Source organism: Oceanobacillus alkalisoli (genome assembly GCF_021556485.1).
GTDB lineage: Bacteria > Bacillota > Bacilli > Bacillales > Amphibacillaceae > Oceanobacillus > Oceanobacillus alkalisoli.
The window spans coordinates 115344-230686 of sequence record NZ_JAKGBW010000005.1; the positions used below are offsets into that span (position 1 = coordinate 115344).

The 115343-nt window shown below is 39.2% G+C and carries 106 protein-coding genes, 3 pseudogenes and 1 other annotated feature (2 of these 110 cut by a window edge); of the genes and pseudogenes, 73 read left to right on the forward strand and 36 right to left on the reverse strand.

Annotation, left to right across the window (positions count from 1 at the left end; translation table 11 throughout):
* From LZD48_RS06960 to LZD48_RS06980, 5 genes are all read left to right on the forward strand, one after another.
* A protein-coding gene (locus LZD48_RS06960; protein WP_235762012.1) for a glycoside hydrolase family 1 protein crosses the window boundary here: on the forward strand, window positions 1-123 show its final stretch. It extends 1317 nt beyond the left edge of the window; only the last 123 of its 1440 coding nucleotides appear in the window; the start codon falls outside the window, past its left edge; it ends in the stop codon at window positions 121-123.
* Between the two features lie 117 nt (window positions 124-240).
* Entirely contained in the window at window positions 241-1077 is an 837-nt protein-coding gene (locus LZD48_RS06965; protein ID WP_235762013.1) for a Cof-type HAD-IIB family hydrolase, read from the forward strand.
* 326 nt (window positions 1078-1403) lie between these two features.
* Complete coding sequence (locus LZD48_RS06970) at window positions 1404-2876, forward strand: GGDEF domain-containing protein (RefSeq protein WP_235762014.1); 1473 nt, start codon at window positions 1404-1406, stop codon at window positions 2874-2876.
* A 113-nt stretch (window positions 2877-2989) separates the two neighbouring features.
* Window positions 2990-3229 (forward strand) — a binding site (T-box leader).
* A 139-nt stretch (window positions 3230-3368) separates the two neighbouring features.
* Window positions 3369-4691, forward strand: a complete 1323-nt coding sequence (gene brnQ, locus LZD48_RS06975; protein WP_235762015.1) for a branched-chain amino acid transport system II carrier protein — start codon at window positions 3369-3371, stop codon at window positions 4689-4691.
* Between the two features lie 133 nt (window positions 4692-4824).
* Window positions 4825-5862 (forward strand): lactonase family protein, encoded by a 1038-nt coding sequence (locus LZD48_RS06980; RefSeq protein WP_235762016.1) that lies wholly within the window; start codon window positions 4825-4827, stop codon window positions 5860-5862.
* 453 nt (window positions 5863-6315) lie between these two features.
* Here LZD48_RS06980 and LZD48_RS06985 read toward each other — a convergent pair whose 3' ends face one another.
* The 3 genes from LZD48_RS06985 to LZD48_RS06995 form a co-directional block, all read right to left on the reverse strand.
* Window positions 6316-7647, reverse strand: a complete 1332-nt coding sequence (locus tag LZD48_RS06985) for a GntP family permease (RefSeq protein WP_235762017.1) — start codon at window positions 7645-7647, stop codon at window positions 6316-6318.
* Between the two features lie 24 nt (window positions 7648-7671).
* Window positions 7672-8874: an iron-containing alcohol dehydrogenase gene (locus LZD48_RS06990; RefSeq protein ID WP_235762018.1), complete on the reverse strand. Its 1203-nt coding sequence runs from the start codon at window positions 8872-8874 to the stop codon at window positions 7672-7674.
* 147 nt (window positions 8875-9021) lie between these two features.
* Window positions 9022-10809: a sigma 54-interacting transcriptional regulator gene (locus LZD48_RS06995; RefSeq protein ID WP_235762019.1), complete on the reverse strand. Its 1788-nt coding sequence runs from the start codon at window positions 10807-10809 to the stop codon at window positions 9022-9024.
* Window positions 10810-11245: 436 nt separating this feature from the next.
* On the opposite strand from LZD48_RS06995, the gene LZD48_RS07000 reads away from it, so the two are divergent.
* Window positions 11246-11983: an SDR family NAD(P)-dependent oxidoreductase gene (locus LZD48_RS07000; RefSeq protein ID WP_235762020.1), complete on the forward strand. Its 738-nt coding sequence runs from the start codon at window positions 11246-11248 to the stop codon at window positions 11981-11983.
* 209 nt (window positions 11984-12192) lie between these two features.
* Here the strand turns inward: LZD48_RS07000 and LZD48_RS07005 are convergent, their stop codons facing one another.
* Window positions 12193-13341, reverse strand: a complete 1149-nt coding sequence (locus tag LZD48_RS07005) for an Rpn family recombination-promoting nuclease/putative transposase (protein WP_235762021.1) — start codon at window positions 13339-13341, stop codon at window positions 12193-12195.
* A gap of 210 nt (window positions 13342-13551) precedes the next feature.
* Here LZD48_RS07005 and LZD48_RS07010 point away from each other — a divergent pair, with 210 nt between their 5' ends.
* The gene (locus tag LZD48_RS07010) at window positions 13552-14718 is read left to right on the forward strand and encodes a YeiH family protein (RefSeq protein ID WP_235762022.1); all 1167 of its coding nucleotides are present in this window, start codon (window positions 13552-13554) and stop codon (window positions 14716-14718) included.
* A 28-nt stretch (window positions 14719-14746) separates the two neighbouring features.
* On the opposite strand, the gene LZD48_RS07015 is transcribed toward LZD48_RS07010, so the two are convergent.
* From LZD48_RS07015 to LZD48_RS07025, 3 genes are read right to left on the reverse strand one after another with little or no spacing between them, the layout of a single operon-like run.
* Entirely contained in the window at window positions 14747-16372 is a 1626-nt protein-coding gene (locus LZD48_RS07015) for a M20/M25/M40 family metallo-hydrolase (protein ID WP_235762023.1), read from the reverse strand.
* A gap of 23 nt (window positions 16373-16395) precedes the next feature.
* Complete coding sequence (locus tag LZD48_RS07020) at window positions 16396-17067, reverse strand: GntR family transcriptional regulator (protein ID WP_235762024.1); 672 nt, start codon at window positions 17065-17067, stop codon at window positions 16396-16398.
* Between the two features lie 22 nt (window positions 17068-17089).
* Window positions 17090-18241: an aminotransferase class I/II-fold pyridoxal phosphate-dependent enzyme gene (locus LZD48_RS07025; protein WP_235762025.1), complete on the reverse strand. Its 1152-nt coding sequence runs from the start codon at window positions 18239-18241 to the stop codon at window positions 17090-17092.
* A gap of 342 nt (window positions 18242-18583) precedes the next feature.
* Between LZD48_RS07025 and LZD48_RS07030 the strand changes: the two genes are divergently transcribed.
* From LZD48_RS07030 to purU, 5 genes are all read left to right on the forward strand, one after another.
* Window positions 18584-19594, forward strand: a complete 1011-nt coding sequence (locus tag LZD48_RS07030; protein WP_235762026.1) for a DctP family TRAP transporter solute-binding subunit — start codon at window positions 18584-18586, stop codon at window positions 19592-19594.
* A gap of 77 nt (window positions 19595-19671) precedes the next feature.
* On the forward strand, window positions 19672-20142 hold the full coding sequence (locus LZD48_RS07035) for a TRAP transporter small permease (RefSeq protein WP_235762027.1): 471 nt from the start codon (window positions 19672-19674) through the stop codon (window positions 20140-20142).
* Window positions 20139-21419 carry a TRAP transporter large permease gene (locus LZD48_RS07040; RefSeq protein WP_235762028.1) on the forward strand — a complete coding sequence of 427 codons (1281 nt, stop codon included), beginning with the start codon at window positions 20139-20141 and terminating at the stop codon, window positions 21417-21419. The genes LZD48_RS07035 and LZD48_RS07040 overlap by 4 nt, the downstream gene beginning before the upstream one ends.
* Window positions 21420-21430: 11 nt before the next feature.
* Window positions 21431-21769, forward strand: coding sequence for a cupin domain-containing protein (locus tag LZD48_RS07045; protein WP_235762029.1), 339 nt, complete (start codon window positions 21431-21433; stop codon window positions 21767-21769).
* 144 nt (window positions 21770-21913) lie between these two features.
* Window positions 21914-22813: a formyltetrahydrofolate deformylase gene (gene purU / locus LZD48_RS07050; protein WP_235762030.1), complete on the forward strand. Its 900-nt coding sequence runs from the start codon at window positions 21914-21916 to the stop codon at window positions 22811-22813.
* A gap of 92 nt (window positions 22814-22905) precedes the next feature.
* Here the strand turns inward: purU and LZD48_RS07055 are convergent, their stop codons facing one another.
* Together LZD48_RS07055 and LZD48_RS07060 are read right to left on the reverse strand one after the other, a co-directional pair.
* Window positions 22906-24519: a glycoside hydrolase family 43 protein gene (locus tag LZD48_RS07055; RefSeq protein ID WP_235762031.1), complete on the reverse strand. Its 1614-nt coding sequence runs from the start codon at window positions 24517-24519 to the stop codon at window positions 22906-22908.
* Between the two features lie 126 nt (window positions 24520-24645).
* A complete protein-coding gene (locus tag LZD48_RS07060; protein ID WP_235762032.1) occupies window positions 24646-25848 on the reverse strand; it encodes an ROK family transcriptional regulator in 1203 nt (400 codons plus the stop codon).
* A gap of 160 nt (window positions 25849-26008) precedes the next feature.
* On the opposite strand from LZD48_RS07060, the gene LZD48_RS07065 reads away from it, so the two are divergent.
* The 3 genes from LZD48_RS07065 (at window position 26009) to LZD48_RS07075 (ending at window position 29184) form a co-directional block, all read left to right on the forward strand.
* Window positions 26009-27325, forward strand: coding sequence for an extracellular solute-binding protein (locus LZD48_RS07065; protein ID WP_235762033.1), 1317 nt, complete (start codon window positions 26009-26011; stop codon window positions 27323-27325).
* Between the two features lie 143 nt (window positions 27326-27468).
* Window positions 27469-28347, forward strand: coding sequence for a carbohydrate ABC transporter permease (locus tag LZD48_RS07070; protein WP_235762034.1), 879 nt, complete (start codon window positions 27469-27471; stop codon window positions 28345-28347).
* A 15-nt stretch (window positions 28348-28362) separates the two neighbouring features.
* Window positions 28363-29184 carry a carbohydrate ABC transporter permease gene (locus LZD48_RS07075; protein ID WP_235762035.1) on the forward strand — a complete coding sequence of 274 codons (822 nt, stop codon included), beginning with the start codon at window positions 28363-28365 and terminating at the stop codon, window positions 29182-29184.
* Between the two features lie 82 nt (window positions 29185-29266).
* On the opposite strand, the gene LZD48_RS07080 is transcribed toward LZD48_RS07075, so the two are convergent.
* The gene (locus LZD48_RS07080; RefSeq protein WP_235762036.1) at window positions 29267-29887 is read right to left on the reverse strand and encodes a YesL family protein; all 621 of its coding nucleotides are present in this window, start codon (window positions 29885-29887) and stop codon (window positions 29267-29269) included.
* A 318-nt stretch (window positions 29888-30205) separates the two neighbouring features.
* Here LZD48_RS07080 and xylA point away from each other — a divergent pair, with 318 nt between their 5' ends.
* The 9 genes and pseudogenes from xylA to arfA all read left to right on the forward strand — a co-directional run bounded on the left by xylA (window position 30206) and on the right by arfA (window position 41197).
* Window positions 30206-31531: a xylose isomerase gene (gene xylA / locus LZD48_RS07085; RefSeq protein ID WP_235762037.1), complete on the forward strand. Its 1326-nt coding sequence runs from the start codon at window positions 30206-30208 to the stop codon at window positions 31529-31531.
* Window positions 31532-31631: 100 nt separating this feature from the next.
* Window positions 31632-33121: pseudogene (gene xylB, locus LZD48_RS07090) on the forward strand (xylulokinase).
* 134 nt (window positions 33122-33255) lie between these two features.
* Window positions 33256-34065, forward strand: coding sequence for a molybdate ABC transporter substrate-binding protein (gene modA, locus LZD48_RS07095; RefSeq protein WP_235762038.1), 810 nt, complete (start codon window positions 33256-33258; stop codon window positions 34063-34065).
* Window positions 34046-34726 carry a molybdate ABC transporter permease subunit gene (modB, locus tag LZD48_RS07100; protein ID WP_235762039.1) on the forward strand — a complete coding sequence of 227 codons (681 nt, stop codon included), beginning with the start codon at window positions 34046-34048 and terminating at the stop codon, window positions 34724-34726. The genes modA and modB overlap by 20 nt, the downstream gene beginning before the upstream one ends.
* 979 nt (window positions 34727-35705) lie before the next feature.
* Entirely contained in the window at window positions 35706-37052 is a 1347-nt protein-coding gene (locus LZD48_RS07105) for an ABC transporter substrate-binding protein (RefSeq protein ID WP_235762040.1), read from the forward strand.
* Between the two features lie 138 nt (window positions 37053-37190).
* Window positions 37191-38087, forward strand: coding sequence for a carbohydrate ABC transporter permease (locus tag LZD48_RS07110; protein WP_235762118.1), 897 nt, complete (start codon window positions 37191-37193; stop codon window positions 38085-38087).
* Window positions 38088-38927, forward strand: coding sequence for a carbohydrate ABC transporter permease (locus tag LZD48_RS07115; RefSeq protein ID WP_235762041.1), 840 nt, complete (start codon window positions 38088-38090; stop codon window positions 38925-38927).
* A gap of 36 nt (window positions 38928-38963) precedes the next feature.
* Complete coding sequence (locus LZD48_RS07120) at window positions 38964-39581, forward strand: YesL family protein (RefSeq protein ID WP_235762042.1); 618 nt, start codon at window positions 38964-38966, stop codon at window positions 39579-39581.
* A 125-nt stretch (window positions 39582-39706) separates the two neighbouring features.
* A complete protein-coding gene (gene arfA / locus LZD48_RS07125) occupies window positions 39707-41197 on the forward strand; it encodes an arabinosylfuranosidase ArfA (RefSeq protein ID WP_235762119.1) in 1491 nt (496 codons plus the stop codon).
* A gap of 213 nt (window positions 41198-41410) precedes the next feature.
* Here arfA and LZD48_RS07130 read toward each other — a convergent pair whose 3' ends face one another.
* From LZD48_RS07130 to LZD48_RS07155, 6 genes and pseudogenes are all read right to left on the reverse strand, one after another.
* Window positions 41411-42352 (reverse strand): agmatinase family protein, encoded by a 942-nt coding sequence (locus LZD48_RS07130; protein WP_235762043.1) that lies wholly within the window; start codon window positions 42350-42352, stop codon window positions 41411-41413.
* 85 nt (window positions 42353-42437) lie between these two features.
* Window positions 42438-42659, reverse strand: a complete 222-nt coding sequence (locus LZD48_RS07135) for a hypothetical protein (protein ID WP_235762044.1) — start codon at window positions 42657-42659, stop codon at window positions 42438-42440.
* 434 nt (window positions 42660-43093) lie between these two features.
* Window positions 43094-44191: an ABC transporter ATP-binding protein gene (locus LZD48_RS07140; protein ID WP_235762045.1), complete on the reverse strand. Its 1098-nt coding sequence runs from the start codon at window positions 44189-44191 to the stop codon at window positions 43094-43096.
* 273 nt (window positions 44192-44464) lie between these two features.
* Window positions 44465-45343 carry a PucR family transcriptional regulator gene (locus LZD48_RS07145; protein ID WP_235762046.1) on the reverse strand — a complete coding sequence of 293 codons (879 nt, stop codon included), beginning with the start codon at window positions 45341-45343 and terminating at the stop codon, window positions 44465-44467.
* Between the two features lie 152 nt (window positions 45344-45495).
* A pseudogene (locus LZD48_RS07150) lies at window positions 45496-45744 on the reverse strand (DNA alkylation repair protein).
* A gap of 213 nt (window positions 45745-45957) precedes the next feature.
* The gene (locus LZD48_RS07155) at window positions 45958-47301 is read right to left on the reverse strand and encodes a sodium-dependent transporter (protein ID WP_235762047.1); all 1344 of its coding nucleotides are present in this window, start codon (window positions 47299-47301) and stop codon (window positions 45958-45960) included.
* Between the two features lie 273 nt (window positions 47302-47574).
* Here LZD48_RS07155 and LZD48_RS07160 point away from each other — a divergent pair, with 273 nt between their 5' ends.
* Window positions 47575-48882, forward strand: coding sequence for a S8 family serine peptidase (locus LZD48_RS07160; protein ID WP_235762048.1), 1308 nt, complete (start codon window positions 47575-47577; stop codon window positions 48880-48882).
* Between the two features lie 312 nt (window positions 48883-49194).
* On the opposite strand, the gene LZD48_RS07165 is transcribed toward LZD48_RS07160, so the two are convergent.
* From LZD48_RS07165 to LZD48_RS07185, 5 genes are all read right to left on the reverse strand, one after another.
* On the reverse strand, window positions 49195-49488 hold the full coding sequence (locus LZD48_RS07165; RefSeq protein WP_235762049.1) for a helix-turn-helix domain-containing protein: 294 nt from the start codon (window positions 49486-49488) through the stop codon (window positions 49195-49197).
* Window positions 49485-49658, reverse strand: coding sequence for a YvrJ family protein (locus LZD48_RS07170; protein ID WP_235762050.1), 174 nt, complete (start codon window positions 49656-49658; stop codon window positions 49485-49487). Before LZD48_RS07170 ends, LZD48_RS07165 begins: the two co-directional genes overlap by 4 nt.
* On the reverse strand, window positions 49655-50290 hold the full coding sequence (locus tag LZD48_RS07175) for a sigma-70 family RNA polymerase sigma factor (RefSeq protein ID WP_235762051.1): 636 nt from the start codon (window positions 50288-50290) through the stop codon (window positions 49655-49657). Before LZD48_RS07175 ends, LZD48_RS07170 begins: the two co-directional genes overlap by 4 nt.
* Before the next feature lie 486 nt (window positions 50291-50776).
* Entirely contained in the window at window positions 50777-52735 is a 1959-nt protein-coding gene (locus LZD48_RS07180) for a TRAP transporter permease (protein WP_235762052.1), read from the reverse strand.
* Between the two features lie 80 nt (window positions 52736-52815).
* Entirely contained in the window at window positions 52816-53802 is a 987-nt protein-coding gene (locus LZD48_RS07185; RefSeq protein WP_235762120.1) for a TAXI family TRAP transporter solute-binding subunit, read from the reverse strand.
* 245 nt (window positions 53803-54047) lie between these two features.
* Here LZD48_RS07185 and LZD48_RS07190 point away from each other — a divergent pair, with 245 nt between their 5' ends.
* The 3 genes from LZD48_RS07190 to LZD48_RS07200 are packed head-to-tail and all read left to right on the forward strand — an operon-like array spanning window position 54048 to window position 57245.
* On the forward strand, window positions 54048-55229 hold the full coding sequence (locus LZD48_RS07190; protein ID WP_235762053.1) for an LL-diaminopimelate aminotransferase: 1182 nt from the start codon (window positions 54048-54050) through the stop codon (window positions 55227-55229).
* 20 nt (window positions 55230-55249) lie between these two features.
* Window positions 55250-56872, forward strand: a complete 1623-nt coding sequence (locus tag LZD48_RS07195) for a thiamine pyrophosphate-dependent enzyme (RefSeq protein ID WP_235762121.1) — start codon at window positions 55250-55252, stop codon at window positions 56870-56872.
* Window positions 56873-56927: 55 nt separating this feature from the next.
* Complete coding sequence (locus tag LZD48_RS07200; RefSeq protein WP_235762054.1) at window positions 56928-57245, forward strand: DUF3870 domain-containing protein; 318 nt, start codon at window positions 56928-56930, stop codon at window positions 57243-57245.
* Window positions 57246-57293: 48 nt separating this feature from the next.
* Here LZD48_RS07200 and LZD48_RS07205 read toward each other — a convergent pair whose 3' ends face one another.
* From LZD48_RS07205 to LZD48_RS07220, 4 genes are all read right to left on the reverse strand, one after another.
* Window positions 57294-58505 carry an acyl-CoA dehydrogenase family protein gene (locus LZD48_RS07205; protein WP_235762055.1) on the reverse strand — a complete coding sequence of 404 codons (1212 nt, stop codon included), beginning with the start codon at window positions 58503-58505 and terminating at the stop codon, window positions 57294-57296.
* Window positions 58506-58522: 17 nt separating this feature from the next.
* Entirely contained in the window at window positions 58523-59665 is a 1143-nt protein-coding gene (locus LZD48_RS07210; protein ID WP_235762056.1) for a CaiB/BaiF CoA transferase family protein, read from the reverse strand.
* 235 nt (window positions 59666-59900) lie between these two features.
* Window positions 59901-61307, reverse strand: coding sequence for an APC family permease (locus LZD48_RS07215; protein WP_235762057.1), 1407 nt, complete (start codon window positions 61305-61307; stop codon window positions 59901-59903).
* Window positions 61308-61382: 75 nt separating this feature from the next.
* Window positions 61383-62735, reverse strand: a complete 1353-nt coding sequence (locus LZD48_RS07220) for an aminotransferase family protein (RefSeq protein WP_235762058.1) — start codon at window positions 62733-62735, stop codon at window positions 61383-61385.
* Between the two features lie 356 nt (window positions 62736-63091).
* On the opposite strand from LZD48_RS07220, the gene LZD48_RS07225 reads away from it, so the two are divergent.
* The 24 genes and pseudogenes from LZD48_RS07225 to LZD48_RS07335 all read left to right on the forward strand — a co-directional run bounded on the left by LZD48_RS07225 (window position 63092) and on the right by LZD48_RS07335 (window position 85534).
* Window positions 63092-64318 carry an acyl-CoA dehydrogenase gene (locus LZD48_RS07225; protein WP_188856113.1) on the forward strand — a complete coding sequence of 409 codons (1227 nt, stop codon included), beginning with the start codon at window positions 63092-63094 and terminating at the stop codon, window positions 64316-64318.
* Window position 64319: 1 nt separating this feature from the next.
* Window positions 64320-65096 carry an SDR family oxidoreductase gene (locus LZD48_RS07230; RefSeq protein WP_188856112.1) on the forward strand — a complete coding sequence of 259 codons (777 nt, stop codon included), beginning with the start codon at window positions 64320-64322 and terminating at the stop codon, window positions 65094-65096.
* A 65-nt stretch (window positions 65097-65161) separates the two neighbouring features.
* Window positions 65162-65725, forward strand: coding sequence for a TetR/AcrR family transcriptional regulator (locus tag LZD48_RS07235; RefSeq protein ID WP_188856111.1), 564 nt, complete (start codon window positions 65162-65164; stop codon window positions 65723-65725).
* 171 nt (window positions 65726-65896) lie between these two features.
* Entirely contained in the window at window positions 65897-66940 is a 1044-nt protein-coding gene (locus LZD48_RS07240; RefSeq protein ID WP_235762122.1) for a phosphotransferase family protein, read from the forward strand.
* A 4-nt stretch (window positions 66941-66944) separates the two neighbouring features.
* Complete coding sequence (locus tag LZD48_RS07245) at window positions 66945-67700, forward strand: 2-phosphosulfolactate phosphatase (RefSeq protein WP_235762059.1); 756 nt, start codon at window positions 66945-66947, stop codon at window positions 67698-67700.
* Between the two features lie 29 nt (window positions 67701-67729).
* Window positions 67730-68704: a quinone oxidoreductase family protein gene (locus LZD48_RS07250; protein ID WP_235762123.1), complete on the forward strand. Its 975-nt coding sequence runs from the start codon at window positions 67730-67732 to the stop codon at window positions 68702-68704.
* Between the two features lie 43 nt (window positions 68705-68747).
* Complete coding sequence (locus LZD48_RS07255; RefSeq protein ID WP_235762060.1) at window positions 68748-70397, forward strand: long-chain-fatty-acid--CoA ligase; 1650 nt, start codon at window positions 68748-68750, stop codon at window positions 70395-70397.
* Between the two features lie 40 nt (window positions 70398-70437).
* A complete protein-coding gene (locus tag LZD48_RS07260) occupies window positions 70438-71400 on the forward strand; it encodes a phosphotriesterase family protein (protein ID WP_235762061.1) in 963 nt (320 codons plus the stop codon).
* A 78-nt stretch (window positions 71401-71478) separates the two neighbouring features.
* A complete protein-coding gene (locus tag LZD48_RS07265) occupies window positions 71479-73080 on the forward strand; it encodes a long-chain-fatty-acid--CoA ligase (protein WP_305082614.1) in 1602 nt (533 codons plus the stop codon).
* 196 nt (window positions 73081-73276) lie between these two features.
* The gene (locus tag LZD48_RS07270) at window positions 73277-74935 is read left to right on the forward strand and encodes an AMP-binding protein (RefSeq protein WP_235762063.1); all 1659 of its coding nucleotides are present in this window, start codon (window positions 73277-73279) and stop codon (window positions 74933-74935) included.
* A gap of 33 nt (window positions 74936-74968) precedes the next feature.
* Entirely contained in the window at window positions 74969-76507 is a 1539-nt protein-coding gene (locus LZD48_RS07275) for an acyl-CoA carboxylase subunit beta (protein ID WP_235762064.1), read from the forward strand.
* 152 nt (window positions 76508-76659) lie between these two features.
* A complete protein-coding gene (locus tag LZD48_RS07280; RefSeq protein WP_235762065.1) occupies window positions 76660-77640 on the forward strand; it encodes an NADPH:quinone oxidoreductase family protein in 981 nt (326 codons plus the stop codon).
* 54 nt (window positions 77641-77694) lie between these two features.
* A complete protein-coding gene (locus tag LZD48_RS07285) occupies window positions 77695-78438 on the forward strand; it encodes an SDR family NAD(P)-dependent oxidoreductase (RefSeq protein ID WP_235762066.1) in 744 nt (247 codons plus the stop codon).
* 112 nt (window positions 78439-78550) lie between these two features.
* Window positions 78551-78673 (forward strand): annotated as a pseudogene (locus LZD48_RS07290) (ABC transporter permease subunit); the annotation flags it as partial.
* 106 nt (window positions 78674-78779) lie between these two features.
* On the forward strand, window positions 78780-79334 hold the full coding sequence (locus tag LZD48_RS18745; protein WP_255770846.1) for an ABC transporter substrate-binding protein: 555 nt from the start codon (window positions 78780-78782) through the stop codon (window positions 79332-79334).
* A gap of 29 nt (window positions 79335-79363) precedes the next feature.
* The gene (locus LZD48_RS18750; protein ID WP_255770848.1) at window positions 79364-79648 is read left to right on the forward strand and encodes a type 1 periplasmic-binding domain-containing protein; all 285 of its coding nucleotides are present in this window, start codon (window positions 79364-79366) and stop codon (window positions 79646-79648) included.
* A gap of 93 nt (window positions 79649-79741) precedes the next feature.
* Window positions 79742-79942, forward strand: a complete 201-nt coding sequence (locus LZD48_RS07300; protein WP_235762067.1) for a hypothetical protein — start codon at window positions 79742-79744, stop codon at window positions 79940-79942.
* A gap of 149 nt (window positions 79943-80091) precedes the next feature.
* Window positions 80092-81267 (forward strand): acyl-CoA dehydrogenase family protein, encoded by a 1176-nt coding sequence (locus LZD48_RS07305; protein ID WP_235762068.1) that lies wholly within the window; start codon window positions 80092-80094, stop codon window positions 81265-81267.
* A 20-nt stretch (window positions 81268-81287) separates the two neighbouring features.
* Window positions 81288-82052, forward strand: a complete 765-nt coding sequence (fabG, locus tag LZD48_RS07310; protein ID WP_235762069.1) for a 3-oxoacyl-ACP reductase FabG — start codon at window positions 81288-81290, stop codon at window positions 82050-82052.
* Between the two features lie 32 nt (window positions 82053-82084).
* Window positions 82085-82534 carry a MaoC family dehydratase N-terminal domain-containing protein gene (locus LZD48_RS07315; RefSeq protein ID WP_235762070.1) on the forward strand — a complete coding sequence of 150 codons (450 nt, stop codon included), beginning with the start codon at window positions 82085-82087 and terminating at the stop codon, window positions 82532-82534.
* Window positions 82531-82935, forward strand: coding sequence for a MaoC/PaaZ C-terminal domain-containing protein (locus LZD48_RS07320; RefSeq protein ID WP_235762071.1), 405 nt, complete (start codon window positions 82531-82533; stop codon window positions 82933-82935). The genes LZD48_RS07315 and LZD48_RS07320 overlap by 4 nt, the downstream gene beginning before the upstream one ends.
* A gap of 90 nt (window positions 82936-83025) precedes the next feature.
* Window positions 83026-84195, forward strand: coding sequence for a thiolase family protein (locus tag LZD48_RS07325; RefSeq protein WP_235762072.1), 1170 nt, complete (start codon window positions 83026-83028; stop codon window positions 84193-84195).
* A 54-nt stretch (window positions 84196-84249) separates the two neighbouring features.
* Window positions 84250-84672 carry an acyl-CoA thioesterase gene (locus tag LZD48_RS07330; protein WP_188856097.1) on the forward strand — a complete coding sequence of 141 codons (423 nt, stop codon included), beginning with the start codon at window positions 84250-84252 and terminating at the stop codon, window positions 84670-84672.
* A gap of 55 nt (window positions 84673-84727) precedes the next feature.
* Complete coding sequence (locus tag LZD48_RS07335) at window positions 84728-85534, forward strand: enoyl-CoA hydratase/isomerase family protein (RefSeq protein WP_235762073.1); 807 nt, start codon at window positions 84728-84730, stop codon at window positions 85532-85534.
* Between the two features lie 353 nt (window positions 85535-85887).
* Here the strand turns inward: LZD48_RS07335 and LZD48_RS07340 are convergent, their stop codons facing one another.
* The 4 genes from LZD48_RS07340 to LZD48_RS07355 form a co-directional block, all read right to left on the reverse strand.
* Window positions 85888-86238, reverse strand: coding sequence for a hypothetical protein (locus tag LZD48_RS07340; RefSeq protein WP_235762074.1), 351 nt, complete (start codon window positions 86236-86238; stop codon window positions 85888-85890).
* A 203-nt stretch (window positions 86239-86441) separates the two neighbouring features.
* On the reverse strand, window positions 86442-87395 hold the full coding sequence (locus LZD48_RS07345) for a bile acid:sodium symporter family protein (protein WP_235762075.1): 954 nt from the start codon (window positions 87393-87395) through the stop codon (window positions 86442-86444).
* A 92-nt stretch (window positions 87396-87487) separates the two neighbouring features.
* On the reverse strand, window positions 87488-87793 hold the full coding sequence (locus LZD48_RS07350) for an MGMT family protein (protein WP_235762076.1): 306 nt from the start codon (window positions 87791-87793) through the stop codon (window positions 87488-87490).
* 238 nt (window positions 87794-88031) lie between these two features.
* Window positions 88032-88901 (reverse strand): LysR family transcriptional regulator, encoded by an 870-nt coding sequence (locus LZD48_RS07355; RefSeq protein WP_235762077.1) that lies wholly within the window; start codon window positions 88899-88901, stop codon window positions 88032-88034.
* Window positions 88902-89082: 181 nt separating this feature from the next.
* On the opposite strand from LZD48_RS07355, the gene mmgD reads away from it, so the two are divergent.
* From mmgD to LZD48_RS07380, 5 genes are all read left to right on the forward strand, one after another.
* Window positions 89083-90192, forward strand: a complete 1110-nt coding sequence (gene mmgD, locus LZD48_RS07360; RefSeq protein ID WP_235762078.1) for a citrate synthase — start codon at window positions 89083-89085, stop codon at window positions 90190-90192.
* A gap of 39 nt (window positions 90193-90231) precedes the next feature.
* Entirely contained in the window at window positions 90232-91671 is a 1440-nt protein-coding gene (locus LZD48_RS07365) for a bifunctional 2-methylcitrate dehydratase/aconitate hydratase (RefSeq protein ID WP_235762124.1), read from the forward strand.
* Between the two features lie 32 nt (window positions 91672-91703).
* Window positions 91704-92606 carry a methylisocitrate lyase gene (gene prpB, locus LZD48_RS07370; protein ID WP_235762079.1) on the forward strand — a complete coding sequence of 301 codons (903 nt, stop codon included), beginning with the start codon at window positions 91704-91706 and terminating at the stop codon, window positions 92604-92606.
* Window positions 92607-92839: 233 nt separating this feature from the next.
* A complete protein-coding gene (gene nrdD, locus LZD48_RS07375) occupies window positions 92840-94783 on the forward strand; it encodes an anaerobic ribonucleoside-triphosphate reductase (RefSeq protein ID WP_235762080.1) in 1944 nt (647 codons plus the stop codon).
* A 20-nt stretch (window positions 94784-94803) separates the two neighbouring features.
* A complete protein-coding gene (locus tag LZD48_RS07380) occupies window positions 94804-95463 on the forward strand; it encodes a 4Fe-4S cluster-binding domain-containing protein (RefSeq protein WP_235762081.1) in 660 nt (219 codons plus the stop codon).
* Window positions 95464-95609: 146 nt separating this feature from the next.
* Here LZD48_RS07380 and LZD48_RS07385 read toward each other — a convergent pair whose 3' ends face one another.
* Window positions 95610-96017 carry an arginase family protein gene (locus LZD48_RS07385; RefSeq protein WP_235762082.1) on the reverse strand — a complete coding sequence of 136 codons (408 nt, stop codon included), beginning with the start codon at window positions 96015-96017 and terminating at the stop codon, window positions 95610-95612.
* A gap of 153 nt (window positions 96018-96170) precedes the next feature.
* Here LZD48_RS07385 and LZD48_RS07390 point away from each other — a divergent pair, with 153 nt between their 5' ends.
* The 8 genes from LZD48_RS07390 to ssuE all read left to right on the forward strand — a co-directional run bounded on the left by LZD48_RS07390 (window position 96171) and on the right by ssuE (window position 102638).
* Window positions 96171-96965, forward strand: coding sequence for an amino acid ABC transporter ATP-binding protein (locus tag LZD48_RS07390; protein ID WP_235762083.1), 795 nt, complete (start codon window positions 96171-96173; stop codon window positions 96963-96965).
* Between the two features lie 28 nt (window positions 96966-96993).
* Window positions 96994-97989, forward strand: a complete 996-nt coding sequence (locus LZD48_RS07395; protein ID WP_235762084.1) for an LLM class flavin-dependent oxidoreductase — start codon at window positions 96994-96996, stop codon at window positions 97987-97989.
* A 26-nt stretch (window positions 97990-98015) separates the two neighbouring features.
* On the forward strand, window positions 98016-98687 hold the full coding sequence (locus LZD48_RS07400) for an amino acid ABC transporter permease (protein WP_235762085.1): 672 nt from the start codon (window positions 98016-98018) through the stop codon (window positions 98685-98687).
* Between the two features lie 29 nt (window positions 98688-98716).
* Window positions 98717-99511, forward strand: coding sequence for a transporter substrate-binding domain-containing protein (locus tag LZD48_RS07405; RefSeq protein WP_235762086.1), 795 nt, complete (start codon window positions 98717-98719; stop codon window positions 99509-99511).
* 25 nt (window positions 99512-99536) lie between these two features.
* The gene (locus LZD48_RS07410) at window positions 99537-100313 is read left to right on the forward strand and encodes a transporter substrate-binding domain-containing protein (RefSeq protein WP_235762087.1); all 777 of its coding nucleotides are present in this window, start codon (window positions 99537-99539) and stop codon (window positions 100311-100313) included.
* Window positions 100314-100331: 18 nt separating this feature from the next.
* On the forward strand, window positions 100332-101663 hold the full coding sequence (locus LZD48_RS07415) for an LLM class flavin-dependent oxidoreductase (RefSeq protein ID WP_235762088.1): 1332 nt from the start codon (window positions 100332-100334) through the stop codon (window positions 101661-101663).
* A 118-nt stretch (window positions 101664-101781) separates the two neighbouring features.
* Window positions 101782-102039 (forward strand): glutaredoxin family protein, encoded by a 258-nt coding sequence (locus tag LZD48_RS07420; protein WP_235762089.1) that lies wholly within the window; start codon window positions 101782-101784, stop codon window positions 102037-102039.
* A gap of 53 nt (window positions 102040-102092) precedes the next feature.
* Window positions 102093-102638 (forward strand): NADPH-dependent FMN reductase, encoded by a 546-nt coding sequence (gene ssuE / locus LZD48_RS07425; protein WP_235762090.1) that lies wholly within the window; start codon window positions 102093-102095, stop codon window positions 102636-102638.
* A gap of 186 nt (window positions 102639-102824) precedes the next feature.
* On the opposite strand, the gene LZD48_RS07430 is transcribed toward ssuE, so the two are convergent.
* From LZD48_RS07430 to LZD48_RS19030, 3 genes are all read right to left on the reverse strand, one after another.
* On the reverse strand, window positions 102825-103016 hold the full coding sequence (locus tag LZD48_RS07430; RefSeq protein ID WP_235762091.1) for a hypothetical protein: 192 nt from the start codon (window positions 103014-103016) through the stop codon (window positions 102825-102827).
* 184 nt (window positions 103017-103200) lie between these two features.
* Window positions 103201-103326, reverse strand: coding sequence for a DUF4177 domain-containing protein (locus tag LZD48_RS07435; protein WP_438822749.1), 126 nt, complete (start codon window positions 103324-103326; stop codon window positions 103201-103203).
* A 345-nt stretch (window positions 103327-103671) separates the two neighbouring features.
* The gene (locus tag LZD48_RS19030; RefSeq protein ID WP_369010252.1) at window positions 103672-103845 is read right to left on the reverse strand and encodes a PH domain-containing protein; all 174 of its coding nucleotides are present in this window, start codon (window positions 103843-103845) and stop codon (window positions 103672-103674) included.
* A 135-nt stretch (window positions 103846-103980) separates the two neighbouring features.
* Between LZD48_RS19030 and LZD48_RS07440 the strand changes: the two genes are divergently transcribed.
* From LZD48_RS07440 to LZD48_RS07475, 8 genes are all read left to right on the forward strand, one after another.
* Entirely contained in the window at window positions 103981-104907 is a 927-nt protein-coding gene (locus tag LZD48_RS07440) for a threonine/serine dehydratase family protein (RefSeq protein ID WP_235762092.1), read from the forward strand.
* A gap of 243 nt (window positions 104908-105150) precedes the next feature.
* The gene (locus LZD48_RS07445) at window positions 105151-105384 is read left to right on the forward strand and encodes a TM2 domain-containing protein (protein WP_235762093.1); all 234 of its coding nucleotides are present in this window, start codon (window positions 105151-105153) and stop codon (window positions 105382-105384) included.
* Between the two features lie 33 nt (window positions 105385-105417).
* A complete protein-coding gene (gene rraA / locus LZD48_RS07450; RefSeq protein WP_235762094.1) occupies window positions 105418-105900 on the forward strand; it encodes a ribonuclease E activity regulator RraA in 483 nt (160 codons plus the stop codon).
* Window positions 105901-106222: 322 nt separating this feature from the next.
* Window positions 106223-107470: a formaldehyde dehydrogenase, glutathione-independent gene (fdhA, locus tag LZD48_RS07455; RefSeq protein WP_235762095.1), complete on the forward strand. Its 1248-nt coding sequence runs from the start codon at window positions 106223-106225 to the stop codon at window positions 107468-107470.
* A 228-nt stretch (window positions 107471-107698) separates the two neighbouring features.
* Window positions 107699-108496, forward strand: a complete 798-nt coding sequence (locus tag LZD48_RS07460) for a formate/nitrite transporter family protein (RefSeq protein ID WP_235762096.1) — start codon at window positions 107699-107701, stop codon at window positions 108494-108496.
* A gap of 771 nt (window positions 108497-109267) precedes the next feature.
* Window positions 109268-110257 carry a TAXI family TRAP transporter solute-binding subunit gene (locus LZD48_RS07465; protein WP_235762097.1) on the forward strand — a complete coding sequence of 330 codons (990 nt, stop codon included), beginning with the start codon at window positions 109268-109270 and terminating at the stop codon, window positions 110255-110257.
* Window positions 110247-110717, forward strand: a complete 471-nt coding sequence (locus tag LZD48_RS07470) for a DUF1850 domain-containing protein (RefSeq protein WP_235762098.1) — start codon at window positions 110247-110249, stop codon at window positions 110715-110717. Before LZD48_RS07465 ends, LZD48_RS07470 begins: the two co-directional genes overlap by 11 nt.
* Entirely contained in the window at window positions 110714-112735 is a 2022-nt protein-coding gene (locus LZD48_RS07475) for a TRAP transporter permease (protein ID WP_235762099.1), read from the forward strand. The genes LZD48_RS07470 and LZD48_RS07475 overlap by 4 nt, the downstream gene beginning before the upstream one ends.
* Before the next feature lie 63 nt (window positions 112736-112798).
* On the opposite strand, the gene LZD48_RS07480 is transcribed toward LZD48_RS07475, so the two are convergent.
* The 3 genes from LZD48_RS07480 to LZD48_RS07490 all read right to left on the reverse strand — a co-directional run.
* On the reverse strand, window positions 112799-113260 hold the full coding sequence (locus LZD48_RS07480) for an SRPBCC family protein (protein ID WP_235762100.1): 462 nt from the start codon (window positions 113258-113260) through the stop codon (window positions 112799-112801).
* A gap of 513 nt (window positions 113261-113773) precedes the next feature.
* The gene (ald, locus tag LZD48_RS07485; RefSeq protein WP_235762101.1) at window positions 113774-114892 is read right to left on the reverse strand and encodes an alanine dehydrogenase; all 1119 of its coding nucleotides are present in this window, start codon (window positions 114890-114892) and stop codon (window positions 113774-113776) included.
* Window positions 114893-114943: 51 nt separating this feature from the next.
* Window positions 114944-115343, reverse strand: the end of a protein-coding gene (locus LZD48_RS07490) for an alanine/glycine:cation symporter family protein (protein WP_235762102.1). The gene runs 1001 nt beyond the window's last position; the window shows 400 of its 1401 coding nt (coding positions 1002-1401); the start codon falls outside the window, past its right edge; its stop codon occupies window positions 114944-114946.

The window sequence follows — 115343 nt, forward strand, 5'->3', positions numbered from 1 at the left end:
AAGCGTTATGGCTTTATCTATGTAGACCTCGATGATAAAGGCAATGGTACATTAGAACGTAAAAAGAAAAAATCATTCTATTGGTATAAAGACGTGATTGCAACGAATGGAGAAAAGCTTTAATCTGGAAGTAAATTTTAAGTATATGTAATTGTTACCTCCAATTGTCAGGTACTCTGGATAATTGGAGGTTATTTATTCGTTAAACATTAGATAAATGTAGTACAGGAGTTGAATAGGTTGAAAAAAATTATATTTTTGGATATTGATGGGACACTGGTGAATGACAATGGAGTCGTCCCTGAGTCAGCAAAATTTGCTGTACAAAAAGCGAGGGAGAACGGTCATCTCGTTTTTATTTGCACAGGACGATCGAAGGCTGAACTATATGAAGATATACTGGATATAGGATTCGATGGCATTATAGGTGCAGCAGGAGGATATATCGAAGTCGAGCAAGAAGTCATTCTCCATGAAACAGTGGATCCAGAAGATGTCCGGCACCTTGTTGATTACTTTAGTCAGCATGGCATTGATTTTTATTTGGAGTCCAATGGCGGGTTATTTGCCAGTGAACACTGCAAAAAGCATATCCGTTCCATCATTGATAAAGTAATCGAGGCAAATCCCCAGGCCAAGGCAGAAGTGGAAAAAGGAATTCTTCCTTTTCATGATGCGCTGATTGAAGGAGAAAATTTGCTAAGAGACGATATTAATAAGATTTCCTTTTTAGGATCAGACATACCGATCGAGAAGATAAGTGAAGAATTTGGAGGAAAGTTCAATATTATTCCTAGCACCGTACCAATCTTTGGTGAAAACAGTGGGGAATTGTCTGTCCCAGGAATTCATAAGGCGACAGCTATTGTCAAGCTATTAGAGCATTTGAACATGGATCGAAAGAATACCTTTGCTTATGGTGACGGGATGAATGATTTGGAAATGATTCAATATGTTCAGCATGGAATTGCTATGGGAAATGCGAAAGAAGCATTGAAGCTGGCGGCTGATGATCTTACGGATACACCAGATGAAGGTGGGATATTTAATAGTTTTAGGAAGTATGGGTTGATATAAAAAGAAAATAATGCTAGGTGCTTAATTGAACAGGTTTTGATAATAAAAAGTCCTGCTGGAATGCTACAGGACTTTTTATTGCCAATTCTTTTGCAATATAATAAGTAGTTCTTTAATGGAGTTTTCTGGGTTTACGGTATATACTTTTCGAATCATGAAATCCTTTACCTGCATTGGTTGCACACCTCTTTTCAAAGATAAATGCGTATAAATATATGATATCACATCATTTGCCTTCCCCCCAGTTGAATTATTTAGTGAAAAGTCATATCATACTATTGTACTGATTATTTATTACTGCAAATAGAAAATGTGGAGGAATCCTCATGTGGCGTAGCTTTCGAACTAAATTAGTCATGACGATGGTTATTTTTGCAGTGGCAATTGCTTTTGTCATTGCAACAATCAATCATAAAAGAATATCGGAACAGGCTATTCAAAATAACGCATTTCAATTGGAAAGCATTGAAGCGACAGTGGAGTATTCCCTGAATACAATTGATAAGACCTATTATTATTTTGATGACGATGTAGCAGAAAGAATGAAGGCGAATACAAAAGAATTACTGGAGCTTTATAAAAATAACCCATCCATCCATACATGGGATATGCAGAAATTAAAAAAGAAATACGAGATGGATGTGTATATCATCAATCAAGACAATGTCATTTCTAACAGCTCGAATGAGGTTGATATCGGATTGGATTTTAATGAATGCTGTGGCAAGCTTGCCGAGATACTTGACTCCCGGAGAGAAGCTGGCGCATTCTACCATGATGGAATGGATATCGCTCAAGCAACAGGCGAGGTAACCAAATTCAGTTACATGGCGACTCCAGATAAAAAATATATTATGGAGCTTAGTTACTCTTTAGAGGATGGGGAGATATTCGAGGATTTTAACTTCCTGAGTGTGACAGATGATTTGGAAAGAAGTTATCCATCAATTAATAAGATAAACATACTGAATTTAGGCGGACTTGCCTTAGGAGATCCAGCGGAAGATTCGAAATTATCATCGGAGCACAGAGCTGCATTTGAAGAAACCTTAGCAAAAGGTGAAACTACTGAGGTTCGCACGTTAAACGATAAAGGTGAAGCAACTATTTATCATTACGTACCTTACAATTCAGGCTATGATTTCGGTTCGACACAGAATAAAGTAATTGAAATCTCTTATAACGAACGGGAACTTGAATCTATCCTCCAAAAACATAATGAAGCGTTTATCCTGCAATTAGCATTTATTTTAGTTATTACCGTTATCATCGCCCTTATTATCTCAAAGTGGGTGTCCCGCCCGATGTACATGGCATTCCATGATAGCTTGACAGGTTTAAGAAACCGGGCAGCTTTTGAAGAGGATTTAGATGCAATCTTGCACGTGAGTGAAGGTGAAACAGGTTTATTAATGATTGATCTGGACCATTTCAAGTCAGTTAATGATCTGTTTGGACATGCTGATGGGGATGAATTACTGAAAAACATGGCAACATCTATTCAGTCGACTATTCATTCAGAAGGAAAAGCTTATCGATTAGGCGGGGATGAATTTGCGATTGTACTAAGAAATACGAATCGTGATCATGCAACATTTGTGGCAGAACAGGTTATTGAAGCAGTGAACGAATCGGTAACAGAATATTATAAAACAAAAGGGCTTGAATTATCGGCAAGTATTGGAATAGCGCTAGTTGATGAAGAAATAAGAGATGTGAATGAGATTTATAAACAGGCAGACCGGGCTTTATATGAATCGAAGGAGGGAGGAAAGAATCAGTATCGGGTGTATGGGTAGGAATATTGGGTAAAAGAAAAAACTAACCCATTTTTCCCACAAATCCTAATATACCGCATTTAACGAATCCTATTGACGAAAAATATTTATTTAGCTAAACTATTCTTAACAAAGTAAAATCAGTGATGGGAAAGAGTAAGTTATCATTCTTGTTCTTCAGAGAATCGGTAGATGGTGAGAACCGATGGACAATTTATTTCTGAAAATCATCCCAGAGATGCAACACTGAAGCAAGTAAGTGTTGACGGCATCCACCGTTACCTGGAGCATGTATGATAGTACGTGGCAGAGAGTTGTATGTAGTATAACATACAGAATATGGGTGGTAACGCGAGCATAAACTCGTCCCTGAAGACAGGGGTGAGTTTTTTTGTTGTTGATAATTAGTTTCCAGGCGCTGGTGACTGACTAGTAAACAATCTCGATTTACACTTTACTCTCTGTCCTTAATCATCTTAGAAAATCAAATTCATCAAGTTTAGGAGTGGAAATATGAGTAAAAAAAGAGTGTTTTTTATAGGTCTCATGTTATTCTCATTATTCTTCGGTGCTGGTAATTTAATTTTCCCGCCTTTATTGGGCTTAGAGTCTGGGAGTAACTTTACACCGGCAATGACAGGATTTCTTGTGACGGGGGTGCTGCTGCCGTTTGTGGCGGTATTAGCGGTTGTTACAGTTGACGGAGGGATGATTTCGATCGGCAGTCGTGTACATAAAGTATTCGGAATTGTATTTGCGATTATCATATATCTTTCAATTGGTGCTTTTTACGCGATTCCACGTGCTGCAAACGTTGCTTTCGAGTTAGGATTTCAACCGTACTTTACAAATGAAGCTGGCTGGCCACTCATCTTGTTCACTGTATTGTTTTTCGCTGTTGCTTATTATATTTGTTTAAATCCGAAAAAGCTGGTTGATCGTGTTGGTCAATTGCTTACACCTATTTTACTAGTTGCTCTAACTATATTGTTTGTACGTGCATTTTTCCTTTTAGAGAATGTAGCAAGTCCGGTAACAGAAAAATATACAGCTAGCCCATTTGTCACTGGCTTCATTGAAGGGTATTTTACAATGGATGCAGTTGCGGCGCTTGCTTTCGGAATTGTCGTGATTAACGCTTTTAAAGATTCTGGAGTGAAGACGAAAAGAGAGCAAATAAAAGGAAGTGTCCTTGCTGGTATCATTGCTGTCGTTGGGCTGGCAGCTGTTTATATCTGTTTAGGATGGATCGGTGCAGTTATGCCGCAAGCAGAGCAATTCGCAAATGGCGCGGAAATTTTAACTGCAGCTTCATTTCTATTGTTTGGTAACACTGGTAGCTTATTATTTAGCGTCATCGTAATTCTTGCATGCTTCACTACATGTGTCGGGCTAATTAACGCAAGTGCCAGCTTTTTCCACGGATTATATTCGAAAGTTAGTTATAAAACTTATGTTCGAGTTCTCACGCTTGTTGGATTTGTTATCTCAAGCCTGGGGTTAAGTGCGATTCTTGACATTGCTGTACCAATTCTAGTATTGATTTATCCGATTGCGATTGTCTTGATTATACTATCTCTTTTTACACCACTTATTGGGAAAGGAAAAGCGATGTATCGGATTTCTGTTGTGTTGACATTGTTTTATGCAATTTATGATGTACTGACAAATCTTGGTTTTAAATTAGATGGATTTGCGCAAGTTATTGGCTTTGTTCCATTTTTTGATTTAGGTTTAGGTTGGATTGCTCCTGCGTTTGTAGGTGCGGTTGTTGGGTATGCTATTGACCGGTATACGACAAATCATAAGGAGACACAGGCTTCAGAAAAAAAGTAAGTTAGACTAAATTAGATAGTTTTGAAGAAGCGACAAACTTTATCTGAATGCTAGATAGAGGACAAAGCCGCAATGCTTATGATAGTGTATTAAGTAACTTGATATATAAGCAATATTGAAGGAGGAATCTTAAGTGAGCAAAAAATATACAGGCTATCTCGGAAGTTATACAAAGAAAACGAGTGAAGGAATTTATCGCTTCACCTTGGATACGGAACAGAAAAAGATAACAGATGTTGAAGTTGCTGCTAAACTGAATAATCCGACGTACGTAACGGTAAGTCAAAATAATGATTATCTTTATGCTGTTTCTCAGGAAGGCGAAGAAGGCGGTGTTGCGGCTTTTTCAATTGCAGATGGCAACTTGGAAAAACTGAACAGTGAAGTAACAGCTGGATCCCCGCCTTGCCATGTCAGTGTGGACAGTAAGAACCGTTTAGTAGTCGCGGCAAATTACCATACAAAACAAGTAGAAGCTTTCCAAGCGAATGAAGATGGGTCCCTGCAAGCTCCTACATCTGTAACTCATGAAGGAAGCGGCCCGCATGAGCGTCAGGAAAAACCGCATCTTCACTTTGCAGGGTATACGCCGGATGAGAAATATATTGTCGTTGTGGACCTCGGCAGTGATACGATTACAACATACTCCCCGAATGGAGATGAGCTGGAAGAAGTTAGCGTATTAACTGTAAAAGCTGGAAGTGGCCCGCGTCATATCGCATTCCACCCGTCTGCTCCTTATGCATATGTAATGACAGAGTTAAGTAATGAAGTTATTGTACTTAAATATGATGAGAACACAGGAACATTTGAAGAAGTCCAGTATGTAGCAACGATTCCGGAAGATTTCACAGAAAATAACCAAGGAAGTGCAATTCATCTATCTTCTGACGGGAAATTTGTATACGCAGGTAATAGAGGCCATGATTCCATTGCAGTTTTCCGGATTGCAGCGGATTATACGGTCGAGCTGGTTGAATATACACCTACAGAAGGAAACTGGCCGCGTGATTTTGTGCTGGATCCTAGTGAGCAATTTATTGTAGCTGCAAACCAGGAAAGCAGTACGTTAACATTGTTTGAAAGAGATAGCGAAAGCGGTACGTTAACTTTATTGCAGAAGGATGTAGAAGCACCGGAAGCAGTCTGTGTTAAATTCTTGCATGCTTAACTGACAAGAGTAACTAGAAAAAGTTTCGCACGGTTCCGGAATATTTTAAAGAACGGTGAATGTATTACAATCGATAATAATCTAAGGTATAAAAACAAGTATCATACTTTATTTTATACCTTTTTTCACTCTATTGTTCATCATTTCGCTATATGTTCACATCCTATCTATGTGAGAAGGTGAAATAATTATTGATTTAGTAATGAGAAAAAAGTTGCTCCATATTCATCGGATGTCAGATCAAGAGTGGATATTAGACATTGACCTTTTTCACCGGTTAAGAGGGATTGAACAGGATTTCTTTCATGAATTTTTGATCCAAGAAAGGAATTATGAATTGGGCAATATAACCGAGTTAGCATCGGTTGTACGGGAATAATAAAAAGGGGTGGAATATATACGAGGGTATATTTCCATCCCATTTTTGAGTGATTAGCAATTCTGATTCTAATTCTAGAATATAGAGTAAAGTAATACAGCTAGTAATGTAACAGCTGTTGGAACGATGATGCTTACGAACAAGATTGGTTTGTATGCCCGACGATGTGTTTCTCCACAAATCGCCCGAACAGTTGTGACGACATACCCGTTATGCGGCAATGAGTCTAAACCGCCGGAAGCTAGGGCTGATACCCGGTGAGCTGCGCCTGGATCTACGCCTTGCGCTAAATAAATTGGTGCGAGAATCGGGAGTGCGATTCCTAGCCCGCCAGATGCGGATCCCGTTATTCCACAAATGATGGTTACCCCTATAGCGAGTCCAAGTAATGGAGGACCAGGCATATTTACAAGCCCTTCGATTAAGGTATTAAAAGCAGATACTTCTGCGGCAACACTACCAAAGCCCACAACTGCACATGTGTTGGCAATAGCGACCAATGAATTTTGCGTACCAGCTGCAAGGGTTTCCCAAAATTCCTTTAAAAATCGTTTCATGGTGATGCAGGCTACTGCGATACCAATAACTAGAGCAATCAGCAATGCCGTTGTAGGATTGATAAATTGACCAAGTATATTTAGGATGATAATGACTAATGCAAGGGGAATGATAGAAACCATAATATTCGGTAAATCTTGTTTCTTTAGACCCTCTAGTTCTTCCTCCTCCACTGCTGCTGCGATTTCATTTTTTACTTTAGGAGGGGAGAATGTTTCACCATTCTTAGAAGCTTTTCTAACTAACGACCCTAACCATAATCCACCAACAATCATAATTGCTAGACCCATTAAGACACCAATGAATCCTCCTGCAGTCGGAGAGGTCCCGAAGAATTCAGTCGGAATGATATTTTGAATTTCCGGTGAGCCAGGCGAAGTCATTGTAAATGAGATGGAACCAAATACAAGCGCTGCCGGGATAAAACGATGGGGCAGATTTGCTGAGCGAAATAAGGATACGGCGATTGGATAGACTGCGAATCCGACAACGAACAAGCTCACCCCGCCGTATGTCATAATTGCTGCGGCAGCAACGACTGCAAAAACAGCGCGTTTTGTCCCAAATGTATTTTTAATCCAATTGGCAATACTCTCAGCAGATTTTGTTTCCTGCATGACCTTTCCAAAGATTGCTCCTAATAGGAAAACAAGGAACCAGGAAGCGAAATATCCGGTAAAACCGGTCATATAACTATCTAGCATTGCAGTTTCAAGATTTATTCCACCTGTTATAGCAACCGTGAAAGAGGCGATGATTGCTGCTATTATAATATTGATACCTTTCATTGTTAAATAGATAAGTAAGACTAATGAGAGCATCAACCCTAACATTCCTACTACTGCCATCCCATTCCCTCCATATTTTAAAAGTTAATTGAACATATCCTCTGTCTCCAATTGGTAGTCAAAGCATTTTAAATAAAGCTTTTCTATTTCTTCTTTTGCAGGAACTATTGGAGTGTTTTGCGGACTTCCACTAGCGAGTGCATCATCAGCCATTTTACTTAGCACCTTATCGAATTCGGTCTTGTCTATTCCCCAACCTTTCAAGTTCGGTATATTTAACTCTGAACAAAGCTGTTTCACGGAAGTAACTGCAATCTCACTCGCCTCCTGATCAGAAAGATCTTTCGCCGACTTGTCAAAAATTCTACCAAGGTCTGCTAATCTGCTGATAGCTGCATCTTTTGTGAACTCGAGTACTGTCGGTAACAGCATGGCATTGGAAACTCCGTGAGGTACATTGAACAACGCACCAATTGGTCGCGACATCCCGTGTACGAGACAGACGGAGGCATTAGAAAAAGCTAATCCCGCTTGTAGAGCACCTAAAGACATTGCTTCTCTCGCATCAAGATCATCCCCGTTCTCATAACATTTCTTCAAGTTTTCAACGATCAATTTCATTGCAGAAATGGCCAATGTATCAGTCATGGGATGGGAGCGTTTGGAAATATAGGCTTCAATTGCATGGCTTAAAGCGTCGACTCCTGTAGCTGCAGTAACTGATTTTGGTGAAGAGATGGTGAGCAATGGATCAACAATTGCTACCTCTGGCAAAAATGCAGGCTGCTTAATCATCATTTTCACTTGATTGGTGGTATTTGTAATGACCGTCACGTCCGTTGCTTCCGAACCAGTTCCGGCGGTCGTCGGTATAGCAATATGCGGGATAGGATCTCGGCCGGCGATTTTCCCGCCTCCCTTATAATCCCCAATATAGCCACCGTTCGTTGCAACTACTGCGACTGCTTTTGCCGTGTCAATACAACTTCCACCACCAAGAGAAATAATGACATTACAGTTCTCGGCAATGAAAATATCTAAGGACTCAGTAACATAACGATCAACAGGTTCAGAGGCGACGTCTAGGTATAAAGCGCTTTCAATGTTTTCTTTCTGAAGAATAGTTCGTAATTCGCTAACATATCCCAAATCATCCATTATTTTATCACTTACGATAAGCGCTTTTTTCCCTTTCTGTTTTGTAATTTCTCCTGCTGCTTGAAACGCACCTCTTCCATATTGAATTGTAGTTGGTGTTAAAAACGTATGATAAGTTTTACTTTGCATGATTAAAAAATCCCCCTTTATATATTCAATAATATATATGCAAAATTCATGCCAAGTTAGAAGGTTTAGGGTACTCGTCTATAAAAGAAAAAAGTGTAGGATGGAGACTACACTTTGCTGAAAGGATTGTAGGAATCTATCTACACTTCATAAACCATATTTATTGATTTTTTGATATAAGGTCGTTCGGTGGATTCCAATCATTTTTGCAGCTTCTGTTTTATTGCCATTTGCTTGTTCCAAAGCCACTTTGATCAATTGCTTTTCTGCAGTTTCTTCATTCATTTTCAATTGCACTGCAGGGCTTTTATTATTATTTTGCACTGCATGATAATCAATCATATAGCTTGGTAGATGTTCGCTTCCGATTTTATCTCCTTCGGTCAGAATGACGAGTCTTTCCATCATATTCATTAGCTCTCGAACATTCCCAGGCCAATTATAATGAATAAATGCTTTCATCGCGTCAGAGGTCAGCTGCTTAACAGCCATAGAATAGTTTTCGGAGAACTTATTTAAATAGTGCGAAATTAAAGGCGGAATGTCGTCTGTTCGTTCCCGCAATGGCGGTATGGTTAGTTCAATAATATTTAATCGGTAGTAAAGGTCTTTCCGAAATTTACCTTGTCCCACCATTTTTTTAATATCTTGGTTTGTAGCTGCTATGACTCTAGCTTGTAACCGTTGCTTATTTGTAGCCCCTATGCGTTCGAACTCTCTTTCCTGTAAAACCCTTAATAGTTTAATTTGTAGGGTTAAAGGCATTTCCGCTATTTCATCTAAAAAAATCGTGCCATGTTTTGCTAATTCAAACTTACCTGGTTTCCCGCCTTTTTTAGCCCCTGTAAATGCTCCGTCATCATAACCAAATAACTCCGATTCAAAAAGTTGTTCGGGAATCGCTGCACAATTTACGCTAATAAATGGACCATGAACTTGCTTGCTTAAGTGATGGATACCCTGGGCGATAACTTCTTTTCCAGTTCCGCTTTCACCGGTAATTAGGACCGTAACATTTGTGTTTGCAACTTTTCTCACGGAACGCTTTAAATGATGGATTTCTTCACTTTTTCCAATCAATTGATCTAGTGTCTTATTACTTCCCAGCGATATATCTGATAATTCAGGATTCTGTATGAATTCTTGATCAAATTTTACCGTTTTGTGGAATTTATTGTAGATTTGATAAAGTTCTGAAACGCCTTCAAAAATCACCATTCCGATGGCACCAACGACTTTGCGGTCTTTCCAGATTGGAATCCGGTGAACAATCATTGGTTGTCCTTGAATGTACTGAATTTGTCCCCGCTCGGGCATCCCGTTTTTAACTGTGTTATGCAGATTAGTATTATCAATGACTTCCTGCACATGTTTTCCAATCGCATCTTTTTTATCAATTCCAATGAATCTGCTGTATGCTAAGTTGAATTCTGTGATAATAGCATTTTCATCAATGACAGTGACACCTTCGTAGGCACTATCAAGCACGATGTTCAACACGTCTGCACTATGTTTGATTTGCTTCAGTTCTGTAACGTAATTTGAGAAAAATTTTTGTAAATCGCACTGGGTTAACGTTCCGGTCAATCTCCCAACTTCATCAACCACAAAGAAGTAGGAATGTGGAAGGCTGCTGGTGTGAAGGATGGGATCATTTTGTGAAACGATATGTGCATTGTCCGTTATCATATAATGCTGTATGTTCTGCTCCGGATTATTCAACATTCCAGAAAGAATAGATTTTCCAGTAATAATACCAAGTGGACTATTATCTTGATTTATGACGGCTAGGTAATCACTGTTACTGTTCAACAACATTTTCGTGGCATTATGAACTGATTCATCATATCTGATAAATGGCAGAGTTGAATTAACTACATCGCTTATAAGTGGTAATCTCCAATCCGCAGAAGATCCAATGAAATTAGAATACACAAGGTCTCCCCCTTTGAACGACAAGTTAACTCTAATTATAAGCATTCATCTATGTATTTGTCACTTCTCCGAGGGATGATGTTTAGTTTCTAATTGTAATTTTCACGCAGATAATTCGCTTACGTTGTGCGATCTTTACTAGCGGTGGCGCCCAAGATTGTGGGAAGTATGTAAATTTGACTTGAAGTGGTGTGTAAAATCCCGAACCGTGTGTGCAATTCGGCTTGTGTGGTGCGACGATTTTTTATTTGTCGTATGATTTTGTTGAGGAGTCGTGCGTGATCTTGAAAAGTTGATGGAAACTCCTGCACCTAACCGGTATGAAGTAATGTCATAACTTGGATTTGCGCACTATTTTAATCAGTGATATAATAAAAATTAAATGTTCAATACTTCACAATTCATTAACTTTAACGAGACTAACGGAGGTTTTCCTATGATAAAAACAGCAATCATTACAGGTGGCGGTAGTGGTTTTGGCAGGGAAGCAGCTTTAAAGCTTGCGGAGAAGAGGACAAAACTTTCTATTGTTGATCTGTCAAAGGAAAATGGAGAAGAAACGGTAAGGCTATGCAAGGAGCACGGAGTGGAAGCTATTTTTGTTCAAGCAGACGTGAGCAAGGTGGAAGATGTTCAGCGCTATGTGGCCGAGACCATAGCCGAGTTTGGAAGAGTTGATTTGTTCTTTAACAATGCAGGTATTTCAGGTTCAGGAGTTCGCACACTGGACTGCTCGATTGAAGAATTCCATTCCATCGTGGATGTGAACTTAAATGGTGCTTTCTATGGATTGAAATTTGTTGTCAATGAAATGCTGAAAACGGGTGGCGGTGTGATCGTGAATACGGCTTCCTTAGGTGGTGTGGTTGGTATGCCAACGCTTGGTGCTTATTCTGCAACGAAACATGCGATTATTGGTTTAACGAAAACAATTGCTGGTGAATACGGCCGAGATAATATTCGTATTAACGCGATTGCACCAGGAACGAACGAAACACCCATGGTAAAAGCATTCCCGCAAGAAGCGATTGGTGCAATGGCTGAAGAGGTACCGATGGGCAGATTAGGCCAGCCTCATGAAGTAGGAGATGTTGTAGCATTTTTATTAGGTGAAGAATCATCCTATATTCATGGAGCGGTCATCTCGATTGATGGTGGAGCAGCTGCATTATAAATGGAATCAAAATACGTCTTGATAGAAGCTAGTGAAGAGTATCTGAAGAACTTTATTTCGTCTGATACTTTTTACTAGTATTTCCTAAAAGATGCCGAAATATTTAATCTGAAAGGCCACCTCTCCTTTATTTTGGGCTGAGGTGGACTTTTGCATTATCACCCATTGAGAGGGGTCATGACGATGAGTGGAAGGTAGCTAAAGATAACTTATCCCATGATATCTTTTTGAATTTCAAGTACTTCTTCTTTTGATAACTCTGTTATACCCATTACGTATTGGATTTCGGCACCATCTGAAAGAAGGCGCTGAGCTATTAACTTTTTAGCTTTTTTCTCACCTTGCTCGATTCCACGCTTCATTCCACTTTTTATTCCACGCTCGATTCCGCGTTCCATACCACGTTCCATACCACGCTCCATACCACGTTTCATACCATCTTTTTCCGCCTTTTGCGCCCGAAGTTCTGCTTCTCGCTTTGCCGCTTCTTCATCCAAGATATGCTTTAGGCGGGATTCATAAGCTAAAAATTGTTCTGGTGTCATGCTGAGCTCTTCCCAGTTATGAAATGCTTTTCGAAGTGTCTCATCTTCCATTGCAATCTCCTCCAATTCACGGTAAATATCTTCATAGAATTTTTTATTTCGATGATCGATCATACCGAGCAATAATAACCATCTGGCTAAAACGTCATTCCAAGGGTCCAGTTGATCTTCTTTCCAAGCTTTCAACAGTTTCGGCATTTCAATATAGTGAAACTCCATGACACCTGTTAGTTTGAATTGTTCTTCATCTTCAAATAGATGATGCATCGTATGGAACCGTTCCGTTTGGTCAAAAATATTAAAATTCAACAGGTTGATGGAAATAACATCGCTTAGCTCGTCGTATCCCATTCCTGAACGCAACTGACTGCGGTAGACTCCTGACCAATAATAAATAGACCGTTTAATCATATTATATTGGTCGGTAAACTGAATTTCAACGTTGATTTTTTCACCAGCAGTGGTGAGGACTAACACGTCAAGTCTTGATTGCTTATCGTCGATATATTCTCCGCCTGCTTCGATATTGATGAAAGTAATGTCTTTAATTGGATCTCGTCCTGTTTTCTGTAAAAATTCATTTAAAAATACAATAGTTATTTGTTTATTTTTTTCGATACCAAAAAGTTGTTTAAAAGCATAATCAATCTTTAAATCCATCAAGCCTGACAGCGGTATCCGTTTTAGTGCTTTAAACTTTTTGGTGCTTGAAAAATCTGATTTGTTCTTGCCGTAGTCTGCTGTTTCGTCTCTTACAGTATCGTGTATGATGTTTTCTAGGGGGTACTGGCGAAGTGATTTTGTTAATTCCATTCTAACACATCCCTTGTGAAGTTTTTTAAATTAAACGAGGACTTACTGAGATGCGAATCTAGCTATAGTATAACAAAATTAAACAGATAGAACAAGTGTTCTTTTTGAGGGATTAGCAAATCTCTCCCCTTCAAATTTTGTCGAAACCACCTTGATTGTGTGATAATGAGTAATAAGAGAGAGTGCTAATGAAAGGGGAAGTATGTTATTTTGCAAAAATCAATAGAACAAAAAGAACCACATTTTTTATTAAATATTCTCCCTGGGCTTTTGCTATGTGTTGTACTTATGCTTGGTGGAATGTACGGCGCAGAGCTCATCGGAGTAGGCTTAAAAATGGCAGGGCTCTTATCAGAAGGCAGTGAAACACCAATATCAGGAATTTTCGTCGCCATTATACTCGGTATTATTATTCGAAATTCAATCGATCTCTCGGAGATTTTTACAAAAGGGATTTCCTTTTCGATGAAATATATCCTGCGAGCAGGGATTATTTTACTCGGGCTCCGTTTAAGTTTGATGGAAGCTTTAAAACTCGGGGCATTCGGAATCCCGCTCATTGTTGCATGTATATCTGTCGGGTTATTTGTCACTCTATTTCTAGCAAATAAAATGAATCAATCGATGCGACTTGCGACATTGATTGCCAGCGGAACGAGCATTTGCGGGGTCACTGCAATTATGGCGACATCTCCTGTAATCAAGGCGAAGGAAAACGAAATTTCTTATGCAGTAGCCAATATTACAATTTTTGGTTTAACGGGGATGCTGCTGTACCCATTTCTCGCTAATTTCTTATTTGCAGATGATGCGATTAGGGCTGGGTTATTCTTAGGTACCGCAATCCATGATACGGCACAGGTAACAGGAGCTGCATTGATTTATGATCAGCTTTATCAGATGCCGCAAGCGGTGGATGCAGCAACCGTTACGAAGCTGACGAGAAATCTATTTATCATTGCAATCATTCCTTTTGTGTCTTATTTATTTTTTAGTAAATCGAAGGAGCGGACTCATCAAACAGAAAATAAAGAGGAGCGTTTACCAAAATGGTATACATTCATTCCGTTATTTGTGATTGGGTTTCTGATTCTTTCCGTTCTGCGGACGATAGGGGATGCAACGTTGGAAAGTACGGGAAGCGCATTTGGTATTTTTGCGTCTGATAGCTGGAGCAGTCTATATACGAATCTTAGTTCTTTTGGAACGACTTATCTTCTTGGAATGGCAATGGCGGGGGTTGGATTATCAACGAATTTCAAGATGTTTAAAGGGTTGGGGCTAAAGCCGTTTTATATTGGTTTTGTCGCAGCTGTTTCTGTAGGACTGGTAAGTGCTACGCTTATTTGGTTATTTGGTGGGTTTGTTCAGCTATAGAGCAAAAAAGAGAAGTGAAATTTAATTTTCACTTCTCACATTCACTGACAGTTGTCACCTCAAACATACTCTCCACAATCTTCCGCAAAACAAAAGGCATGTGCACAAAAGCACTTTGCTTATGAAGCCGCTCCGTCAACTTATGGGCATCTTTCCCGAACGGTCCAATATTTAGGACCGGGGCTTGGAGTTTCTGCATTTCATCAAATGGGATTGTATATAAGTGGTTCCAAACCGGTGTATTATTTTTATAAGCTTGCCAGCCATGATCCTGCTTATCGTAATTCACATAACTCAAATCACAGATTCCATTAAAATAATGTACTTGCTTTGCCGAAACATCAAAATGATCCTGAAGCAGTTGCTTCGCTAATGCAATTTTATGCTGAACGATTGGGTCACGTGATGAATTAATTGCCGGATAATACGGCGGGGCAAAGAATAAAATGCATGCAGGTGCAATTTCTTGGCAATGTGTCATCATTTGATCGCATATTTTCATGGAAATTTCCCGCTGATCCAAACCGCGAAGTGCAACTGTTTCTTTAATTATTGCCTCTGTCTTTTCTTTGCCGAGCTTATCCCTAGCATAATTCAATAATTCTTCGTATTCCCATACCCCAATGTTGAAGTGCTCTTCACTATTTTCTTCTCTTGCTAAAATAAGCTTGTATTCTTCTGCGCATTCCTCCATGGCCTCTGTTGCGACTTCGCGGAAAGAGGCAAGTGTCTCTTTCGCATTACGTTTCATTAAAAAAACGTTATATAGTGCTGCAACGTGGTTGGATGTCTGTGTTGAATAATCGGCTTTCAAATCATAGGTTTTTAAACAAACTGGGAGCGGTGTGCGCTCGCCGTATACTTCTTCGCTAAACGCTTGATTATATTCCATCTTCTTCGTTAAAAAACTAGCCATATAATGTGCATTGATGCCTTGCAGTGGTTCACCGGCATGGGTTTCACGTCCGTAGAAAAGAGCGGAGGGCATGATTTTCCCAATCGTTCCAGAATAAATATAATACTGCTCATCTTGTGAATGCATGGAAAAACTCGGTTCACTGTTCAAAAATAAGGTATACTCTAAATCATAGCGCTCTTGTATATTTACAAGTCCTTTAACCGCGGCAAGCATACCGCTTGAATTCACTTCTTCATCGGGAACCGTGACGAGCAGAAGGTTAATCGGCCAATTTTCATGAATAGCTTGCTCTAGCAGATGAAGGTGCAGAACAATACCCATCTTCATATCCATCGTGCCGCGCCCGAATAAATAATCACCGGATGTAACGTCACTTCGCACACCTTCTGGTAACGAATCAAGCATTTCCCTGAATTTCTTCGTTAGTTCTCGTGGTTGAAAGGCGAGATTCCCAAGCACACCGAATTCTGTTATATGTACCGTGTCGAAGTGGCTGATGAGTACAATTGTTTTTTTGACGTTTTCCTGTTTGTATAAAGCTGTGACGGCATTTCGTTTATTTCCCGCATCATGAAATTGAATTAAATCTGGATTCTCTCTAAAGTATTCTAGCTCAAGCAGCTTCCCCTTTATCTTTTCAGCAAATTGGATTTCCCCTTCTGTTCTTGTCCGACTATCCCAGCTGACAACCTCACAAAGTAAATCTTCCAATTGTTGTTCCGTCTGCCAAAGCATGATGGATCCCTCCTGTATAGGCTCTAATTCTTATTTTCGGCGTGGTCGTAGTAACTTAAAAAACGTTTTTTAACATTGTTCATATGCACGAGCATATTGTTTTTCGCTGTGATGACATCCTTTTGTTCCAATGCTTTTATAATTTCATGATGTTCCTCGTAAGCATCTTCCGCACTTTTCGGAACAGTGCTGGATAGTATAAGAAATGCGCGATTGACGCCTGTATTCATGCGATGAATGACTTTTTTAATTTCTTCATTATCATTGCAAGCTGCTAATAGGAGATGAAAATCACGATCAAGCTCAATAAACTCGTTATACTTGTTTTCATTAATTGCTGTACGCTGGCTAACAAGGTTCTCCTGCAGTTTTTCAATCGTTTCGTCACGCATTATTGCAGTTATCTTCTCCATATTATATACTTCGAGCAAACTGCGAAGTTCCATATATTCAAGGGAATCTTTTTTTGTAAAACTAGCGACGAGCGCCGGTGCGCCTTTTTGCTGAATAATGAGCCCTTCAGCTGCAAGGCGTGCAAAGGCATCACGAAGCGGGGTACGGCTGATTCCTAAATCTTTTGCGAGCTTTTCTTCGGGCAGTGATTCTTTATCTTTGAGTTTACCATCTGTAATCGCTTGTTTAATAATCCGGTACGCTTGATCAGAAAGGGTTTCACGTTGAACTACTTTTTTCATGATCTTCTCCTTTTTCCTTTGATTATTTTCCAAGGAAACGCTCCATCCTTGCGAGCCCTTCTTGTAAATTTTCCATTGAATTAGCGTAAGAAATCCGGATAAATCCTTCACCGTTTCCTGTAAATGAACTTCCTGGGACGACAGCAACGTGTTCTTTTTCCAGCAGGTTAGTCGCGAATTCCATTGAAGTAAGGCCAGTTGATTGAATGGATGGGAAAAAATAAAAGGCACCAGTAGGTAGTGTTGTCTCAAGTCCCATTTCCGTCAAGCGCTTGTATACAAAATCTCTTCGTTCAATATAGGCCTTGTTCATTTCAGCAGGTGCTTCTCTTGCAGCTGTCAGTGCTTCGATTGCTGCGTATTGGCTCGGTAGAGAAGCACAAATCGAATTGTTTAAATGTACTTTCAATACATGCTCCATCAAATCTTTACTTCCAAGCACATAACCAATGCGCCAGCCGGTCATGGCATGAGATTTCGAGAGTCCATGGATAAGAAATAATTGCTCGCGGATCTCCGGGAAAGAAGCGAATGAACAATGTTTGCCATGGAATGTGTTTTCACTATATATCTCATCGGAAATGATAAAAATATTATGCTTCTTTACAACAGCTACAATCTTTTCCATTTGTGTATGGCTGAGCGTTGCCCCGGTCGGATTTGATGGATAATTGAGGATAATAGCCTTTGTTTTATCTGTTATTGCTTGACCCAAACGCTCCGGATCCAGAACGAATCCGGTGTCTGTTGTATCGATTGTGACCGCTTTTGCGCCATTTAAATGGATAATCGATTCGTATCCAGAGTAGATCGGGGAGGTCAAGATGACTTCATCTCCACCTACTAAAATAGTACGCAACACCGAATCAATTGCTTCACTGGCACCGTTCGTTACGACAATTTCATCTGCTGCATCGTAATGAAAATGATACGTTTCCTCAAAAAAGCGTGAGATCGCTTGGCGAACATCCAATAATCCGGCATTATGGGAATAGCCGGTCAAGTTGTTTTCTATCGCTCGTATTCCAGCTAGTTTTACATTTTCTGGTGTTGGAAAGTCAGACTCACCAATCGTGAAATTAATGCCGTTTTCATATTTATTTACTTTATTTGCAAAGACGCGAATGCCGGGTACGGAAATATCTTTTACGCGAGAATTTATTTTGCTTAGCATGTGTTATGATCTCCTTTATCACTATTGCATATTAGAATAATGTTGTATACTGTATACAGATTTTCTTATTATCATACATTAAGATGAATATTTTGTAAACTTGTATAAAAGGGATTTATACCAATAAACACAGGGTATACAATGGTATTTGGTCGTTTGAACGTTATTTTTCTGTGTATTCAATTTGTATTGACTTTTATATTTATGTATTGTAGTATACAGTATACGAATATTTCAGTAGACTCGTCGAAATAGAAAGAAAGGCGTTAAATTACATAAGAGGAAACATGGATTAGTAGCGCTTTCTTGGAATCACTTTTGACAAAAAAGAGGAGAGAGAAAATGTCTAATAAATGGAAGCTTAGTTTCTTTGCTATACTACTCGTTTTTGTATTAGCAGCTTGTTCGGACACCGATGGGGAAGGGGGAAGTGGTGATTCTGTCACTTTACAGCTCGGACATGCTTTGACGGAAGGAACTCCTGCATCTGATTTAATTGAAGAAATGGCGGCTGAGGTGGAAGAGCAAACAGAAGGGCGCGTGACCTTTGATATTTATCCGAACAGTCAGCTTGGTTCAGAGACGGAAATGCTTGAACAAGTGCAACTCGGTTCGATGGAATCAGCGGCAATTATGGTCGGATCGATGCAGGCACTGGATACACGGATGGCAATCGAGGATTTACCATATATGTGGAAAGATATCGAACATGCGCGGGAAGCATATAAGGGAGAGTTTGGCGATTATTTGGCTGATATTATGGCTGAACAGGACATGACAAAAATCGGGTATCTTGAATGGGGATTCCGTCATATTACGAATAACAGAGGCCCGATTGTGGAGCCGGAAGATTTAGAAGGACTCAATATTCGAGTTGCGGAGACAAAATTGCGAGTTGATGCGTTTGAACAATTGGGAGCACTACCTACTGTAATGGCATTCAGTGAAGTATATGGAGCATTACAACAAGGGGCAATTGATGCGCAAGAAAACCCACTCGCAAATACGGTGTTGCCAAAATTTTATGAAGTTCAGGATTATTTATCTTTGACCGGGCATTTTTATAATACAATCATGCTTGTTGTGAGCACGGATGTATGGGACAGTATCTCTGAAGAGGATCAAGAAATCATAATAGCGGAAGCAGAACGGATTCAAGATGAAGTGACGGTAATGAATGATGAACAGGAAGATACGTATATTCAGGAATTGATCGACAATGGCATGCAGGTTAATGATGACGTGAATGCAGATGCATTCCGTGAAGCGATGATGCCGGTTTATGATAAATGGGAAGAAGATGTATTTGGCGAAGAGATGATGGACATTTATCGTGAGGCGTCAGGCTGGTAAGGGGAAGAAGGAAGAGAGTCGCTTCTCTTCCTTTCTTATTTTTAGCGTAATGAAGGAATAGGGGGAAAGAGGAACCCATGAAAGCGAAAGAAATCATAGCCAAACTATTAGTCTACTTATGTGTCATTGCAATTACGGGTTTAACAGTCATCGTATTTCTGCAAGTGTTAACAAGGACGATGAATATTTCCTTTCCAGGTGCAGATGAGCTTGCTCGGCTTTTAGTCGTTTGGCTTACCTTTTTAGGTTCGAGTCTGGCAATCTATGAAAAAATGCATTTAGCGGTGACATTCTTTGTTAAGCGAGCAAGACCGAAGCTCCAAAAGATGATTCAATTTTCGGTTCACCTATTGACGATTCTATTCTTTGGAATCTTGGTCTATTACGGCTTCGGACTGACGATGGGTGCGATGTCGACAACTTCGTCCACCTTACAATTACCAATGGGATTATTTTACTTAGCAATCCCGCTTAGTTCTCTCTTTTCCATATACTTTATCGTGACGGATATGTTCCGTTCCACTGGAGAGGGGGAGCCGACTGTATGATTCTATTAATTCTTGCTGTATTCTTCGGACTACTCTTTTTAGGAATGCCGATCGCTTTTATTCTAGGGATTGTAAGTGCAGGGATGATGGTTTTTGGAAATGTTTCCTTGGAAATTCTCGTACAACGGATGTTTGCAGGGATAAATAATTTCTCCTATCTCGCCATTCCTCTATTTATTTTGGCGGGAAACATTATGGGAGAAGGCGGTTTAACACGTAGGTTGATGGAGTTTGCTCGGAGCTTTGTCGGACGTTTAACTGGTGGGCTTGGGATGACAACTGTTGTAACAAGTGCGCTGTTCGGAACGGTATCCGGTTCGACAGTCGCTACGACTTACGCAGTTGGATCGGTGCTTGTTCCACGGCTGAAGGAGGAAAAATATAGTAATTCATTTATTGCAAGTATTATCGGTCCAGCAGGTGTGCTTGGATTGATTATTCCGCCGAGTATTACAATGGTTATCCTCGGTATAACAGCGAATATTTCAATTGGTGACTTATTTATTGCCGGTGTAGTCCCAGGTGTTGTTCTTACGATTCTTCTTTGTATTTACGTTGCTTACATGTCGAAAAAGAAAGGCTACGGTGCTGACAAGCCTGCTCCGATGACAGCTAAAGAGTTTGTCCAAGTAGGTGTGAAAGCTTTCTTCCCGTTGCTTACACCAATCTTTATTTTAGGAAGTATTTTCAGCGGATTTGCGACAGCAACAGAGGCGGCAGTAATCGCCGTTGTCTATAGTTTTATTTTATCAATATTTTACAGAGAGCTTACATTTAAAAAGTTTAAAGATATCATGGTTTCCTCTGCGGTGACTTCTGCAACAATATTAATTATTATTTCTGTTGCGAATGCATTTACATATGTACTGACTGCAAATAAAATTCCAGCGATGATCTCGGAATTCTTCCTGCAGTTTGCAAGTACACCGCTTCAATTCTTGCTGATTGTGTCCGTCATCTTGCTTATACTTGGTATGTTGACTGAAGTGACGTCACTTATTATCTTACTGAGCCCAATTTTCATGCCGATTGCGATGGAATATGGAATTGATCCAATCCACTTTGGAATGGTGCTCGTCATGAACTTTGCGCTGGCGAACGTAACGCCTCCAGTAGGTTTATCTTTAATTGCAGGAGCGAGTGTGACGGATCGGAATATGGGGATAGAAGATACATTGCCATATGTGCTGCATGTCATCGGTATCCTTGTTGTTGTTATTTTATTAATTATTTTTGTACCAAGTATTTCTACGTTCTTACCAAGTTTTTTTAATTAGAGGGTGATGAGATGATTAAACGTTCCGATACAGTAGAATCATTGGAAAACATGTATGGTGGAAAAGGCGTCGTAGATATATCTCGTAAATTGACAAAAGAAGATCAGATTGCTGGTCTTGATATGTTTGCAGAAGTCAGCGTGCCAGTTGGCGGTTCGATTGGGTACCACCTGCATGATAAAGATGCGGAAGCCTACTATATTGTTGAAGGAACTGGCACTTTCCATGATGATGAAGGAAAACATGCCGTTTCAAAAGGTGACCTCTGCCTGATCACGAAAGGCGGGAGTCACGGCTTGATCAATACTGGGGACGAGCCGTTAAAAGTTATCGCTGTTGTCTGGAGCTAAATAGTGCCTGTCATGCCTTGCGTTTATCAAAACGAAGCGGAGTGCTGACAGGCGCTTCTTAATTTTGCTGATTTACTTGACGCTTTTATCTAAGTTTCATAAAGTAGGTAATAACGGTAAAATTAGATGAGAAGAGGAACATATATGCATACCTATACAGAAAAGAAAATCCAAGCGTATCAAAAAGATAATGAGAACCGGGCGCGTCTCTTAATCCGTTGCCCGGACCAGCCGGGGATTGTTGCTACAGTATCCCAGTTTCTTTATGAGCATGGGGCAAACATTGTAACGTCAGACCAATATACCCTTGATCCAGAGGGCGGTCAGTTCTTCATGCGGATTGAATTCGAATATCCAGGGTTAATAGATAAGAAAGCTGATTTGGAAAAGGATTTCACTCCAATCGCGGAAAAATTTGATATGCACTATGATATCATGTATGTGCATGAGCTGAAGAACGTGGCGATTTTTGCTTCAAAAGAGCCGCATTGCTTACTTGAACTTTTATGGGAGTGGGAGAGCGGTGACTTAATGGCAAATATTGCTGTTGTCGTCAGTAACCATGAAGTGGTAAGAGATATGGTAGAATCCCGCGGTATTCCATTCCATTATATTCCAGCAAATCGAGATATTCGTACCCAAGCGGAAGCACAACAAAAAGAAATCCTTGAACAATATAATGTGGATTTCATCATTCTTGCACGTTATATGCAGATTCTAACACCTGATTTTGTAAAAGCGTATAAGAACCAAATTATCAATATCCATCATTCCTTCTTGCCTGCATTTATTGGTGCAAATCCATATGAGCGTGCGTTTAACAGGGGTGTGAAGATGATCGGTGCGACGTCACACTATGTGACGGATGATCTGGATGAAGGTCCGATTATTGAACAGGATATTGGACGAGTAGATCATCGTGATGATGTGGCAGCAATGAAGAAGATTGGACAAGCAATTGAGCGAAGTGTGCTTGCAAGAGCCGTGAAGTGGCATTTAGAAGACCGGATCATTGTGCATGGGAATAAGACGATTGTGTTTTAGTTAATTGTTACATCTCCTGATTTCATTAAATAATAATCATATATGAAAGACGTATATTGAAACAAGGCCAGCGGATTGCTGGCCTTGTTTTGTTACGCTAGTACAGGCTTATAGACGAAATAATCAAAATCAGCTGCTATTCCTTCCCCAGATGTATCTTGACATTGCATACCGACAAATGCTCCGGTAAAGAAGCCTCCACCACGTATGTAGTCATCGGATAATTTATAAGCGTAAAGTTGAACAGGAACCTTTTCCCAATTAGTTCCGTCAAAGGAATAGGAATAGTTATAGACATTCGTGTTTACATCTACACGAAGATAAACATATTCTATATCTTTAGGGATCACAATTTCATTCCCTCTCAAAGGCTGGTCAAAAGTAAAGTTATCACAAGTAGTTAACTCAAGAATTCTCCCCTTTTCTTCATTCCAGGTAATCTGGAGAGCTGTCCAGTTTTCCGTATTATAATAGTTTACTAGACCTGCAGCTTGCTGAAAAGATTCAGGTTGAAAAGCTACTTTTGTTTCAGCAGCAAAGTTGAAATGTTGCCAACGTCTCGCAACATAGCTTTGAGTGAATTTAGAAGTTAATGATTCTCTGCCATACAAACGTAAATGTCCTGGATTATCTGTTAAGGATAGAATTTCTTCTCCTAATGGAATACGTAATGTTTGGAAGTGAAGATTTAATTGTTCGGAATTGAAATCTTCTTTCTCGTCGTAATCATTTTCCCACTTCACTTCTTCAATTGCAGGACCTTCGACCTCAAGGGAAGGTTGATTTCCACCAACGACATAAGGCCAATCATCTTTCCATTCCAAGCGCTGGATTGCCGTCTCTCTGCCTAATGGGCAAAATCCGCGTGGGTCTAGGAGGGGCTGATTTTCTTTCGGCAATGGACGACCAGTTAGATGAACTAAGAACCACTCATCTGTATGCGTTTGCACAATTGAAGCATGACCGGCTTTTTGTAAAGGATTTCTAGGATGTGTATAAGATGAGATCAATGGGTTTTCAGGGTGTACTTCATATGGCCCCCATAGATTTTCAGAACGAGCGATTGTAGCCTGATGCTCGTATCTTGTACCACCTTCAGCAGTTAGTAAATAATAGTAGCCATTCATTTTATAAATGTGTGGCGCTTCTACTAATTTGGCATCCGTACCTTTAAAAATAATTTCCTTTTTTCCAATAAGCTTTTGTTTTTCCGCATCATATTCCTGCAGAACAATACCGTAGAAATTATGATTACCAACCCGATGATCCCATAGCATGTTTGTGAAATATTTTTTTCCATCGTCATCATGGAAAAGGGAAGGGTCAAAACCAGAGCTGTTCATATAAATTGGTTCTGACCATTCTCCGTCAATGGAATCACAAGTAACGAGGTAGTTATGACTGTCTTTCCATTGCCCTTCTGTAACTTTAACATCGGTGTAAATTAGCCAGAACTTGCCATCGTTATAGGATAGCTGTGGGGCCCATACTCCGCCAGAGTTTGAGTTACCCATCATATTTAATTGACTAAGACGATTTAATGGTCTTGAAACTAATCTCCAGTTTTTTAAGTCTTTCGAATGGTAGATTCCTACTCCAGGAAACCATTCAAAGGTTGAAACAGCAATATAGTAATCTTCATCTACTCGGCAAATACTTGGATCGGGATTGAATCCTGTTAAGATTGGGTTTTGAATTTTAGTCATGATTATTCACCTCAAGTTTTTTTAATATAATTTTCAAAAAGGAATGCGCTTACTTTGTTTTGGACAGGAATTTCATTATGCGTTATTTTCTATAATAGAATCCCTGTTAGACATCTTGTTCATTCATTAAAGACCAGAAGCACGTTGATGATGTATATTATTATTTAAAAATGCTTCAGCAGAAAAAGCAGCAACCCCTAAAGCAGTCGAATGGGTGCGTAGATTTGAAAAGTCAATTTTCAAATCTTGTTGACTGTACCATAAAGATTGATTTTGAATAGAGTCTATTAGTGGTTGTTTTATCCACTGTTCCGCCTCAGCCATTCGGTTACCGATAATGACCTGCTCGGGATTAAAAGTATTGATGATGTTATTCATCCCCACTCCTAAATATTTCCCTATTTGTTCAAATAATTGGATAGAAGTAGATTCCCCGTTGTTAGCAAGTTCAAGAATGGTTTCTAAAGACAGATGATCATTCTGTTCTTGGTTAAAATTTGAGCGCTCTGCATTCATTATTAATGATCTTTCGGATGCATATAATTCCCAGCATCCTGCATTTCCGCAGCTGCATTTCATCCCATTTAATTCGATCGTCATATGTCCAAGCTCTCCAGAAAAGCCATTATTACCTCTATACAAATTTCCATTTAAGATAAGACCTACACCGATTCCGATACCTACACTTACATAAATAATATTATTAAAGTCTTGTCCAACTCCAAAGTTTTTTTCCCCGTATGCTCCAGCATTTGCTTCGTTCTCTATCGTTATCGGGACTTCATATCTATTTTCTAACTCTGCTTTTAAATCAACATTTCTCCAGCTTAAGTTAGGAGCGAGTAATATTTTCTTTTCTTTATTAACAATACCTGGAACGCCAATTCCAATACCTACAATGCCATACGGACTTGGAGGAACATCGTTCATAAGGTGATCAATCACCCCGTTTAATTTTTCGAGTATTTCTTCGTACGTTAAGTTGCTGAAATTAATTTGTTTTTCTAAGCAGATATTTCCTTTTAAATCTGTTAACACCCCCAGAATATAATTAACACCCAAATCAATTCCAATGGAATAGCCTGCTAATTTATTGAAATGTAACATAACAGGCCTTCTGCCGCCACTTGATTTACCAGGACCAGATTCATTAATTAAATTTTCATCCAATAGTTCTTTTACTAAAGATGAAACAGTTCCTTTATTTAAACCAGTAGAAGTAGCGATATCAGCTCTTGATATTGGGGAGTTTTCAATAATTTTTTCCAGAACTAGAGCTTTATTTTCTTGTTTAACTACTTGTTGATTCCAAGTTTTACTGATTTTCATCGGATTTCAACTCTTTCTCTCGCATTTTAGGCTAGTATAGCACATAGATTTAGTTTATTACAAACTTCGTTCATCCAGTAGACAAACGATGTTTAATTTGTTATTATTATAACTAGCTTATAGAATATAAGCAAAATTTAATTTTCAAGGGGGTTCAGTAATGAAGTTGAGGAAAGCGGTTACATTAATAGGGATGTTGTTGATCTTCACCTTGCTTTTAGCGGCTTGTAATGAAGAGGATGGGGGAGAAAGTGGATCAAATGAAACAAGTTCTGGAGATGCAAAATCAGTAAAGTTTATGCATTTATGGCCGGAAGGCAGCTCCGCTCAACATTACAAAATTGTAAATGAAATCATAGCCGACTTTGAAGCGGAAAACGATGATATAACCATCGATCTTGAAGTTCTAAGCAATGAGCAATATAAAGATAAAATTACAGTATTATCTACATCTAATGAGTTGCCTGATGTTGGGATGACTTGGGCAGCTGGATACATGGAGCCATTTGTAAACGGAAACATGTTTGCGTCTGTGGACGATGTTGTGGAAAGTGATTTATCTGATAGTTTTGTAGAAGGGACGCTTGACGGTTTTGCGATAGATGATACGACTTATGGACTTCCTTTAGAACTAAATATCTCTACAGTATTTTACAATAAGAGCATATTTGAAGAGCATGGATTGGAAGAGCCTGAGACAATGGAAGAATTGAATGAAATCGTCAAGACCTTGAATGATAATGGTGTTAATCCAATAGCACTCGGTAATAGAGATGCATGGACAGGTTCGATGTGGTATATGTACTTAGCGGACCGGCTTGGTGGCGATGAAGATGTATTGTCAGAAGCGATTAATAGAGAAAAATCATTTGAAGACCCAGTTTTAATCCAAGCGGCTGAAGAAGTTCAAAGTCTTATCGATGCAGATGCTTTCGTACAGGGTTTTAATGGGTTAGCTGATGAGGAAGCGAAGAGTATGTTTATGTCAGAACAAGCAGCAATGTATTTAATTGCTACTTGGGATCTTCCGAACTTTACAACGAATGAGGATGTTCCTCAAGAATTCCGGGATTCAGTAGGTTATTTTCAATTTCCAACTGTTGATGGTAGTGGGGATGTTAATAATTATGTAGGCGGTCCGGGCGTAGGGTTATTTGTAGCGGAAAACTCGGATGTTAAAGAAGAAGCCAAAGCATTTGCCTCTTACTTCTTACAACAATGGGGAGAAAAGGCGGTAACTGAAGTAGGAGTGATTCCTGCGACAAAGGTGGATGCAGAATCTCTGGATCTTCCAGAAATGTATGTTGATGTTTTAAACGATTTGAATGCAGCAACTAATATTACATTATATGCTGACGTTCAAATGAGTCCAAGCGCTGCACAAGTGCATTTGGATATGATTCAAGCGTTATTTGGCGGGGAAGTGACACCGGAGGATTTCGCAAAAACGCATGAAGACACACTTTCACAAGAGTAATTATTAATAAGACTAGTAAGTCTCTGTCCGAGGCTTACTAGTATCTATTAACTTAATAATTAATGAAGAAGGTGATGTTAGTTTTTAGAATAAAAGAGTGATTGTAAAAATAATCTATCAAAAAGAGTATGGGGTTGAATATTGTGAATAAAGTTATGTCAAATAAGTGGATTATTACCTTATATACGCTCCCTGCACTTCTATTGATTATTGTCCTTATTGTTGTTCCATTAATTCTTTCGGGATATTTCGGTTTAATGAATTGGGACGGAATCGGAGCAATGGAGTTCATTGGATTAGATAATTATATTGTAGCATTACAAGATACGAAGTTTTGGCAGAGTGCGATGCATTCTTTTCTATTAGCATTGTTTTCTGCACTTAGCCTAATTGCTTATCTGGCAGTTGCTCTGATTTTAGCTTCGAAAATTAAAGGTGCAAACCTTTTCAGAAAAATATATTTAATTCCAATGCTGCTATCTTCTGTTGCAATTGCACAGTTGTGGATTAAAGTGTATAACCCTTCCAATGGAATGTTGAACAGTATTTTAATGACACTTGGAGTTAATAATCCACCTGCATGGTTAGCGGATCCGAATATTGTCCTTTACGCAATATTCGTTCCAATCATTTGGCAATATGCCGGGTTTTACATTTTAATCTACTATGCTGCATTAAAGAATATCCCAGACTCATTAATTGAAGCGGCAAAAATTGACGGAGCAACTCCACTGCAAATTGCGCTAAAGATTAAAATCCCATTAATCATGAATGTATTTAAAGTGACAATCGTATTAGCTATCGTTGGATCCTTAAAATATTTTGATTTGATTTATGTGATGACAGGTGGCGGACCGAATGGCGCAAGTGAAGTAATGGCATCTTACATGTATAAATTGGCCTTCTCAAGCTATGACTTTGGATATGGTAGTGCAATAGGATTCTTATTATTGATTATAACCTTAATTGTTACAGTAATTGTTCGTAAAGTGACTGCTACCAAAGAGGAAATTGAATATTAAGAGGAGGAGCAGAAAATGTCTAGAATAGGTTACAGTTTACTTTATATTTGTTTAGGGCTTGTTGCAGTGTTTCAAATATTTCCGATTCTTTGGTTGTTTATGTTTTCTCTAAAGACAAACCAAGAAATATTTGCAGGAAGTCCGTTTGCCCTTCCTTTAGAACCGAAATGGGAAAATTATTTGAAAGTATTTGATGGGGGAATTGCAACATACTTCTGGAATAGCATTTGGATTACAGTCGTTGCTACCGTATTGACGATTTTAATAGCCAGTATGGCAACATTTGCAATTACGAGAATGAAGTGGAAGCTGAGTGGACTAGTCCTAGGCCTCATTATGGTTGGTTTAATGATACCAATCCATTCTGCACTCATCCCATTATATAATATGTTTTTAAATGTAAATTTGATAGATAATCCACTATCCATCGTTCTTACGTATATTACGTATAATCTGCCGATAACCGTTATGATCCTACTGGGCTTTTATACAACGATTCCAAGGGAAATTGAGGAAGCGGCTATTATTGATGGCAGTTCGATTCATCGTTTATTCTTTAGAATCATCTTACCTATTTCTGCGCCAATTATGTCCACAACGGTTATTATTAACATGATTTATAACTGGAATGAATTTGTTTTTGTTAACACATTTATAAGTTCGGAAAAGTATAAGACGCTTACCGTTGGAATTCAAAACTTTATCGGACAGTATATGACGGATTGGGGTGCGATAGGAGCAACACTCGTAATAAGTGTACTGCCAATCATCATTGCATTCCTATTCTTCAGTAACAAAATTATGGAAGGAATTACTGCCAGTGCTGTGAAGGGATAAGCTCGCAGCATAAGATTAATCTTGCCGAAACATGAAAAGACCGCCTCAACCTCCTAAGCTTATTAGTCTGGTGAGGTGGTTTTTAGCTTGAGTGTTGTTTTCTTTCGATGTTTTTAAATGCATGTAAGCATAGCCAGGATGTAATAAAAGCATAGGTTGTACCACCAAAAATGAAGAACAAGGCAGGGATGGCCCTCATTATAAAGAAAAGAGAAACGAAACATAATACCATAAGAAAACTATATAGCGGACTTATAATCATGATTAAAAAGGCATTTTTTATTAAAGGAATGGTTCTTAAATCATAATGGGTAAAGCTTGGAAAAATATAAAATAGAAATAAGATGAAGATGAGCATAAATGCAAACAGTGGAATATAAGTCCACGTTAACTGTTCATTTATATTACTTTGGATGTAATAAATATCAATAGCGACAAGAAGAAAGAGGACGTTGAGGAAAAGTCCAAGTAAATTGCTTTTTAAAAAGTCGCGCTTGTAATAATACCAAAACGTTTTTAGTACCGGTAAGTCTGATTTCCCTCTGAGCCAATCACGAACCATCGCAAACATAGAAGTGGTAGAAGGATAAAAACCTAGGATAACACCGCCAGCCAATGTAAAAACAACCCAGAGCAGATTGACATAGGCGAACTTTGTTATCCATTCTAATATGTTATATATAGCACTCATTCTGTTGGTCATTGTTATTTCTCCCTTCATCAAAACATCTGATGGTTTAACAGAATGAATTTCATAATTACCAAAGTCGGCTTTTTCATCACCATATGTAGTTGGAAACGAACCAACTCAACTACATACGGTGATGGTGATGCATTAAATACGTATTATGAAATTCATTAAACAATAAACATTATACGATAATCATGATTCTTTTTCTATTACCATGAGGAAATTTAAAAAAACTTAGTTCATCCAATGGGCGAACTATAGATAAGATGCTATAATCAAAAACATGAAAGCTCTTACATTAAAATTCATAAAACTTAGGAGGACACACAAATGACATTTTTTAAAAACATCAATCAGGTTCACTACGAAGGCCCAACATCTACTAATCCACTCGCATTTAAATTTTATAATCCCGAGGAAAAAATTGGTGGAAAAACGATGGAGGAGATTCTCCGTTTCGGTGTCGCATACTGGCACACATTTACGGAAGATCTATCGGATCCGTTCGGTGTTGGCACAGCGATGCGACCATGGGATAAATTTGAAGGAATGGACCTGGCAAAAGCACGTGTCGAAGCAGCCTTTGAATTCTTTGAAAAGCTGAATGTACCTTATTTTGCATTTCATGACGTCGACATCGCACCTGAAGGGGACAGTTTAAAAGAATCAAATGAAAACTTAGATACGATTGTGGCCATGATTAAAGATTATATGAAAGATAGTAAAACGAAATTATTATGGAATACAGTGAACAACTTCAGTCATCCACGCTTTGTTCATGGCGCAGGCTCGTCTAATCACGCGGATGTATTTGCTTATGCTGCAGCGAAAGTGAAAAAGGGATTGGAAGTTGGGAAAGAACTAGGTGCGGAAAACTATGTGTTTTGGGGCGGAAGGGAAGGTTATGAAACCCTGCTTAACACAAATATGCAATTAGAACTGGATAACTTAGCTCGCCTTTATCATATGGCGAATGATTATGCGAAAGAAATTGGTTTTGCTGCCCAGTTCTTAATCGAACCGAAGCCAAAAGAGCCGACGACCCATCAATATGACTTTGATGTAGCCAGTGGCTATGCATTTTTACAACATTATGGGCTCCAAGATGTTTTCAAATTCAATATCGAAGCAAACCACGCAACATTAGCGGGCCATACGTTTGAGCATGAGCTGCATTATGCGAGAATTCACGATATGCTTGGTTCAGTGGATGCAAATCAAGGGCATCCATTACTCGGCTGGGATACGGATGAATTCCCGACAGACCTTCATACGACAGTGCTAGCCATGTATGAAATCCTGAAAAATGGAGGGCTTGGCAGTGGCGGCTTGAACTTTGATGCGAAAGTTCGTCGTGGCTCTTTCACGCCAGAGGACTTATTCCATGCACATATTGCGGGAATGGACAGCTTTGCGGTTGGATTAAAAGTAGCACAGAGATTGATGGATGATCAAGTACTCGATAACGTAATAGATGAAAGATATCAAACGTATCAGGATGGAATTGGTCGTGATATCGTAGAAGACAAGACGGATTTACGCAAGCTGGAGGAGTATGCGCTAGGATTAACAGATATTCAGCATCAATCTGGTAAACTGGAGAGTATTAAAGCTACGATAAACCAATATCTATTAACAACCTTTACTGGTGAATGAAACAGAGCATCTAATATAAATGATGAAAATAAAGACGAAGGGCTCTAATCTGATCGAGTGCTTCGTCTTTCTTCTTTATAGAGACAAGGAGAGATATAGAATGAAGTATGTCATTGGTGTTGATTTAGGAACAAGTGCCGTCAAAATATTATTAGTTAATCAGAATGGAAGCGTCGTTCAAGAAATATCAAAATCATATCCATTATATCAAGAGAAAGTGGGCTACAGTGAGCAAGATCCTAATGATTGGGTCGAGCAGACAATTGCTGGGATATCAGAACTCGTAGCAGCGTTTAAAGGGAATCCAGAAGATATTGAGGGGCTGAGTTTTTCTGGTCAGATGCACGGTCTTGTATTGTTGGATGAGGATAATCAGGTTTTGCGAAATGCAATTCTTTGGAATGACACACGGACAACGCAAGAGTGTAGTCAGATTTATGAAAAGGTGGGCAAGGATCGTCTATTAGAGATTACTAAGAATCCGGCATTGGAGGGCTTTACCCTACCAAAAATACTTTGGGTGAAAAAGCATGAACCTCACATTTTTAAGTATTTGTTTTACCGAAGGATTATGTCAGGTATCGATTAACCGGAGAGCTGCACATGGATTACTCGGATGCTGCAGGCACGTTATTATTGAATATCGCTAAAAAGTCATGGAGCAGGGAAATCTGTGAGAAATTAGAGATTAATCCAGAAATATGCCCACCACTCGTGCAGTCAGACGATGAAGTGGGGACTGTAGGGAAACAAATTGCAGAAGTGACAGGCTTGAATGTTAAGACAAAAGTATTTGCTGGTGGGGCGGATAACGCTTGTGGTGCGATTGGTTCAGGGATTTTGGAAGACGGACAGACACTGGCGAGCACAGGGACTTCTGGTGTTGTTTTATCTTATGAAGCAAGTAGCGCCAAAGATTTTGGAGGGAAGGTTCACTACTTTAATCACGCTGCCCCTGATGTGTTTTATACGATGGGGGTGACGCTTGCTGCAGGGTACAGTTTGTCTTGGTTTAAAGAGACATTTGCAAAAGATATAAGTTTTGAAGAATTGCTGGCAGATGTTGATACGGTTTCAGTTGGTGCGAATGGTTTAATTTTCACACCTTATGTTGTTGGAGAAAGAACCCCTCATGTGGACGCGAATATCCGTGGAAGCTTCATCGGTATGGATGCAGCCCATGAAAGAAAACATTTTACTCGCGCAGTATTAGAAGGTATCACTTTTTCGTTAAATGAATCAATAGAGATATTTCGAGAAAATGGCAAGAAAATTAATACAGTTGTATCTATTGGCGGGGGAGCAAAAAACGAAACTTGGCTGCAAATACAAGCCGATATTTTTAATGCGAATGTGGTAAAGATGGAAAGTGAGCAAGGTCCGGGGATGGGAGCTGCCATGCTTGCAGCGGTGGGGTGTGGTTGGTATCCATCACTGAAGGAATGTGCAGTTGAATTCTTAAAAGAAGAAAAGGTCTATTCACCTAATCCAGAAAATGTTGCCAAATATAAAGAACTATTTAAGCTTTATAAAGAAGTCTATAGTAAAACAAATCAATTAAATGAACGATTGATGAAATATAGAAAGTAGACGAGGTGCGGGGCTTACCTTACTCCGAATTTAAATCTCCTGAAGATATCGCATCAGGAGATTTTCATTTTCGACGTTCATTATTAAAATAGGATATAATAAACAGTAAATGGTCGAATGGAGGGCGGTAAAGGATGCGAAAACAATTTCATTTCATTTGTATTCTTTTATTCTTACTTCTATCGTTAGTGGCATGTTCGGATACGAGTAACTCTGCTCAAGATTCAGCAGACAAGCAGAGCGCTAGCGGCGAAGATACTGAATTAACAATATCAGCAGCAGCTAGTTTAAAAGAGGCATTAGATTCCATTCAAGAGGCATTTCTAGAAGAACATCCGGAAGTAGCATTAACCTTTAATTATGGTGCTTCGGGTTCCCTGCAGCAGCAAATCTCACAAGGAGCACCAGTGGATTTATTTTTCTCAGCGGCAAAAGATAAGTTTAATATATTGGTAGAAGAAGGGATGATTGCGGAGGAAAGTCAGGTAGACTTGCTTGGCAATGAGCTAGTATTAATTGTTCCGAAGGGTGAACAAACAATCAATGGATTTGCTGATCTTCAGAAAGCGGAGATAGGTAATATATCCATCGGTATACCTAAAACCGTGCCAGCGGGAAAATATGCGCAAGAACTGCTGGTGGAAATGGATCTATGGGATGAAATAGAATCGAAAATTGTTTTCGCAAAAGATGTCCGACAAGTTTTATCTTATGTTGAAACTGGGAATGTTGATGCCGGAATCGTTTATCAAACGGACGCCCTTACTTCGGAAAAAATAAACATTGCTGCTCCTGCTACTAACGAATTACATACACCTATTCTTTATCCAGTCGGGATTATAAAAGATTCTGACCAGTACGAAATGGCAAAAGTATTTCTCGAGTATATACAAAGCGATGAAATTATAAAGGTATTTGAAGAATATGGATTTACAGTTAAATAGTGAAATCATGCAAGAGTTCCTTAGTCCAATCTGGTTATCTCTTAAAGTTGCTACGATATCAGGTGTTATCGTTATAATAATAGGAACTTTAATTGGTAGAATTCTTGCAAGAAGAAGGTTCAAAGGAAAAGCAATTGTAGAGACACTGCTGATGCTCCCGATGGTGCTACCTCCAACTGTTGTTGGCTTTTTATTGATTGTTGTTTTCGGGAAAAATAGTATTATCGGTCAAGCGATTGAGTGGATTTTTAATCAACCGATTATTTTCACCTGGTGGGCTGCTGTGATTGCAGCAGTAGTTGTCGCATTTCCACTCATGTACCAGGCGGCAAAATCAGGATTTCAGGGAGTGGATAACAATATTGAAGAAGCTGCAAGAATCGACGGGGCGAGCGAGTGGAAAACCTTCCTATTTATCTCGATTCCTTTAGCTTCGAAAATGCTGCTAGCTGGAAGTATTCTAAGTTTTGCCCGGGCTTTAGGAGAATTTGGGGCTACTTTAATGTTTGCCGGGAATATTCCAGGCGTCACGCAAACGATTCCTACTGCGATTTATATCGCGATTGATTCAGGGAAAAGGTTCATGGCTTGGATGTGGGTGATTGCGATTATGATTCTTTCCTTTGGTATGATGCTTGTGGTACGAATTAAGCAGGAGTGATGCTTCTGCTTTATTGAATGAAGTGAAATAGGAACAAAAAGGGGATTTTTTGAAGAATAATTATAATTAGAGATAGAGCAGATGGATGGCGGATAGTTTACAATTGTTAACTAAATATTTATTGCTTCAATAATAGAGGATATTTTCCTATTATCGCACAAGAAAAGTTACACAAATTGATTGTGTTAAGAAAAAAAGGAAAAACTTAGTTCATCCACTAGACGAACAATGATGATTTTGCTATAATGAAATTAATTTAAAAGTAATAAGTAGAAAATCTTTTTAGATTTACAAGATGTATTTTGTAAGCGGTTTTAGCTGGTGTTTTATTAACTATCTTAGATCAATATTGAGGAAATATTATTATAGTAATCTTCAAGGTTTCTGACCCTATGCTAGGTTAATGAATTTCATAATACGTATTTAATGCTTCACCATCACCATATGTAGTTGAGTTGGTTCGTTCCCAACTACATACGGTGATGGGAAAGCCGACTTTGGTAATTATGAAATTCATTCAGGTGTCTAATTTTATAACTATGCTTTATTTAGAAGGGAGAGATTGAAATGAAACGATTTATAATTCAGTTGCCTTTGAAATAGAGAACAAGAGATTATATACTCATCACCTAAATTTAGTTACACTAGATAAAATTCTTAAGAAAATAGATGGTAAGTAGACCTAGGAGAGGTATTTAGCCGCGTTAGATATTAGATATCATGAGAGGAAAGCTTTTATTTCTTTGTATTTAAATACTTACAAAATATTGGAATAAGATAAGGCTAGTCTACCATCAACTTGCAGTGCGTTTTATCCTTTAATAATGAATGGACAGGGGAAGCACATTTAAGTATAATTTTGTGTTTTTGTAAGCGTTAGCATCGTGGAATCTCAATAGATATTATAGTCGAATAATGCTAGGAAAGAGTTGAGTAGTTATAGGTTTGAAGTATAAAACAATCATTTAGGAGGAAAAAAATGAAAAAGCTTAGCTTGTTAGGATTACTAGTATTGATGCTTTTAATTTTAGGTGCATGTGGTGGGGGCGATGACGCTGAAACGAATGGGGGGGACGCAGAAGAATCTGTTGTTGCCGGTGCAGATTTAGAAGATGCAACCGAATTATCATTTTGGACTTTTGCTGGTACGCATGCTGACTTCTATGCAGATGCTGCTGAGAAGTGGAACGAGGAAAATCCTGATAAAGCAATTAAATTAACTGTTGGAACTTATCCGTTCGATCAAATGCATAATAATTTATTGCTCGCATTGCAATCTGGCAGCGGTGCTCCAGATTTGGCAGATATTGAAATCGCGAAATTCCCAAATTTTCTTAAAGGTGATATCCAATTAGAGCCCTTAAACGATTTAATTGAACCAGAGTTAGAAAGTTTTGTAGAAGAAAGGCTAGATATATATGCAGCGGACGATATATATTATGGTGCTCCAACACACTTAGGTGCAACCGTAGTATATTACAATCAAGAAATAATGGACGAAGCTGGAGTTGATATAGACTCTATTAAAACTTGGGATGACTATGTTGATGCTGGTAAACAAGTTGTTAACACGACTGGTAAACCAATGACAACGATTCCAACGAACTGGTATGGTATTTGGCCGTTTGTTACTCAAAAGGAATCAGACTTCTTTAATATAGACGGTGAATTTACTCTTGATAATGAAGAGAATATAGAAACACTAGAATTTATTAATTCTTTAATTAATGAACATGAAATTGCAGAAATCGCACCTGGTGGAAATTACCATTCAGAAGAATTCTATGGTTTTATGAATGAAGAAGGACAAGCTTCTATCGTCATACCAATGTACTATATGAAAGATTTTGTAGAGTACATGCCTGATTTAGAAGGTAAAATGCAAATCCGGCCAATGCCGCTAGCACCTGGTTCAGAAACCCAGTCTGTAGCTATGGGCGGGACCGGTACTGCGGTCATAAGTCAATCGGAGCATACAGATTTGGCTAAAGAATTCTTGTATTTTGCTAAATTATCAAAGGAAGGAAATATTCGTTTATGGACTGAGCTCGGATTTGATCCACCAAGGTGGGACGTATGGGAAGAACCAGAGGTAAGGGCAGATAATATATATTATGAGTTTTTCCATGAGGATATTTTTGATATTTTACTAACTATTAAAGACGATGTTGCTGGTATTAATCTATCAGAATACACACCAGATGTTTTATCAGAGATTGATTCCAATATTATGCATAATGTTCTAAGGGAAGGTAATCAAACTCCAGAAGAGGCTTTAAAACAGTCTGCTGATACCATAAGACAGAAAATGGAAAGCGCAAATTAATAGTTAACATAAAAAGGACAGGAAAACTGTCCTTTTTCCCAAAATATGATTGTAAGAAGGGATAAAATGACAAATAAGAAGTTTAAACAGAATACAAAAGATTATGAATTTGGAGGAGGAAATATAGCAGAACCTCCAATGAGAAAAAGAACGAGAGGCTTTTTGAATTCAAAAAATGTTGTTCCATATGTATTTGTTTCTCCATTTATAATTTCTTTTTTGATTCTTACTCTCTATCCGACAATTCAAGCTTTTATCATGAGTTTTCAAAGAATTTTACCCGGACAAGTTACTTTTATAGGATTTCAAAATTATGAAAGAATATTTAATCCAGCTTTTTTTAAGGCATTATCGAATACAACAATCTATACGATAGCAACAGTGTTTGTTCTTGTATTGGTACCTTTAATTTTAGCAATACTTTTAGACTCTAAATTTGTGAGATTTAAAACAATATTTCGTTCTGCATTGTTTATTCCTTCGCTAACATCTGTGGTAGTTGCAGGTATTATTTTTCGACTATTTTTTGCTGAATCAGAAAGTTCTATAGCTAACCAAATGATAGGTCTATTTGGTTTTGATCCAGTAAGCTGGCAATACACGGGATGGTCTGGGATGTTACTAATGGTTTTAATTGCATCTTGGCGTTGGATGGGGGTTAACGTTTTGTATTTTCTAGCGGGATTACAAAATATATCAAAAGAACTCTATGAATCAGCAGATATAGATGGTGCAAATATATTCCAAAAGTTTCTATACATTACTCTACCTTCCTTGAAACCTATTATGGTTTTTGTAACCACAATAAGTATAATTGGTGGATTTAGGGTTTTTGAAGAAAGCTATGTACTATGGGAAGGTAATTCTCCAGGAAACATTGGTTTAACCTTAGTAGGATATCTGTACCAACAAGGTATTCAGCAAAATGATATGGGATTCGGAGCAGCAATTGGAGTTATTATTTTATTAATAATTTTCATTGTAAGCATACTCTATTTATTAATAACAGGTGGATTTAAAAGAGGTGACGAATAAATGAAAAAGAAAAATGATACAGTGACTAAATGGCTGCTGACTATCATTATCGCGATCATAGCTTTCATTGCATTGTTTCCATTGATCAGTTTAATTATCTCTTCCTTTCGTCCCTCTACGGAACTAATGAGGGATGGGATAACTTTTTCGATTAACTGGAATGAATTATCTTTAGATAACTATGTATATATATTTACTCAAGCAGGTGAATATTGGCAGTGGTATGGTAATAGTTTAATAGTATCTGCTCTAACTATTATCTTATCTCTATTTTTCTCTTCAATGGTTGGCTATTCCTTGGCACTATATAACTTTAAAGGAAGAAATTTAATATTCTTATTCGTTTTGGTTATTATCATGATTCCATTTGAGGTTTTAATGCTACCGTTATATCAATTGATGATAGATATAAAATTAATCAATACATATACTGGTATTATGTTGCCATTAATTGTTTCACCAACGGCAGTGTTCTTTTTTAGACAGTATGCAATGGGGCTGCCGCAAGAACTGATGGACGCTGCAAGAATTGATGGGTGTACAGAATATGGAATATTTTTCAAGGTAATGGCGCCTTTGATGTTACCGTCGTTTGCTGCAATGGCTATTCTACAGGGACTGCATAGCTGGAATAACTTTTTATGGCCATTACTTGTGATAAGGTCAAATGATTTATTTACACTGCCTATTGGCTTGGCAACCTTACTAACTCCTTACGGTAATAACTATGATATTTTAATTGCGGGCGCTGTCATGACAGTTATTCCAATTGTTATTCTCTTTGGTTTATTTCAGCGTTATTTTGTTGCAGGACTTACAACTGGCGGTATAAAGGGATAAAAGTAAGAGATATTATTTGAAGAAGGTGCAACTTAAATGAATGTAGATGGATTTACCGGTTCACTGAATACAATTCTTACTTGGATAACTCGTTTAGCATTCCTAAATATAGTGTGGATTATATTTTCCATAAAGGGTCTATTTATTGCAGGTATTTTCCCCTCGACAATTGCTGCCCTGGATATATGCAGAAAATGGAGAGAGGGAGAACACGACCTATCAATCTGGAAAACCTTTAAACGGTTTTATCGTAAGGAATTTTTAGTTTCAAATATTCTTGGCTGGACAATTATGTTGATAGGTACTCTTTTATATTTAAATTTTCTAGTTATGAGTAATAGTCACGGCAAAGTTCCGATTATAGTACTTATTGCTTTTTACCTGATAACATTCCTATATATTATGATTGTAATTTGGTCATTCCCATTACAATCACGTTATCATGCATCCTTATTTCAGCAGATAAAAAACGCGATAATAATAGGAGTAGTAAAGATACATTATACATTTGCTATATTAATTCTTTTGTTCTTTGTTTTCTATATATCCCTAAAACTCCCGGGGATGCTTCCATTCTTTACCTTTAGTATCACTCTTTTATGTTGGTCATGGATTTCTGAATATATATTTAAAGAAATAGAAGTAGCTAAATAGATTCATGCTAGCTGCCGATGCGGAATAAGAACGGAGAAACACATATTGTATGATCATGAGCCAGATAAATATTGTATTTTGAAAGGAAGAGGAATAGAGTGAAAAAAGAAACGATAAAAGCTGAAATGATGTTAGATAAAGAATTTGTGATATCAGAAATAGACCCTAGAATCTATGGATCTTTCATTGAGCAATTAGGTAGAGCGGTGTATGGGGGGATTTATGAACCAACCCATCCTACTGCAGACGAAAATGGGTTTCGTCAAGATGTAATGAATTTAGTTAAACAGTTAGAAGTACCAATTATTCGTTACCCAGGTGGGAATATGGTGTCAGCATACAATTGGGAAGATGGTATAGGCCCTAAGGAAAATCGCCCTCGTCGCTTAGAATTAGCTTGGAGTGCTATAGAGACCAATCAGGTTGGAACCAATGAATTTATTGACTGGTCTAAAGCAGTAGGGGCAGAAGCAATGATGGCTGTTAATCTGGGGACAAGAGGGATAGATGCTGCTCGCAATTTATTAGAATACTGTAATCATCCAGGTGGCACGTATTGGAGTGAACTGAGAAGAGAACACGGTTATGAGCAACCACATAAAATTAAAACATGGTGCTTAGGGAATGAAATGGACGGGCCTTGGCAAATTGGCCAAAAAACAGCCCATGAATACGGTCGCCTAGCTGCTGAAACAGGGAAAGTAATGAAACTGGCGGATCCAACGATTGAATTGGTAAGCTGTGGGAGTTCAGGTTCGGGAATGCCAACATTCCCGGAGTGGGAAGCAACAACTCTTGAACACACGTATGAGTTCGTAGATTATATTTCTTTACATCAGTACTATGGTAATCGTGATAATGATACAGCAAATTATTTGGCCAATACATTGGACATGGATAATTTTATAAAAACAGTTATTGCAACCTGTGATTATATAAAAGCCAAGAAGCGAAGTAAAAAAACAATTAACTTAAGTTTTGATGAATGGAATGTATGGTTTCATTCCAATGATCAAGATAATGAACTTGAACCATGGTCAATTGCACCACCACAACTTGAGGATGTTTATACATTTGAAGATGCAATTTTAGTTGGTTCTATGATTAACACATTACTTAAACATTCGGATCGAATAAAGATTGCTTGTATGGCCCAGCTTGTAAATGTTATTGCGCCAATTATGACTGAAACTGGCGGAGGAATTTGGAAACAGACCATTTTCTATCCATATTACTATACGTCTGTTTATGGCAGGGGAACTGCGTTGAATTCAATAGTCAAATCACCGAAGTATGATAGTAAAGACTATACAGACGTGCCATACCTTGATAGTTCAGTTGTTTACAATGAAGAGCATGAGGAACTTGTCATTTTTGCTGTAAATCGCCATCTAGAAAATACGTTGAAGGTTGATATAGATATTCTATCATTTGGTGGATTAGAAATAGTAGAACATGTTGTGCTTGAAAATGATAATGTGAAAGCTACGAACACGCTTCATCAGCAGCAGGTAAAGCCACATTCTGAGGGACAATCTTTTATAGAAGATCAAAAGCTAATAGGGATATTGCCAAAAATGTCTTGGAACATGATTCGATTACGAAAGTCTAACTAATTTTAACGATAAAAGGGAGAAAACATGGAAGATTAATAGATAGTTATGCGTTTGGTTTGAAAATAGCCCAATAACATTTGTTTGATGTTAAGTGATGTTAAGGGATAGTGTAGATTTAAGAACAAGGATTATGAAAATATAATCAAGAAGCGTAAAAAACATAAAAAAGCAGATAGCATCTTATGCTATCTGCACTTATCCAATCGTGTTCATCTATTTTTTGCTATAATAAATAACCCCTGCAAGCGCATATAAAACAACCGTCGAAACAAAATGTGCTGAATTCTGATTTGAATCCTGTTGCGGGTAAACCTCCACAAAATCCATCCCAACAACACCTTGTTTACAAATTTCATGCACGAGTGTGAGCAATTCATAAGAAGTTAGACCATTCCCATCAACCGGACCACCGGGATTAAAAGCAAAATCCAATACATCGCTACAGATACTTAAATAGACACAGTCGACATCTTTATTTGCCATCGTGTGCAGTTCGCGAGCGAGCTGTTTCAAATCTCTATGCTCCCGAACATCATTGATTGTAACGGTGACAGCACCAGCATCTCGTGCATTTTGGCCAGCTTCTGGTAAGTTCCTTGGTCCGTGAATGCCGGTATGAATGATGCTTTCATTACGTACCCCATCTTGTTCATAAAGACGGGCGAAGGGACTGCAACGAGCGTACTCATCCCCATTGTGTGAAGGAAGGTTATCGTAATGCGCATCGAGATGGATGATTCCAACCTTTTTCCCTTGTTCAGCAAGTGCTCGAATGATCGGATATGTAATTCCGTGATCCCCGCCGAATCCAATCGGGAATTTACCAGTTTCCCAGAGTTTGCTTGTGAAGTTTGTAATTCTGCTCATTGTTTCCTCCACATCAGCTGGAACTACGTCGATATCACCCATATCCCCAAGCGTTAGATGTTCAAATACATCAATATGATCAAGTTCTGGCAGGTAGCCACTGTATCTTCCAGATGTTAACCGCATCACTTTCGGGCCGAGTTCACAGCCTGTATAATCACCCCAAGTGACAGCACCCTCCCAGGGTACACCATAAACAACAGCATCAACATCTTCAATTGATTGACCTTTTGAAAGATTTTTTGCTCCGAGGAAGGTCGGTGTATTTCCGTAAATATATTTTTCCAAAAATATCAATCCTTTCCATAGAAATCATCTTGTTTAAATAAAAAAGTAGAAAGCTATACGCTGTTCCACTTCCCTTCCTAGCCATTTATAAACATGCCGATGTTTCCTTATTGCCCTTCAATCGAGTTATAATGCCATATCTATTTTTTTCCCCATCTTTATTTAATGTTAACGTATTGGTTCCTTCATCAAATGTAACTTCTTTTAAAGAAGAATGCTTATCCATATCAATCGTTATACGGAAATTAACGAACGATATACCAAATGCACTGGAGAATCGTTCTATAAAAGATTGTTGATTTGTCATGCACTTCAGAAGCCAATTTCATTAGAAACGACGGGTTTATTTCAAAGGATGATTTGACAAGATACATCTAAGATGATAATATAAATTATTGAGTAACAAATAAGCACTCTGGCATTCTGCAAATGTTTTTGAAGATGCTTATTCAAACTGGAGCGACTAAGGGGTCGCAAGGACGCAAGAGCAGGTAGGGCTTGTGTTGCTTAAGTTAGAGAACATCCAGTGGAACACGTACCGCGGTTAAGTGAAATTCTTGAAATAACAAGTATAATTCATGCTGCGTTTTGAAATAATCACCCAATAACTAAAATTAAAACGAAGAATTTCCCACCCGAGATATTCGGGATATAAAATATTAAAAATAAGCTTATATGTTACTGAAAGATGAAAGGGATACTCCTGTATGAGGGGTATCCCTTTTCCAATGGAAGAAAAAATTAATAAATTCTATCTTCTGTCTCTACGTCAAAGAAATGAACTTTATTCATATCAAATCCTAATTTCACTGTATCTCCAGCTTTCACATCTGAACGAGAGTCGACACGGGCGATGAAGCTTTGATCAGCAACTTTCGAGTAAAGGAATGTCTCTGCACCGTTTAGTTCGGCAACTTCAATGCCAGCAGATATCGTTGACTCTGGTGTTGATTCAAGGAAAACAAGCTCATCTTTAATATCTTCCGGACGAACACCGAGAATCACTTCTTTATCAAGGTAGCCATTATCTTTTAATGGCTTCAATTTACCTGCCGGGATTTTAATTTTTACGTCACCCATTGTAAAGTAGGAATCGTTCACTACACCTGTAAAGAAGTTCATAGCTGGTGAGCCGATGAAGCCACCGACAAAAACGTTATTAGGATTCTTATACACTTCCTCAGGAGATCCGATTTGCTGGATATCTCCGTCTTTCATAACGACGAGGCGAGTGGCCATCGTCATTGCTTCCGTCTGGTCGTGTGTAACGTAAATTGTAGTTGATTGCAGCCGTCTGTGCAGTTTTTGAATTTCTGTACGCATCTGGACACGTAGTTTAGCATCAAGGTTTGATAAGGGTTCGTCCATTAAGAACACTTTAGGATCACGGACAATGGCTCGACCTAATGCGACACGCTGACGCTGACCACCAGAAAGTGCTTTAGGTTTACGAGTTAAGTATTCTTCCAAACCTAAAATCTTCGCTGCTTCATTTACACGCTTATCAATTTCAGCTTTTTTAAACTTCCGCAGTTTTAATCCAAATGCCATATTATCGTATACACTCATATGCGGATAGAGGGCATAGTTTTGGAAAACCATTGCGATATCACGGTCTTTTGGAGAAACATCGTTCATCCGCTTATTATCGATATACAGATTACCTTCCGTTATTTCCTCAAGACCTGCAATCATTCGTAGTGTAGTAGATTTTCCGCAACCGGATGGTCCGACGAATACGATAAATTCCTTATCTTGAATATGTAGGTTAAAGTCTTTAACCGCGACGACCTCTTTATCATATTTCTTTTGAATGTTTTCTAATACGAGTTCAGCCATAATGAAATCCTCCTTCAACTATATGAAAACGTTTTTATTTGTTGATTTCATTATAGGTGAAAACGGTTTCTCTTTAAATGGTAATCCTGCACAAAGCTTTGGATGTGTTTTAGGCAACTTTACAAATAAGTTTGTTTTATCCCGTCTTAACGGTCTGTAATCCCCACGCCTCTTAATATAAGGAAAACCCAACATCTGAAGGCGGGTGATAAACAGTCCGTAAATCTCTGATTCTGTTTAACTAACATTCAGTGAACCCTCACTGAAGAAGTTTCACTTTATCAGTAATGCTAAGTAAACTGTCAGTGCGTGATGGAAGTTCCGAATATCCAAATCGGTCTTTTCTTTGAATTTTTCAATTCGATATTGAAGACTGTTCCGGTGCATATACAATTTCTTAGCTGCTACAGATATATTTAAATTGCTCTTTAGAAAAACTTCCATCATTCTCAAGAATTCTTTGTCGTGTTGAAATTCCTGCGGGATCAGATTTTGTAGTTCGTCTTTTAATTCCAGTGTCAGTTGTTCAATAAGCATATAAGGTATTGCTTCAATATAAGAAATCACATTATTATCCGAGTAGGAGAAGACGATGCTTGCTTGGGAGATTAATTGATTAAAATGGTATTTGGCTTGCTCTACTTCTGTGAGATATGGGCTTACGAAAAAACGAATTTTTGTATATAGGTCACTCATTAAAACATCGATAATTTCCTCTAACGAAATTTCCTCTTCATAGTCAGCGAGCTTTATATCAACAATGACTCCTTTTATTTCACTTTCCCAAAGAATAATAATATTTTTTTCAAATAATTGATTCAGCGCGTCTTTGAAATCTGCCGGTTGCAATTGGTCTTTCGAGATTTGGAAAAAGATCAGGCGGAACGAATTTTCTATTTTTGGTAGTTCACCGTCTGCTTGAATATATTGCTGCCACTTTATTTCTTCTTCCGTCCTTGGTGGGAAAATATGTTTATAAGGTTTAAAAAGCATATGTAAAAGAACAGATTCTTTCTCATTGATTTCAGATGGGTCGATGCTGATAATTTGTCCACTCTCTGTAAAGAACCACGTCAGCTTTTCGTTGAGTTCGGTCGGTGTTTTTTTATAGGATTGTAATGAAGGAAAATATTTTTTTAACTGCTGGAGCATGGAAAAACCTCCTGGTTGTGTGTTGAACACCTAAAAAAATAGTAAACCATAATAGTATATAGTTTACCATTTTTCTGTTAAAGGTGCCTGGTAGAAGACATTTGTAAACGACAGATTTAGAAAATGTTAGATTAGTGCCAGACACCAACTATCTAATTCCCATCATACTCCGCAAACTGTTCAAACATCTTTTCATTTTCTATCAATCCACAGACTCCACATTGAACTCTGTATTGCGGCCCATTATATGCTTGATGAAAAGGAAGCGTATTCCCGCTTGTATATTCCTCTAAAACTTCCCCCGTTTTCGCATCTAGCTATACAGGAGTTGCGGTCTGCTCAATCAAATTGAAGCGTGATCTGTTTGTTTTGCAATTGGGACAGCGGTATGGTTTATCCATCATGCACCTCCGTATATTTCTAGCATCTTATTCAATCCATCCATCATTATTTTGACTTATTGAATGAATTTCATAATTACCAAAGTCGGCTTTTCCATCACCATATGTAGTTGGGAACGAACTAACTCAACTACATATGGTGATGGAAAAGCATTATGCTGTTAATATACGAAAAATGCATGATTAAAATTCAGAAATTAAAAAGATACGACTTCACCAAATCTCTAATACATCCAGCATGACGAAGATAATTAGCGCTGGGACGATATAGCGGACGAGGAAGAACCAAGCCTGGAATATGCCGTACTTTAAGTTACTGCCTCGCCTTAATTCTTCATACAATGCAGTTTTTTTCATTTTAAAAGATACGAAAATCGAAATGAACAATGCCCCAATTGGCATTAGAATATTACTCACGGTGTAGTCTGCCAAATCAAAAATCGATTTGCCGAATAATGATACCTCGCTTAAGACACCGAAAGATAGTGCGGAAGGGACACCAAAGAGAAAGATTGCTAATCCGACAATCCATGCCCATTTCTTCCTTTTCAAAGGATTTCCCTTGGAGATTACTGCAACAATAATCTCTAACATCGAGAATGCCGAGGTTAACGTCGCGAATAAAAAGACAACAAGGAACGTTGCGAAAAACAACATTCCGGCAGGCATTTGACTAAAAATGGTAGGAAGCACGTTAAATAACAAGGTTGGTCCTGCATCCGGCTCCATCCCGAATGCGAATACCGCTGGAAATATCACAAGACCAGCTAAGAGGACGACCATGATATTCATGACGACAATCGAGATTGCGGACCTTGGCAGGCTGTGATCCTTTGATAAGTACGAACTATAAGTGATCATTCCGGAAACACCGACACTTAAGGTGAAGAAGGATTGCCCCATCGCTTCAAGTACAGTCCCTGATGTCACTTTTGATAAGTCAGGCTGGAATAAAAATGAAATACCGGCAGAAGCGCCGTCCAGCGTAACGGAGCGGATGACGAGCACGGCAAAAAGAATGGCGAGTGCTGGCATCATAATTTTATTCGTCTGTTCAATTCCGTTTTGTACCCCTCTACTGATAACAAAAATGGTCATGATAATAAAAATGAGCTGTGTGCCAAGGCTAAGCGCAGGGTTCGCTATCGTGTCTGCAAACAGTTCGGCATACTGGGCTTCATTTAAACCTGATAATCCTCCGGTCACGACTTTCCATAGGTACGTAATAATCCATCCGCCAATTACGCTGTAAAAGGAAAGTAGAATAAAAACACTTATCATCCCAAGAATCCCGATAAAATACCATTTCGTTCCGGGTGCGATAACTTGGAAGGAACGAACGGCATTTTGCTGTGCAGTTCTGCCTATCGTGAACTCAGCTAACAATAATGGAAGTCCGAGTATGATTGTAAATAAAAGAAAGATAAGAAGAAATGCGCCACCGCCATTTTGTCCTGCGATATAAGGGAATTTCCAAATGGCGCCAAGGCCAATCGCAGCTCCTGCGGCTGATAAAATAAATCCAATTCTTGATGAAAATTGCTCTTGCTGACTCAAATAAAACTTCCTCTCATGTTGAATATCTATACTATTTTCTATTATCAAGAGGGAAATGTCAAAGAAGGACGAGGTTACCTGGCATACCTTAGGTTGTTTCGAAAACCTACAATTATTTATCATAAGAGCGTATTTTTACAATATGCAGATGAATTACAGTTGTACGTTGTTATTTAGAACGAAAGAGTGCCCTTATAATCAATAAGGGTGCCCCAACTGAAACGATTGAGTTTGATTCTCGGTGAGAGAGGTTTATAACAAAGGAGGAATAACATGAGCAATCAAAGGAAGGTATGGTATGAAAATACTGCACCTAAACTAGATCCAGGCTTAGTGGAACAGTTACGGAGTTTTCCGAAAGCAAACCTGAAATCAACGAAGCGCGATGAGATTCCCATTATCCTTTATCTGAAAAAGAATTGCCAGCAAGATAAAAAAGACGACCTCCTAAAAATATGTAACATGGATTCTCCTAACAAACTAAGTAAAGGATTACCGAGCATTAATGGAGTAAAAGGTCATTTAACACCTGATAAAATCAAACAAATTAAGGATCATGAGGCAGTAGACCGGATTTTTTACGACCGGATTGTAACATCTTATCTGGATATTGCCTGTGAGCAAATAGGAGCGATTCAAGTGCGAGAGCAGTTAGGTTTAACAGGTAAAGGAATTTCCATTGCTGTGATTGATACAGGTGTTCATCCGCATGAAGACCTTGTTCAACCCTCAAATAGAATCATAGCTTTTCATGATTTTATAAACGGGAAAGAGGAGCCATACGACGATAATGGGCATGGAACACACTGCGCAGGAAATGCTGCTGGAAATGGCAGTCTTTCTAGTGGAAAATATACAGGGCCTGCATCAGAAGCTTCCATCATCGGATTAAAAGTATTAGATAACCAAGGTGGAGGCAGGCTTTCAACGATTATTGAAGGTCTGGAATGGTGTATGGAACATAAAGAAGAGCATCATATTCGAATTGTCTCTCTTTCACTCGGAGCTCCTGCCTACGAGTCTTTCAGGGATGACCCGTTGTGCTTAGCTGCTCAAGTTGCTTGGCACCAAGGAATCGTTGTATGTGCCGCTGCCGGGAATAGCGGTCCTGATCAAACGACAATCAGTACGCCAGCAATTGATCCGTTCATTATAACGGTCGGATCAACAGACGATCATAACACATTAGACCGGGAAGATGATCAGATAGCAGATTATTCCAGTAGGGGACCTACAATTGATTCGTTCGTCAAGCCTGACATTTATGCACCTGGAACCAATATTGTATCCCTGCTTGCACCAGGCTCAAGCATCGAATCGGAATTGCCAGAGGTGATTAGAGATGAACATTATATTGAGTTGTCTGGCACATCGATGGCAACCCCGATTTGCGCAGGAGTCATTGCTCTTATGCTCGAAGCGAATCCGAATCTCAGTCCAAACGATGTAAAGAGCATTCTAAAAGCTACGGCCCACCCGACTCTCGGTGATATATGGGGGTATATGGATGCAGAACGTGCCGTAGAAATGGCGAAAAATCATCGATTACATTCTTCAACAAAAGTCGTTCAGGAATGGTAAATTTAAAATAAAGGGAGGACCATAAGTTCTCCCTTTTTCTTTGGTTTGGGAATGATTTGAGGGATTGTTCTTTATCTATTATATGCGACTTGAGGAGGGGCTTGTTAAGCATGTACAATCATTGGCAGTAAAGGGGCGAAAGCAAGAAAAATAAAGAGGCATGGGGTATTCTCCTCCCACTTGAAGAATACTTGGGGAGATTTGCGTTATGTAGCCGTTCCCCTGAAAATGAAAGGGAACGGGACTTAGTGGCTGACGATAAATAAATTTGGTAACTCTATGATTATATAGAATTTGTATCCTCTCCCCCTATCATGAATGTTTAACTGGGTAATTAGAGTTTTCTTTTGCTTGATGTTCTGTTCCATGTTGTTCCTTTAATCGATTGGTAAATTCCCAAAAACCGTACGTATTATTGTAATCATACTTCCTGATAATCTCTATCACTCTAATTTTTAGTTCTTGGTATAAATCGGTCTGTTCTTGAGGTGAGGTTTCTTTTAATGATGCTCTGATTTTAGGTTCGAATAGGGTAAGAACAATTTCAAGTGATTCGGCATCATTATACTTTTGCACTTTTTTCGTTAAATCAATGAGTCTCGTCACGAAAGATCCCTCCTTAATTTGTTGATCGTATCCGATAAATCTTTAGAATGTTTTTCTAAACGTTCCATCCTGATTTCATAGCGTATTAGTAAAAACAATGCTACGATGACGGGGAATCCAACATTTTCTATAATATCAATCAAACCGGAAAGAGCAGAGATATCCATCATGTTTTATCCTCCTCTGCCAATAGTTGTCTTTTAAGCTCCTTTAAAGCTCTGTTTCTCGTCTTGGAAATGGATTGTTGGGATACACCTTCTTTAGCGGCGATTTCCGTATCAGACATGTTGCAAAGATACGCTTGATTTAAAATTTGTTTCTGCCTGGAAGTAAGGGAAGCAAAAGCTTGAAAAAGAGTTGGATTTTCAATATAGCATAGCAAATCCTGGTTATTTGCCAGCACTGCTTCATCAACAGGGATAGCATGTTTATCTGTGATAACATCTTTGAAGGAGATGTTGTTCTTCGTTTCGTCATGGATTGGCTGGTCCAAAATTAGTAATTGATTTCCTCTGTACATGTTAACTTTTTTGTCATAACGAATGGCATGTCTTCGCAATTCGTTTGATAATTGACTAATTAGCCTAATCTCGGCAAAATGGTCTTGGAATGCCTGATCTAAAGCTTGATTCGTTTTAGGCGTCGGATGGCGAATGGATTGATTGAGTAGAAAAAAATTTTCCTTCTTAAGCAAAAAAGACTGTACTAACCGATTTCGGAAAATTAATTCATTTTCGGCAATAAATTTTTTTGCCCACATGTACTCACATTGTTTCCCATCAAAAATTATAGTTTCTTCCATCCTTTTTTTCCTCCTTTCTATTTAATAAAGGCAAAATTGACGATTATTATACAACCTTAGACGGGCTTCAATTAGTCAATTATAATAAATATTTACAATAATTTCTATATAATCTAAAATTGCTCATTTTGACGAAAAAAAGTCTTATTCGGGACATTTATGATACTTTTTAGAAAGATGGGGAGAATATAACTAAGCTTCAGGTACTGAAATTGCAAAGGCTGGGGGAAGGGATATAGAAAGTCAGTGGATTCAATCGACAATCGTGTACAATGGATTAGGACCAAGGCGCCTAAAAATTTTACAATTCATTGGATAACAGAGGTAAATGTTTCGGGAGTTTCTGTATTTTTAATTTTCGTGGTTGTTGTTAAAAAAGCTAGAAAGGATGAACGCAGTTGATCAACAATCCTAGCTTTTTTACATCATGTTTATAATGTTGATTCCGCTTCCATTAATCTGTTCTTTTGATATCATTAAACTCTTTTATACCGGTACATTCATGCTCATATTTCCGCCGCCGTCCTTATGCCGTTTTTGAATGTACCAGATCACTAATACTAAAACTAAGCCGATCGTACTGCTTACTATATTTGGAACGATCAAAATAATACCAGCCATGAAAAGAATAACCCGCTCCCAAAAATAAGAATTCCGAGCAAAGTAGCCGATGACTGCACTGCTTACAGCAATCATACCTAATAACGCTGTTGCGAGCGTAATGACGAGCCTTATAGGTGTAACGTCTACTAGTACGAGAATAGAGTCATAAACAAATATATACGGGATAATAAATGCTGCTATTGCGAGTTTCACAGCGATGACCCCAGACTTAAACGGATTTGCCCTCGCTATTCCTGCCCCTGCGTATGCGGCGAGACAGACAGGTGGTGTAATATCCGCTGCAATACCGAAATAAAAGACAAACATATGTGCAGCGATTGGTGCGACACCGAATTCATTAATAAGCGCTGGCGCTGCAATCGTCGCTGTTACCACGTAATTTGCCGTTGTCGGTAATCCCATGCCAAGAATCAAACAAGCAATCATCGTGAAGAATAGTGCTAAAAATAAATGTCCACTTGATAATGCAATAATACCAGAAGCAAATTTAGAACCGAGACCAGTAATACTGACTACTCCCGCGATTATCCCTGCAGTAGCAACGGCAGCTATTACCGGTAAGGCGACACGCGCTCCTTGCTCAAGTACATGGATCGTTTGTTTGAAACCCAGCCTTGATTCCTTTCGAATTAAACTGACTAAAAATGCGGATAATATCCCTAATAAAGCTGCCCGCTGTGGGGTAAACCCAATCATCACTGTTCCGATGACGACAGCTAAAGGTAAGAGCATATATCCATACTTAAACATTAATTTTCGAAAACTTGGAAGTTCTGATTTTGGCAGACCGACAATACCTAATCTTTTAGCTTCAAAATGTGTCCCAATAAATATCCCAGTAAAATACAAAACGGCAGGAACTGCAGCTGCAATCATAATCGTTGCGTAGGACACGCCTAAGTATTCCATCATAATAAATGCGGCCGCCCCCATTACGGGCGGCATAATTTGTCCACCTGTTGATGCTGATGCTTCCGTTGCCGCAGCAAACTCCGGTTTAAATCCAGCCTTTTTCATCATCGGTATCGTAAAGGAACCGGAAGCAACAGTATTACCGACAGAACTTCCAGAAACCATTCCTTGCAATGCACTAGCCGCTACAGCTGCTTTTGCCGTTCCGCCAGTATATCTTCCTGTTAATGCGAATGCAAGATCATTGAAAAACTTACCGATTTTAGTGTGTACGAGGACTACACCAAAAAATAGAAAGAGGAAAATAAACTTCGCTGAAATTTGAATGGGTGTGCCGAACACTCCACTTTCCTTATACCATAAATCGGTTGCCAAGCGGTCAACTGCAAACCCTGGGTGAGACAAGATCTGTGTTGGTATAAAATTACCAAATAAAGCGTAAAGGATCGTTACGCTAGCAACGATTACAATCGGTAAGCCAACCGTACGGCGGGTTGCCTCGAGTAAGAGAAGGATACCCAGTATAGAAATGATCGTATCGGGCATACTATAGCCTGCAATCCGACTCTCTAAAATCGAATCGAAAAAGATGACTTTATGATACGTTACATACATAGCGAAAAACGCGAGAAGAACGTCATACCAAGGAATCGTCTTCTGTATTTTCTGCAGGCCGCTTTTTGCTGGGAAAAGTAAGAAGATAATACCGAGTGCCGTTCCTAAGTGGACAGCACCTTGTTGTTGGGATGGAAGGTTTCCGAAGTAGCCCATATATAAATGGAAAGCAGTTAAGGCTACACCTAAAAATGTGACAATCCATGCCCATTTTCCGATATTCTCCCGGAAATTACTCTCTTTATCGTATTTCTCCAAGATTTCCTTAACATCGATTTCTTTGTTATCTTTCACCTCATCACATCCTTATCCAAAAAGATAAACGATGAGGGACCTTTACATAAAGATCCCTCCAACATTTGCGAATGATGAAATTAAAAGTCATCGAGACTTTCGATACCAGTAGTTTCACGAGTTATAATTTGGATAACTTCTGGATAAATATGACCGATAAATGCAGCATTTTCAACTTTCTCTCCTTCAAAATCGGCTTCCCCGTTAATCGCAGCTTGTGCAGGAACGTGAACGGTCATGCCGAGGTCGATATCCCCGTTCCGTATTCCAACAAGGTTTTCAATCGATGCTCCGGTTTCTGTATTCGTTATATTGATGTCATCAATATGATTATTCCAAATATTAGCCATTTCCCCTCCGAGTGGATAATAGGTTCCTCCCTGACTGCCGGTTCCTAAGATTAGCTCAAGCTTCGAGTCCATTGTATTTAATTCTGCTACAGGGTTATCTACTGTTAAACCTTGTTCTTCATAATAACGTTTTGCACCCGGATGGATCGGCAGTCCCTCTGCTCCGAGAAGCGCATTTTCTAACGTCATATGTTGGGACTGTGCATGTGTATTTTCGTTCGCATGCTCAACCATACTTTTAGCAAGCTCATAACCAAGATCTTCATCAATTGTATCAGTGCTTGCCATTAGAATGGCATAGGCAGTCACGGTGTCGATATCTGATTCAAGAAAATCGTACGTATCTTGTGGAATCGTAAAGCGCCTATATCCACTATTATCTTCAATATGTGCGATCGCTTCATCGGACAGCTCCAGCATTTTCACATCACCAACAGATGCTTGTAAGCTTTCAATGTTACCTGCAGGCAAACCTAAAATACCAATTGAAATATCAATGTTTCCGTCCTGAACGCCATCTGCCGCATCTCCAAAACCTTCTTGAAAGGCATTGTAATCACCATCACCAATCCCGTAAGCATCGAGAATTAAACTTGATGCCGTATTCGTTTCACTTGCTGGAGGACCAATTGCTATATTTTTCTTACCTTCTCCACAAGCAGTAAGAACGAGTAACATGCTCCCCATCAACAATAAAAAATAAATTAAATGCTTCATCTTCAACTTTATCGATCCCCTTTTCCTATTTAATTTGTCCACTTTTTAAACGTTCTTTGGTAACACATAGAAAAGGCAAGCTAGCCAAGTTATTACAAAATATGATGCAGAGCCTATTCGTATTACAAAAACTTTAAATGGGAGCAGTTTACTTTCCTAGAAAATTGTTATTCCTTTTCTTCTAAAAATGTGATTCTTTCAATACGATAGAACAAGACAAAAATGATCTATTTGGGAGGTAAAAAATGATTACGGTAGCTGATAAGGTGAAAAATTTACCGGCCTATGTATTTTCCGAGTTTCAGCATAAAAAAGCGGAACTTGAGAGAAAAGGAGTGGATGTGATTGATTTAGGGATTGGCGCTCCCGATTTACCTACGCCCGATTTTGTTTATGAGCGGCTCGTGCTTGAGGCAAAGAATCCTGCTAACCATCGCTATTCCCCTTACAGTGGCTGCTCTGAATTTAAAGAAGCAGTAGCAGAATTTTATAAAAAACAATATGACGTCGATCTGGATCCCGATAAAGAAATATTGGCATTAATCGGTTCGAAAGAAGGGATTGCCAATCTGTTCCAGGCGGTTTTAAACCCGGGTGATGCGGTGTTCGTTCCTGACCCAGGTTACCCGGTATATACAAAAGGTGTTCTTTTAGCTGGTGGTGAAAATATATTATTGCCATTGCATCAAGAAGCAGGATACATTCCGCAGTTTGGCAGGATTTCAAAAAAGAACAAGCAACGGGCTAAGATTCTGCTGTTAAATTATCCAAGCAATCCGCTCGGTGCAACTATTGAATTAAACACATTTAAGGAAGCTGCGACTTTTTCAAAGAATAATAATATCTTGCTTGTCAATGATGCGGCATATGATTTGATAACGTTTGACGATTATAAAGCTCCAAGTGTCCTGCAAGTTCCAGGCGCAAAGGACCTAGCTGTGGAATTTGGTTCGCTATCGAAAAGCTTTAATATGACAGGCTGGCGAATCGGTTATGTAGTCGGAAATAAAAATATTATAAAAGCTTTAACCACATTAAAAAGCAATATTGATTCTTCTCAGTTTCTTGCTGTGCAAAAGGCTGCCGCTACAGCGTTACGGAGTGATTTAGCTGCAGTCAGGGAGCATAATGCTATTTATCAAGAGCGGATGGAAAGACTACACACTGCACTAAACGAATTAGGGATTTATACGGAAAAAACGCGAGGAACAATCTTTCTTTGGGCAAAGGTGCCAGCCGGTTTTACGTCAAAGCGTTTTGCAAACAAACTGTTGGAAGAGGCCGGAGTGATTGTTACCCCAGGAACAGCTTTTGGTCCAACAGGCGAAGGGTATATTCGAATTGCTCTAACGGTGAGTAAAGAGCGATTGGATGAAGTCGTGCATCGTTTGAGAGAACTCAGGTTGAAGGGAGAGTATGGTTCGTGACTGTTGTAAACAATAAAAAAATGTCCGCGGCACACGCCCTTGTCGAATGTTTGAAAAGGGCGGATGTGGAAAAAGTGTTCTGTGTGCCGGGTGAGAGTTATTTACCGGTTCTGGACGCACTTTACGATGCGGAGTCGATTGAAGTTATTTCGGCAAGACATGAAGGCGGGGCTGCTTTTATGGCGGAAGGCTATGCAAAAGCAGCCAGCAAAGCAGGGATCGTTTTCGCGACAAGGGGAGTGGGTGCGGCGAATCTGTCTATCGGCGTACACACGGCTATGCAAGATTCAACGCCAATGCTCGTCTTTCTTGGTCAGGTCCATCGAAAGTTCAGAGGAAGAGAAGGGTTTCAGGAAGTGGAATTGACACAGTTTTTTGCGCCAATTGTGAAGTGGGCTGTCGAAGTGAAAGATCCGGAAAGAATGCCTGAAATTGTGGAACGTGCTTTTCGAATAGCTGAAACCGGGAGACCTGGACCGGTCATCATTTCCCTACCCGAGGATGTTTTGCCGCTTAAGGGAGAGATGCAATTTGGCCCACTACTACAAATACCAAGACCAACCCCTAGTGAAAACGATATCCAGCGAGTGGAAGAAACACTGTCTAAAGCAAAACGTCCAATCATCATTGCTGGTGGTGGCGTGAAACGTGCAGAAGCGATTTTACAAAACGTTGCTGAAAAATTCGCTATTCCAGTACTAGCTGCTTTTCGGAGACACGATGTTTTTCCTCATCATCATCCACTATATGCCGGTCACCTCGGACTTGGGACGGACCCTGAAATAGTGAAGACAGTAGAAGAGGCAGATGTCATTCTTGCATTAGGTACGCGTCTATCGGAAATAACGACACAGGATTATTCCATTATTACACCGGAGAAAAAACTGATTCATATTGATATTGACTTTGATGCGCTTGGGAAGGTGTATGCTCCTGATGTGGGAATTGTTGCCGATATAAAAGAAGCCTTAACCGTAATGGGGAAAATGACTGTGAAAGCTAATTGGGTTGAATGGGTGAAGGAACGAAGGCGAGCCTATACGGCTGTGAGCAATTTAGACATAAAAGAAGGGGAAGTGATGAATAAACAGATTATCCATGCGCTTGCAAAAAATCTTCCTGATGATGCACTCCTTACAACAGATGCAGGTAACTTCGCCGGCTGGCTGCATGCATTCTTTCCATTTAAAGAAAAACAACGCTATATTGGACCCACGTCTGGTGCAATGGGATACGGCATGCCCGCAGCGCTTGGAGCAAAGCTAGCATTCCCAAGTCGACCGGTTATCGCCTTATCCGGTGATGGGGGATTTATGATGACGGTTCAGGAATTGGAAACGGCCGTCAGACATCGTATCCCTGTTATTTGTCTCGTATTTAACAATAATATGTATGGCACAATTCGCATGCATCAGGAAATGCATTATCCAGAGCGGGTAATCGGAACTGATTTAGGCTATGTCTCGTTTAAGGATTTAGCAAAAAGCGTCGGAGCGGATGGATATCTGGTTAATACTGCTGAACATTTTGAACAAGTTCTGCGTGTTGTATTATCTAAAAATAATGTTGCGGTGATTGAAATCCTCACAAGTAAAGAGGAAATCTCTGTTTCATCTACTATTTCAAAGATACGAAAATCGTAATCCATGATATATTTATAATAGAGAAAACTCTTTATATGAATGGAGATGGAGAGAGATGAACACAGTCTTTATCGCAGGGCATTCAAGACTACCATCAGGAATGGCGGCAAAAAATATCTATGAAACATTGACAATTACTGCAGAAATCGATAAGAAGTATGGCGTGATCGTGACAGCAAGTTGTACACTCGCAACAGAGCATGGTAGAGATTTTGTTCAATATTTACTAAAAGGGCATAGTTTGCAAGATGGAATTGATAAGCCCGTGCAAGTGATTAGAGAGCATTATCTGGGAAAGGCCGGTAACGCGCTCGCTTCGGCAGTGAAGGATTTATATAAACAGTACGAGAATATGGTTAAAACAGCAGAATGAAAAAATGACGAATTCCTCTAGTTGGTTCGGAGGAATTCGTCATTGAATTTAGATACCGTGCACGGTTGAAGATTCTTCCCAAGCAGGCAGCATGTGATTAAGGGTTTTATCCTGACGAAGCCCGAGGACATATTCCGCTTGCATAATCGTATGAATTTCTCTCGTCCCTTCATAAATAACAGGGGCTTTTGAGTTACGTAAATATCTTTCTACCGGGTATTCATCAGAGTAGCCGTATGCCCCGTGGATTTGGACGGCGTCATCCGCAGCCCGGTTGGCAAAATCACAAGCCTGCCATTTGGCAAGGGATGTTTCTCTCGTGTTCCGTTTGCCTTGATTTTTTAACGCCCCCGCACGATAAACGAGCAGTCTGCTCATTTGAAAACCAGCTTCCATTTTGGCAATCATCTGTTGTACAAGTTGATGCTTCCCAATTTCTTTCCCGAAAGTTTCCCGTTCCTGACAGTATTTCACACTAGCCTCGAGACAAGCCATAATTTGCCCAACGGCACCGGCTGCAACGGTAAAGCGTCCATTGTCAAGGGCTGACATGGCAATCTTAAAGCCTTCTCCTTCTTCACCAAGCAGGTTTTCTTTCGGTACCTTCACGTTATCGAAAAAGATTTCCCCAGTATTCCCAGAACGGATACCATGTTTCCCTTTAATTGCTTTAGAGGAAAAACCATCCCACTCCCGCTCCACGATAAAAGCGGAAATTCCTTTATGTTTTTCTGACCTATCACCAGTATAGGCAAACACTAAAAAGTTGTCTGCGAGATCACAAAGGGAAATCCATGTCTTTTGACCGTTTAAAATATAATGGTCTCCATCTTTAACAGCGCTCGTTTCTAAAGCTGCAACATCCGAACCAGCAGCTGGTTCCGTGAGACCGAATGCGCCGATTTTTTCCCCCTTTGCTTGTGGAACGAGATATTTCTGCTTTTGTTCTTCTGTCCCCCATTGCAGCAACGTCATGCTATTTAATCCAGTATGGACGGAAACGGCTGTCCGAAATGCCGTATCGCCGCGCTCAAGTTCTTCACAGACAATCGCAAGAGAATTGTAATCCATGCCGCTACCGCCATATTCCTCTGGGATACATACCCCCATGAGACCGAGTTCGGAAATTTTGTCAATTATACGTGGATCAAATTGTCCTGTGCGGTCCCAATCGGCAATATACGGCATGATTTCTTTATCGGTAAAATCTCTAACTGTTTTACGTAGCATATTTTGTTCTTCCGTGAATTCAAAGTTCATCTGATCATCTCCCAGATTTAGTTTTTTGTTTTTTGATTCATGAATTCCTCATTATGCTCCCCAACGTTAGGCGGGTGGTGACGGTATGTTACGGGAGTTCTCGATAATTTGAGTGGACTGCCAATCATTTTAATATGTCCGGCAGTCGGATGTTCGGTACTGATAAACATTTCTCGAGCAAGGAGCTGCGGGTCTTTCGTTACCTCTTCTAAATTTTGTATCGGTCCGCATGGAATATTACTTTCATTACAACGCTTTTGCCAATAGGCAGTCGAATTCTTTGTAAATACTTCTTGTAATAAAGGAACCAACTGCTCGCGGTTCTCTACGCGGTCGGGATTCGTTAAAAATTTCTCATCTGTTGCTAATTCGGGCTTTTCCAGAACACTGCATAATGCCTTGTATTGGTTGTCATTCCCAACCGCAATAACAATTTCACCGTCAGCTGTTTTAAATGTCTGGTAAGGTACAATGTTTGCATGATGATTCCCTAAATCCTCAGGAATTTTCCCTGACATTAAATAGTTACTTCCGATATTAACGAGTGAACTTACCGCACTGTCATATAAGGAAATATCGAGTTTTTGTCCCTTTCCTGACGTATTTCTTTCCAGCAGGGCAGCTTGGATGCCAACACACGCATATAGCCCGGTTAATACATCTGTAATGGCGACACCGAGCTTTTGTGGTCCAGAAGTTTTATCACCGGTAATACTCATCAATCCGCTCATTGCTTGCACGATAAAATCATAGCCGGGCATCGCTTTATTTGGTCCTGTTTCGCCAAAACCGGTGATGGAGCAGAAGACAATTCCAGGATTTAAGTTTGAAACGGTTTCAAACCCGAGTCCAAGTCTTTCCATCGTGCCAGTTTTGAAGTTGTTGATCATGACATCACTTTCTTTTACTAATTTCTTAATGAAGCTGATTCCTTCCTCCGTCTTTAAATCGACCGTAATACTTTTCTTGTTCCGATTCGCACTTAGGTAATAAGCGCTCACACCTTCTTGGAAGGGGGGACCCCATTTACGGGTATCATCACTCCCGCCGGGTGCTTCGACTTTAATCACTTCTGCACCGAGGTCACCTAGAATCATCGTGCAATAAGGACCGGCGAGTACCCGGGACAGATCTAGAACTTTAAAATTGGAAAGAGCCATGGATGAACCTCCTTTCAAATGTATTAAAAAAGCCAGCTCAAATGATATACAGCATCCTGTAAATCAATTTGAACTGGCTTTTGACTGTTGGAACAATCCTTGGAGGGACTGTAAACAGATTAGGCAGTTTTACTATTTTAATTGTTAGATTGATCATGTGGCACGAGTGTGGATGCGCCTTAACACGATTCATTATTCTTATTATAATATATTCTAAAATTTTTGTAAACAATGATTAAGCAATACGGTCAATTTCTTTTTTCATATGTTCCTCCGCGTTTTCTTTCCCGTATTTCCGCATCGAATAGTTATAAAAAACAGTTCCAATTAAAAACCAAAATCCGATAATAATCCATTCCGGAATGCCTAAAGCAGATGGCATGCCCGGTAAATATAAAGTGGCGATTCCAAAAGCAAGAATGGTTGCAATCCAGCCAATTACCGATCCGCCGCGAAGTTTGAATGGGCGCTCCATTTCCGGTGCCTTTTTTCGTAGGATGACAAAGGAAAGGGCGACCATAGACCAACCGATCACAAGTCCGATTCCCCCAGCATCGACAAACCAGACAAGGGCAGGGCGACCGAGCAGTGGCGCCATCGTGGACAGAAGTGCGATCAAAATAATTGCTTTATGCGGGGTTCGGTATTTAGGGTGTAACTCGCCTAGGAACTTTGGTAACATGCCGGCTTTTGCAAGGGCATAAATTGCTCTACTGCCACCAACGTAAAATCCTAACCAGCTTGTCAAAATCCCACCGATTCCACCTAAAACAAGAATGTTAGCCATTAATTGACTTCCGCCAAAAGCATTCCCCATTGCATCCGCAGTTGCTAAATTTGTTGCTGCGAGTTCTGAGGGTGTCATCACGCGAGATACGCCGAATATAATGGCAACATACCAGATGACGGCTAAAATAACAGAAAAAATGAGCAGTTGTCCGATTCGCTTTTTAGGTAGATTTATTTCTTCTGCAGCCTGCGGGATAACGTCAAACCCTACAAACATAAATGGCGTCATCACAACGACAGTCAGCAATCCGGCAAATCCATTTTGAAAGAATGGCTCCATTGTTGCAGTGGTACCAGTAACGCTACTACCTGTAATGAGTAATATACCAGCGATAATAATTAATAATGTCAGGATAATATTGATGAAAGAAGTTAATTTAATTCCACGATAGTTTACCCAAGCGATGAAAATTGAACCGATCATCCCTGTACCAGCCCAAGTGATTGTTACATCCCAACCTTGGATAGTGTATAAATAGCCTTGACTAAAGTTCGGAATTAAATATTCGAATACGGTCGGTAAGGCAACAGCTTCGAATGCGACAACAGATACATAGCCAAAAATGATAGCCCATGTTGTAACAAAGGACATAACCCGCCCCATGGCTTTATACGTATAGACAAATTCACCACCAACGAGCGGCATCGCAGCAGCGAGTTCCGCATAAGTAAGACCTACGAAGATTACCATGATCCCACCGATAACAAAAGCTAAAATTGCTCCTAATGACCCAGCTTCATTAATCCAAATCCCTGTCGTGACAACCCAGCCCCAGCCAATCATAGCGCCAAAAGCAAGTGCCAATACGTCTTTATTGCCTAACAGTTTTAGTAGCTTTTGATCTGAATCCATTTAAGCCCTCCTTGCTGGAATTTGGAATGGAGAGTGGGATTCATTGTAAGGATGGAATCCCACCTGTGAAAAAGTTTATTTTAAAACAGCAGATAATCCCTTTCTCACTTCTTGTATCGCATCATGCAGTTTCCCGATCATTGTCTCAATTTGTTGTTCATTTATAATGAGAGGCGGACAGAAACAGATAATATCGGTTCCTTCATATGTTACCGCTCGGCAGATCACACCGCGCTGATGCAGTGCTTCGATTACTTTCGGAGCTACTTGCAAATCACTTGCAAACCGCTTATTTGTGGCAGGATCTTCCACAAGCTCCACGGCACCAAGTAAGCCAACAGCACGAACATCTCCAACAATGTCGAGTTCTTCTTTTAGCTTTTTAAAACCATTAAGCATTACTTCTCCCATTTTCCGTGCGTTCTCTAGCAGTCCTTCATTTTCCATGATTTCAATATTTTTTAGACCAACAGCAGTCGCAGTAGGGTGGCCACTATACGTGTAACCATGGAAAAGAGTACCAGCAGACTTTTCTTTTAATACATTATGGATTTGATCAGAGACAATAACGCCACCAAGCTGGATATACCCGCTTGTAACCCCTTTTGCAAAGGAAATAATGTCAGGAGTAACGCAATAATGTTCAACACCAAACCACTTTCCAGTTCGTCCAAATCCAGTGATTACTTCATCTGCAATATACAAAATTCCATATTCGTCACAAAGGTTCCGGACTTCTTGCAAGTAGCCTTCTGGTGGCACGAGCACACCGCCGGCTCCTTGAATCGGTTCTGCAATAAAGGCGGCGACTGTTTCAGGACCTTCACTTTCAATAACGGACCGGAGTGAGGAAAGGGCTTTATCTTTGCCATTGCCATATGGATTATCTGCATGATAAATATCTGTCATCATTTTCCCTGCCATATTCCAAAATTCAGGAATCCCTGTAGCGCTTGTCGAGGCAGCAGCAACGCCATGATAGGCTCGGTTGATTCCAATAATTTTCCGTCTCTCCGGTTTATCCTGAACGCGCCAATAATGTCTTGCGAGTTTTATTGCTGTATCATTTGATTCTGAGCCACCGGATGTAAAGAATACTGCGTTTAATCCTTCGGGAGCAAGAGAGCTGATTTTTTCAGCAAGTACTATCGCTGGCTCATGGCTGAAAGTAGAAAAAGTTGAACTAAAAGCTAACTTTTTCATTTGTTCTGCGGCCGCGGTAGCGAGTTCATCTCTTCCGTGTCCCACATTCACATTCCATAGAGATGACATCGCATCGATGTAAACGTTATCATTTTTATCCGTCAGATAAATACCATCTCCTTTCTCAACAATCATTTTCGCTCCGTCTTTCTGCTGTTGCTGAATCGATGAAGTTGGATGGATGAAATGCCTCTTGTCTAACTCAATTAATTTTTCTTGATCCATATTCACGCCTCCTTAAAATGATGGAAAATATAAAAAACCAGCAATACTGCGAAAGGCATAGGAAAGAAATCTCCCATACATCTGCACAATATAACTGGTTTTATCTAATGAGTTGCCCTATTTATGCAATAGAGTCGATTAGACTAAGCAGCTAATAATATTCTATTATTTTTAATTTAACGAATATTGAATTGCTTGTCAAGAAAAAGTTATTTTAATATAAGTGCTTCATTTTTGGATGATAATCTAAAAAAACATTGCTTTCTAATAATTGTTTGTTATAATAATACCAAAGATTCAAAAAATACTATCCGGTAGGTTAGTTGTTAGAATAAAATATGAGGAGGAATAAAAAAATGGAATTTACCTACACAGAAAAAGTAGTTAAATTGCAGAAAAAGCTTAATGACTTCATGGAGAAGTATGTCTATCCCAACGAGAAGGTTTACAAGGAGCAGTTAAATCAACAGGAAACTAGATGGTCCACTGTACCTCCAATTATGGAAGAATTGAAAGAGAAAGCGAAGGCAGAAGGATTATGGAATTTGTTTTTACCGGAAAGTGAATATGGTGCAGGATTAACAAATCTCGAGTATGCTCCGCTTTGTGAAATAATGGGAAGATCCATGATAGGTCCTGAAGTATTTAATTGCAGTGCACCCGATACCGGTAATATGGAAGTATTAGTACGTTATGGTTCAGAACAACAAAAAAAGCAATGGCTTGAGCCCCTTCTTGAAGGTGAAATTCGTTCATGCTTCTCGATGACAGAGCCCGATGTTGCTTCGAGTGATGCAACGAATATCGAAACGAGTATTATAAGGGATGGTGACGAATATGTTATTAATGGACGTAAATGGTGGACGTCCGGTGCTGGAGATCCTCGTTGTAAAATTTCAATCGTCATGGGAAAAAATGATCCAAAGGCAGAGAAGTATGAACAACAATCTATGATTCTTGTTCCGTTAGATACAAAAGGCGTTAAGATTGAGCGCATGCTTCCAGTTTTTGGTTATGATGATGCGCCCCATGGTCATGCAGAAATTGTTTATGATAACGTAAGAGTTCCAGCAGAGAATATGCTTTGGGACGAAGGCAAAGGGTTTGCTATCGCTCAAGGACGTTTAGGCCCTGGAAGAATTCATCATTGCATGCGTTTAATTGGAGCTGCGGAACGTGCACTTGAAGATCTGTGTAAGCGCGCTCAACACCGGGAAGCTTTTGGTAAGAAAATTGCTGAGCAAGGTGTTGTTCAGGAATGGATTGCAGATTCCCGTATTGAAATTGAGCAAGCACGTTTACTAACTCTAAAAGCCGCATACATGATGGATACGGTAGGAAATAAAGAAGCAAAAGCTGAAATTGCGATGATTAAAGTTGTTGCGCCAAGTATGGCACTTAGAGTCATTGATCGAGCCATTCAAGCACATGGTGGTGCAGGGGTTAGTGAAGATTTTACCTTAGCAAACCATTGGGCAAATTCGCGAACACTTAGACTTGCGGATGGACCAGATGAGGTGCACCGCCGCCAACTTGCTAGATTAGAACTTAAAAAGCATAAGCTAGCTCAGGAGGTATATTAAAGTGACTGTATTCGATTTGTTTCGATTAGAAGGAAAAACAGCAATTATTACTGGTGGTGGACGTGGATTGGGGGCACAAATGGCACAGGCTTTTGCAGAAGCAGGAGCAAATGTTGTTGTTTGTTCCCGGAAATTGGAGTCCTGTAAAGAAACAAGTGAGGAACTAAAGAAGTTAGGAGTCGATTCGTTAGCATTTAGTTGTGATGTAACGAACCATGACGATATAAAGAGGGTTGTTAAAGAAACGGTAGAACATTTCGGGTCCATTGATATTTTAGTGAATAACAGCGGAGCTACATGGGGTGCATCAGTTGTTGATATGCCAATAGAGGCATGGCATAAGGTGATAGATGTGAATATTACTGGAACTTATCTCATGAGTTTAGAAGTTGGAAAGGTAATGATAGACCAAAATAAAGGGAAAATTATCAATATCGCTTCGATCGCCGGTTTTGGCGGTACAAACCCTGAAGTAATGGATACGATAGGATATAATACGAGCAAAGGTGCTGTTATAACGTTTACAAAAGATTTGGCAGTAAAATGGGGAAAACATAATATAAATGTAAATGCGATCGCCCCAGGTTTTTTTCCAACAAAAATGGCACGGGGATTATTAGAAAAAGGCGGAGACGAAATTTTACAAGGAACACCCTTGAATCGATTTGGGAATGACCAAGATTTGAAAGGAGCTGCATTATTTCTCGCGTCAAAAGCATCGGACTTTGTAACAGGTGATATTTTAACTGTTGATGGCGGATCTCACGCTTTTGCTTAGTGAAATATTACAGACCTTGTGGTAAGTTAAGAGTAACAAAATTATAAACTTGCGAGGTCAGACAAATGAAAAGTGAAATTGTAAAACAAAGTATTTTATTATTTGAAAAAAAGGGCTTTAGTACCACTTCCATTCAAGATATAGTGGATGAACTAGATGTTACAAAAGGTACATTTTATTACTACTATTCTAGTAAAGAGCAATTATTAATGGATATTCATGAGGAATATATAACAAAATTATTAGAAGCTCAGTATGAAATTATAAACAGAAGTTACACATCATATAAAGACCAATTAATTGAAATTATTCGTTTAATAATTACAGACATTGTTGAAAATGGTTCAAGTGCTCGTGTCTTTTTCCGTGAGATGCGACATTTATCCGAAAAGCACATTAAAATAATCAAAGAGAAGCGTAAACAATTCCGCTTAAATATTGAAAGTATTGTTGAGGAAGGAATTAAACATGGGGAAATTAGAGATGATTTACGTCCAGATATGATTTCATTTGGAATAGTTGGGATAACAAACTGGAGTTATAATTGGTATAAAACAGAAGGTGAAGTAACGCCAGAACAATTGGTATCCATTTATTCTAAAATGATACTAACTGGTATAGAAAAGTAGTATTGTAACTTTGGCTCTACAAATTTCATTTTTACTATTTACTAATAGAATATGCTTTGCATGCTGACCGGATAGTATGCAAACGAAAGTCCCGACATATTGCTAAGAAGCTGCATAATGAGCAGTGTCGTGAGAGGAGATAGATAGGTGAAATCTTTATATAGAGACACAATGCCTGTTAGAAAAGGTGAAGAGCTGGATAGGAAAACACTTTATCATTATATTCGGGAAAAGATGCCTGAAGTTCCAAGTGGAGAATTAGAAATTGAACAATTCGGTGCAGGAGCATCTAACCTTACCTATCTATTGCGAATAGGAGCGTGGGAGGCAGTATTACGACGACCTCCCCTTGGACCGGTTGCTCCAAAAGCTCATGATATGGAAAGGGAATACAAGATATTATCTAGTTTATATCCATTATACCCAACAGCACCAAAACCTTATCACTTTTCGAAAAATGAGGAAGTTGTGGGAAGCCCTTTTTTTATCATGGAACGCAGAAAAGGCATAGTTCTTGATTCAACTTTTCCTGAAGGGGTAACTTATGACGAGCAATTAGGAAAGAAAATTTCAAAATTAATGGTTGAAAGATTAGTTGAATTACATCGTATTGATTATAAAAAAACAGAATTAGTGCATATCACAAAACCAGATGGATTCATGGAGCGTCAAGTAGCTGGTTGGATTAAGCGTTATGATAACGCAAAGACAAGTGAGATTTCTGGACTCAAAGAATTAACAAATTGGATGCAGAAAAGTATTCCATCTTCACCTAAACCGACAATTATTCATTATGATTATAAACTAAATAATGCAATGTTTTCTGAGGACTTTAGTGAAATGATTGGTTTGTTTGATTGGGAGATGACAACTGTCGGTGATCCCCTTGCAGATTTAGGTGTTGCTTTATCGTATTGGACACAGCCAGATGATCCTGAACAATTGAAAACAGGGTTAGGAAAAGCATCTGTAACAACATGGGGGGGATTTTTTACTCGAGAAGAATTTTCGGAACATTACGCAAATAGGAGCGGTCGTGACGTATCAATGATTAATTTTTACCTTACTTTTGCTTACTTTAAACTAGCGGTAATATGTCAACAAATTTATTATCGGTACTTTAAGGGACAGACGAGTGATCCAAGATTTGCTCAGCTAGATCAATATACAGAAACTTTAATTCAATATGCATTGGATTCTGCGAGGGGGCTGTGATTCGTTGAAAGTTCATTTGCTTCTCAAAAAGGAAGAAATAGATACGGTACAAATGAGTGACGATAAAATTGCAGTTGTGTTTGATGTATTACTGGCAACCTCCACAATCATTTCATGTTTGCAATTTGGTGCAAAAGAAGTAATCCCTGTAATGAATGGGGAAGAAGCAATTCTTATGGCTAAGGGTTATAAAACAGAGGATGTTGCCCTCGTTGGGGAATATGACGGTATTACAATTGATGGTTTTTTAAGCCCAGCCCCATCAAGATTAGAAGAACATGTAAAGAATAAAACAGTCTTACTATCTACTACGAATGGAACCGTTGCGATACGGCAATCAGCTCCAGCGAAAGAGGTTTATATTGCTTCCTTGTTAAATGGAGAGGCTGTAAGTAAACAGATTATAAAGACCTATGATAATGAGACAATAATTGTCGTTTGCTCTGGATCATCGAATCAATTTTGTCTTGAAGATTTTTATGGGGCTGGTTATTTTATTGAGCAATTGGTAAAAGAGTATGGTTTAAATAATATTGAATTAACGGATAGCGCATTAGCATCTAGAATATTCTATCAAAATTTATCCCATGAAGCCTATAATGTTCTAAGTGAATCAAGAGTTGGCCAAATGCTACACTCCCACGAACTCCAACAAGATCTAGCATTTGTTAGCAAACAAGGTGAATCATCGATTATACCCATACTATTGGAAAAGAAAATAATTTGTTTGGAAAAAATGGAAACTTGTAAGGGAAAATAATGAGTGAGAATCGGGAGGAAAGTGGAATGATGAAAGGAATTCAATTTAAAGAATTTGGTGGTCCCGATGTGTTGGAACTCATCGAGATGGAAATACCAGCATTTAGTCAAGATGAAGTATTAATTGAAGTAAAAGCTATTGGTGTGAATTATGCTGATACCGCCAGGAGGGAAGGTAATTATGTTGTACCGACACCGTTACCATTTGTTCCAGGCGCAGAAATCGCAGGGGTAGTAAAGAAGGTTGGAAAAAATGTCCAAGATATAAAGGAAGGAATGCGAGTTGTAACGTTAATCGGTTCAGGAGGGTATGCGGAATATGCTGTTGTGCATCCGAGTCAGCTAATTCCTATTCCTAAAGATGTGTCTTTCGAAAGAGCTGTTGCATTACCACTACAAGGGTTAAGTGCTTATCATATTTTGAAAACAATGGGGAGATTGGAAGAAGGAGAAACAGTGCTTGTTCACGCAGCTGCGGGAGGAGTCGGCTCTATTGCAGTACAGCTTGCCAAAAAAATAGGAGCAAAAAAAGTGATCGCAACGGCAAGTACGAAGGAGAAATTAGCTTTTGCAAAGGAGATGGGAGCGAACTACACTGTTAATTATTCAGAAGATGGATGGGAGAAGGAAATCCGTGAATTAACAGATGGTAAAGGTGTTGATTTAGCTCTAGAAATGGTAGGGGGAGAGGTTTTTAATAAAACAGTGAAATGCTTGGCCGCTTTTGGTAGGCTCGTCATTTATGGCGCAGCGAGCGGTGAACAGTCAGAATTTGATCCAAGAATTTTAATGCGACGTAATCAATCAATTATTGGATTTTTCCTACCACAGATAATGAGTAAACCTGCTTTGTATCAAAAGAGCTTACAGGAACTACTAGAGTATATGAATAACGGTGAATTAGTACTCACAATTGGCGGAACTTATCCATTAAGCGACGCTGCCAAAGTTCATAGGAAGTTGCAGGGAAGAGAAACAAAAGGAAAGCTTGTGTTACTTCCGTAGTAAAGATAATTTCATGCAATAGCTAAAGAGGAGGAGTCTATACATGAATAAAAATCATTTTAAGTTTTGGCCGCCTCGTTTATCTAAAAGTTTAACAATACCGAAGACAACCATATATGATAACCTAGTCATTTCAACAAAAAAATATCCTGATAAAATTGCCATACATTATTATGGAAGAAGTATTACGTATACAGAGCTACTTGAGGAAGTCGAGATACTTGCTGGGTATTTAAAAAAGAAATTAGGGGTAGAAAAGCAAGAGAAAGTATTGTTGTTTATGCAGAATTCTCCACAATACCTCATAAGCTTCTTTGCTATTTTGCGCCTACGGGCTGTAGTTGTTCCAATTAATCCGATGAGCACGACGCAGGACTTAGCGTTTTATGTGAAGGATTGCAATATTAATTATGCAATTATTGGGGAGGAATTGTATGACAATATAGTCCCATTAATAAAAGAAACTTCCTTGAATAATATCATAGTAACTTCGTATTCCGAATACTCAGGTGAGTATAACGAGAATAATGATTTCAAACCTAATCTTGCGAATAATAATCAAAAGCTATCTAATGTTATTTTTTGGAAAGATGCTTTAAGTGAAACCTATCAAATAGATGAATATGATGGCTTAGAAGATGATGTAGCAATGATTCCCTATACGTCTGGAACAACAGGGATGCCGAAAGGATGTATTCACCCCAATAGAACAATTCAGGCAAATACTGTAGGAGCAAGCCTATGGATGAATATGACAGCTGATGCGATTCCATTGTTAACTCTACCATTATTTCATGTAACAGGGTTAATTCACAGTGCACTTGCCCCTATTCAATCAGGTAGTACGATCGTGATGATGACCCGTTGGAATCGTGATTATGCAGCGAAGGAAATGGAGAGACATGGTTGTACACATTGGATTAATATAAGCACGATGTTAATAGACTTTTTATCAAATCCAAATATGAATAGTTATAGCTTATCTTCCTTACAAGTAATAGGAGGTGGAGGAGCACCGCTTCCGGAAGCAGTAGGAGAACAATTGTATGAGAGAACAGGTCTTCGTTATTATGAGGGATACGGTCTGACAGAGACCATATCACATACGCACTTCAATCCACCAAATCGTCCTAAATTACAATGCTTGGGAATCCCTTCATTTGATGTGGATGCTAGAGTAATAGACCTAGCTACGGGAAGTGAGGTTGGACCTCATGAACTAGGAGAGCTTGTGGTCAATGGGCCCCAAGTCTTTTCCGGCTATTACAATCGAGAGGATGAGAATAAGGTATCACATATAGAGATAGATGGAAAACAGTTTTTTCGAACAGGTGATATTGTGAAAATGGATGAAGAAGGGTACTTTTTTATTGTGGATCGATTAAAGCGAATGATAAATGCTTCAGGATTTAAAATATGGCCGACAGAAGTAGAAGCTATCTTATATAAGCATCCAGCCGTTGAACAGGCATGTGTAGTAAGTGCTCCAGATAAAAAGCGTGGAGAAACTGTAAAAGCCTTTATCATATTGAAGACTGATTTTATCGGTAAAATAAAGGAAGATGAAATTATAGAATGGTCGAAAAGTCAAATGGCAGCGTATAAATATCCACGTATTATTGAGTTTGTCGAAAGCTTTCCAACAACTTCAAGTGGAAAAATATTATGGAGAGAATTACAAGAGAAAAGCTAACAGAATCTATTATTTTAAATCCTTTAAGGAGTTGATAGGTTTGGGCGAATGGATTGAAACGGTCACAGGTAAGATTCCTGTCGAAGATATGGGAAAGACATTAATCCATGAACATTTTATATTTGGCTATCCAGGATACAGTGGTGATGTAACGAATGGTCCCATTAATGCAGACGAAGCGTTAAGTGCGGGAACAAAGGCTGCAAATGCTGTTAAGAAGTATGGAATTAAAACAGTTGTAGATCCAACCCCCAATGAATGTGGTAGAAATCCTGAACTATTAAAACAAATATCTGAGGCTACAGGGATTCAGATAGTTTGTTCTACTGGCTATTATTATGAAGGGGAAGGGGCTACAACCTATTTTAAGTTTCGCGATTCGTTAGGAACGGCGAAAAAGGATATTTATGAAATGTTCATGACGGAGATCAACGAAGGTATAGCAGGGACTGATATTAAACCAGGAATAATTAAGCTTGCTTCAAGTAAGGATGAAATCACCCCGTATGAAAAAATGTTTTTCGATATAGCAGCAGAGGTGCATAAAGAAACAGGTATTCGAATTATTACGCATACGCAGATGGGGACAATGGGACCTGAGCAGGCTAGATTGCTTATTGAATTAGGAGTAGAACCATCTAAAATTATTATCGGTCATATGTGTGGCAATACAAATATTGATTATCAAAGAGATACTTTAAAAACTGGAGTAAAAATTGGTTTTGATCGATTTGGAATTCAAAAACTGGTTGGAGCTCCAATGGATGAAGAGCGTATAAATACGCTTATAAAGTTACTTGAAGAGGGGTATGAAAAACAAATCATGCTCTCCCATGATTCCATTAATTACTGGCTAGGGCGTCCATTGGAAATGAACGACGACACTGCAACATTAGTAAAAGATTGGTATCCGACTCACATTTTTGAAAATATTATACCAGATTTAAAATCACGGGGTATCTCAGAAGAAATTATTAAGCAAATGTTTTATTTAGAAACATAGGATGATAGAGGCGGAATGACTAGTACTAGATGTTATATAGTAAGCGCTTGCATAGTAATTTTTAGGGGGTATTTGTTCATGGATAAAGTATGGCTAAAACATTATCCGGATTATATAAGAAAGGAAATTAGTATACCTGACGAACCAATAACCGAAATCCTAAAGAAGTCCATCACCCATTATGGTGACAACCCGGCCCTATATTTCTATGGAAATGAGATGACCTATAAAAGGTTAGGGGAGTTGGTAGATTCTTTTACTGCCGCACTTCAACAAGAAGCGTTTGAGCAAGGAGAAAGGGTAGCAATTATGCTCCCGAATTGTCCACAATATGTCATTAGTTATTATGGAATATTACAAGCTGGTGGTATCGTAACACAGCTGAACCCAATGCTTGTAGAAAAAGAGTTGGAATACATTTTAAATGATTCAGATGCTGAAACGATTATAATTTATGAACATTTACTACCGGTTTTGAGGTCTATTATTGAAAATACATCTGTTAAACGAATAATTACAGTTAATTTTGAAGGTAAAGATACGAGGGACAGTGTAGCAATTGAATTTAACAGCTTTTTGAAAAGAGCAGAGCAATTACCAGTCGAAGTTGCCTTCAATCCATCTGAGGATATAGCAGTTTTACAATATACAGGCGGAACTACGGGACGTTCAAAAGGGGCAATGTTGACCCATCGAAATTTATTTGCAAATGTATTACAAACATACGAGTACTTTCGAGATACTATGGAACTAGGAAAAGAGCGGACTCTAACTGCAATACCACTTTTCCATGTGTATGGAATGACTTCAGCGATGAATCTTTCAATCTTTATAGGTGCAAAAAGCATATTATTGCCTAAATTTGAAATTCAGGAAGTCCTACAAACAATAAAGGAGACCAAACCAACATCATTTCCTGGAGTACCTACTATGTATATTGCATTAATCAACCATCCAGATGTAGAAGCATATGGTCTGGATAGTATTCGTACTTGTAATAGTGGTAGTGCACCAATGCCGGTAGAGTTATTAAAGAAATTCCAAGAAAAAACCGGTGCGAAAATATTAGAAGGATATGGTCTCACAGAAACCTCACCAACAACACATTGTAATCCGTCCTTCGGTAATAGAAAACCTGGGAGTGTTGGTATTGGAGTACCTTCTACGGATTATAAAATTGTTGATTTAGAAGAGGGTTCGAAAGAGCTTCCACCCGGTGAAATTGGCGAGGTTATTATTAAAGGACCACAAGTAATGAAAGGGTACTGGAATATGCCTGAAGAGACAGAGAATGTACTTCGCGATGGTTGGCTCTACACAGGAGATATTGCTTATATGGATGAAGGAGGCTATCTGTTTATTGTTGATCGTAAAAAGGACTTAATTATCGCAAGCGGGTATAATGTGTACCCTCGCGATGTGGAAGAAGTTATTTATCAACATCCCGCAGTCCAAGAAGCTGTCGCTATAGGGGTTCCTGATTCTTACCGAGGAGAAACAGTGAAAGCTGTAATCGTCTTGAAAGATGGGATGAAATGTGATGAGGAAGAATTAATTGCTTTCTGTAAAAAGAATTTGTCAGCTTATAAAGTACCGCGGATTATTGAGTTTAGAAAGGAATTACCTAAAACAGCTGTTGGCAAGATTTTAAGACGGCAAATTAGAGAAGAGACGGTTTGAAACGATGATATGAAATGCAAATGTGGAGGGATTTAATATCAATAATTTTGTGAATGAAATTTTATTATCTACAAATCAGTAATAGAAAAAATAGGATGTAATGAACAATGAATCGTTATAGCTTACTGGGATGCTACCGTGGGATTGAAGAAGGGGTTACTTTCAGACAGGACTCTTATACCAGGAGGTAGAGCAAATGAAATCCATTTTAAAGAAAAGCTGGCCAAGTGATATGCAGGAAACATTGCACTATCGTCTAGGTGAGAAACCATTACATGAATATTTGCTACAAAACGCGATTAACCATCCACAACAAACTGCCTATACTTATTACGGAAACAATATTACTTGGCAACAACTAAGTGATAATTCCCGCCGATTTGCACAGTTTCTTAAAGGGGAGGATGTTTCAAAGGGCGATCGAATTGCATTATATATGCAGAACTGTCCCCAATATCTGATCTGTCATTATGCAATTCAAATGATTGGTGCAATAGTCGTGCCATTGAGCCCAATGTACAAGGAAGCAGAGCTCCTCTATTTTATTAATGAAGCTGAAATTAAGGCTATCATTTCGGCTCAGGAATTGTATGAACAAGTAGAAGCAGTAAAACAGCAGACGACCTCGCTCCAATTTATCATAACTACTCATTATACAGATTTCCTTCCTGAGGCGAAAACATTACCATTACCAGACGAATTAAAAATTGAAAAAAAGAAACTTAATAGTAATTTCGATTTACTAGAAGAAATACAATCAAATAATCCAATTTCAGAGACTGAACAGATTGATATATGGGAAGATGTTGGCTTGATGGTTTTTACCTCTGGAACAACGGGAAGGCCAAAAGCAGCGATGCTCACATATGGGAATGCTCTGTTTAAAACAGCCGCAACAGCTCAAGGATATCAAATGAAACAATCAGATATTACGTTGGCAGTTGCACCCCTTTGTCATATTGCTGGCATGGTGATGGGAGTTAATCTTCCTGTTTATAATTCTTTATCATGTATTTTGCTGACGCGTTTCGATGTAGAAACAGCTGTAAAGGCAATTGAAGATTATAAAGTAAATAAATTATATACGGTCGCTACAATGAATGCTGCTATTCTTAATTTCCCAGAGATTGAACAGAGGAATTTAACATCACTTGAACTAAACTTCGCAACAAGTTTTGGAACGAAAGTGGATCAAAACCTAGCCGAAGCTTGGGAGAAAGTCACTGGAGGCTGTGTACTTTTAGAAGCTTCTTACGGATTAAGTGAAACACATACATGTGATACATTTATGCCGATTGAAAATATTAAATTTGGAACTTGTGGTATTGCTACGTATGATACAGAAATACGTATTGTAGATATAGAAACAGGTGAAGACTTACCACCAGGAGTTCAAGGAGAAATTGTTATAAAAAATCCTGGAGTATTTAAAGGTTATTTAAATCGACCAGACGCAACAAAGGAAACACTAAAAGATGGTTGGGTGTTTACAGGTGATATTGGGATGCTTGATGAGGAAGGATTTCTATATTTTAATGGTCGGGTAAAAGAAATGATTAAATCATCAGGGTATAGTGTCTTTCCTGAAGATGTTGAAGCTTTATTGAATGATCATGAGGCAATTTTACAAGTAGCGGCTATCGGTGTGCCTGATAAAAATAGAGGAGAGAGTGTAAAAGCTTACATTGTATTGAATCCTGCTTATAAAGGAAAAGTTAGTGAAAGGGATATCATTAAATGGTCAAAGGAAAAAATGGCAGCATATAAGTACCCGCGTGATGTAGAATTCCTTGATAGCTTACCAGCAACAAGTTCTGGTAAAGTTCTACGCAGACTTTTAATAGAGGATAGATAAATAAATGGACTATAACGAAGAAGGAGAAATTATATGGACGGGATGATAGAGGAATTATGGGAGCGAAAAGAGCAAGCAAAGTATGGGGGTGGAAAAGAAAAGCTTGAAAGATTGCATAAACATGGTCATTTAACTGCTAGAGAGCGAATAGAAAAGCTTGTCGATCCGGATACATTTTTAGAAATAGGATTACTTGCCCATTCGGACCAATTAGGTTCTGAAGAGAAAAGTGCTGGTGATGGAATAATTACGGGTTTAGGTAAAGTAGAAGGAAGGCCAGTTGTATTGCAGGCAGCTGATAAAACAGTTCTTGCTGGAACGGAAGGAATGGTTTATTTTCGTAAATCAAAGGCAGCACATCAATTTGCCGTTAAGCGCGGATTTCCGTTATTGAATTTAATGGAAGGTGGAGGCTTAAGGATGCCTGATGGTATGGGGTCTGACGGGATAAGCCAGATGTTGTTTCCGCAAGAACTTTTGCTCCACAATCGTAAAGTTCCATTAATAACTGCAATTTTAGGAGATAGCTTTGGCGGCCCAACATGGACAGCTGTAACATCAGATTTTGTAACACAAGTAAAAGGAAGCGCGATGGCAGTAGCGGGGCCACGTATGTTGGAAGTCGCTACAGGTGAAAAGATTTCAAATGAAGCCCTCGGTGGTTGGGAAATTCATGCAAATTATACTGGGCAAGTAGATCGCTTTGTTACGAGTGAGGAAGACTCTATACAGGAAATGAAGGAATATTTAAGTTATATGCCACTACATTCAAGTGAAGAGCCGCCGGTTAAAGAGACAAAAGATGATCCATATAGAAGACTTGATGAGATTGTTAATCTCGTACCGACTAGACGACAACGTGCCTATGATATGAAAAAGGTTATTCGTCAAATTGTTGATGATGGGAATTACTTCGAATTAAAATCTTTATATGGAACTGCGCTTATAACTGTTTTTGCTCGTATTAATGGAAAAGTAGTAGGTATTATCGCAAATCAACCATTGAAATACGCGGGCGCAGCAGGCCCTAAGGAATGTGAAAAGGCGACTGAATTTATTTGTCTTTGTGATTCTTACCATATTCCACTTGTTTTCTTACATGATATTCCGGGGTTTAGAGTATCCGGTGAAGCTGAAAAATTAAAGATGCCTACAAAGATTATGATGTGGAATCAAGCTCTTGCGCAGTCAACAGTACCTAAAATTTCAATTGTTATTCGAAAGAGTATTGGTGCCGCTTATGGGAATATGTGCGGCCCAACAATGGGGGCTGATTTTGTAGTTGCTTGGCCAACAGCCGAGATAAATTTTACTGGCCCTGAAGTTGGTATAAATGTTGTTTATGGCCGTGACCTTCAACAATCGCAAAATGCGAAAGAGGAACGATTAAAATTATTAGAATCATGGAGTTTCGACAGTTCCCCATATAAAGCAGCAGGGAAACATCTTATTGACGATATCATCGATCCAAGAGACACAAGAAAGTTTCTTTCTCAAACATTAGAATATGCCTGCATGAAAAATGGATCCATGAGTGAACGTAGACTTGCTAATTGGCAGACAGGGTTTTAAGTATTGAGAGATAAAATCCAAAGTGAATAGGCTGAATATACCGTCTATAAATGCATTTTATAAGCAAACTATACGTTTAGTATAATTATTTTGGAAAACGATTTTTTTAAATTCGAAATATAGGATGAAGGAGCGAAGAAGGAGGAATTTTAATGCGTAATTGGAAGGTAACGAAATTAGGTAATCCACGAGAAGTATTAGAATTGCAAGACCATTCACGACCGTCTATTCAGGAAGGTGAAATACTGATTGAAGTAGAAGCCTCTTCACTTAATTTTTTTGATATATTACTTTGTCAGGGAAAGTATCAGGAAAAGCCCCCAATCCCATTTACGCCAGGAGCGGAGATTTCAGGAGTAATTCGTGAAATTGGAAAAAACACTCAGTTAAAAGTGGGGCAACGTGTGATCGCAACTCCTCCATTACCGGATGGAGGGTTATCTGAATGGGTGAGTGTTCCAGAGGAATCTGTTTATCCTATTGTAGATTCAATGGCTGCAACGGATGCTGTTGCAATGTTCATAACCTATCAAACTTCTTATTATGGGTTATATTACCGAGGTAATCTCCAAAAAGGGGAGGTACTTTTGGTGCATGCCGGTGCGGGTGGAGTAGGATCAGCAGCTATCCAACTTGGTAAGGCAAGGGGGGCAAAAGTAATAGCAACTGCCGGTGGTCCTGATAAAGTCCAGATATGTAAAAATCTTGGAGCGGACATAGCTATTGATTATATAATGGATGATTTTGTAGAGGTTGTGAAAAGTGAGACTAACGGGCGTGGAGCAGATGTTATCTATGACCCAGTAGGAGCAGACGTGTTTGATAGATCACGTAAATGTATTGCATTTGATGGACGTTTGTTAGTAATCGGTTTTGCTGGTGGACGCATACCTGAAGCACCTGTAAACCATGCACTCATTAAAAACTATTCAATTGTTGGTGTGCATTGGGGATTATTTGCACGGTTACACCCTAGTAAAGTAAGGGAAATCCATGCAGACTTAATGCGACTTTACGATGAAAAATCGATTTGCCCATTAATATATCAAGCGTATGATTTTAGAGAAGTTCCAGACGCATTAGAAATTTTAGCCGATAGGAAGACGTATGGGAAATTGATTGTTAAGCCATGAGGCCACTTATTTAATAAATAGGTTTAACAATCCAGATATTAAGGGGGGAAGTCTATGCGCTTAAAAAACAAAGTTGCAATCATTACCGGTGGCGGTGGAGATATCGGTAAGGCAACAGCGATTCGATTTGCAAGGGAAGGAGCAAGGGTGGTCGTCGTTGATTTAAATGAAAAGACTGCATGTGAAACCGTAAATCTAATAAGAAAGGAAAATGGAGAAGCTAATTGTATAAAGACTGACGTAACTAATGATCATGCAGTACAAAATATGATTCAAGAAACGATTGCTAAGTATGAACGGCTCGATATTATGTTTAATAATGCTGGAGTAAATAGTGTAGAGAAAAAATTGCCCGATGTTTCATTTGAGGAATGGAAGAAAGTTATGGATATAAATATAACAGGTGTATTTCTTGGTATGAAATATGCCATTCCGCATATGAAGTCGGGAGGTTCAATTATAAATACAGCAAGTATTGCAGGCATAAAAGGGCAAAAGTTAGTTGCGGCATATTCGGCATCAAAAAGCAGTGTTATTGCACTTACTAAATCGACAGCAACTGAATTTGGGAGGAAGAATATACGAATCAATGCCATTGCACCAGGAATAATTGAAACAAGTATGGTTGATGACTGGAGAAAGACGGATAAATGGCCAGTTTTATCTACAAATAACGCTTTAAAAAGAATCGGACAACCGGAAGAAATAGCGAATGCTGTATTATTCCTTGCTTCAGATGAAGCTTCCTTTATTACAGGAGAAACACTTGTAATTGATGGTGGTGCGCTTAATATTTAGCGACTACAAACATTAGAGATGTTATTCGTGAGTAAGCACTTGTTATAAATTAGAAAATTACATTCAAAAATTATTACCCCAACAGTAAATAGAAAAAAGAGGAGGGAAAATGATGGATTTATTTCTCCAGCAATTATTAAACGGGCTTTCTAATGGCAGTGTTTACAGTTTGGTGGCGCTAGGTTTGACAATGGTATTCGGAATTCTTCACGTTCCTAACTTTGCTCATGGTGCGTAAAAAAAGATGTTTGAAATTATTAAGCAGATTAATGAGGTTTAAAAGCATTTCTTGTTTTGGAATCCTATTGCTATTTGTATTCGGATTAGCAGCCTGTCTAGATATGTCTTCAAGTGACTCTGGGGATAAAAATAGTAGTGAAACGGAAGAAGCGCCAGAAACTCTAGAAACTCCAACATTAAGTGAAGGAGAGGAGATTGTTGAGATAGGTTACAGCGGACCATTAAGTGGCCCGGCTGCTCAATATGGAATTAACGTTATGAATGGACTAGAGATGGCTGCTGAGGAAATTAATGAAAATGGCTTTGAAGTGGATGGAACGACGTATAAACTTGAAATCGTTGCATTTGATGATCAATATTTACCAAATGAGACAGGCGTAAATGTGAAGCGAATGGTTTCGGAAAATGATCCTGTAGCAGTTTGGGTACCTCACAGTGGAGGAGTTTTTGCCACTCAAGAATTTAATGAAGAGGATAATTTCATTCTTATGGCATATACAAGTGAACCAAGACAATATGAACAAGGGAATGAGTTAATGATAGGAATCCCACCCCAATATAATGTTTGGACAGAACCATTTAGTCGATATCAAATCGAAAAATTTGGAAGTAAAATGGCACTCCTTCCTACAAACTCCCAATATGGTAAGGACTGACTGAATCAATTGTTCCTGTATGGGAAGAAATGGGGGGAGAAATCGTCTATGAAACTGAGATTGATTTTGCAAAGGAAACCGACTATTTTACCATAATGACCAACGCATTAAATGAAGATCCGGATGTGCTTTTTGTTGGGGGACCTTCAGAACCTACTGCGCTTGTTATAAAACAAGCCAAGGAATTGGGATTCGAGGGTGGATTTATGATTATGGACCAAGCAAAATTAGAGGAAATGTCTGGTTTCTTAGGAAGCTATGATCTGCTTAACGGTTCAATTGGTTCTCTTCCTATTGAGAGTAGTGATACTTAACAAAGTGACAGATTTGTAGAGACATATAAAAAGAATTTTGGTGAACCATACGCAACTTCTGAATCTGCACTAAATTATCAGAGTGTGTATGTTTTGGTAGAAGCAATGAAAGTTGCTGGTACAGTTGAAGACAGAAAGGCAATTATGGAAGCTGTAAATGAAGGGATAAAAAATATACCAGAGGATAATTTGGTTCTTCCACTTCATGAAATTGACGAAGTAGGAAGTCTTCAATGGAAATTTGATGCAGGCATTGTTGAAGATGGAGAGGTAGAAATATTTCCATTTGAATAACGGATGAAAATATTTTCAATCATTAAAGGAAAAATTAAACCAGTCTTGAATATATATAATAAAGGTAGGGGGAATTTTTCCTTATATTTTACACTAAACATACCAACTAGTTGGTATGAAGTGATTAATAAATAAGAGGAGTGCATGAAATGTATTTACGCCTGACAGATGAACAAAAAATGGTGCAAGAAACAATCCGAAAGTTTGTCGAAAAGGAATTGATACCTTTAGAAAATGAGGTCCTTCGTAATGAAATGGAAGGTAAGCCCAGTTTATCTAAAGAAAAACAAAATGAATTGCAATTGAAAGCAAAGGAAGCTGGATTTTGGGGGATCAATACACCCGCTGAATATGGGGGAGCAGATATTGGTCAAATGATGCTAGCAATTGTACAAATGGAAGTTTCAAAGTCTTTTGTCCCGTTTCAATTCGGTGGTACTGCAGATAACATTCTCTATTATGGAAATGAGGATCAAAAAGAACAGTATTTGATACCAACAATAAATGGTGAGAAGAAGTCATGCTTTGCTATGACGGAGCCTGGAGCGGGATCGGATACAAGAGGATTAAAAACAACCGCCGTAAAGGATGGAAATGAATGGGTAATAAATGGAGAAAAGACATTTATTACGGGAGGAAATGAAGCAGATTTTGTAATGGTTATGGCTGTGACAGATAAAGAAAAGCATCAACGTACAGGCACAGATGGGGTTACATGCTTTATTGTTGATCGGGAAATGGGTTGGAAATCAGAATATATTCATACAATGGGAGAATGGGGACCGGCAGGATTAGTGTTTGATAATGTACGTATTCCAAAAGAGAACATTCTAGGAGAAGTCGATGGTGGTTATCAGCTCGGCTTAGAATGGATTGGTTTTGCTAGATGGATTGTTGGTGCGACTGCTGTAGGAGCTAGCGAAAGGCTACTTCAAATGGCGATTGATTATTCTAAAGAAAGGAAGACATTTGGAAAGCCGATTGCTGACAGGCAAGCAATCCAGTGGCAAATCGCTGATTCGGCAGTAGAAATTGAAGCCGCAAAATGGCTCGTATTAAATGCTGCTTTTACGCTTGATCAGGGAGAAGATAACCGCCATTTAGCCTCAATAGCAAAGCTTTATGGAGCGAATATAGGTAATAATGTGGTGGATCGTGTTCTGCAAATTCATGGTGGCATGGGGTATACACGCGAGCTGCCAATTGAACGCTGGTATCGTGAAGCTAGATTATGGAGAATTTATGATGGCACGGATGAAATACAACGATTAATTATTTCTAGAAATCTTTTAAAGGGCCATGTTAAAGTAGGCCAATTTATATAAAAATAAGGGAGGAATTTTTTATGACGGGTAGATTTGATGGAAGAACTGCTTTTATAACAGGTGGAAGTAGAGGGATAGGTAAAGGTATCGCACAAAGGTTTGCTGAGGAAGAAGCTAAGGTAGGAATCATAGATATAAATGAAGCAGCTCTAAGTGAAACAATGAGAGAATTAGAAGAACAAGGTTATGAAGTTTTTTCAAAAGTCGTGGATGTCGTTAATGCTGATGAAGTAGAAGCTGCAATGAAGGAGTTTGTTACATCATTCGGCTCACTTGATATTCTAGTAAATAATGCTGGAATTATTCGTGATAATTTATTATTTAAGATGACTGATAGTGACTGGGAACAAGTAATGGATGTCCATCTAAAAGGAACATTTTATGCTTCACGTGCAGCTCAAAAATATATGGTGGATAAAAAATATGGCCGAATCATAAACGTTTCATCTACCTCGGCATTAGGGAATCGTGGACAGGCAAATTATGCAACAGCAAAAGCAGGATTACAAGGATTCACAAAAACGCTTGCAATTGAACTTGGAAAATATGGAATTACAGTAAATGCAGTAGCTCCAGGATTCATTGAAACGGAAATGACAAGAGAAACAGCTGAACGAATCGGTATTTCATTTGAAGAAATGGTGAAATTCAGTGTAGCTTCTATTCCTGTTGCTAGAAGTGGAAAGCCTGCTGATATTGCGAATACAGTAGCATTTTTTGCAGACGAACAGTCTTCATTTGTTAATGGTCAAGTCATTTATGTTGCTGGTGGACCAAAAGATTAAATCAATAAACATGAGAAAGGGGAGTTGTGTAAATGTTTAAAGATATAATTGGAAAAAGATCTGAAAAGGTAAAAAACACTGTTGAAAGGGGAGCGGTTAAGAAGTTTGCAGAAGCTATTGGCGATGTACATCCGATTTATGTGGATGAAGAATATGGCAAACAATCAAGATACGAGCAAAATATAGCACCCCCAACTTTTCCTCGAGTTTTCGACTATGGAGAAATAGAGGATTTTAACTTACCAAACGTCGGTCTTATTCATGGAGAGCAGATATATCATTATAAAAGGCCATTATTGGTAGGGGAAGAGGTTTATTGTTATACCGAAGTTCTTGATTACTATGAAAAAACAGGAAAGATGGGTCTTCTTAGTTTTGTAATATTACAAGGCAGTGGTGAGGATAAAGACGGAAAAATTATATATACGGAAAGGCAATCTGTAATTATAACGGAACCAGTAAGAAAGGAGTTGGTAAGATGACTAGCATCTTTGATTTACAAATTGGTGATTCATTGGAAGAGATTACACTTCATCCAGTTTCAAGAATTGATTTAATAAAATATGCAGGTGCATCTGGTGATTTTAATCCAATTCATACAATCGATGCCGAAGCTTCAAAGGCAGGATTACCTGGCATCATTGCTCATGGCATGTGGACAATGGGGAACCTAGCAAAATTATTTACACCTTATTTAGAAGAAGGATTTATTCAATATTATAAAATTCGCTTTGCAGGGATGGTTTTTCTAGAGGATGTTATAACACTTAAAGGGAAACTACAAAAAGAACGTGAAGGATTACTTGATTTTACTGTAGCGGCTGTGAATCAAGATGGAAAAGAGGTAATTAATGGAGCAATCACATTCAAGAAATATGTCTAAACCCGTATACTACCGAATTCCTTCTATTAAATGTCTGGATATATCAATAAGATATATGGATTAAAAGTAAAATCATAAGGAGAGTATCCAATGGAGAGAGATGCAGTTATCGTATCAGCTGTTCGAACAGCAATAGCAAGACAGGGTGGTGCTTTGGCAACTGTTCCGGCACATGTCTTTGGAGCAGAAGTTATTAAAGAAGCAATTAAGCGTACAGGTATTGATCCGCAATCTATCGATGATGTGATTCTTGGAAATGTATTAAGTGGTGGAGGAAATATTGCTAGGTTAACAGCCTTGCAAACGGAATTGTCAATGGAATTACCGGGTCTTACAATTGATCGCCAGTGCGGTTCAGGAATTAATGCTATTCATTTAGCTGCACAAGCAATTCGAGCAGGAGATGGTGATATTTATGTTGCTGGTGGTACAGAGAGTATGAGTCGTGCACCATATTTGATGGACAGAGCTGAAGGGGCATATAGTTCAGCACCACCACAGTTTCGCGGCTCTCAACTTTCACCAAAGGAAATAGGCGATCCACCAATGGGCATAACGGCAGAAAATTTGGTGAGAAAATATGGAATTAGTAGAGAAGAGCAGGATGAATTTTCATTACGGAGTCAACAAAGAATGGCTAAAGCAATGGAAGAAGGACGCTTTGAGGAACAAATTGTACCAATTAGCGTTCCAGTTCGAAAAGGGGAACCCATTGTTTTTAAAACGGATGAACATCCTCGGCCGGAGACGACAATCGAAGGGTTATCTAAATTACAACCGGCTTTTCTAAAAGGAGGAACAGTGACAGCAGGGAGCAGTTCAGGATTAAACGATGCTGCATCGGCTCTTGTGATTATGTCAAGAGAAAAGGCAGAAGAATTAGGTGTTCAGCCATTGGCAACGATCCGCGCTTCAGCAGTTGCTGGCGTCGATCCGAATATTATGGGGATAGGTCCCGTTCCAGCTACTAGAAAGGTTATGGAGAAGTCGGGCCTTCATTTAAATGAGATGGATATTATTGAATTAAATGAAGCTTTCGCAGCACAAGTAATTGCCTGTGATAGGGAACTTCATTTAGATCCGGAAAAATTAAATGTTAATGGCGGTGCTATTTCTCATGGGCATCCACTAGGAGCCACAGGAGCAATTCTTGCAACAAAAGCTGTCTATGAATTAAGACGTGCAAATGGGAGATACGCACTTATCACCGCCTGTATCGGTGGAGGCCAGGGTATTGCAACAATTATTGAGGCGGAATAGCTAGGTTGATAGATTTTGGGTTTTCAACATTAATTTAATTTTAGGGAGGTTACCATGACAAAATCATTTGATATAGAGGTATTTGTTCGATTTGCGGAAACAGATGCAGCTGGTCATATAAATAACACAAGTTATTTTTTATATTTTGAAGAAGCACGGACAAAGTTTTTCTATGAAATTGGAATTGGAAAGACTAATAAAAATCCATTGATGATTAATTTTATTTTAGCTTCCACTAAATGTGATTATATATCACAAGCTTTTGGAGGCAAAATATTAAAGGTTTCTACTATTGTTACAGATATTGGAACAAAGAGCTTTACGGTACATCATGAAATTACAAATAGTAAAGAAGAAGTGGTTGCTCGTGCCACAGCTACATTAGTTTGTTTTAATTATGCAGAGCAAAAAACTGAACCCATTCCAGATTCAATTAGGAATAAACTTGAAGAAGTTTTTAGTGGGGTAAGTAAGTGATTCACTCATTAAAAAGTCTGCTTTTAATAAATGAACTAAAAGGAGAATGAAAATAATGAAAAACACTCAAAGTGAAGATTTAATTATAACAATTAACGCAGGGATAATGCATCTTACACTAAATCGACCGGAAAGTTTAAATGCCTTTAGCCCAGAAATGATGGAGGCCTTAATAAATGCTTTTAAGCTTGCTAAAAACGACAAAACAATACGAGTTGTTGTCCTATCAGGTTCAGGACGATCATTTAGCTCTGGTGGAGATGTAAAGACTATGGGAAAGAAAGCGCCGTTAGAAGCCTATGATCATATTGGAACATTGAATGAATTAATTCTATTGATGAGGGACTTAGAAAAGCCAATTATTGCGGCAGTACATGGCTTTGCAGCTGGAGCTGGGTTTAATTTAGCATTGGCAAGTGATCTTATACTAGCTGCAGATAACAGTAAATTTGCTTTAAGTTTTTCAAGAGTTGGCTTAATATCTGATGGTGGTGGATTATATTTCTTGCCAAGATTATTAGGTCCCTATCTTGCTAAAGAACTATTATTCAGTGCAGAACCGATTACTGCTGAGAAAGCACATGCATTGGGTATTGTTAATCACATTTATCCACTAGATGACTTTCAAATTAAGGTGAATGAATTTGCTGGCAAGTTAGCTTTAGGTCCTACTATTGCATATGGCTTTATAAAAAAGATTACTAATCAATCTTATAATTCTACACTAGATGAAATACTTGAACTAGAACGTATTGCCCAAGCATCTCTTATTACTACGGAAGATCATGAAGAAGGTGTTCAAGCATTCAAGGAAAAACGCCAACCTAACTTTGGTAAAACAATAGAGAAAGCACAAACTTGAATCGTTAAGAAAAAAGTCTTTGCCCCCCTTTTAGAGAGGATTATGCTAGTAACGCCATAATGAGCGAAAATGTTAATCATGCATTAATTTATCTTCTCGGCTGTTTCGTGCAGATCAGTAAATAACTTTGGGAGAAATTAAAAATAGAGTAAAAAAGGATAAGAAACACAAAAACTTTAGTGAACAAATGAAACAGCCGAGAATTCATTATTCATATGGGTTCAAGGCTGTTTCTTATTTTATTAACTGAAGAACTCAGGGTATTTTATTAGATTAATGAATTTAGCCGCTTGTAAAGGGGAATTTCAAAGTAAATCATTTCGGCTTTATTTGATAAAGTTGAGATATACCTATCACCGCTCCGCCAAAATGTCTTGAATAATTTCCACGTGCACAACAGCCCATGCTTTTTCTTTAAAGTGTAAGATTAAACTAATACTAAGCAGGACTAAATAAAGAAAAGCGAAAATCATCCAATTCGAGCTTCCATCGTGAAAAAGAAAGTTTTCAAGCGGGTTAGCAAAGAGAAAAAGGAGCCAGGGAATAGCAGTTGCTAAGATTGGAATGATCCCTGTGCCGTTCTTTTCTTTCGCGATTTGATAATAAATTAATTGTAATGTTTCCTTGTCCAGTGTTTCGTAAAACACTTTGATTGCATGCGTTTCTTGTAAATATCGACTCTTTTTTATCTCTGCGGTTGGCATCTCTTTTAAACGAAGATAGAGTTTATGTGCGTCTCCACGGCTAGAAAATTTCAGAGAACATCCTCCTCCTACTTTAGAGTGTATGCTATTATCTTTTCACAAAAAGAGGCGGAATCATACATAGAAATCGAGTTCCTTATGGAAAAAGCCTGCATAATAGGGAGGTTAACCCTATCACGCAGGCTTTAAAATGGTAAAAGATATTAGGCAATCTCTTTATCGTCCGAATCATCTTGACTTCTTTTTGCCCACCAGTTTGCAAGAAGTGGTCCTGAAATATTATGCCAGACACTAAAGATGGCACCAGGTACGGCAGCAATTGGCGAAAAGTGCGCGAGACCAAGAGATGCGGCAAGTCCGGAGTTTTGCATCCCGACTTCGATGGAAATCGCTTTTTGATCTTTAAAATCAAGCTTAAGTGCTTTAGCAGCAATATACCCAAGTAAATATCCGATACAATTATGTAAGACAACAACTGCAAAAATCAACAGCCCAGAAGTTACAATCGATTCCTTGTTGACTGCTACAACAGCTGCAGCAACTGCAACAATTCCGACTACGGATATGAGTGGCAAGACATCCATGCTCTTATTGACTTGCTTGCTGAATAGCATGCGGATAACGACACCTAAAATAATAGGCAATAATACAACTTGAACAATTGATATGAACATACCCATAAAGGAAACCGATAACCACTGGCTTGCGAGTAGATAGGTGAGTGTAGGCGTCATAATCGGTGCAAGCAAGGTGGAAACTGCTGTTATTGTTACAGATAATGCAGTATTTCCCTTTGCCATAAATGTCATAACGTTGGAAGATGTACCTCCAGGACAACAACCTACCAAAATTACCCCAGCTGCAATTTCAGGTGGTAAGTTAAAGGCATATGCAAGTGCAAAAGCCGTAAGTGGCATGATCGTATATTGGAAAACAACACCAATCAGCACGCTTTTTGGAGCAAGAAATACACCTTTAAAATCATCGACGGTTAAGGTCAGCCCCATCCCGAACATAATAATACCTAATAATAGCGATACATGTGGTGCAATCCACGCAAAACCTTGCGGGATAAAGAAACTAAGCACTGCAAAAATAATAACCCATAAAGCAAATGTGCTCGTCGCAAATCTGCTTACTTTGCCTAATGTTTGCAAAACTAATTACCTACCTTTCCATAAAAACTATAAATATTGCGAAATTTATAGTATGTATAATTAAAAATAATAGCATAAATAAGCTGTTTAATCTAGGCTTCTACTCTGTATTTCTTTAAATCAACTCTTCCCTTATCGTCAACTTCAACACCTTCTGCTTCTAAAGACAAGCGCTGTTCATTGAACTTTTCTTCTTCTTTCATCGCAATCTGACCTTTCGCATTAATAACCCGATGCCATGGCAGGTGATATTTTTTGCTCATCGTATGCAAGATACGGGCAACTTGCCGAGCCGCTCGTGGATTCCCTGCGAGTTTTGCAATTTGACCATATGTCATCACTTTTCCCTCAGGGATATCTTTAATAATTTGAATGACTTTTTCTGTAAAGGGTAGCATTAAAATCTCCTCTCTTACTGAAAATCAACTGATAATTGCTTTCATTCAGCGTAAGTGTCCATCCCGCAGGAAGCGGTTTTCTTCCGAGGCAGACTAAGTTCGCCACGTCCTGTGCGCCTGAGCTAAGGCCGTGCCTAAGGATGCGCATCGGTCCGCCGGGCAACTGAACGATGGTTAGTGCGCCCGAATAACTGAAAGCTCCTAACACTTACGCTCAATAAAAGGATACAGTAAATGATTATATTGCTTTTACATCTAACCCTCTAATAAAACGAATAAAGGCATGGACAATGTTCAATTGTAAGGAGTCTTCATGATAATACATCCACGTTTTTCTTATCATTGGTTCTCCTGATGGTTTATAGAGCGGTTTTACAAATAGCTCCGGATAGGGACGGACAACTAAATTTGCAAGAATGGAATATCCGAGTCCATTTACAATCATCTCTTTGCATGTTTCTACTTGATTGACTTGGATTGTTGTATGTGGACGCTCGGAATAATGATGGTACCACCATTCATCCACCATACTCTTCATATTTTCGTCCGTATGATAATCAATCCGCGGCATATTGGGAAGATCCATCCAGGTGAAATCCCACGGTGAGGCAACGCAAATTTCTTCATCATATAAAAGTTCCCTTTTTCCTTTCCATGGAAAATCTCCTTTAATAAAGCTTAAATGCACTTCATTGTTTAAAACGAGGCGGTGCATGGCACTGCTCCATCCTGTAACCATTTGGAATTCTACGTGAGGGTATTCCTGTTTAAATAATCGTAATAACTTCGGCATTTTATTAAGTGCAAAGAAATTGGATACGCCAACTCGTAATGTACCTGTGACCTGATTTTTCATGTTATTTATTTTTTCTTCCATTTTGCGTTGTTCGCGAAGCATATTTTGTGCATGTTGTGCCAATTGTTCACCTTCTGGGGTGAAGGTAACTCCTCTTCGTTTTCGTATCATGAGTTGCACATCATAATGTTCTTCTAATCTCTGGATACGCGAGGTTAGAGTGGGCTGAGAGACAAATAATTGTTCTGCAGCTTTCGTAATGTTCTCGGTAGAATAGAGAGCGGCTAACATTTCCCAGTCCTGATAATTCATGAAGTACGTCCTCCTCTTATGATATAGGAAAAGTCTATGGCTAATTATTAATATTATATATTTTTCCAATTTTACAATCAATATTATAATAATGACAGATGCGAAAACCTCATTAGGTCACTTACTTGCTAACGCTTTCGGAGATTTGAGGAAAATAAAAGATGAGGGATGGATGGTATTCATGGAAACAAAAGAAAAGTTTGTTCCAGGGTTAGAAGGAGTTATTGCGGCGGAGACATCAATTTCATTTTTGGATGTAGATGAGGAGAAAATCATCATTCAAGGCCATGATCTGATTGAGCTATCGAAAAGTAAGGAATATGCGGAAATTGTACATTTATTATTAGAAGGTACCTTACCAACACCTGCGGAAAAAATCTCCATAGAAGAAACACTGAAACAGCATTATGATGTCCCGGAAGTTGTAATCGACGTGCTTCGCTTATTATCGAAGCAGACACATTCAATGGATGGAATGCGTACTGGATTATCCGTTCTGGCTGGTTTCGATGAAGATATAGAAGACCGGACGCTTGCGGCGAATAAAAAACGGGCCTATCAATTATTAGGGCAGCTACCGACAATTACGGTCAATAGTCACCGGATTATCCACGGGGAAGAGCCAGTTTATCCGCAAGCCGATTTATCCTACAGTGCAAACTTTTTATACATGATTACCGGAAAGAAACCAAGTGATTTAGAAATTGAGATTTTTGATCGTTTGCTTCTTTTATACAGCGAGCACGAAATGCCGAATTCCACTTTTACTGCGAGAGTAATCGCCTCTACAAACTCGGATATTTACGGGGCATTAACCGGAGCAATTGCCTCTTTGAAAGGTAATTTGCATGGCGGGGCGAATGAAGCGGTCATGTATATGCTGAATGAAGTGCAAACGGTAAAAGAATTTGAGGAATTACTTCTAAATAAGCTGCAGCAAAAAGAAAAAGTGATGGGGTTTGGCCACAGGGTCTATATGAAGAAAATGGATCCGAGAGCCTTAATTACGAAAGAAGCTTTACGAAAGCTCTGCATGCGAGATGGCGATTATTCACTGCTAGAGATGTGTGAAGCGGGCGAAAGAATAATGGAAAAAGAAAAAGGGCTATACCCGAATTTAGATTATTACGCAGCACCCGTGTACTGGAAATTAGGGATCCCGATTCCACTATATACACCGATTTTCTTCAGCGCACGGACTGCTGGGTTAGCAGCTCACGTCATGGAACAGCATAGTAATAACCGACTGTATAGACCACGTGTGAATTATATTGGTGCACGTTATGTTTAGTCATACAAGTATAGAAAATGGAAATGGAGAGGACAAATGATGTTACAAACAGATGATTATCAAAAAACAGATATGTTAATAGAAGAAATCACGGATTATGTATTAAATAAGGATATTACGAGTGAAGAAGCTTTTCAAACAGCACAATATGTATTGCTTGATACCCTCGGCTGCGGCATTTTAGCGCTTGATTATCCAGAATGTACAAAACTGCTCGGACCAGTCGTGCCTGGGACCATTGTTCCTCACGGGGCGCGGGTCCCCGGGACTTCCCATGTACTCGATCCCGTTCAAGCTGCATTCAATATCGGTACGATGATTCGCTGGCTCGACTATAACGATACGTGGCTTGCAGCGGAATGGGGACACCCATCGGATAACTTAGGCGGAATTCTTGCAGTTGCCGATCACCTTAGCCAAGTAAGGATCCAGAAGGGTCAAGAACCGCTTAAAGTTGAAGAAGTACTGGAAATGATGATCAAGGCACATGAAATCCAAGGGGTGCTTGCACTCCAGAATAGTTTGAACCGGGTAGGACTTGATCATGTCTTTTTTGTAAAGATAGCGTCAACAGCAGTTGTCACGAAAATGCTTGGTGGAAATCGTGAAGAAATAACGAATGCACTAACGAATGCTTGGATTGATAATGCCAGTCTACGGACGTATCGTCATGCCCCGAATACTGGATCACGTAAATCCTGGGCTGCTGGTGACGCAACGAGTAGAGCAGTACGGCTAGCGTTGATGGCCATGCAAGGTGAAATGGGTTATCCAACTGCACTTAGTGCTCCGGGTTGGGGATTCCAAGATGTTTTATTTAATAAGAAGGAACTATTGCTTAGTCAGCCGCTGGATAGTTATGTAATGGAAAATGTGTTGTTCAAAGTTTCCTTCCCAGCTGAATTTCATGCACAAACAGCGGCAGAAGCAGGCGTACAGTTACATCCAGAAGTCGCTAGTCGCTTAGAGGAAATAGACAAAATTACGATTACAACTCATGAATCTGCTATTCGCATTATTGATAAAAAAGGACCTTTGAATAATCCGGCAGACCGGGATCACTGTTTACAATATATAACGGCTATCGCCCTGCTTGAAGGAGATGTACGTGCAGAACATTATGAGGCTGATTTTGCCGCAAATCCGATGATTAATATCCTGCGTGATAAGATGATCGTCGTAGAAAATAAGGAATATACAAAGGACTATCTAGATCCTGCTAAACGTTCAATCGCGAATGCTGTTCAAGTTCATTTTAAAGACGGGTCATCGACAGAAGAAGTGGAGCGCGAGTATCCATTAGGGCACCGCTTCAGACGTGAGGAAGCCATTCCGAAAATAATGGAGAAGTATACGGAAAACTTAGCAACCCATTATACAGATAAACAACGCAAGAAGATTGAAGCGATAAGTTATGATTATGAAAAGTTAGCAAATATGAATGTGGATGAATTTGTCGAGCTATTTCTTATAAATTAATACGTGCTAGTGATGAGAAGGAGGCCATAGATATGGCGTGGATTGTGGATCAACAGTCAACACAGAAAGAATTAGCTGAAAAATTAAAAGAAGAAATGGAAGCGGAGGATATTTTACAAATACCGGGGGCACATGATGCGATGGCTGCCTTAGTTGCAAGGGACGCAGGTTTCTCCGTTTTATATTTATCTGGCGGAGCTTATACGGCGAGCAGAGGACTGCCGGATCTTGGTATCGTTACATCAACAGAGATAGCAGAACGGGCAAGGGATCTTGTCAGAGCAACGAATTTACCAGTACTCGTTGATATTGATACAGGGTTTGGCGGTGTATTAAACGTGGCACGCACAGCGCGGGAAATGGTGGAAGCAAATGTAGCTGCCGTTCAGATTGAAGACCAGCAGCTTCCCAAGAAATGTGGACATTTAAATGGAAAACAGCTCGTTCCGACAGAGGAAATGGTACAAAAGATTAAAGCAATTAAAGAAGTTGCTCCTTCCTTAGTTGTCGTCGCCAGAACGGATGCACGGGCGGTAGAAGGACTAGATGCAGCAGTCCGGCGCGCAGCAAGTTATGTTGAAGCTGGTGCCGATGCAATCTTCCCTGAAGCTTTACAAACGGATGAAGAATTCCGTCTGTTTGCTGAAAAAGTGGATGCCCCGCTGCTTGCGAATATGACGGAGTTTGGGAAGACACCATTTATTACTGCAGAAGAATTTCAGAATATGGGCTTCCGTATGGTCATTTATCCGGTAACTTCTTTGAGAGTAGCAGCAAAGGCATATGAACGGATCTTTACCCTGATCAAAGAGCAAGGCTCGCAAGCAGATGGTGTATTTAATATGCAGACGAGAAAAGAACTATACGAAACGATTTCTTATGATGATTTTGAAGAATTAGATCAGACGATTGCAAAAACAGTATTAGAAGACTAGTCTATTGAAAAAGATAGGTGCCAAAGAGGAATTTGCCTCCGCACCTATCTTTTTCAAATTAGTTAAAAATGCAGGGGACCGTGAGTAACCTCACAAAACTGTCAAATAGTCGTACTCTTTTCGACACAATCTATATATAGTGATGGAGGTCACTTGGTGGTACAATATATTGTGTTAAGGTGAAGGTGGTTCATCAAGTTATGGATTAAAATGTCTAAAGGAGAGGGATTAATATGTTCCAAAGTACAATGGATATTGTTCAGAAATTCACATCACAGCAAGAGAATAAGCAAACAGATTATTTAAGACATGAAAATAGTAATTATGTCTATTCCTTACCACTTTTAAGGCACAATCTAACGAATCATGCAGAGGAAGAATTTTTATTTACACAAATTCTACCACCAAGAATGAAAGAGCTTTATGATGACGGTGTCGTTTATGTCCATGACAAACAGCTTGCCCCGTATTGTGTATCCATCAGTTGTATGGATATCGCGACAAAAGGAATTCCAACGCTTGCTAAAAACATGATTACTTCTAAACCAGCGAAGCGGATACCTACTTTACTCAGGCATTTCAGTAATGTTGTTACATTAGTATCCCAACAGGTTTCCGGTGCGGTGATGTTGGCACAGCTTTCTACCATTACAGCTTCTTATTTATTCGATGAAGAAAGCAGGGGCACTACATATACTGATGAGGAATTAGCAGAACTGTTTCAAAGTCTGATTTGGGAGCTTAATATGCCGCTTCGGTCCGGAGCTCAGAGTAGTTTTTCAAATATTACGTTAGAGTTTGGGAAGCCGTCTGAGGAAATCAAGGATGAATACGTTGTAATCGGCGGAGAAGGAAGGAATATACAATATAAAGATATTCCAGAGGTTTACTTTGACCGAATGAACCGGGCAATTATTGAGGTAATGAGGAACGGAACAGGAAGCAATGGCATTCCATTTACCTTCCCATTATTAACGGTGCAAATTGATGATTACTTCAATTATGAAAATCCCGTGTTTATCGAACTATTGGATAAAATGTATCAATGGGGTGGCGTCTATTTCGAAAACTTTAAAACAAAGCCATTTGAAGATCCGTATTATAAAACTCTGAATCCGCTAATCCAGGCGAAAGATCCTGAAGTGAGCAGAAGTCTTTGCTGCAGACTGCAAATTAATTTAGAAACGCTCTCGAAAGCGGGAGGAGGCGTGTTCGGATCATCAACCGGTTCAACAGGCGCTGTCCAAGTACTGAATTTAAATATGAACCGAGTTCTTCTGGAATTCGGACATGATATGGAACTTGTGAAAGTGAAGATCCGTGAATATATGGAAGTCATGCAAGAAGCGCATATGGCAAAAAGAAAATGGATAGAAGCGAACAAAGAATTATATCCTACTTTCTTTGCTTATAATAAAGATTTTAAAAACTATTTTAACGTGTTTGCCCTTACAGGTATGAATGAAGGATTAATTAACTTAGGATATCAAGACGGGATGAAAGATAAAGCTGGCAAAATGGTTGCTCATGCTATTATGCAATATATGACCGAGATTGTAAATGAATTCATTGTACGCGATAAAGTTGCCTGCGGGATTGAATATGCACCAGCTGAAAATGCAGCGATTAAATTAGCCCGCCATGACCTGAAATGGGGAAAAGCAAACGAGCGGGAAGTGTTTGTACAAGGTGAAGGAGAGAATCCATATTTGACGAGCGGTTGTATGACGCCATTTTCGGAAGAGGATTTTCTGGAACAGTTGGAGAATAGCGCTGAATTTCAAGGATATGCAACCTCTGGAAGTGTTTTACACCACTTCTTGGAAGCGAAGGTAAAACCGGAAAGTTTGGCGAAATATTTGGATAAAATCTTTGAGAAGCCGATCAATTATATTACATTAACACCGACGATTACTTCTTGCATGGAGTGTGGCCAAAGAATCGTTGCGGAAGATGCAAAAAATATAGATCAGTGTCCGGTCTGCGATTCAGAAGATATTGCGACCTTCAGCAGAGTGATCGGGTATTTGAAAATGATCTCAAGAAACAGGATCCACGTCGATGAGAAGGGCTATTATGAAGGAAAATATAATTTCTGGTCTAAAGCAAGAAGGCATGATTGGACCATTAGAAAAAGATTGAAAGAAGATGCGTTAAAGGAGGTTGTTCGTCGTTAATACACGGTGAACATATGATAATGAAACTATATAATACCTTTATTCGCACATTTACCGATTTGCCTGATCATACGACTTTATTGATTCATTCTTTATCTGGTTGTCCACTCCATTGTTTCGGGTGTCATAATTATGATGAAATCGTTGCAAACACACCGAAAGAATATAAAACGCTAGATGATCTTTATGACTATTTAAAGAAAAGTGGTTTTCTGTTTGATGCAATTATGTTCAGCGGTGGGGAATTCCTCATTAACCCATTGGACAAGGTTTGCGATTTATTGAGGCAAGTAAGAAATCTTTTTGATGGGAAAATCATCGTAACGACAAGCGGTATTTATTATAATAAGTTACGGACTTTATATGACAAGCAGCTTGTTGATGGTATCCATATCGATATGAAGTTGCCGTATCACGCATTGGACACTGAAAAAGATGCACAAATTTATAATGACATTATGGGAATCACGCCGAGTGAAAAACTTGTGGACCAATTAATCGCTAGTGTTGACGCGGTTATTGAACATAATTCGGTGTTGGATCAAGTTCGGACCGTTCGTTATCCTTTGCTGGATGATGCATTTTTTACAGAGATAAGACATTTTGTTGAAGAGAGAAAAGCTTATTATGATAGTATTGTACCTTATTACCTGAATGAATTTATTTATCCGGAAAATTAGTGGAACAGGTCTAGCTTCTTTAGCTATTTGGATAAGGAATAAGACAGAACCCCTCCTGAGTTGGATTAGGCTCAAGAGGGGTTCATTATTTACTTAAATTTGCTTCATTCTATTGGGTTAGAGGTTATTGTCTATACCCCATTGTATTAAGCGTGTAAAACTTCTGGGTCGTGATCCGTCTTTCTTAACCAATGCAGTATATGTTTTACTAAAAATTCGTTTGCGTAACTGTTTTTCTTTATTGCTGTTACGATCTCCCGTTCAAATTCCGTCATCGGACTTACCGGATATTCTCCGCAAATATCAATTCCGCTTATCTTCCGGTATTTCATAATTTCTTTAACGATAATAAGAAGTTGCCGTAATCGCATATTTCCGTGGTCCCAAGCAGTAATTGCTTCTCTTTTGTCCAACGCGTCTTTATCTATGCTGAGGTATACGAGTTCGATTGAAATTTCTTTTAGAATGGACTGAAGTGCCTTTTTAGTGAAAAAAATCACAATTAAATATTGAATCGTATATGTACTATTATACATTAAGATTATTTTCAGCATTAATTCCCCTTTTTCATCTTGGAAAATAATATATTAGACTTTTGCCTATTGTCAGTTGACTAATTAGGTGCTATAATCAATTCAATTTCCAATCCTTAGTAAATTGGTGTGAATACTAGATTATTAATTTGCGCACTTGAAAGGTGGATATTGATGATAAAAGTATCGAACATACGGAAGAGCTTTAAAGACCATGTTGTCTTGAAAGACATTAGTTTTGATGTCGATGAGGGAGAAGTTGTCGTAATTATTGGACCGTCTGGTTCCGGGAAATCAACACTCCTGCGTTGCATGAATTTTTTAGAAAGACCGGATTCAGGTCAAATTGAAATTGGTGGTGTCGCGATAGACGTGAATCAAACGAAACGGACAACGATAAATAAATTAAGAATGCAAACCTCTATGGTGTTTCAGCATTACAATTTATTTAAAAATAAAACAGCATTAGAAAATGTCACCCATGCTTTAGTCGTAGCGAAGAAGATGAAAAAAGAAGCTGCGAAAGAAATGGGAAGAGATTTACTGAGTCAAGTAGGAATCTTGGATAAAGCGAATCAATATCCGATTGCACTGTCTGGCGGGCAACAACAGCGGGTTGGAATAGCCCGGGCGCTTGCAGTTAATCCATATGCGATTCTCTTCGATGAACCGACTTCTTCACTTGATCCCGAGTGGGTAGGAGAAGTGCTTCGTGTCATTTCTAAAATCGCGAATCATAATAAAACGATGATTATCGTCACGCATGAAATGAACTTTGCCCGTGATATCGCGGATAAAGTAATTTTCATGGCCGATGGAGCAATTGTTGAGCAAGGGACACCAGAAGAGATATTCGATCATCCCAAGAAGGAGCGGACGAAAAAGTTTTTAAAGGACTTCCATCGAAATCATGGCTCTGCTGACGACTCGGCTAATCCAACTGAACATGTAAAGGAGCTAGCCTTGTAATCGTAAAGTATAGGAGGGGGAGAATACTTTGACATATAAATTAGGAATACTTGATCAAAGCCCGATTTCACCGGGGAAAACAGCGGGAGATGCGTTGAGGCGGACGGTCGAATTGGTGCAAAAAGCAGAAGAATGGGGTTACGAACGCTTTTGGGTTTCAGAACACCATCAGACGCTTGACCTTGCAGGGACTTCCCCAGAAGTGCTCGTCTCTCATTTATTAGCAAAAACAACTTCGATTAAAGTTGGTTCAGGCGGAGTGATGCTCCAGCATTATAGTCCGTTCAAGGTAGTAGAAGATTTCCAGCTATTATCCTTGCTCTCCCCTGGGAGAGTTGAGCTCGGGATAGGGAAGGCGCCAGGCGGTTTTTCATTGGCTACGCAAGCCTTGCGTTACGGTGGCGCTGGCAGTGATGTTAAGTTTGATGAACGATTTAGGACGCTTCATCATTTTATTCATGACACATTGCCGGAAGACCATGAATTGTATGGCGCGGAGGCTCTTCCGAAACCAGACGAAAAAGTACCTGTATTTCTGCTTGGAGCAAGTGCAAACAGTGCTAAGCTTGCGGCAGAGCAGGGCGCGAACTTCGTATATGCTCACTTTTTAAACAGTAATAATGATTTTCTCAAAGAAGCTATTCAGCAATATCGAAAGATCTATCCAGAAGGGAAATTTATCGTTGCGGTTGCTTCCTTTGCTGCAGAAACGCAAACAGCGGCAGAGCAAGAAGCACGTGATTATAAAATTTATAAAATCTTCACCGAAAGTGGCCGGTCGATGTCTGTAAGAACTCTTGATCAAGTTGAAGCCTTCCGCGAACAGACGGATGAAATCATTACAGAAATCAAGGAGCAGGAAGTGGAGATGATTGCGGGCAGTCCGGATTTTGTGAAAAATGAATTTGATAAGCTTGCATCTGCTTTTGGAGTTGAGGAGTTCATTATCCATACACCAATATTGGATGAAGAGAAACGATTGAGGTCATATGAGTTATTAAGTGAATTAGCAGTATTTGTTTGAAGTAAATAAAAGAGGAAGTGGTTTTATTGAATATCGATTTCGGTTATGTCGTGCAAATCATTCCGGAATTACTCACCTATTTGCCAATTACATTATATTTAACGATCGTATCGATGGTGATTGCGATTATGATCGGTGTCATCCTCGCGATTATCCTTGTGAATAAAGTGCCAGTTCTTTTACAAGTAGCGAAAGTATATATTTCTTTTTTCCGGGGGACGCCCGTGCTTGTTCAACTGTTAATGATCTACTTTGGACTTCCTCAATTGTTCCCGGTTTTCAATGACCTAGGGGCAGGAGCGGCAGCAATCGTCGCATTCAGCTTAAATACGTCATCTTATCTAGCGGAGATATTCCGTGCAGGCTTAGAGTCTGTGGATAGGGGGCAGGCGGAAGCTGCTACATCCGTGGGCATGAGCTATGCTCAAGCGATGCGGGGAATTGTTTTACCGCAAGCAGTAAGGAATGCGCTGCCGGCGACAGGGAATATGTTCATCGGGTTAATCAAAAACTCATCTCTTGCATTCACAATTGGTGTTACGGAGTTATTAGCGCAAGGGAAATTACTGGCATCGGCAAATTTACGATTTTTTGAAGCATATCTAGCGGTTGGCCTGATTTATTGGGCGATTACTTTCCTATATAGCCAATTACAAGGCTGGTATGAACAGCGGATAAGTAAACCATATATCGCTTAATCGTCAAAACAAAAAGGGGAGAAAAATAAATGAATAGATTCATATTGTTTCTCGCAGCAGGTTTATTGTTAGTTGTTGCGGGCTGTGGGGGAAGCGGAGAGAGTGAAGCTTCAGAAGGTACTAAGGGGGATAACGTCATTACGGTAGGCGCAGTACCGGATGGCTTTCCGACATCTTTTAAAGAAGATGATGAGTTGAAGGGATTCAGTGTCGATATTATTAAAGCAATTGTTGAAGAAGCTGGTTATGAAATCGAATTTGTCATGACGGATTGGAACGGGGTCCTTGCCAACTTACAATCGGGGAAGATAGATACAGCATCTAACTTTGCTGCAACGGAAGAAAGAGGGCAAGAGTATAATTTTACAGATCCTTATTACAGTTCCAAAGCAGCGATCGCGACAGCGGAAGATGATGATACGTTAAAGGAAATAGAAGATCTGACTGGTAAGCAAATCGGTAACATTATGGGCACAAATTTTGAAAATGTATTAAAGGAACAATACCCAGATTTAGATTATGAACCTGTTACGTATGAATCAACGGACGTCATTTATACGGACGCCGGATCAGGCAAGGTTGAAGGCATCATACATGGCAGAGAACATTTAATGGCGCAAATCAGTAAAAGAGACTTACCGTTACGAATTGTAGGAGAACCTTTTGGCGACCAGCCAGTAGCCTTGCCATTTAAGAAAACAGAAGAAAATGATGCAATCATTGCTGATTTAAACAAAGCAATAGAGGCACTGAAAGAAGACGGAAAGTTCTCGGAAATATCACTGGAATACTTTGGTGTAGATTTACTGGAAGATGAACAGTAGAAAACAAGAAATAGAGGAGAAATCAATGAGAAAGTTAGTTTTGTTAATGAGTGTGCTATTTTTGTCCCTTTTAGTAGGTTGTTCTAGCGGTGAGGGGGCAGAAGCAGGAGCAAAGGTTGTAAAGATCGGTGCTGGGCCTGACGGTTATCCACAATACTTTAAAGAAGCTGATGAGTTAAAGGGGTTTAGTGTCGATGTTATAACAGCTATATTTGACGAAATGGATTATGAAATAGAATGGGTGTTAACAGATTGGAATGGCATCTTAGCCAATTTGGAATCTGGGAAAGTAGATACGGTAGCAAACTTTGCCGCAACAGAGGAAAGAGGAGAGCATTATAATTTCAGCACTCCATATTACAACTCCAAAACTGTCATTGCATCAGGAACAGAGACCCAGAATATCCAATCATTAGATGATTTAAGCGGAAAAACGATAGCGAACGTGCTGGGATCAAACTATGGAAATGTGTTGCAAGAGAACTATCCAGACGGTGACTATGAAATTGTCACATTTGAATCAAATGACGTCATTTTTACAGATGTTGCAAATGGCAAGGTAGATGCGTTCGTATCAGGGAGAGAGATTTTGTTAGCGCAAATTAATGACAAAGGAATTCCGCTTGAAATTGTTGGTGAACCATTTGGAGAGCCTGTCGCATTACCATTTAAAAAGACAGAGGAAAATGATGCGTTAATTTCAGAGATTAATAATACGATAGAGAAACTTAAGGAAAATGGCACTCTCTCTGAGCTATCAGTGAAATGGTATGGTGTGGATTTACTGGAAGATGAGCAATAAGAAAGGATAGTGGAGGAAATGTCTAAGAAAAATATGAAACTTGGTGTTATTATCCAAGGTCCGGGCGGCCATATGAACTCTTGGAAATCAGAAGATGTTCCGGTAGACGGAAGTATCAATTTAGAACATTATATCAACGTAACGCAGAAAGCCGAAAAATCGGGGATTGACTTTGTATTTATTGCAGATGGATTACACATTAATGAAAAATCGATTCCGCATTTTTTAAATCGCTTTGAGCCAATCACTTTATTATCAACGCTCGCTGCTGTAACAAAACAAATTGGTTTAGTTGGAACCGTCTCAACAACATACAGTGAACCATTTAATATCGCACGGCAATTTGCATCATTAGATAAAATTTCCGGTGGCCGGGCTGGGTGGAATGTTGTAACGACTCCACTTGAAGGAACGGCGTCGAACTTTAATAAAGGGAATCATCCCGACCACTCTTTGCGTTATAAGATGGCAGATGAATATTTGGAAGTTGCAAAAGGGTTATGGGACTCCTGGGAAGATGATGCATTTGTCAGGAACCGAGATACCGGACAATTTTTTGATGAAACTAAGATGCATCGCTTAAATCATGAAGGAGAATTTTTTAAAGCCCATGGTCCATTAAATATCGATCGCTCGAAGCAAGGTCAACCAGTAATTTTCCAGGCGGGAGCTTCCAAAACAGGCATTGCTTTTGCAGCGAAACATGGGGAAGCCATATTCACGAATAAAGCGACATTGGAAAGTGCGCAAGAATATTATCGTGATTTAAAGGATCAAGCAGTCGAAAATGGTAGGAAGCGCGATGACGTTGCTATTTTGCCGTCACTCTCTCCCATCATTGGTGCAACCGAGGAAGAAGCGGCAGCGAAATACGAGGAAATAAAAAACTTAATTAGTACGGAGGAAGCTTTACATTATCTCGGACGTTACTTCGATCATTTTGATTTCAGTCAGTTTCCGTTGGATGAAGCTTTCCCAGACATTGGCGATGTAGGGAAAAATAGTTTCCAATCAACGACAGATCAAATTAAAGCGATGGCACAGCAGGAAAACTTAACATTAAGAGAAGTTGCCTTACGTGTTGCGACTCCGAAAAGTGAGTTTATCGGTACGTATGAACAAGTAGCTGACAAAATGATCGAGTGGGTTGATCACGAAGCTGCGGATGGTTTCGTCATTAATCTGTATGTAATGGGTAAGCAATATGACGATTTCTTAAACTTTGTCGTTCCAATATTAGAGGAAAAAGGATATTTCAACCGCAACTATGAAAGTGATACACTGCGCGGAAATCTAAATTTACCATTTATCGAAAATCGATACCGGAAGCAAGCTGAAACATCACAATAAAAAAATATAGATTATATGTACAACTGAATGAATTTCATCATTACCAAAGTCGGCTATATGGTGAAGCATTAAATACGTATTATGAAATTCATTAAACTAATTTAAGCGAGGGATAAAGATGGCAAAACAGCAATCCATTGTCGTTTGGTCGAAAGAAGGATGCAGTTATTGTAATGAGGTAAAAAGTTATTTGGAGGAAAATAATTTAGCTTATGAAACGATTGATGTGACAGAAAATGATGATCGCAGGGATATCTTGGAAGCAAAATATGGCGTGCGTCATGTTCCAGTTGTTGAAATCGGCAAAGGAAATGTGTTTCAAGCGGTGACAGAAGTCGGGATTGAGCATTTGGAAAAGGCTTTAGCAACTAAGTAAACCGTGCTTGAGTGTCATAGGGTCACGTTGATAAGCGAAAAGGGGGATGATGAATGAGTCAAATTGTAATTGTGTCAGGCAGTCCATCTGCATTATCAAGATCGGAACGCATCCTTTATTATTTAGGCGACCTTGCGGAAGAGGAAGGATATTCCGTTAAGCATATTTCCGTGAAAGATATCGATGCAGAGGATTTGCTTTTTGCAAACTTCAACAGTCCGAAAATAAAGGAAATCGCCAAGACGTTAGAAAAAGCGGATGGAATAATTGTCGGTTCACCGGTATATAAAGCTTCATATTCTGGTGTACTAAAAGCATTATTCGATATCTTGCCGCAAGACGTTTTACAAGATACGTATGTACTACCTGTCATGACAGGTGGCAGTTCTTCTCATTTATTGGCGCTCGATTATGCGTTGAAACCGTTACTGGCGACGATGAAAGCTCAAAATTTAAAAGGACTTTATTACAAAGACAGTGACATTGATAAGACAGGGGATCGTGTTATTGTTGACGAAGATGTACTGAACCGGACAAAAAAGCAAGTCAACTATTTTTTAGAGAAAATCAAAGGAAATATTGGCGTAAAAATTTATTAGAAATAAAAGAGGCTGGGAGCGTGGGCTTACACTGAAAAAGTGTAAGCCCCACGCATTTTTATATTTAAAATGACAGAAATAAAGCTGTGAAGTAAAATGAAGTGGGGAGGGGTTGGATTGTTTGAATTCATAAAAATAAAATGTAAGTTTAAGTCGATTGAGAAAAGCGCCTGGTTGCAGAAATATTCAATCTTCATCGACAAAATTATGATCTTCCTCTTCTGGCAGCTTTTCTAAGGTCACTAATATAAGTGTTGCTACTGGTCCAAGGAACAAAGAAATAAAGAACCAATTAAGCCCCGATCTGTTTTTCCCTTGTGCCAATCCAGCGTTAATAAGGGTAAGAGTTCCCCAACCAACAAAAAATTGGTCTCCCATACCGATTCCTCCTTGTGGTGTATTAATCTTCTGGTATATGATTTAATCATTTATTTAGTCGTTGGTATTGTTCTCCAATAAAACATTTACCATCGCATCTTTGTAACAAGGTTTCATCTAAGAAAATACAACAGCTTTTATTATAGGTTTTGCACAACAACGTTTGTTTTAATATCAATTAAACCTATATCTCTCTTTCAAAGATTAATTCAAAATAAGTCGACGAGACTCCTTTATGACTATCTACGCTTGGGGAAAAAATTTGTACTAGTCTCCATCCTTCTTTCGCATGCTGATGAATGATAATCATCTAATGGTTGACTATCTTTAAAACCAAAAGTGGTTCTCCTACTAAAGCTTTTTCAAATATGGATTCAAACATACTTATCTTCCCCTCTTTTAACTTATTTTTTGGGTAATAGGCTGTGATACCCTGCTCTTAAACCAAACTTCCCCGCTAACTCATTATCTCTATACTTAAATGATAACATAATATTCCAAACGTTTTACACTTTATTTTATGTAATAGTTACTTGAATGAATTTCACCATTACCAAAGTCGGCTTTTCCATCACCATATGTAGTTGGGAACGAACCAACTCAACTACATATGGTGATGGAAAAGCATTACATACGTATTATGAAATTCATTAACTTAGTGTTCTTTAATTTGAATATCTGGATTCTTTTCTTGTAACGTCTCTACAAAGAATTTTATTTCTTTGGGCGAAACCTGTACTGTTTCGTATTTGTTGTACGTAAGTTCAATTCTATGAATAGAGAGTGATGGAGATATAAAGGGGTTCATAGTTTTCCTAAATGATTTCATTTATATTTACTTTGGTTTCAAAATCCTATTGATGCTTACTAAATTGCCCAAAAATTCAAGTCGTGCAATCGCTTCCTCTATCGCTTATAATGACATTTAAGAATATTTTCACGTTTGATGAGGAGGGATTAACTTATGATAATTGTTCACGACATATTACAGGCGAAGCGGGATATTCAAGATGTGATTGATACGACACCAATTTTACATTCGCGCAGCCTGAGTGAAATCTGTGGAAATGGAATGTATTTTAAAGCGGAGCATTTGCAGAAAACGGGATCATTTAAAATTCGTGGGGCGACGAATAAAGTGAAGAAGATGGTCCGGGAGAAAGCGGCGTATATCACAACGGCATCCAGTGGAAACCATGGACAGGCGGTTTCCTATATTGCAACGCAGCTCGGGGTGCCGGTTACGGTTGTTGCACCGGAAGATGTCCGGGATACGAAACGTCAAGCAATTGAAACATATGGCGGGAAGATTGAAACGTTCGGTACGACTTCAGAGGAGCGGATTTCTCGGGCAAAGGAGCTTGCGAAAGAAAAGAACGGTGTATTTATACCACCATATAATGATGCATTTGTAATGGCAGGACAAGGAACAATCGGTCTGGAAATACTTGCTCAGCTACCTAAAGCTAATGTGGTTGTTGTTCCAATTGGTGGCGGTGGGCTAATAGCTGGTATTCTAACGGCAATTAAGCAGAGTAAGCCGAATGTGAAAGTAATTGGGGTGGAACCGGAAATCGCAAATGATACGTATTTGTCATTAAAAAGTGGGGAAATCACGAAGATTCCTAGATCATCTACGATTGCAGATGGGCTTCGGGCAAGTAAACCAGGATTCATGACCTATCCGATTATTCAGCAGTATGTGGATGATATTGTTCTCGTTTCAGAGGATGAAATTAAAGAGGCACAAATCCTTGTTCTTGAACGGATGAAGCAACTTATTGAACCGTCAGCGGCCGTTACGGTAGCTGCAGCGATGAGCGGGAAATTAGGAGTGGAAGATAAAAATATCGTTAGTGTGTTAAGTGGTGGTAATGTGGACGTTCGGTAAAAAATCCATATGGTATGAGTCTTTCTTCTTTCGGAATTTTTTGGGAAATAGTTCTTTCTTCCGCTTTCAAGCCTGCCTGTAAAACGATACGATTTTAATATGGTAACTATTGAAGTTCCTCGTGTCATCCAAATGTTGTTGAATTGGTCAACTGGAGGTTTAGAGGATGGTGCTGGTGGAATAATATAAGTTAGGATACGGTTTATTGTTAAAGGAGCAGATAGACAAACAGGAGGTAACATCATGCATCAGAAAAGTATCGCATTAGCATATATCCTCTGGCTCATCTTCGGCCAGATTGGAGTTCATCGGTTCTACACTGGAAGAGTAGCAACTGGAATTATGCAGTTATTATTAGGGGTAACTGGGTGGGCAACGCAGTGGATCTTAATCGGCTACATTCCGCTTGGCATTCTTTGGCTATGGATGTTCGTCGATATCTTTCTCATTCCAGGAATGTGCAGGAATCCGCGCTAATAAGGAAGGAATCAGCAAAAGGGGGAATAGTTAATGGATAATTTAAAAACAGCAGACATTTGTGATGACCATGCAAGTGAGGTCCAGGTATGTAAAATGGACTTTCGTTCTTTCGGGAAGCGGCACCGTTTTTCGGGGAAAATTGAAACGGTTCATGTGTATGAAGATAATGTTTTATTCGAAGAAGCGCTTGAATCAGTGCCAGCTGGTTCTGTCATTGTCGTAAATGGCGGGGGGTCAAGGAACTGTGCACTTATGGGAGACCGATTAGCAGGGATTGCGGTTACCCGCGGGCTTGCTGGTGTGATTATTAACGGCTGTGTCCGTGATTCCGGAGATCTTGCTACGATGGATGTCGGGATTTTGGCACTTGGAACAAATCCGCTTAAAAGTAAAAAGAATGGAATTGGCGAACGGAATGTGAGGTTTACTTTTGGTGATGTAAAATGGAGACCGGGGAGTTTCGTTTATGCGGATGAAGACGGTGTAATCGTTTCAGAAAAAGAAATTATATAAGGGAATGAATTTCATAATTACCAAAGTCGGCTTCACCATCACCATATGTAGTTGGGAACGAATCAACTCAACTACATATGGTGAAGTAAGATTTTAACTAAACTAGGGCTGCTGGAATAAATTGCAGTTCTAGTTTTTTATTTACACTTTTGTGGTATATTCAACAAAATTTTCGTCTTAACAGACATTATGGTGTTATATTTTGTAAATTCGTGTAAATTAAAACTAATTGAATTTTTGCTTAACCCTGATATAATCGAATTCAGAGAGCAATGCCTACATGATGGACATCCTTATAAAAATTTTTTAAGGAGTGATTCGTTTGTCAAACAAAGCAGTAGTGTATTCCAAGCCGGGAGAGGTGGAAGTGAAGGATATCGGTTATCCGGATCTTGTTCTCCGTGATGGACCAGGTGTTAACCCGCTGAACGTCGGAAGGAAGTGTAATCATGGAGTTATTTTAAAAGTGATTGCAACGAATATTTGCGGAAGTGACCAGCATATGGTTCGCGGAAGAACGACCGCTCCAAGTGGTTTGGTGTTGGGGCATGAGATTACGGGAGAAGTGATAGAAGTTGGAAGTGACGTAGAATTCATTGAAAAAGGTGATATTGTATCTGTCCCATTCAACATTGCTTGTGGGCGTTGTGTCAATTGCCGCCAGCAAGACACGCATATTTGCTTGAATGTGAATCCGGATCGCCCTGGTTCTGCATACGGTTATGTAGATATGGGAGGCTGGGTCGGTGGTCAGTCCGAATATGTGATGGTTCCATATGCTGATTTCCAGCTGTTAAAATTCCCTGATAGGGATAAGGCGATGGATAAGATTCTTGACTTAACGATGCTTTCGGACATTTTTCCGACTGGATACCATGGTGCTTATAGTGCGGGAGTTAAAATGGGCTCGACGGTATATGTAGCAGGAGCTGGACCAGTTGGACTTGCTGCAGCGCATTCTGCACAACTGCTTGGTGCTTCGGTTGTTATTGTAGGCGATTTGAATGAAGAACGGTTGGCCCAAGCGAGAAGCTTTGGCTGTGAAACGGTTAACTTAAGAGACCATGATGATCTCGGTGAGCAAATCGAACAAATTCTAGGCGTTCCGGAAGTTGATTGTGCGGTTGATGCGGTAGGCTTTGAGGCGAGCGGACACGGCAAAGATGCCGGGGAAGCCCCTGCAACAGTATTGAATTCCATTATGGATATAACGCGAGCAGGAGGACGACTCGGTATTCCTGGATTGTATGTTACAGGTGACCCGGGTGCGGTTGATGCAGAGGCGAAAGAAGGAACACTGAAAATCCGCTTTGGATTAGGTTTCGCAAAAGCACATCATTTTGTTACGGGACAAACGCCTGTAATGAAATATAACCGCGATTTAATGCAGGCGATTTTAAGTGGCCGTGCACAAATTGCGAAAGTGGTGAACGCGACGGTCATTTCCATGGGTGAATCCCCAGATGGATATAAACAGTTTGACGGCGGAGCAGCAAGAAAATATGTCATTGACCCGCACGGAACGGTCCGTAAACACTTGAGCCTTGATACGGCAGAAGTGATTAATTAACAACTCTAATTTAGTGGATGGTTTTGCGTATAATTTTTATAGAGCTGGAACTGAAGTTTAGTTAAGATCAGTTCCAGCTTTTTTTGTCTTCATTAATGATTTGAGTTTAAGAGATATAGTCACAAATCTGTCAGACTTATCCATCCAAAAATAGTTTATACTTAAGTTAGTGCTCTTGTATGTGAAGTTATGAACATATAACTATTAAAATGAAAAGGATAGATGTATATGGATTACGTAAAACCGAATCAAGTAATCGAGTCTATTGCGACAGCTGGAGTGAATAAGTCACAGTTATCAATAAGCCATATTTTGATTAAAGCGATGCTAGCTGGTGCATTATTAGGATATGCGACAACATTGGCATTCACTGGAGCGACACAAACTGGATTAGATATTGTCGGCGCACTTATTTTCCCGACAGGATTTGTAATGACCTTATTACTGAATCTTGAATTGGTTACAGGCTCTTTTGCCGTGCTTCCGGTAGCTCGATTCCGCAAAAAAATTCCGATATCATCTATTGCTCATAATTTCACTTGGGCGTTCATCGGAAACTTAGCCGGCAGCCTCATCTATGCGGCATTGTATGTGATAACCATTACTTATTTTGGTAATATCGATGAGTCTATTATGATTCAAAAGCTGATTGCAGTAGCGGAAAGTAAAACACTAGATTATAAAGCAATTGGCATGGATGGCATGGTTGTTGTATTTGTGAAAGCAATGCTTTGTAACTTCATGGTCACCTTGGGAGTGGTGATGAATGCTACATCTACTTCTACTTTTGGTAAAATTGCTGCTATGTGGATACCAATTTTTATTTTCTTTGCGCAAGGATTTGAACACGCAGTTGTTAATATGTTCGTTATCCCAGCAGGAATGATGGTCGGTGCAGATGTTAATTTAGCAGACTGGTGGGTCTGGAACCAAATTCCTGTTACGATTGGGAACTTTGTTAGTGGATTTTTATTTGTCGCATTAGCTCTTCATGTTGTGACGAGAGAGAAGAAGGAGAAAGTGTAGATTATAGGAAAGAAAGTGATTAACTTAGGGGTGTCAGAGCACCTCTATTTTTGTGTGGTAAACATACCATACTTGAATAAATAAAAGCTATATATGTTGAACTGAAGTTTTCACTCCTGTAATAGGAACGGATCCATCTATTAGAAAGTTATGTTGTTTAAATTCGCTTTTGTTCGATAAAGCTCATCTAGGAGACAGTTTTATGGATAAAGTAACCGATTGTGTCTAATAGAACACCCCTCTGAGACAGTTTATGGATAAAGCAGTCGATTGTGTCTAATAGAACTCATCTATGAGACAGATTCATGGAAAAAGCAGTCGATTGTGTCTGATAGAACACCCCTCTGAGACAGATTCATGGAAAAAGCAGTCGATTGTGTCTAATAGAACACCCCTCTGAGACAGTTTTATGGAAAAAGCAGTCGATTGTGTCTAATAGAACACCCCTCTGAGACAGATTCATGGAAAAAGCAGTCGATTGTGTCTAATAGAACTCATCTATGAGACAGATTCATAGATATATAGCCGACCATTGTCTAATAGCACTCACCTATAAGACAAATTCATGAATTTGCCACTGCTCGTGTCTAATAGTGTTCTCCTACCAAGTCATAATGACAAGGAAAACAATTGATAAAATATTTAGTTCAACTTAATATAGCTTATTTAAATGAAGTAATACTTTGTAATTGACAAAATATTACCAAGACATTATAATGAAAGCGCTTTATAAACTGAAGGTATTTGAAAGAAGGGGAGAGGGGATCAGAAATGAGAAAGAAATGGTTTGGTTTACTAGTCATCGGTATTCTATCAATTGTGCTTGTAGCCTGTGGGGATGATGGAGGAGATGACGCGAATAGTAGTGACGGCGGGAGTGGGGATTCTGCCGGACTTGAAGCAAATATTGTGACCATCGCTACGGGCGGGGCGTCTGGTCCATATAATATTATCGCTACAACACTTGCGGATATTTACACGTCAACTTATGATGTCAACTCTCGTACCCAGACAACAGGGGCTTCCGCTGAAAATTTGAATCTAATGGCGGATGAAAAAGTAGAAATGGCGTTTGTTATGAGCGATGCACTGAGTCAGGCCTTGAATGGGGAAGAAAGCTTCTCAGAGCCACTAGAAGGGATTACACAAATTGCCACGCTGTACCCGAATGTCGTCCAAATTGTCGCGAGAGCAGATGCTGGTATTGAAACAATTGAAGATTTGGTTGGGAAACGGGTTGCCGTTGGTGACCAGGGATCCGGAGTAGAAATAAATGCACGTGCACTGCTTGATGGTCATGATATTACATATGATGACTTGCAGGTAGACTATTTAGGTTATGCGGAAGCGTCTGACGGTTTATCTGGCGGTACAATTGATGCAGCTTTTTTAACGAGTGGACTGCCGAATGCTTCTGTATTAGAACTATCTGAAACGCTTGATATTAATTTGGTAACAGTAGATGCAGATAAAGTTGCGGAAATTGCTGAAGAACATCCTTACTTTGTTCCATTTGAAATTCCAGTTGATATGTATGATAATGCTGAAGTTGTGGCAACAGCAGCTGTTCCGAATGCGCTCGTTGTACGCGAAGATTTAAGTGAGGATGATGTGTATGAATTAACGAAATCTTTCTTTGAAAATCTGGATCAGTTAGCTAATTCACACCAAGCAGCATCCGATATATCATTAGATACAGCCGGGGACGGACTCATTGCGCCATTACATCCAGGAGCTGAGAAATATTTTAATGAGCAATAAGAACAAAATCTGGATAGGGAGCGCGTTTTTCATCGTGCTCCTTTTTCTTCTTTTTTTACGGCTGCCTGTCATTCTAATTGCGGGAGGCAGTAGCGCTTATTATCTTAAAGAGAACGAATTTACTTTAGGATGGATTCATTCCATTGAAAAAGAAGAATGGTTTGAGAGGTATAAGCGAGAAAAGCAGAAAATCATATTGGTAGAGACGTATTTTAAAACATTTGGTGCGGGCACACCGTATGAAGCTGAAGAAACAACGACAGAAAATGGTTTTATCCATATGGAAATGGATATCGCTCATGAGGAATTAAATATAACTGTATCAGAAAATGTAAATTTGACGATTTACGCGGAAAATCGGGAAATTCCTTTACATCATGATTTTGATGATCATGAGAGGGTCGTCATCAAGACGCGTTCTTTATCTATTTGGGAATACATAAGGGGGGAATTTTTGTGACGAACGAAAAGCAGCCAGCAGCATCTGCCGAAATTTCGGATGAACAAGTTCAGAAAGTATTGGAAAAGTTTGATTTGGAATCCAATGTGCGGGAGGTAAACAACAAGGGGATCTTATGGTTCATTTCAATTTTCGCAATCGCTTTTGCTCTATTCCATTTATATGTAACGTTTAATCCACTACCGACTCTCTTGCAGCGGAACGTCCATTTAATGGGTGGACTTGCTCTCGTATTTTTACTCTATCCGACATTCAAAAAACAAAGCCGCGCTAAAATACCGTTCTATGATTGGATTCTCGTTGGACTAAGTGTCGCTTCCTGTGTTTATTTATTTGTCGTATACCCTGAACTTGTCACAACACGAGGAGGGATTGCCACTACGACAGATATTATAATGGCGATGATGACTGTTATTTTAGTCTTTGAAGCAGCACGCAGGGTGACAGGCTGGATTCTGCCGATATTGGCCATGTTATTTCTTGTCTATCCATTTTTCAGTCATCAGGACTGGCTGCCGAGGATGCTTCTTACAAGACCGTTTGATTTAGCCGATATTTTTGGTCAGCTTTATATTAAAACGGAAGGACTTTTTTCAACGGCAATCGGCGCTTCGGTTCAATTTATCTTCCTTTTCATTTTGTTTGGGGCATTTCTTGCAAAATCTGGTATGGGACAGTTTTTCAATGATCTTGCCCTTGCGCTAGCTGGTCATAAACAAGGAGGACCAGCGAAAGTTGCTGTTATTTCAAGTGCCTTTATGGGATCGATTAACGGTTCAGCAGTTGGTAACGTCGTTAGTACTGGTGCTTTTACAATTCCGTTAATGAAAAAAATTGGTTACGATAAAAACTTCTCTGGTGCTGTTGAAGCAAGTTCCTCTATTGGTGGACAAATCTTACCACCAGTAATGGGAGCGAGTGCTTTTATTATGGCGGAAACAACTGGAATATCGTACGGTACGATTGCTCTCGCAGCTTTAATCCCAGCCTTGTTGTTCTTTTTAAGTAGTATCATGCAAGTTCACTATCGGGCAGGCCGATCGAACTTAAAGGGACTGCCAAAGCCGGATCTTCCGGAGTTAAAGAATGTATTTAAAAATGGCTGGCATCTGCTCATCCCTCTAATTTGTTTGATAGCAATGCTTTCCTACGGACTACCTGTATCTTTTTCGGCCTTTTATACGATTGTAATCACCGTGATTGTATCTTGGTTTCGGAAACATACGCGAATGTCGATTAAAGATATTTTCGAGGCATTGGAAATGGGAACAAGACAATCCTTATCAACAATCATCGCTTGTGGGGTTGTCGGTGTTGTTATCGGTGTCGTTAATTTAACAAGTTTCGGAGCGACATTAACATCTGCAATTACTAGTCTTGGGGCTGGTTCACTCATGCTGACGTTAATTTTGACGATGCTTGCTTCGATTGTACTTGGAATGGGATTACCTTCCATTCCAGCTTATATTATTACAGCAACAATGGCAGCTCCTGCACTTGCAGAATTCGGAATTCCTGTTCTCATTGCACACTTGTTTGTATTCTACTTTGGAATTTTTGCAAACATTACACCGCCTGTTGCGCTCGCTTCCTTTGCTGGAGCTGGTCTTGCAGGAGGCGATCCGATGCGAACCGGATTTATCTCGCTAAGGTTATCGATAGCAGGGTTCATCGTTCCGTTCATTTTTGTTTATGAACCCGCATTACTTCTGATTAACCCGGCAGGGCTGCCAGTGAATGCAACAGAGTTTCCATTTGCCGCAATCCTGGATATCCTTATTGTTGCAGTTAGTTCAGCCATAGCTGTCATTGCAATTAGTGCTGCAGTCGAAGGTTATTTTAAAACAAACTTAGGCGTCATTACCCGAATTATTCTTGGAATCGGTTCCTTGCTTTTAATTGTCCCGGAACTTGTAACGGATATCATTGGTTATGTGATTATATTTGTGGTTTTTGCATGGAACTATATGAAGGGAAGAAAGGAACCTGGAGTTGCGCTTGAGACAAGGTCAGGTTGAACGAATTCCTTCATTAAAATTCCCAAGTTCAATTTTAAAATGGACTTGGATTTTTTTGAGGATCTAGTTATTTTCGGAATAGCTTGCGATTGCTTGTTTCCGGTATTCAAATATATCTTCCAGCTTCTTCCGGATAAAGACTCGATGTGCAATATCCCCGAAGACTGAAAACGGCATCGCGTAGTTTACTGTGTCGCGCATCTCTACGCCATCCGCTTTTTCAATCAGGCGATGCTCGTGCTGCCAATACCGAAAGGGACCGGAGCGCTGTATATCGATGAACATGCTGCCTTCTTCGATATGAGTGATTTCAGTGTGCCAGTTCATACGAATACCTAAAAAAGGTTTAATTTGAAAACGAAAAATCATTCCTACTTCCATTACTTCAGGGAGTGGGGCGAGTGGTTGAAAGGATAAGTCACTAGAAGTAATATTTTCTAATTGGGAAGGGTTAGATAGAAATTCCCAAGCTTGTTGCCGGGAAATGGGAAGGTGCTGTGTTGAAGTCAGCGTGTATATTTTCAATATGGCTCCTCCTGAGTGTTTTGGATTTTATCGAATAAGCTTGTCTCTTGTATTCAAAGAAAAAAGCATGAACGGTCTATATGCTTTTTCTAATCGGTTTTGATAAAGTGAAACTTCATTCAGTGGGGGATTCTTTACCTATCTCACCGGGACTTCGGACTGTCCTTTAATTTGAATGTTTATCCAAAATCATTCATTTCCTTCATTTTCAATCCGGATATTAATATATTGCTTTTTGCAGAAAAATGAAAACAGTTGTCTAATTTGGATGATACTAACAATATTTTCCTTTGTCAATATAAACCAAAAAGATTTAAATCATAAAGAGAAACTTCATTCAGCGGGGTTTTCTTACCACCTCCACTACGGGATAAATAAAATTATGATTATCATATGCAGGAACGATTGGTTAGTGAGGGAGATGACCAGATGAGAATTGAAGCGTTGTTTTTTTAATAGAAAGCTCAATAAAAAAGACCCGCTCCAAACTAGGAAAGCGGATCTTTTGAAGTATTATTGATTCAATAATACAGTTGCCTCTTCATATGGCAGGTCAAATGTTTCTGCTACTGCTTTATAGGTTACTTTGCCATCTAGCGTGTTCAAGCCTTTTAGCAGTGCTGGATTGTCGAGTAGCGCTTTTTGGTATCCTTTATTCGCAATTTGAATCGCGTAAGGGACCGTAACGTTCGTTAGCCCCATTGTTGCTGTTCGCGGTACAGCACCAGGGATATTCGCTACCGTATAATGGATTACGCCATGTCTTGTATAAACTGGATCAGCATGTGTTGTCGCGTGGTCACTTGTTTCAAAGTTTCCGCCTTGGTCAATCGCAACGTCCACGATGACAGAACCATCTTCCATTTGCTTAATCATCTCTTCTGATACAAGTACAGGAGCTTTTGCGCCTGGGATGAGCACGGAGCCGACAACTATATCAGAATCAATCACTTCTTGTTCAATGTTTACATCATTGGAAATAAGCACGTTAGCGTTATTACCAAAGATTTCGTGAAGCTCACGCAGGCGAGTTGGGTTCAAGTCGAGAATGGAAACTTGTGCACCGAGTCCTACAGCAATTTTCGCAGCATTTGTGCCTACTACACCTCCACCGATGACTGTAACTTTCCCGCGTTTAACACCTGGTACACCGGCGAGTACAACACCTTTTCCGCCTTGCGTTTTTTCTAAATAATGTGCTCCAAGCTGTGTTGCCATCGTACCTGCTACTTCACTCATTGGAGTTAATAATGGCAGTGAGTTGTCTGGAAGCTGCACCGTTTCGTAAGCTAAAGCGACAACCTTTTTATCAACTAGTTCTCTTGTTAATTCTGGCTCATTTGCTAAGTGCAAGTAAGTGAAGAGAATAAGTCCTTCTCTGAAATAGGTATACTCTTCAGGAAGCGGTTCTTTTACCTTCATGACCATATCCTGAGCCCATGCTTCCTCAGCAGAAGATACAATGATAGCACCTGCATTTTCATAATCTTCATCTTTGAAATTGGAACCAAGTCCAGCAGACGTTTCAATATATACGTCATGCCCAGCTCTTTTCAAATTAATTACTCCAGTTGGTGTCATTGCAACTCTGTTTTCATTATTTTTAATTTCCTTAGGAATACCGATTCTCATTAAAATCCCTGCTTTCATATCGTTTTTAGTTTGTGTAGTTTATATATAGCTTTATGCTTTTTTCTGTATTTGCTGTCTTTCAATTGGATTGGCGAAGTAGTCCTCTGTATGTTTCTGAACTACTTTATATAATAATAATAGACCAATTAAGTTAGGAATAATCATAAGTGCGTTTGCCATATCGGCAAATGCCCAGACTAATTTAAGATCCGCTACAGACCCAATATAGGTTGCAACTAGGAAAAGAGCGCCATAAATACCGACGTATTTTACGCCGAATATATATTCAACACTTTTGGAGCCATAGACATACCAGGCGATAATCGTCGAAAATCCGAAGAAAACAACGGAAATGGAAACGATATACTCTCCCACCACGCCGAGAACAGCTCCAAACGCAGCACTAGTTAATGCACCGCCATCAAGCGTAGGATCATGCTGGACTCCTGAT

What these genes read in the sequence shown, in the direction of transcription:
- LZD48_RS06970 (WP_235762014.1), top strand. Translation starts at nt 1,404, where the DNA reads ATGTGGCGTAGCTTTCGAACTAAATTAGTCATGACGATGGTTATTTTT.
- brnQ (WP_235762015.1), top strand. Translation starts at nt 3,369, where the DNA reads ATGAGTAAAAAAAGAGTGTTTTTTATAGGTCTCATGTTATTCTCATTA.
- LZD48_RS06985 (WP_235762017.1), bottom strand. Translation starts at nt 7,647, where the DNA reads ATGGCAGTAGTAGGAATGTTAGGGTTGATGCTCTCATTAGTCTTACTT.
- LZD48_RS06990 (WP_235762018.1), bottom strand. Translation starts at nt 8,874, where the DNA reads ATGCAAAGTAAAACTTATCATACGTTTTTAACACCAACTACAATTCAA.
- LZD48_RS07000 (WP_235762020.1), top strand. Translation starts at nt 11,246, where the DNA reads ATGATAAAAACAGCAATCATTACAGGTGGCGGTAGTGGTTTTGGCAGG.
- LZD48_RS07005 (WP_235762021.1), bottom strand. Translation starts at nt 13,341, where the DNA reads ATGGAATTAACAAAATCACTTCGCCAGTACCCCCTAGAAAACATCATA.
- LZD48_RS07015 (WP_235762023.1), bottom strand. Translation starts at nt 16,372, where the DNA reads ATGCTTTGGCAGACGGAACAACAATTGGAAGATTTACTTTGTGAGGTT.
- LZD48_RS07020 (WP_235762024.1), bottom strand. Translation starts at nt 17,067, where the DNA reads ATGAAAAAAGTAGTTCAACGTGAAACCCTTTCTGATCAAGCGTACCGG.
- LZD48_RS07025 (WP_235762025.1), bottom strand. Translation starts at nt 18,241, where the DNA reads ATGCTAAGCAAAATAAATTCTCGCGTAAAAGATATTTCCGTACCCGGC.
- LZD48_RS07030 (WP_235762026.1), top strand. Translation starts at nt 18,584, where the DNA reads ATGTCTAATAAATGGAAGCTTAGTTTCTTTGCTATACTACTCGTTTTT.
- LZD48_RS07035 (WP_235762027.1), top strand. Translation starts at nt 19,672, where the DNA reads ATGAAAGCGAAAGAAATCATAGCCAAACTATTAGTCTACTTATGTGTC.
- LZD48_RS07040 (WP_235762028.1), top strand. Translation starts at nt 20,139, where the DNA reads ATGATTCTATTAATTCTTGCTGTATTCTTCGGACTACTCTTTTTAGGA.
- LZD48_RS07045 (WP_235762029.1), top strand. Translation starts at nt 21,431, where the DNA reads ATGATTAAACGTTCCGATACAGTAGAATCATTGGAAAACATGTATGGT.
- purU (WP_235762030.1), top strand. Translation starts at nt 21,914, where the DNA reads ATGCATACCTATACAGAAAAGAAAATCCAAGCGTATCAAAAAGATAAT.
- LZD48_RS07055 (WP_235762031.1), bottom strand. Translation starts at nt 24,519, where the DNA reads ATGACTAAAATTCAAAACCCAATCTTAACAGGATTCAATCCCGATCCA.
- LZD48_RS07060 (WP_235762032.1), bottom strand. Translation starts at nt 25,848, where the DNA reads ATGAAAATCAGTAAAACTTGGAATCAACAAGTAGTTAAACAAGAAAAT.
- LZD48_RS07065 (WP_235762033.1), top strand. Translation starts at nt 26,009, where the DNA reads ATGAAGTTGAGGAAAGCGGTTACATTAATAGGGATGTTGTTGATCTTC.
- LZD48_RS07075 (WP_235762035.1), top strand. Translation starts at nt 28,363, where the DNA reads ATGTCTAGAATAGGTTACAGTTTACTTTATATTTGTTTAGGGCTTGTT.
- LZD48_RS07080 (WP_235762036.1), bottom strand. Translation starts at nt 29,887, where the DNA reads ATGACCAACAGAATGAGTGCTATATATAACATATTAGAATGGATAACA.
- xylA (WP_235762037.1), top strand. Translation starts at nt 30,206, where the DNA reads ATGACATTTTTTAAAAACATCAATCAGGTTCACTACGAAGGCCCAACA.
- modA (WP_235762038.1), top strand. Translation starts at nt 33,256, where the DNA reads ATGCGAAAACAATTTCATTTCATTTGTATTCTTTTATTCTTACTTCTA.
- modB (WP_235762039.1), top strand. Translation starts at nt 34,046, where the DNA reads ATGGATTTACAGTTAAATAGTGAAATCATGCAAGAGTTCCTTAGTCCA.
- LZD48_RS07105 (WP_235762040.1), top strand. Translation starts at nt 35,706, where the DNA reads ATGAAAAAGCTTAGCTTGTTAGGATTACTAGTATTGATGCTTTTAATT.
- LZD48_RS07110 (WP_235762118.1), top strand. Translation starts at nt 37,191, where the DNA reads ATGAGAAAAAGAACGAGAGGCTTTTTGAATTCAAAAAATGTTGTTCCA.
- LZD48_RS07115 (WP_235762041.1), top strand. Translation starts at nt 38,088, where the DNA reads ATGAAAAAGAAAAATGATACAGTGACTAAATGGCTGCTGACTATCATT.
- LZD48_RS07120 (WP_235762042.1), top strand. Translation starts at nt 38,964, where the DNA reads ATGAATGTAGATGGATTTACCGGTTCACTGAATACAATTCTTACTTGG.
- arfA (WP_235762119.1), top strand. Translation starts at nt 39,707, where the DNA reads ATGATGTTAGATAAAGAATTTGTGATATCAGAAATAGACCCTAGAATC.
- LZD48_RS07135 (WP_235762044.1), bottom strand. Translation starts at nt 42,659, where the DNA reads ATGACAAATCAACAATCTTTTATAGAACGATTCTCCAGTGCATTTGGT.
- LZD48_RS07140 (WP_235762045.1), bottom strand. Translation starts at nt 44,191, where the DNA reads ATGGCTGAACTCGTATTAGAAAACATTCAAAAGAAATATGATAAAGAG.
- LZD48_RS07145 (WP_235762046.1), bottom strand. Translation starts at nt 45,343, where the DNA reads ATGCTCCAGCAGTTAAAAAAATATTTTCCTTCATTACAATCCTATAAA.
- LZD48_RS07160 (WP_235762048.1), top strand. Translation starts at nt 47,575, where the DNA reads ATGAGCAATCAAAGGAAGGTATGGTATGAAAATACTGCACCTAAACTA.
- LZD48_RS07170 (WP_235762050.1), bottom strand. Translation starts at nt 49,658, where the DNA reads ATGATGGATATCTCTGCTCTTTCCGGTTTGATTGATATTATAGAAAAT.
- LZD48_RS07175 (WP_235762051.1), bottom strand. Translation starts at nt 50,290, where the DNA reads ATGGAAGAAACTATAATTTTTGATGGGAAACAATGTGAGTACATGTGG.
- LZD48_RS07185 (WP_235762120.1), bottom strand. Translation starts at nt 53,802, where the DNA reads ATGAAGCATTTAATTTATTTTTTATTGTTGATGGGGAGCATGTTACTC.
- LZD48_RS07190 (WP_235762053.1), top strand. Translation starts at nt 54,048, where the DNA reads ATGATTACGGTAGCTGATAAGGTGAAAAATTTACCGGCCTATGTATTT.
- LZD48_RS07195 (WP_235762121.1), top strand. Translation starts at nt 55,250, where the DNA reads ATGTCCGCGGCACACGCCCTTGTCGAATGTTTGAAAAGGGCGGATGTG.
- LZD48_RS07200 (WP_235762054.1), top strand. Translation starts at nt 56,928, where the DNA reads ATGAACACAGTCTTTATCGCAGGGCATTCAAGACTACCATCAGGAATG.
- LZD48_RS07205 (WP_235762055.1), bottom strand. Translation starts at nt 58,505, where the DNA reads ATGAACTTTGAATTCACGGAAGAACAAAATATGCTACGTAAAACAGTT.
- LZD48_RS07210 (WP_235762056.1), bottom strand. Translation starts at nt 59,665, where the DNA reads ATGGCTCTTTCCAATTTTAAAGTTCTAGATCTGTCCCGGGTACTCGCC.
- LZD48_RS07215 (WP_235762057.1), bottom strand. Translation starts at nt 61,307, where the DNA reads ATGGATTCAGATCAAAAGCTACTAAAACTGTTAGGCAATAAAGACGTA.
- LZD48_RS07220 (WP_235762058.1), bottom strand. Translation starts at nt 62,735, where the DNA reads ATGGATCAAGAAAAATTAATTGAGTTAGACAAGAGGCATTTCATCCAT.
- LZD48_RS07225 (WP_188856113.1), top strand. Translation starts at nt 63,092, where the DNA reads ATGGAATTTACCTACACAGAAAAAGTAGTTAAATTGCAGAAAAAGCTT.
- LZD48_RS07235 (WP_188856111.1), top strand. Translation starts at nt 65,162, where the DNA reads ATGAAAAGTGAAATTGTAAAACAAAGTATTTTATTATTTGAAAAAAAG.
- LZD48_RS07240 (WP_235762122.1), top strand. Translation starts at nt 65,897, where the DNA reads ATGCCTGTTAGAAAAGGTGAAGAGCTGGATAGGAAAACACTTTATCAT.
- LZD48_RS07250 (WP_235762123.1), top strand. Translation starts at nt 67,730, where the DNA reads ATGAAAGGAATTCAATTTAAAGAATTTGGTGGTCCCGATGTGTTGGAA.
- LZD48_RS07255 (WP_235762060.1), top strand. Translation starts at nt 68,748, where the DNA reads ATGAATAAAAATCATTTTAAGTTTTGGCCGCCTCGTTTATCTAAAAGT.
- LZD48_RS07265 (WP_305082614.1), top strand. Translation starts at nt 71,479, where the DNA reads ATGGATAAAGTATGGCTAAAACATTATCCGGATTATATAAGAAAGGAA.
- LZD48_RS07270 (WP_235762063.1), top strand. Translation starts at nt 73,277, where the DNA reads ATGAAATCCATTTTAAAGAAAAGCTGGCCAAGTGATATGCAGGAAACA.
- LZD48_RS07275 (WP_235762064.1), top strand. Translation starts at nt 74,969, where the DNA reads ATGGACGGGATGATAGAGGAATTATGGGAGCGAAAAGAGCAAGCAAAG.
- LZD48_RS07280 (WP_235762065.1), top strand. Translation starts at nt 76,660, where the DNA reads ATGCGTAATTGGAAGGTAACGAAATTAGGTAATCCACGAGAAGTATTA.
- LZD48_RS07285 (WP_235762066.1), top strand. Translation starts at nt 77,695, where the DNA reads ATGCGCTTAAAAAACAAAGTTGCAATCATTACCGGTGGCGGTGGAGAT.
- LZD48_RS18745 (WP_255770846.1), top strand. Translation starts at nt 78,780, where the DNA reads ATGTCTTCAAGTGACTCTGGGGATAAAAATAGTAGTGAAACGGAAGAA.
- LZD48_RS18750 (WP_255770848.1), top strand. Translation starts at nt 79,364, where the DNA reads ATGGGGGGAGAAATCGTCTATGAAACTGAGATTGATTTTGCAAAGGAA.
- LZD48_RS07305 (WP_235762068.1), top strand. Translation starts at nt 80,092, where the DNA reads ATGTATTTACGCCTGACAGATGAACAAAAAATGGTGCAAGAAACAATC.
- fabG (WP_235762069.1), top strand. Translation starts at nt 81,288, where the DNA reads ATGACGGGTAGATTTGATGGAAGAACTGCTTTTATAACAGGTGGAAGT.
- LZD48_RS07315 (WP_235762070.1), top strand. Translation starts at nt 82,085, where the DNA reads ATGTTTAAAGATATAATTGGAAAAAGATCTGAAAAGGTAAAAAACACT.
- LZD48_RS07320 (WP_235762071.1), top strand. Translation starts at nt 82,531, where the DNA reads ATGACTAGCATCTTTGATTTACAAATTGGTGATTCATTGGAAGAGATT.
- LZD48_RS07325 (WP_235762072.1), top strand. Translation starts at nt 83,026, where the DNA reads ATGGAGAGAGATGCAGTTATCGTATCAGCTGTTCGAACAGCAATAGCA.
- LZD48_RS07330 (WP_188856097.1), top strand. Translation starts at nt 84,250, where the DNA reads ATGACAAAATCATTTGATATAGAGGTATTTGTTCGATTTGCGGAAACA.
- LZD48_RS07335 (WP_235762073.1), top strand. Translation starts at nt 84,728, where the DNA reads ATGAAAAACACTCAAAGTGAAGATTTAATTATAACAATTAACGCAGGG.
- LZD48_RS07340 (WP_235762074.1), bottom strand. Translation starts at nt 86,238, where the DNA reads ATGCCAACCGCAGAGATAAAAAAGAGTCGATATTTACAAGAAACGCAT.
- LZD48_RS07350 (WP_235762076.1), bottom strand. Translation starts at nt 87,793, where the DNA reads ATGCTACCCTTTACAGAAAAAGTCATTCAAATTATTAAAGATATCCCT.
- LZD48_RS07355 (WP_235762077.1), bottom strand. Translation starts at nt 88,901, where the DNA reads ATGAATTATCAGGACTGGGAAATGTTAGCCGCTCTCTATTCTACCGAG.
- mmgD (WP_235762078.1), top strand. Translation starts at nt 89,083, where the DNA reads ATGGAAACAAAAGAAAAGTTTGTTCCAGGGTTAGAAGGAGTTATTGCG.
- LZD48_RS07365 (WP_235762124.1), top strand. Translation starts at nt 90,232, where the DNA reads ATGTTACAAACAGATGATTATCAAAAAACAGATATGTTAATAGAAGAA.
- prpB (WP_235762079.1), top strand. Translation starts at nt 91,704, where the DNA reads ATGGCGTGGATTGTGGATCAACAGTCAACACAGAAAGAATTAGCTGAA.
- nrdD (WP_235762080.1), top strand. Translation starts at nt 92,840, where the DNA reads ATGTTCCAAAGTACAATGGATATTGTTCAGAAATTCACATCACAGCAA.
- LZD48_RS07380 (WP_235762081.1), top strand. Translation starts at nt 94,804, where the DNA reads ATGAAACTATATAATACCTTTATTCGCACATTTACCGATTTGCCTGAT.
- LZD48_RS07385 (WP_235762082.1), bottom strand. Translation starts at nt 96,017, where the DNA reads ATGCTGAAAATAATCTTAATGTATAATAGTACATATACGATTCAATAT.
- LZD48_RS07390 (WP_235762083.1), top strand. Translation starts at nt 96,171, where the DNA reads ATGATAAAAGTATCGAACATACGGAAGAGCTTTAAAGACCATGTTGTC.
- LZD48_RS07405 (WP_235762086.1), top strand. Translation starts at nt 98,717, where the DNA reads ATGAATAGATTCATATTGTTTCTCGCAGCAGGTTTATTGTTAGTTGTT.
- LZD48_RS07410 (WP_235762087.1), top strand. Translation starts at nt 99,537, where the DNA reads ATGAGAAAGTTAGTTTTGTTAATGAGTGTGCTATTTTTGTCCCTTTTA.
- LZD48_RS07415 (WP_235762088.1), top strand. Translation starts at nt 100,332, where the DNA reads ATGTCTAAGAAAAATATGAAACTTGGTGTTATTATCCAAGGTCCGGGC.
- LZD48_RS07420 (WP_235762089.1), top strand. Translation starts at nt 101,782, where the DNA reads ATGGCAAAACAGCAATCCATTGTCGTTTGGTCGAAAGAAGGATGCAGT.
- ssuE (WP_235762090.1), top strand. Translation starts at nt 102,093, where the DNA reads ATGAGTCAAATTGTAATTGTGTCAGGCAGTCCATCTGCATTATCAAGA.
- LZD48_RS07430 (WP_235762091.1), bottom strand. Translation starts at nt 103,016, where the DNA reads ATGGGAGACCAATTTTTTGTTGGTTGGGGAACTCTTACCCTTATTAAC.
- LZD48_RS07435 (WP_438822749.1), bottom strand. Translation starts at nt 103,326, where the DNA reads ATGATTATCATTCATCAGCATGCGAAAGAAGGATGGAGACTAGTACAA.
- LZD48_RS19030 (WP_369010252.1), bottom strand. Translation starts at nt 103,845, where the DNA reads ATGAAATCATTTAGGAAAACTATGAACCCCTTTATATCTCCATCACTC.
- LZD48_RS07440 (WP_235762092.1), top strand. Translation starts at nt 103,981, where the DNA reads ATGATAATTGTTCACGACATATTACAGGCGAAGCGGGATATTCAAGAT.
- LZD48_RS07445 (WP_235762093.1), top strand. Translation starts at nt 105,151, where the DNA reads ATGCATCAGAAAAGTATCGCATTAGCATATATCCTCTGGCTCATCTTC.
- rraA (WP_235762094.1), top strand. Translation starts at nt 105,418, where the DNA reads ATGGATAATTTAAAAACAGCAGACATTTGTGATGACCATGCAAGTGAG.
- LZD48_RS07460 (WP_235762096.1), top strand. Translation starts at nt 107,699, where the DNA reads ATGGATTACGTAAAACCGAATCAAGTAATCGAGTCTATTGCGACAGCT.
- LZD48_RS07465 (WP_235762097.1), top strand. Translation starts at nt 109,268, where the DNA reads ATGAGAAAGAAATGGTTTGGTTTACTAGTCATCGGTATTCTATCAATT.
- LZD48_RS07470 (WP_235762098.1), top strand. Translation starts at nt 110,247, where the DNA reads ATGAGCAATAAGAACAAAATCTGGATAGGGAGCGCGTTTTTCATCGTG.
- ald (WP_235762101.1), bottom strand. Translation starts at nt 114,892, where the DNA reads ATGAGAATCGGTATTCCTAAGGAAATTAAAAATAATGAAAACAGAGTT.